This window comes from Mycobacterium sp. Dal123C01, assembly GCF_052566995.1.
In genome coordinates, this window is the sequence record NZ_CP199580.1 from 1655768 (window position 1) to 1769857 (window position 114090).

Consider the following 114090-nt stretch of genomic DNA (forward strand, 5'->3'; position numbering starts at 1 on the left):
TCATCGAGGCGGGTGTGTTCGTCGACATCGAGTAGATCCACCAACGACAACCGGCTGGTGGGGTCGGTGGTCGTGGCCACCAGCACTCGCTGCAATTGCCGGATGAGCGTGTGGATGCTCTCGGTGGTGAAGACGTCGGTGTCGTATTCGACGCGCAGGCCGAGTTCATCTCCGGGCATGGCTTGCAGGGTCAGGGGGTAGTGATTATGTTCCCGAGCGGTGTACTCGGTGACGGCCAAGCCGTCGAAGCCGAACAAGGCGGGATCAACGGGATAGTTCTCGTAGACGAACAAGGTGTCGAAGAGCTGGTCGTGGCCGGCGGCGCGGTGAATCTCGGGCAGTGCCAGGTGCTGGTGCTCGAGGGTGTGGTTGTTGGCCTGGTGCAGCTGGTGGAGTAAGTCGGCAGTGGTGGTGGCCGTGGTGATGGCGGCCCGCACCGGAACGGTGTTGATCAGCAGGCCGACCATCGAATCCGAGCCGGCCAGGTCCGCCGGGCGCCCCGAGACCGCGGTCCCGAAGGCGACATCATGCTGGCCGGTCAGCCACATCAACAGCTGCGCCCAGCTGGACTGCAACACCGTGTTGACGGTGGTGTGATGCACTCGGGCCAGCTCACTCACGGCCCGCGTCGTTTCGGCGGGTACCCGCGACGTGGCCACCTCTCGGGGTCCGAGCCCGACCCGGCCCGGCGGGCCCACCAGGGTGGGGACCTCAAAGCCGGCGAACGTTTCACGCCAGGCCGTCTCGGCGCTGTCGCGGTCTTGGCTGGTCAGCCAGGTCACGAAACGGCGGAAAGGCGGCGGTGCGGGGAGCCGCTGCCCGTAGTAGCTAGTGAAGATCTCTTGCAACAGGATTGGCAGTGACCAACCATCGAGCACGATGTGGTGGTTTGTCAGCACCAGCCGGTGGACGTCTTCGGCGATACGGGTCAACGCGACCCGGAACGGGGGCGGCTCGGTCAGGTCGGTGACCGAAGCGCGTTCGGCCGCGCATAGCCGCTGGATCTGCTCCTCAACATCGACGCCTTCGCCGAGTTCGCGGTATTGCCATGCCAATACGGGATCGGCAGGGATGACCTGGACCGGCTGGTCGAACTCTGGGCAGAATCGGGCCGCCAGGTTGGGATGACGGGTGAGCACTGTGTCGAGCGCTTCGCGCAGCCGATCGGGGTCCAGCGGGCCGGCGACGGTGATGTCCAGCTGCACCGCGTACAACTCGCCCAGGTCGCTCTCGCGGTGGGTGTTGGCGTGGAAAAGCAGCCCCTGCTGCAGCGGGGTCAACGGCAAGATATCGGCGATGCGGTCGTGCCGGCACAGCTCGTCGATCTGCTGTTGACTGAGCCGGGCAGGGGCGATATCCGACGGCGTCAGGCCGCCGCCGCCGTGCCGGACATGAGCGCAGATCCCGGTCAGGGCGCCGAACCACAATTGGCTGAGCCGCCCGACTTGCCCGTCATCGAGCGCCGAGGTCGCCCAAGTCCAGGTGGCGTGCAAATGCGGGCCAGCGTCGGTGTCGAGGGTGCCGGCGTTGAGTTCCACGGTGTGCCCCAACGGCATTGGGATCGCTGAGGCCACGGCGGCGACCGACACACCGTCCTCGCCGAGCCGCCACAAACCATCGGAGAGCTCGACGGCACCAGTGCCCGCACCCAGTCGCCCGAAGTAGTTGAACCCGATCGCCGGGTCAGCTGAGTCGAGATCCACCTCGGAGTTGAGGTAGCGCAGCAGCCCGTAGGTCAGGCCGTCGGGCAGGGCGCGCAGCTGCTCTTTGGCGTCCTTGATCACCGGTCCCAGCGCGGACTCACCGGCAACCACCTGCGCCCAGGACAATCCCCCAACCACCAGTGACACCGGGTATTTGGTGGTGAACCAGCCCACCGTGCGAGACAAGTCCACCTCGCCGATCAGGTCGTCGTGGCGGCCATGGCCTTCGACATCGATACCGATCGGTGCACCACCGGTACCCAAGAACTCGGCCCAGGCCAATCCGAACGCGATGAGCAGAATGTCTTGCACCCCAGCGTGAAACGCCGCGGGCACCACACCCACCAACGCCCGGGTCGTCTCGACGTCCAAGTCCACCGACAACCGCCCCGCACTGGCGTAGGTATCCACCTCGGGTTGCACCGCCGGCAACATGGCCGGGGTCGCCGCCACCTGCCGCCACGCCTCTGCCTGCGCCGCGACCTCGGGGGTGCGGGTGTAATCATCGAGCCGCGACGCCCAACGAGCAAAAGATGTCCCCGGCGCAGGCAACATCACCTCTTGCCCGCTGCGGTGCTGGCTCCAGGCAAGATTGATGTCTTCCAGCAGGACTCGCCACGACACCCCATCGACGGCCAGATGGTGAACGATCAACACCAGGTCGCGCAGCGGCGCCACCCACAATGCACTCAGCATCGTCCCGGTGGCCGGGTTCAACAGGGCCCGGGCTTCCACCAGCGCCTCGTCGGACAGCTCATCGACGGCGTGCAGGCAGCCGCGCGCGTCCACCGACCCGGGCGCGGGCGCCCATAATGACCAGCCTCCGGCGCCGTCGTTGTCGACGCGCAGGCGCAGCATCGCGTGTCGATCGAGCAACGCCTGCAGCACGACCACCACGTCGGCTTCGGTCACCGCGGCGGGCGCGTGCACGATCACCGTCTGGTTGAACTGCTCGATGCGGCCGGCTACGCCCTCCAGCCAGCGGATGATCGGGGTGGCCAGCACCTCGCCCACACCCTCATCGACGACGCCGGCCTCATCGGTTGCGACACTGGCAACTCGGGCGACCCGGGCCACGGTCTGCTCGACGAAAATGTCACGCGGACGGCACAACACACCTGCCGTGCGGGCCCGGGACACCACCTGCATCGACAAGATGCTGTCCCCACCTAGGTCGAAGAACGACTCATCGACCCCGACTTGCGGCAATCCCAAAACTTGGGCATAGATGCCGGCCAGGATCTCCTCGATGGCGTCGGTGGGGGCACGGTACTGATCGGCGTCGTGGTACTCGGGTGCGGGCAAGGCGGCGGTATCGAGTTTGCCGTTGACCGTCATCGGCAACGCCTCGATCGGCACCACCGCCGACGGCACCATGTACGGCGGGAGCCGCTCGGCCAGGGCGGCGCGTGCCTGGCTGGGGTCGGCGGTTCCGGTGATGTAGCCGACGAGGCGTTTGGCGCCGGGGCGGTCCTCGCGGGCGACGACGACGGCCTGCTCTACGCCAGCCAAACCGGCTAGGGCTGATCGGATTTCGCCGAGTTCGATGCGGTAGCCGCGGATCTTCACCTGCTCGTCCGCGCGGCCCAGGTAGTCGAGCTGTCCGTCGGGACGCCACCGCACCAGGTCCCCGGTGCGATACATTCTTTGTCCAGGGGAGCCGGCCCCCGCGAACGGGCAGGCCATGAATCGCGATGCGGTCAAGCCCGCCCGGTGTACGTACCCGGACCCCACCCCGCGGCCGGCCAGATACAGCTCGCCGACCACCCCGACGGGCACCGGGCGCAACCACTGATCGAGAACAAAGAACGCCGCCCCCGACACCGGCGAACCGATCGGCGGCACACCCGAACCCGGCGCGAGCGGCGCGCTCTTGGACGCCCACATCGTCGTCTCGGTCGGGCCGTAGACGTTGACCATCACCCGTCCGCGCGCCCAGCGATCCACCACCTCGGCGGGGCAGGGTTCAGCGCCGATCACCAGCGCCGTCGACTCCAACCCCTGCCGGGAAAGCATCCCGACCGCCGACGGCGTCTGGGTGAGAACGGTTACCTGTTCAGCGACTAGCAGGGCGTGGAAGTCTTCCGGTGAGCCGGCCACCGCCTCGTGCACCACCACCAACCGGCCGCCGTGTAGCAGCGCGCCCCAGATCTCCCACACCGAGAAGTCGAACGCGTACGAATGGCACTGCGTCCACACTTGTCCCGGTGACAGTTCCAGGCCAGCATCCAGCGAGTCGAACAGCTGAGTGACGTTGTGGTGAGTGACCGCAACACCTTTCGGGACGCCGGTCGTACCCGAGGTGTAGATGATGTGGGCGATGTCGTCGGGCGACGGCGCGGGCGGCGCGGTGGCAGGCTGGGTGTCTATGCGGGGGTCGTCGACATCGATGACCCACAGGTCGCAGTCCTGCAACCGCGACCGCAGCTCCGCGGAGGTGATCGCGGCGATCGGTGCGGCATCGGCCACCATGAACTCGATCCGGGCCGACGGATGGGCCGGGTCGATCGGCAGATACGCCGCACCGGTCTTGAGTACCGCCAAGATTGCGATGATCGCCTCGGCCGACCGCGAAAACAGCAGCGCCACGGACTCTCCGGGACCCGCACCTTCGGAAGCCAGCAGGTGCGCCAACCGGTTGGCGGCCGCGTCAACCTCGCCGTAGGTCATCGACCTGCCCTCGAAAGTCACCGCCACCGCCGCCGGGGCGCGAGCCACCTGCGCGGCCCACAGCGCCGGAACAGATGCCCGGGTCGCCGGCTGGGTCAGGACGGCGCGGTTGCCGATGTCGTCGAGGCGGTCGTGCTCGTCGGAATCCAGCAGCTGAATCGAGGAAAGCCGTTGTGCCGCATCGGTAGTCATGGCCACCAGCACTCGCTGCCACCGCCGGATCAACGCCTCAATAGTGGCCGCGTCGAACACATCGGTCCGGTATTCCACCGTCCCGGAGACCCCGCCGGGCTCACCAGCTGCGGTGAAGCATTCGGCCAAGGAAAACGCCAAATCCATTCGCGCGGTGCGGGTATCGATCGGCAGCGCGGTGGCCTGCATATCGCCCAAAGTCCATTCGGCGGGCTCGGCGTTCTGCCAGCCCAACATCACCTGTACCAGCGGGTGATGGGTCAGGCTTCGGGTGGGGTTGAGCCGTTCGACGAGCATTTCGAAGGGCACGTCTTGGTGTTCGTAGGCGGCCAGGCTGCTCGCCCGGACCTGAGCCAGCAACTCCGCGACAGTGGGATCCCCGGCCACATCCACGCGCAGCACCAGGGTGTTGACGAAAAAGCCCACCAGCTCCTCGAGTGCGGGGTCACGACGTCCCGCGATCGGAAAGCCCACGGCCACATCGGAACTCGAGCTAACGGCCGACAACAGCACCGCCAGGGCAGCCTGGACCACCATGAAGCTGGTCGCATTGTGTTCGCGCGCCACCTCGCGCACCCGCTGCTGCAACTCGGCCGGCCACTGGACGGCCACGCTGGCCCCACGCTGATCGGCCACCGGCGGGTAAGGCCGATCGGCGGGCAGCGGCAACACTTCGGGCATTCCGGTCAGCGCGTCTTCCCAGTAGGTCAATTGGGATGCGATGGGGCTGTCGGGATCGTCCAGATCACCGAACTGCGCGTGCTGCCACAGCGTGTAATCGACGTACTGCACTGGCAATTCGGCCCAACCCGGTGCCTCTCCCACACACCGGGAGGAATACGCCTCGTCCAGATCGCGCACCAGCGGGGCGATCGACCAGCCGTCAGCGGCGATGTGGTGCACGATGCCTACCAGCACATGCTCGTCATCGCCGACGTGGAAAAGGGTTGCCCACAAGGGAATCTCGGCGGTCAGATCGAAAGTGTGGCGCGCGGCTGCGTCGATAGCCTCGTTCAGCCGGGTTGCGGTCCATCCGTTGGAATCGATGACCTGCCAACCAAACTCGGCCTGATCGGCGGGCACCACTACTTGCCGCGGTGTGTCCTCGACGGCTGGGAATACCGTCCGCAGGCTCTCATGACGGGCGATCACGTCACCCAGTGCAGCAGCCAGTGCGTCGACATCCAGGTGGCCGGACAGCCGCAGCGCCACCGCAATGTTGTACACCGGGGACGGCCCCTGCAACTGGTCCAGGAACCACAACCGGGATTGGGCGAACGACAACGGGACCGCCGCCGGCCGCTCCCCGGCAGTCAACGGTTGCAGCCTGCCCCGGCCGGTTCCGATGTGGGGGGCCAGCTGGGTGATCGTTGGGGCCTCGAACAATGCCCGCACCGAAAGACCGGCATCCAGGCCGGTGTTGATCGCGGCGATCACCCGCATCGCCGACAGCGAATCCCCGCCCAAGTCGAAGAACGAGTCCTCGACCCCCACCCGCTCCACTCCCAGCACCTGGGCGTAGATCCCGGCCAGGATCTCCTCGACGGCGGTGGCCGGCGCGCGGTAGTGATCGACGTCGCGGTAGTCCGGTGCCGGCAGGGCGCGGGTGTCGAGTTTGCCGTTGACCGTCAACGGCAATGCGTCGATCACCAGTACCGCGGCCGGCACCAGGTAGGGCGGCAGCTGTTCGGCCAGCTGGGCGCGTACGAAGGCCGGGTCGGCGGTTCCGGTGATGTAGCCGACCAAACGTTTGGCGCCGGGGTGGTCCTCGCGGGCGATCACCGCCGCCTGCTCCACCCCTTCCAAACCGGTTAGGGCAGCACGGATTTCGCCGAGTTCGATGCGGTACCCGCGGATCTTGACCTGGTCATCGGCGCGCCCGGCATACTCCAGCTGCCCATCGGCACCCCAGCGCACCAGGTCCCCGGTGCGATACATCCGCGCCCCGGGCTCCCCGAAGGGGGAGGCCACAAACCGCGATGCCGTCAACGGGCCTCGACCGACATAGCCGTATCCCACGCCGGGACCGGCCACGTACAGCTCGCCGACCACCCCTGCGGGCGCCGGGCGCAGCCAGTCGTCGAGCACGAACAGCGCCGCGGTCGATACCGGCGCACCGATCGGCACCGCTGCCCCCGCTGTCAGGGGTGCGCTCATCGCCGCATAGATCGTGGTTTCGGTGGGGCCGTACGCGTTGATCATCACGCGTCCGGGAGCCCATCGATCGACCACCTCGGCGGGGCACGCCTCGCCGCCGACCAGCAACGACGCCGATCCCAAACCGTCCGGGGACAACGCCGCCACCGACGAGGGGGTCTGGGTGAGCACGGTGACGCCCTCGCTGACCAGCAGCGCGTGGAAGTCTTCCGGTGAGCTGGTCACCGACTCGGGCACCACTACCAGCCGCCCGCCGTGCAGCAGCGCACCCCAGATCTCCCACACCGAGAAGTCGAACGCATACGAGTGACACTGGGTCCATACCTGTCCCGGTGGTAGGCCGGCATCCAGTGAGTCGAGCAGTTGGGTGATGTTGTGGTGGGTGATGGCCACGCCCTTGGGCACGCCGGTGGTGCCCGAGGTGTAGATGATGTGGGCGATGTCCCCGCCCGCCGGTGCCGGCAACGCCGTGCTGGGCTGGGTGGGCAGGCGAGGGTCGTCGGTGTCGATGACCCGCAGGTTGTATCCGTCCAGCCGGTCGGATAGTCCGCTGGTGGTCAGCGCGGCGATCGGCGCGGCATCGGCGAGCATGAACTCAATCCGGGCCGCGGGTTGGGCCGGGTCGATCGGTAGGTAGGCCGCCCCGGTTTTCGATACCGCCAAAATCGCGATGACGGCCTCGGTCGAACGCGAAAACAGCAGCGCCACAGACTGTCCCGGGCCCGCCCCCTCGCCGGCGAGCAGGTGGGCTAAGCGGTTGGCGGCCTCGTCGAGTTCGCGGTAGGTCGTGGAGCGGCCTTCGAAGGTCACCGCCACCGCATCGCGGGTGCGCGCAACTTGCCCGGCGAACAAGGCGGGAACCGACACCGGCGTGGGTGTGGGCGCGGTGAGCACCGCCCGGTTACCGATCGCATCGAGGTGGGCCTGCTCGGCGGCGTCGAGTAGTAGCACCGACGACAATGACCGTGTCGGGTCGGTGGTCATCGCCACCAATATCTGCTGTAACCGCTCGGCCAAATCCGCGACGTCGAAACTCGAAAATGGTTGCCCCGCCCCGGCCGTAGTGAGGAATTGTTCCTCACCTGTCCCGACGAAGAACAATCCGAAGTGAGCGACCGGGCCGAAAGTCGTATAGGTGGCCGTGGCGAGAACATCCCCCAGGTTCAGGGTCATTCTGTTCGGGATGAAGTTAATGATGACCCGATTTGTCGCCTGCCTAGCGCCATCCAACGTGTGCACCGGAAACCGCTGGTGCCGCAGCGCTTCTCGGCACCGCGTATCCACATGCCGGCAAAAATCGGCGACCGTCGCTCCCGGCGGGGCTTGCAATACCAGCGGTACCACCCCGGCGACCATCCCGGGAAGCAACTTCGACCCCGGATCCACTCGCCTGCTGACCGGGAAATCGAACACCACCTCCGAACCCTCGGTGCATCCGCGCACCAACAGGGCGCACGCCGCCGTGAGGAGCGACGATCGGCGCACACCCAACGCTTTGGACAACGCCTTGATCGGGCCAACGACACCCCGATCCAGTTGAACCGGCGCGGTCGGCGCAGACGCATCCTGCCGGCCTGCGACCTGCGGCAATCGATAGTCCGGTCCGCCTTCCGACGGAAGGTTCTTGCTCCAGTAGGCCTGATCTTCCAGATAGTCGGTCGACGCCTCGTACTCCAACTCCCCGCCAACCAGATCCTGCAACGAGCCGAAGTAAGTAGCAGAGAGCGGCGTGCCAGAAGCCATTGCCGAATAGATCGCCGCAATCCGACGGCCGACCAGCGCAATGCCCAATCCGTCCAGGACAATGTGGTGACAGCACGTGAACCAGTAGTACTCAGCAGGCGCCGTGCGAAATAACGCAAATTTGAACAACCGGTCAGTAAGCGGCATCGGTGTGTGTTGGATCAATGAGGCCATCTCACGGGCTTCCCGCTCCGGATCCGGTGAGCCGCTCACGTCATGGAAAGCCAACTCGAAATCCGGGTAATCCAACACTCTTTGGAAAACCTGGCCATTCACCTCAAAGAAAACAGACCGACACGGCTCGGCCTCATACAATGCTTTGCTGATCGCCAGCTCAAGCAAATCAGGATCGAGCGCACCCTCGATCTTGGCGAAAAGACCAAGCTGCCACTCCACCCCCGAGTGACCTGTTTCCTGGGCGAGCCAAATATCTAATTGTCGGCGCGTCAGCGGAAGGGCGCGGGCGTCAAGTTCCATCCGGCCTCCCCTACTCAAAAGGCTTACGGAATAAAGGCCTTACCTGGCGCTGGATTCCACAGTTTCTATGACCGAATATCGGTGCAATATCTTGCGACGCAGCCCAAAATCGCCGCGCGGGTCGCGTCGTGGCGAACCACCCGCCCGCTCGCAATGAGTCGGCGGGGGCCCACCCCCGGGGGTACTGCTGGTCGTCGTTGACCCTGATGAAAAAGCTGTCGTTGTCGTCATCGACGGGTTGTTGCTCACTGGTTCTCTCCACACGTCTAATCGACATGAGTGGAACAAACCCTAGTGGACTCAAACAGGCTCCGACAGGGGTTTTGGCAAAGTCCATAATGTTAGCTAGGTATCAGCTATGATTTTTCGCGCAGCCAAGTCCGCACTGCGAAACTGCTTGAGCCACAACCAATCCGGTCTCCTGGCCATCCCGAGCCAAGCGCCCTGCAAAACACGCTACCGGCCGTAAGGCTGCGCCGCCACCCGAATCTCGTGGTAGCGCGCCTCAGTGGGGGAGCGGGCTCAGCGCGCCTGGCCCTGGGTTGCCAAGAAGCCCGCGACGCCGCGGACAAGTGCGTCGGCGTATTTCTGCCGGCCGTCGGCGGACTCCATCAGCGCCGAATCCACGGGATTCTTCATGTTCCCGCACTCGACCAGAATCGCGGGGTACTGCGCCAGGTTGAGACCGGTCAGGTCCGAACGCCCGTACAGCCCGTTTTGGCCGATGTAGGTGGCCGGCGGGATCCCGGAAGCCTGTAGCTGATCGCGCATGATCCGCGCGTACTGCACCGACGGTCCAGCCTGCACCTGGTTCAGTGGTGGGGCCGAATAGTTGACGTGGAATCCCCGGCCGGACGGTGGGCCGCCGTCGGCGTGGATGCTCAGGATCGCGTTGGGCCGCAACGAGTTGGCCACGTTGGCGCGCTCATCGATACACGGTCCCAGTCCGGAGTCGTTGCCCCGGGACAGGGCGGTCCTGACTCCCAATGCGTTCAGTGCAGCCCGAACCCGCAGCGCGGTGTCCCAGGTGAACGTGTGTTCCTGGTAACCGGAGTTGGTCGCGGTTCCGCTGGTCTGGCAGTCCTTGGTGCCGCCTCGGCCGGTGGTCACTTGCCGACCGATGGAAGCGTCATTGGAGCCGTTGTGGCCGGGGTCGATGAAAACGACCATGCCGGCGATATTGGAGGGGACCGCGTTCGCGCTCGGAGTGATCGCTGTCGACGCAGCAGCCAGCGCGCCGACCACCAATTTGATTCCGACACGCCTGCTCACTCGTAGATCCACGGCGCAAAGGTAACGCCGCGCGGTCTACGCTGGGTGTTTCGAATCGCCCGACACCCACAGGCGACACCAACTCGAGACCAAGATGCGAGGGGATTGTCATGCAACCCGGAGGCGATATGTCGGCGCTGCTCGCCCAGGCGCAGCAGATGCAGCAAAAGCTGATGGAAGCTCAGCATCAGCTCGCGAACGCCGAGGTGCGTGGTCAAGCCGGTGGAGGCCTGGTTGAGGTCGTCGTCAAAGGCAGCGGTGAGGTGGTCGCGGTGAAGATCGATCCCCAGGTCGTCGACCCCTCGGACATCGAGACCTTGCAGGACTTGATCGTCGGCGCCATGGTCGACGCCTCCAAGCAAGTCACCACGATGGCGCAGGAGCAGTTGGGGTCGCTGACCGCCGGCTTGGGCGGCCCACCCGCCCCACCGGCCCCACCAACTCAAATGCCAGGGCTCTGACTTACCTACCGACATGTTTGAGGGACCTGTCCAGGATCTGATCGACGAGCTCGGCAAGCTGCCGGGTATCGGGCCAAAGAGCGCGCAGCGTATTGCTTTTCACTTGTTGTCGGTCGAACCGCCGGACATCGACCGACTCACCGCGGTACTGGCGAAAGTGCGCGACGGCGTCCGCTTCTGCGCCGTGTGCGGCAACGTTTCCGACGACGAGCGATGCCGAATCTGCGGCGACCCGCGCCGGGACGGCACGCAGGTATGTGTCGTCGAGGAACCCAAAGACATCCAGGCCGTCGAGCGCACTCGCGAATTTCGCGGCCGCTACCACGTCCTGGGCGGCGCGCTTGATCCGCTATCCGGCGTGGGACCCGAGCAGCTGCGGATCCGCGAGTTGCTGAGCCGCATCGGCGAGCGGGTCGACGGGGTGGACATCAGCGAGGTGATCATCGCGACCGACCCGAACACCGAGGGCGAGGCGACGGCTACCTACCTGGTCCGAGTGCTCCGTGACATTCCCGGCCTGATCGTGACGCGGATCGCGTCCGGGCTGCCGATGGGCGGTGACTTGGAGTTCGCCGATGAGCTGACGCTGGGGCGCGCGCTCACCGGCCGCCGGGCCATGGTCTGACGCTCCTCAGGCTTTGCTCAATTGGAATGACCTGGTAAAGGTCTTGCCCGGCTCTCCGCCACACGCGTCCGACGTCGCCGTCGTCTGGCCTTGGCCGGCAAGCGACACGGCGTCGAAGCTGTAGTTGACGGTCACCGGGAACGAGGCGCCGTTCGGGCACGGCGCCTGGGCCATGCCGCTGTGAGTCCAGCGTCCATTGGCGAGGTCGAATTCCCAGCTGATGATGAACGTCCCGCCATCTTGCGAGGTCGCCAGGGTGCAGTCCGATCCGCACGGGGCGAACAGCCAGGCGGTCGACTTGTCGTTGTCCGGGTAGCGCACGTTGTACCGGCCCATTGGGACTTCCGGGGCGGCGTGCGCCGGCGTCGACGATGTGATCATTGCGGCCGCGCCGAGCAGTGCGCCGGCGGCCAGTCGCCCGCTGATCTTCGCCATCTCGGCCGGCACGGCTAGCGCGCCGCCAGTCGCTCGCGGCGCAGCAGGTCCACCTCGGGTAGCTCCAGCGGTGCCAGCTCGCCCACCACCTTGCTCAGCAGCAGGTCGGCCAGCTCCGGATTGCGGGCCAGACACGGTCCATGCAGGTAGGTCGCTACGACGCTGCCCTGAAGCACGCCGTCAAAGCCGTCACCGACCCGGTTGCCCGCGCCCTTGACGACGGCGCCCAACGGCGAGGCGGCGGGGCCCAGCACGGTGCCGCCGCGGTGGTTCTCAAAGCCGGTGAGCTGCTGGGTCAACCCGGCGAGCAGCGGCTTGCTCACCAGCTCGCCGATGGTGCGTCCGGTCTGCGGGGAGGTCGTCGCATCCAGCATGCCCACGCCGTCGACGCGTTCCCCCGACGACGTCTCGTACCAGTGCCCGAGCACCTGGACGGCCGCGCAGATCGCCAGCACGGGTGCGCCACGCTCCGCGGCGCGCTGCAGGCCCGGGTACCGCAGCAGATGCCGGGTGGCCAGCCGCTGCGCGTAATCCTCGGCGCCGCCCAGGGTGTACAAGTCCAAGGACTCCGGCACGGGATCGTCCAGCGTGATCTCCACGATCTCGGCGGCGACATCCCGCAGCCGTAGCCGTTGGCGCAGCACTACCGCGTTGCCGCCATCGCCGTAGGTGCCCATCACGTCGGGCAACACCAGCCCGATCCGCACCGTGGACAAAGACCCTGCGTCAGCCATGGCGGGCCAACGCTCGGTGCAGCTGCAGGAAGGCGGTGTAGTTGGCGACGACCTCGACTTGCCCCGGCGGGCAGGACGCGATCGCCGACAGGGTGTCGTGCACCAGGGTGTGCCCGACGCCCGCGTAGCCCAGGCGCACCGCCAGGTCGGTGCCGCGTTCGCCGGCCGCCACGACGGCGGTTTCCTCGAAGTGCTCGAAGCGCACGTCCCACAACCACGACAGGTCCTCGCCGTCGGGCACCTGCCCGTTGACCGAGATCACCACCCCGGCCGCGTGCTTGTCGACCATCGACAGCGCTTCCTGCCAGCCGGCCGGGTTCTTGGCCAGCAGAATCCGCGCGTCATGCTGGCCGATCCGCACGGTCCGGTAGCGTCCCGCGACCTCGTCCACCCCGGACACCGCCGCAACCGCTGCCGCGGGATCGGCGCCCAGCGCGACGGCAGCCGCGACGGCCTGGGCGGCATTGCCGCGGTTCACCGTGCCGGGCAGCGCCAGCCGCATCGGCAGGGCCAACCCGTCGGGCCCGTACAACGTGTCGTCGTCGAACCACCACTGCGGACTGGGCCGCTTGAAATCGGCACCGGTGCTGTACCAGTGGCCGTGGTCGCGGACGATCACCTCGCCGCTGCGTGGACAGCTGACCGAGTCGTTCGCCCATGCGCCGCCGGCGGCCACCCACACCACGTTCGAGCTGTCGTAGGCGGCCGAGGTCATCAGCACGTCGTCGCAGTTGGCGACCACCACCGCGTTCGGGTGCCGGGCCAGCCCGGCCCGCAGCGTGCGTTCGATCACGTTGATCTCGCCGACCCGGTCCAGCTGATCACGCGACAGGTTGAGCAGCACGATGACGCTGGGGTCGACGGCATCGGAAACGTGCGGCACGTGCATCTCGTCGACTTCCAGGGCGGCCAGCTCGGCGCTGCGGTCGGCGGCCAGGGCAGCCACCAGACCGGCGTCCATATTGGCGCCTTCGGCGTTGGTGGCTACGCGGCTTGTCGGGCCCTTCGGGCCGATGGTCGCCAGCGCGGCCGCGGCCATCCGGGTGGTCGTGGACTTGCCGTTGGTTCCGGTGACGACGACCGTGCGCCGTCCGGCGCCGAGCTGGCGCAGGATCGATCGATCCAGCGTCATCGCGACCAAGCCGCCGATCATCGCCCCGGCCCCCCGTCCGGTGACCCGCGACGCCCATCGCGCGCTCGCTCCTGCGGCGAGAGCCAGACGTGCGCGGGTGGTGATCACCCGTAAAGGTTAAGGGCGCTCGCAAGCGCGGCGCTTTGCGCCGGGTGCAGCGGGTCGCCCTCCCGACAAGACAAGGGCCGACACGAATGCGCAGCGACCGGGCGATGTCGGTCCGACGTGCCATTCTCAGTCCATGAGCCCCAAAATTCGGACGCACTGGGGCCGACCGGCGACCGATCCGGACGCAGGTCGGGCCGTCGTCGACGTCGAAACCTCAGGTTTCCGGCCCGGTCAGGCGCGGGTCATCAGTCTCGCGGCGCTCGGACTCGACGCCGACGGCCGCGTCGAGCAGTCCGTCGTCAGCCTGCTCAATCCCGGGGTGGATCCGGGACCCACCCACGTGCACGGGCTGACCGCCGCCATGCTCGAGGACCAGCCGCAATTCGGCGACATCATCGGCGACGTGGTCGAGGTGCTGCGCGGCCGCACGCTGGTGGCTCACAACGTCGCGTTCGACTACGCATTCCTGGCCGCGGAGGCCGAGCTCACCGGCACCGAACTTCCCATCGACACCGTGATGTGCACCGTCGAGCTGGCCCGGCGCCTCAATCTCGGCGTCGACAATCTGCGGTTGGAGACCCTCGCCGCGCACTGGGGCGTGACCCAGGAGCGGCCGCACGACGCCTTCGACGACGCACTGGTGTTGACCGGGGTTCTCGCGTCCGCGCTCGAGCGGGCACGCGAGCGAGACATCTGGCTGCCGGTGCGTCCGGTCACCCGGCGACGCTGGCCCAACGGCCGAGTGACCCACGACGAGCTGCGCCCGTTGAAGGCGCTGGCTTCCCGGATGCCCTGCCCCTATCTGAACCCGGGGCCGTATGTCCGCGGCAGGCCGCTGGTCCAGGGCATGCGGGTGGCGCTGGCCGCCGAGGTCAGGCGCACGCACGAGGAACTCGTCGAGCGGATCCTGCACGCCGGGCTGGCCTACACCGATGTCGTCGACCGAGAGACGTCCGTGGTGGTCTGCAACGACGATGCCCCCGAGCAGGGCAAGGGCTATCAGGCCCAGCAGCTGGGGGTGCCGTTGGTGTCCGATGCGCAGTTCATGGACGGCGTCGGCACCGTCGTCGGCGGCACCAGCATGGAAGAGTTCGTCGACGCCACGGCGGCCGACGAGCAGCTCGCGCTGTTCTGATCAGCCGCGGGCCGCGCGGTTGACCGCGGACACCACGGCCCGCAGTGACGCGGTGGTGATCGATGGGGCGGTGCCCACACCCCACACCGTGCGGCCGCCCACCGAAGCCTCCACATACGCCGCCGCTTGAGCGTCGTCACCGGCGCTCATCGCGTGCTCCGAGTAGTCCAGCACGGCAACGTCGAACCCGACACCGCCGAGCGCATCGACGAACGCGGCCAACGGGCCGTTTCCGACGCCGCTGATCTCGGTCTCGGTTCCGTTGATCTTCACGGTCGCGGTGATGCTGGTCGTGCCGGTGTCCTCCTCGGGAGCATCGACGCGCTGCTTCATGCGCTCCAGCGGCAGAATCGGCGCCAGGTACTCCTCGGAGAAGGCTTCCCACATCTCCTTGGGCGAGACCTCACCGCCCTCGCCGTCGGCCATCTTCTGGATTACTTGGGAGAACTCGATCTGCAGCCGCCGCGGCAGGGCCAGGCCATGGTCGGCCTTCATGATGTAGGCCACCCCGCCCTTGCCGGACTGCGAGTTGACCCGGATCACCGCCTCGTAGGTGCGCCCGACGTCCTTGGGGTCGATCGGCAGATACGGCACCTGCCAGAGCATGTCCTCGACGTCGGTGTCCGCGGCGTCGGCGTCGACCTTCATCTGGTCCAGGCCCTTGTTGATGGCGTCCTGGTGGCTGCCGGAGAACGCGGTGTAGACCAGATCGCCGCCGTAGGGGTGCCGTTCATGCACCGGCAGCTGATTGCAGTACTCCACCGTCCTGCGGATCTCGTCGATGTTGGAGAAGTCGATCTGCGGGTCCACGCCGCGGGAGAACAGGTTCAACCCCAGGGTCACCAGACACACGTTTCCGGTGCGCTCCCCGTTGCCGAACAGGCAGCCCTCGATCCGGTCCGCGCCCGCCTGATAGCCCAATTCGGCTGCGGCGACGGCGGTTCCGCGGTCGTTGTGTGGATGCAGGCTCAGGATCACCGACTCGCGGTTGGCCAGGTTGCGGCTCATCCACTCGATCGAGTCGGCGTAGACGTTGGGGGTGGCCATCTCCACCGTGGCGGGCAGATTGAAGATGATCGGGTTGTCCGGTGTCGGTGCAATGATGTCGCCGACGGCGTCGCACACCTGCTTGGCGTACTCGAGTTCCGTTCCCGTATAGGACTCCGGCGAATACTCGAATCGCCATTGGGTGCCCGGGTATTTGGCGGCCTCCTCGACGCACTTGCGCGCGCCCTCGGTCGCGATGGCCTGCACCGCGGCCCGGTCCGCGCGAAATACCACGCGGCGCTGCAGGATTGAGGTCGAGTTGTAGAAGTGCACGATCGCCCGCGACGCGCCCGCACACGCCTCGAAGGTGCGCTCGATCAGCTCCGGTCGGCATTGGGTCAGCACCTGGATGGTGACGTCCTCGGGTATGGCGCCGTCGGTGATGATCTCGCGAACGAAGTCGAAGTCGGTCTGACTGGCCGACGGGAATCCGACCTCAATCTCCTTGTAGCCCATGCCAACCAGCAGGTCGAACATGCGCCGCTTGCGGGCCGGGCTCATCGGGTCGATCAGTGCCTGGTTGCCGTCGCGCAGATCCACTGCGCACCACAAGGGGGCGCTGTCGATGACGCGGTCCGGCCAGATGCGGTCGGCCAGCTTGATCGGCTCGACTTCCTCGGCGAACGGCCGGTATCGGTTGACCGGCATCGACGAGCCGCGCTGCGGATTCCATGTGGGCTGGTCGGGATGGGGTGGGCCCGCGGGCTTGGTGACGGTGCGGGCCTTGAAAGACGACGAGGTGTATGCGTCGGGATGGGCAGACTCAGGAAAGTTGGTCACGATCATTGCTCCGGGGATGTCAGAAGGGACTTCAGACCGGCGCATCGCGAACCCCCGCGACGGGAGGCCAGTCTGGATCAGACCCCGTCGCGGCGTCCGAGGAGGAGCACCCGCTGCACGCTCTGAACTCTACCGCGATCAGCTTGATCACCAAAACCGCACCAAAGGGCCACCACCTGGCATCGAGCGTGCGGTGTCCTGGGCCACAGGCCAGCATCGCGACGTTAATTGAGATGCGCCGGCACCGTATCCTGTTGTGGACTTAAAGCACGTCTGTAGGTCCGGAAGGGCAGGCAAAGAAACAGTGGCGCTCGTCGTACAGAAGTACGGCGGATCCTCGGTGGCCGACGCCGATCGGATCCGTCGTGTCGCGGAACGCATCGTCGAGACCAAAAAGCAGGGCAACGACGTCGTTGTGGTGGTCTCGGCGATGGGCGACACCACCGATGACCTGCTGGATCTGGCTCAGCAGGTGTGCCCGGTGCCGCCGGCCCGCGAACTGGACATGCTGCTGACGGCCGGGGAGCGCATCTCCAATGCCCTGGTGGCCATGGCGGTCGAATCGCTCGGTGCCCGGGCCCGGTCGTTCACCGGCTCGCAAGCCGGTGTCATCACCACCGGCACCCATGGCAACGCGAAGATCATCGACGTCACGCCGACCCGGTTGCGATCCGCGCTCGACGAGGGCGACATCGTGTTGGTCGCCGGCTTCCAGGGCGTCAGCCAGGACAGCCGGGACGTCACCACGCTGGGCCGCGGCGGCTCGGACACCACGGCCGTCGCGCTGGCCGCCGCCCTGCACGCCGACGTCTGCGAGATCTACACCGACGTCGACGGCATCTTCAGCGCGGACCCGCGGATCGTGCCCAACGCCCGCAAGCTCGACACGGTCACCTTCGAGGAAATGCTCGAGCTGGCGGCGTGCGGCGCCAAGGTGCTGATGCTGCGCTGCGTGGAATACGCCCGCCGCTACGACTTGCCGGTGCACGTCCGGTCGTCGTACTCGGACAAACTAGGCACTGTCGTCGTCGGATCGATCAAGGACACACCCATGGAAAGCCCCCTTCTGACCGGAGTCGCGCACGATCGCAGCGAGGCCAAGGTGACCGTCGTCGGAATCCCGGACATCCCCGGGTATGCGGCCCGCGTCTTCCGGGCCATCGCCGAGGCCGACGTGAACATCGACATGGTGCTGCAGAACGTCTCCAAGATCGAGGACGGCAAGACCGACATCACCTTCACGTGTTCCCGCGACAGTGGGCCCACCGCGGTGGCCAAGCTGGACTCCCTCAAGGAGGAGATCGGCTTCACTCAGCTGCTCTACGACGACCACATCGGCAAGGTCTCGCTGATCGGGGCGGGCATGCGCAGCCATCCCGGGGTCACCGCGACGTTCTGTGAGGCGCTGGCTGAGGTGGGCGTCAACATCGAGCTGATCTCCACCTCCGAGATCCGCATCTCGGTGCTGTGCCGCGACACCGAACTAGATAAGGCCGTCGTGGCGTTGCACGAGGCGTTCGGCCTCGGCGGTGAGGAGGAGGCCACGGTGTATGCGGGGACGGGTCGATAGATATGGGCGCCAATAGGCTCGCGATAGGGGTAGTGGGCGCCACCGGCCAGGTGGGCCAGGTGATGCGCAAGCTGCTCGACGAGCGCGACTTCCCGGCGACGAGCGTGCGGTTCTTCGCGTCCGCCCGCTCGCAGGGGCGCAAGCTGGCGTTCCGCGGCCAGGAGATCGAGGTCGAAGACGCCGCGACGGCGGACCCGACCGGCCTGGACATCGCGCTGTTCTCCGCCGGCAAGACGATGTCGCTGGTGCAGGCTCCGCGGTTCGCGGCCGCCGGGGTGATCGTGATCGACAACTCCTCGGCCTGGCGCAAGGACCCGGACGTGCCGTTGGTGGTCTCGGAGGTCAACTTCGCCCGCGACGCCGCCAACCGGCCTAAGGGCATCATCGCCAACCCGAACTGCACCACGATGGCCGCCATGCCGGTGCTCGAGCCGCTGCACGAGGAAGCCCAACTGGTGCGGTTGGTGGTCTCGAGTTACCAAGCGGTGTCCGGCAGTGGCTTGGCCGGTGTCGAGGAATTGGCGACCCAGGCGCGCGCGGTCGTCGGCGAGGCTGAGCAGCTGGTGCATGACGGCAGTGCACTGGAGTTTCCGGCGCCTAAGACCTACGTCGCGCCCATCGCCTTCAACGTGGTGCCGCTGGCCGGATCGTTGGTGGACGACGGATCCGGGGAGACCGACGAGGACCAGAAGCTGCGCTCCGAGAGCCGCAAGATTCTTGGCATTCCCGATCTACTGGTGAGCGGGACCTGCGTGCGGGTTCCGGTGTTCACCGGGCACTCGCTGTCGATCAACGCCGAGTTCGCCCGGCCGATCTCCCCGGAACGGGCGCGGGAGTTGCTCGGCGCAGCGCCCGGCGTGAAGGTTGTCGACGTGCCGACCGCATTGGATGCGGCTGGAGTCGACGAGTCGCTGGTCGGCCGGATCCGGCAGGACGAAGGTGTGCCGAATGGGCGCGGCCTGGCACTGTTCGTCTCGGGGGACAACCTGCGAAAGGGTGCGGCGCTCAACACGATTCAGATCGCCGAGTTGCTCGCCGCCGAACTGTGATCCGAGGGTGAGGCCCGCCGACACTCGGCTCGGTACGCGGTATCTGGTCGCGTCGGCAGTGTGTTTGGTTGTCTCACAATCTGTCTGGGTTGCTCGCGCCGATCCGCCCGCGCCAGCCCCGCAGCCCATCGTGCAGCCGCTGGCACCGGGTCAGGTGTTGCGAATCGGTCCTACGGCCGGAACTGGCACTCCTACAGGGGATTACGGTATCGGCGCCACTGATCTCTGCGAATTCCTGGAGTTCCCCACCGAACTGTTACAGGTCTGCGGCGATAGCTTCGCCGGCCAGGGCGTCGGTTTCGGCGGCTGGTACTCGCCGGTCGCGTTGCACGTCGATACCGCGTCGGTCGATGATCCCGCCGGGGTGCGCTACACCGGCGTCACCGGGATCAGCAAACCGCTGCTGGCCGATCCCGCGCCCTCGGGAGACTCGCAACTGCCGGCCGGGGTGGTGCAGATCAACCGGCGCAACTACCTGATGGTGACGACGACGAAAGACCTGAAGCCGCAGAGCTCGCGGCTGGTGAGCGCCGAAGCGGCGCATGCGGGGTGGCAGACCGTTCCGGGGTCGAAGCGCGATGCCTCCTATCAGGGTGGCTCGCAGACGCAGATCAGCGGCTACTACGACCCGATCCCGACCGCCGATTCGCCGAGCGGTTGGGTGTACATCGTGGCCAACAGCTTCACTCGCAGTCAGCCGGTGGTGCTGTATCGGGTTGCGCCGCAGAACTTTACCGACCGGTCGCGGTGGCAGGGCTGGGCGGTCGGGCCCGGCGGCGGCTGGGGCAAACCACCAACGCCGTTGTGGCCCGATCAGGTGGGGGAGTTGGGTGTGCGGCAAATCGACGGCGAGGCGGTGCTGTCCTATTTCAACGCCAGCAACGGCAACATGGAGGTCCGGGTGGCCAGTGACCCAACGCTTTTGGGAGAGGCGCCAGTGACCACCGTGGTGCAGCACGACGAGTGGCCCGAGCCGGCGGAGAGCCTGCCGCCTCCGACCGACAACCGGCTCGCACAACCGTACGGCGGCTACATCTCACCCGGCTCTACGCTCGACGAGCTGCGGATTTTCGTCAGCCAGTGGGACACCCGCGCCCGGGTGTCCGCGCCCTATCGAGTGATTCAGTTCGCCGTCAACCCGTTCAAGCCCGACGCTTAAAGCCGGGCAACCGACCGCGGGCGCACGCCGTGCCGAAAGGCATTCTGGCGAACGTTTAGTTTGCTACAGTCAGCAAACATGGTGTGGCCCGCTGGCCCACCGTTGACCCAGAATCGGGGAGAGTCATGGATTTTGGGTTGTTGCCGCCTGAGGTCAACTCCGCACTGATGTATTCGGGCCCAGGATCGGGGCCGTTGCTGGCGGCCGCGGCGGGTTGGGACACGGTGGCTGCCGAGTTGGAGTTCGCGGCCAGTGGCTATTCGTCGGAGGTCTCGGGGCTCACGGCTCAGACATGGTGGGGTCCGTCGTCGACGAGGATGGCGGCCGCGGCTGCACCTTATGTGGCGTGGCTGCACGCCAGCGCTGCTGCGGCCGGGCAGACCGCTGCCCAGGCGTACGGCGCGGCCGTAGCGTATGAGGCCGCGTTTGCGATGACCGTGCCGCCGCCGATGATCGCGGCCAACCGGGCACTGTTGATGGCCCTGATATCGACCAACTTCTTCGGACAGAACACCGCCGCAATCGCGGCCACCGAAGCCCAATACATGCAGATGTGGGTGCAGGACTCCACCGCGATGTATGGCTACGCCGCGGACTCCCTGAGCGCGAGCACCCTGACGTCGTTCAGCGAACCGTCGCCGACCACCAACTCCGCAGGCGACGCCGATCAGGCCCGCGCGGTCGCCCAGGCCGCCGGCAACACCACCAGCGCTCGTACCCAATCGGTGATGCAGCTCGCGTCGGCCCACACCACGGCGCCTACTGCCAACACACCCATCGTCGAACCTGTCGCGCCCGGACAGACGGTCACCGCCCCGGCCGGCAGCACCGTCACACTGGGACCCAATTCCGCCCTCATCCTCAACGGCGGCTCCGTCACCATGGACGCTGGCGTCCGCGTCGGCAGCTCGGCGGGCTTCGTGACCCTCAGTCCCGGCAGCACCGTGTTCACCACGACTCAAACCTTCGAGGGCACCACCCTGATCCCGGCGCAAACTACGGTGACCGCCGGCGCAAGCCCCCTCATCCTGACCCCCGGTCCAGCCGGCAACATCACCGTCAACCTCATCAGCGGCCCGTCGACCATCGACGGCTTTTTCGCGGTGCTAAGCCAATCGGCAAACCCGGTCACCGCCCTCGTGGGCCCGGCGGGTGCGACGATCACCAACGTCAGCGGCACCGTCACCGTCACCATCACCCCGGTGACGCCCATCGTTCCCGGCACCTCTGGCGGTTTGGCGGCGGCAGCCGCCAGCAGTTCACCGGGCCTGGCGGGAACGGCGGGGATCCAGCCTCAGCTCGATGTGGACGGGCTGCTCGAGTGGGCTCGTACCGCATCCGGGGCTGGCGTCCCCGCCGACGTCGCGGCGGTGGCCGGGTGAGACTGCGCTAGATCGCCATCTGTCGCGACGGTTCACCAGGTGAGCAGGGGTTTTCGGCTCACAGCTGCTACATAAGTAGCGCATAGCCGTAACTATTGTTTACCCCCGCATCATGTGTCTCATGAGTGAAACATCTGAAACCCCCACTGTGCGGTCCTCGACCGCAACTGCGCCGGCGCCGGTAGCAACAGAACTGGCGTCATACCGGGCCCCCAAGGTCTTCCAATTGGCCGCTTGGGTCGCCATCTTCGCCGGGACCGTGTTCATCATCGCGGTCATCTTCTTCACCGGGTTCATGCTCGGCAAGTCCGGCGGCCACCACGGCCACCACGGCCACCACCACAAGCATCACGCGATGGTGCACCCGCACCGCTTCGGTGGTCCGGGTGGTCCCGGCGGTCAATGGGGCCCGCCGCCTGGCGCGACCCAGCCGGGTGCGTCCGTGGCTCCTGGCGCCCCGGGACCCAGCCAGATTCCGTCATCGGTCGCTCCGTCCCGCACGCCGTAGGCGCGAGGCGAGAGACCGCAACCATTCAGATGGTCACGGGGTAATAGGAGGACCCCGGGGGGCCACGTAAATCAACACGCAGTAGCCCGGCGCTCACCAGAGCGCCGGGCTACGAGTGGTTCAGCGATACCGGCGCTTAGATCGCATTTGGATGAATTCACAGCAACTTTGTTGATGGAATCTGTTGCAGCAGTTGCATTCAGGGGCAGTATTCAAGGCATGAGTGAAACACCTGAACCCGCAGTACAGCCGACGCACGTCGACACGGCTCCGCCGCCGCCGGCCCGGGTCAAGCCGCCCAAGCTCTATGCGGCCGCCGCGTGGGTGGTGATCGTTGCCGGGATCGTTTTCATCGTGTCGGTCGTCTTCTTCTCCGGCGCCATGATCTTCGGATATCACCACCACCATTGCCACCATCATCACGGCATGATGTACGGCCCCGGCGGCCCCGGCGGCCCCGGCCCCGGCCCCGGCGGTCCAGGAGGCCCAGGAGGCCCAGGACCGTGGCAGTACGGCGGACCGGGTGGCCCCGGTATGGCGCCTTCCTACCCCGGCGGTCCCTTCGGTCCCGGCCCGGGTCCGCGTCCCTAGCAGCTAAAGCACGCCGGCAAACGTGCCGCACGACCAACGGCCCGGCGCCCCTACGTGGGGTGCCGGGCCGTTTGGTGTGCGACTGAAAGTGCTTGACGCCGATTCGGCTTCGCATTGGGTGGGTACACGTCGCACTGCCCTCGGATCAATTCAGCCCAGTTAACGAGGAGATGGCAAGATGACGCAGCGCTTCACCACGACGGATGCCGGCATCGCCGCGCCCAGCGACGAACAGTCGCTGACGATCGGTCCCGACGGTCCGATCCTGCTCCAGGACCACTACCTGATCGAGCAGATGGCGCAGTTCAACCGGGAACGCATCCCGGAACGGCAACCGCATGCCAAGGGGGGTGGCGCCTTCGGCCATTTCGAAGTGACCCACGACGTCAGCAAGTACACCCGCGCTGCGGTCTTCCAGCCCGGGACCAAGACCGAGATGCTGGCCAGGTTTTCCACCGTGGCCGGTGAGCGCGGCAGCCCAGACACCTGGCGCGATCCGCGCGGCTTCGCGCTGAAGTTCTACACGACCGAGGGCAACTTCGACATGGTCGGCAACAACACGCCCGTCTTCTTCATGCGCGACCCGCTGAAGTTCCAGCACTTCATCCGGTCCCAAAAGCGCATGGCCGCAACGAATTTGCGTGACCACAATATGCAGTGGGACTTCTGGAGCCTGGTTCCCGGATCCGCGCATCAGGTGACTTGGCTGATGGGGGACCGTGGCATCCCCAAGAGTTGGCGGCAGATGAACGGCTATAGCAGCCACACCTACAGCTGGATCAACGCCGCCGACGAGATCTTCTGGGTGAAGTATCACTTCATCACCGATCAGGGCGTCGACTTCCTGACCCAGGAGGACGCCGACCGGTTGGCCGGCGAGGACGGCGATTACCACCAGCGCGACCTCTACGAGGCGGTTGAGGCCGGCGATCACCCGAGCTGGACGCTCAAGATGCAGATCATGCCGTTCGAGGAGGCCAAGACCTACCGGTTCAACCCATTCGATCTGACCAAAGTCTGGCCGCACAGCGACTATCCGTTGATCGACGTCGGCAAGATGACGTTGGACCGCAACGTCACCGATTACCACACCGAGATCGAACAAGCCGCCTTCGAGCCGAACAACACCGTGCCGGGCACCGGGCTGAGCCCGGACAAGATGCTGCTCGCGCGCGGCTTCTCCTATGCCGACGCGCACCGGGCGCGGCTGGGAACCAACTACCGGCAGATCCCCGTCAACACGCCGCAGGTGGAGGTGAACAGCTACTCCAAAGACGGGGCGATGCGGATGAAGAACGCGTCGGATCCGGTGTACGCGCCCAACTCCTACGGAGGTCCGCAGGCCGACCCGGCGCGCGCCGCCGAGGTGCACTGGCATGCCGACGGTCAGATGATCCGCGCGGCCTACACGCTGCACGCCGAGGACGACGACTGGGGCCAGGCGGGCACCATGGTCCGTGAGGTTCTCGACGACGCGGCCCGGGAACGCCTGGCCCACAACATCGTTGGACACGTCTCCCAGGGCGTCAAAGAGCCGGTGTTGTCACGGGTCTTCGAGTACTGGCGCAACGTCGACCCCGACCTCGGCAAGAACGTCGAGGAGGGTGTTCGCGCCAACCTGGGTCAGTAAAGCCGACTTGAGCCGGTAAGTTCGCGGTAGCCGGTCGCCCTGGCATGATCGAGATCCATGATGCGAATCTCCGCTGCGGCGGTAAGCGTCGGTCTGGGCCTGGGGGTGGTGTCAGGTGCACCCATCGCAGCCGCCCATCCCTCGGAACCCGGCGTGGTGTCCTACGCGGTCCTCGGCAAAGGATCGGTCGGCAATATCGTCGGCGGGCCCATGGGGTGGGAATCGGTGTTCACCGAACCGTTCCAGGGCTTCTTCGTCGACCTTCCCGACTGCAACAACTGGGCGGACATCGGGCTGCCCGAGGTGTACAACGATCCCGACCTGGCGTCCTTCAACGGGGCCACCGCGCAGACATCGGCCAACGACCAGACCCATCTCGTCAAGCAGGCGGTCGGCGTATTCGCCACCGGCGACGCCGCGGGCCGTGCTTTCCACCGAGTGGTGGATCGAACCGCGGGCTGCTCGGGTCAGACCACCGCGATGCACTTGGACAACGGGCAAACGCAGGTGTGGTCGTTTGCTGGCGCCCCGGCCACGGCGACCGACGCGAACTGGACCAAGCAAGAAGCGGGCACCGATCGCCGCTGCTTCAATCAAACCCGGTTGCGCGAAAACGTGTTGCTGCAGGCGAAGGTTTGTCAGTCTGGCAACGCGGGACCCGCGGTCAATGTGCTGGCCGGGGCGATGCAAAACGCGCTGGGACAGTAGCGGTGAAAACCTGCGGAAACGGGAATATGTCGGGGCGATCTGGAAGATGAAGGGACGGCGGCTATCGTTCGGATAGCTGCCCAATATGGCGCTCGGCGACGCGAGGTCGGGCCCGGAGGGATCGTGATATGACGCTCGCCGCCATCACCGCCGCGGCCTCGCAGCTAGACGCCGCGCGCCCGGCCGACTCCGAGGTGACCAGTACCGAGGAAGCCGCCCAGTACATCGCCGATGGCTGTTTGATCGATGGTCCGCTCGGGCGCGTCGGCCTGGAGATGGAGGCGCACTGCTTCGACCCGGTTGACCCGTATCGCCGGCCTAGCTGGGACGAAATCACCGAGGTCCTCGACCAGCTGCCCCCACTGCCCGGCGGCAGTGCGGTCACCGTGGAGCCCGGAGGCGCCGTTGAGCTCTCCGGCCCGCCCGAGGACGGCGCGGTTGCGGCCATCGGCGCGATGAACAACGACCAGGGCGTGCTGCGAAAGGCCTTCGCCAACGCCGGGCTGGGATTGGTCTTCCTCGGCGCCGACCCGCTGCGGGCACCCAAGCGTGTCAACCCGGGCGCGCGCTATTGCGCGATGGAAGAGTTCTTCGCCGCCAGCCACTGCGACGAGGCGGGTGCGGCGATGATGACGTCGACCGCCTCGATTCAGGTCAACGTGGATGCGGGGCCGCAGGCCGGATGGGCGGCCCGGGTCCGGCTGGCTCACGCGCTGGGGCCCACGATGATTGCGATCACGGCCAATTCCCCGATGCTGGGCGGCGAATTCTCCGGTTGGGTGTCCACCCGACAGTGGGTGTGGGGCCAGATGGACTCGGCGCGCTGCGGACCGATCCTGGGGGCCAGCGACGACGACCCCGGCATCGAGTGGGCGCGCTACGCGCTCAAGGCGCCGGTGATGATGGTGCACAACCCCGAGGCCGTCGCGCTCACCCATTACGTGTCCTTCGCCGATTGGGCCGACGGCTCGGCGCTGTTATGCGACCGCCGTCCCACCCTCGCCGATCTCGACTATCACCTGACCACGCTGTTCCCGCCGGTACGCCCCAGGCAATGGCTGGAAATCCGCTACCTCGACAGCGCACCGGATGAGTACTGGCCGGCTATCGCGTTCATGATGGTCGCCTTGCTCGACGACCCGGTCGCCGCCGACGCCGCCGCGGCGGCCGTCGAGCCGGTGGCCACCGCATGGGACAACGCCGCCCGGCTCGGTCTCAGTGACCGGCGCTTGCACGAGGCCGCGAAATCCTGCGTGGCGATTGCGGCCGAGAAGTCGCCGCCCGAACTCACCGACGCGATGGAGCGGCTGATCCGCAGTGTCGAACGGGGCCGATGTCCCGGCGACGACTTTTCCGATCAGGTAATCGACTACGGCATCGCGGCTACGGTGTCGGAGTTGGCGCAAGGGGGCCTGTGACTCCGCGGGAACGGATTGCCGGCGATCTGGAGCGGGCGCGCACGCGCACGCTGCGGCTGGTCGACTTCGATGACGCCGAACTCCGTCGTCAGTACGACCCGTTGATGAGTCCGCTGGTGTGGGACCTCGCGCACATTGGTCAGCAGGAAGAGCTGTGGCTGCTGCGCGGCGGTGACCCGAATCGCCCAGGAATGCTGGATCCGTCGATCGAAGGTCTTTACGACGCGTTCGAACACTCCCGGGCCAGCCGCGTCGATTTGCCGCTGCTGTCCCCCGAGCAGGCCCGAACATATTGCCGCACGGTACGTTCCGCTGCATTGGATGCGCTGGACGCATTGCCCGAAGATCCCACCGGAGACCGTGCCGCTTTCGTCTACGGGCTGGTGGTCAGCCACGAAAACCAGCACAACGAAACCATGCTGCAGGCCCTGAACCTGCGCACCGGCGCCGCGCTGCTGCGTGATCCCGGCAGCTTGCCCGCCGGCCGGCCGGGTCTGGCCGGAACCTCGGTGCTGGTGCCCGCCGGACCGTTCGTGCTGGGCGTGGACGCCACGAGCGAACCGTTCTCGTTGGACAACGAGCGCCCCGCCCACATCGTCGACTTGCCGGCGTTCCGGATCGGCCGGGTCCCGGTCACCAACGGCGAATGGCAACAGTTCATCGCCGACGGCGGCTACCACGAGCCGCGCTGGTGGTCCGCGCGCGGCTGGGAGCACCGCCAGAGTGCGGGCCTTGCGGCGCCGCAATTCTGGGGTCCCGACGGGCGCACGCGCACCCGCTTCGGCTACATCGAAGACATTCCGGCCGACGAGCCGGTGCAGCATGTCACCTACTTCGAGGCCGAGGCGTACGCCGCTTGGGCCGGCGCGCGGCTGCCCACCGAAATGGAATGGGAGAAGGCCTGCACCTGGGACCCGGGGACCAACACCCGGCGCCGCTACCCGTGGGGAGCGCAAGATCCCTCGAGCGACGTGGCGAACCTGGGCGGCGCGGCACTGCGTCCGGCACCCGTCGGCGCCTACCCGGCCGGCGCGTCGGCTTACGGCGTCGAGCAGCTGCTGGGCGACGTCTGGGAGTGGACCACCTCGCCGCTGCGGCCGTGGCCCGGTTTCGTGCCGATGATCTACGAGCGCTACTCGCAGCCATTTTTCGACGGCGACTACCGGGTACTGCGCGGCGGGTCCTGGGCGGTGGAATCGGCCATCCTGCGGCCGAGTTTCCGCAACTGGGACCACCCAATCCGTCGACAGATCTTCTGCGGTGTCCGCCTGGCCTGGGACGTCCCCGACGATGAGGACTCCGCCTGATGTGCCGTCACCTCGGCTGGCTTGGATCCGACGTCAGCGTCGCCTCGCTGATGCTGGATCCACCCTCCGGCCTTCGCGTGCAGTCATACGCTCCGCGCCGCCAGAAGCACGGCCTGATGAACGCCGACGGTTGGGGTGTCGGGTTTTTCGATAGCGACGTGCCGCGGCGCTGGCGCAGCGCGGCGCCGTTGTGGGGCGACACGTCGTTCGAATCGGTCGCGCCCGCGCTGCGCAGCCGCTGCGTGGTGGCCGCGGTGCGCTCGGCGACCGTCGGCATGCCGATCGAAATCAGCGCGACCGCGCCGTTCACCGACGGGCATTGGCTGCTGTCGCACAACGGCGTCGTCGATCGGACTGTGCTGCCATTGACGTCAACGGTTGAATCTGTCTGTGACAGTGCTATGTTGGCGGCCACCGTCTTCGCGCTCGGGCTTGATGTGCTCGGCGAGACTATCGCGCAGATCGGGTCGCTCGACCCAAGCGCGCGGCTTAACGTGTTGGCCGCCAATGGGTCTCGCATGCTGGCCACCGCGTGGGGCGACACCTTGTCCATCCTGCGCCGCGATGACGGTGTGGTGCTGGCCAGTGAGCCCTATGACGACGACTTCGCGTGGGAGGAAGTGCCCGACCGTCACCTTGTCGAAGTCACCGCGCAAGGCGTAACGATAACCCCGCTGGTCGAGCCGAAAGGATCTTGATGACACTGTCGCTGTCCAACCATCTCGCCGCCGACTCGGCGTACCACGCGTTGCGCCGTGATGTGTTCGACGGTTTGCAGAGGACACCGAAAACCCTGCCGCCCAAGTGGTTTTACGATTCCGTGGGCAGTGAACTCTTCGACCAGATCACCCGGTTGCCGGAGTACTACCCGACGCGGGCCGAGGCGGAGATCCTGCGCGCCCGGTCCGCCGAAATCGCCTCCGCCAGCCAGGCCGACACCCTGGTCGAACTGGGCAGCGGGACTTCGGAGAAGACCCGTCTGCTGCTGGACGCGCTGCATAGTCGCGGCTCGCTGGACCGGTTTGTCCCCTTCGACGTCGACGCCGGTATCCTGTCGACCGCGGCGGCCGCCATTGCGCAGGAGTACCCCGGTATCGAGATCAAGGCTGTCTGCGGCGATTTCGAGGAACACCTCGGCGAAATTCCCAGCGGCGGTCGGCGCCTGTTCGTGTTCCTCGGGTCGACGATCGGCAACCTCACACCCGGACCGCGTGCCGAGTTTCTCAAGGCCCTCGCCGACGTGATGCGGCCCGGTGACAGCCTGCTGCTGGGCACCGACTTGGTCAAGGACACCGGTCGGCTACTGCGCGCCTACGACGACGCCGCCGGCGTGACGGCCCGGTTCAATCTCAATGTTCTCGCCGTCGTCAACCGGGAACTCGACGCTGATTTCGACGTTGATTCCTACCAGCATGTGGCCCGCTGGAACGCCGACGAGGAACGTATCGAAATGTGGCTGCGGACCGACCGGCCTCAGCGGGTCCGGATCGGTGCCCTCGAGCTGACCGTCGAGTTCGCCGCCGGAGAGGAACTGCTGACCGAGGTGTCGAGCAAGTTCCACCCCGGCGGGGTGAGTGCCGAATTGGCCGGCGCGGGATTGCGTCGCACCCAGTGGTGGACTGACGCCGCAGGCGATTTCGGGTTGTCGTTAGCAGTCAAGTGAGCGATAGCGGGTCGCTGGCCGACCGTTGGCGGGAGGCCCGCCCGCCGGTGGCCGGTTTACACCTCGACAGTGCGGCCTGTTCGCGCCAGAGTTACGCGGCCATCGACGCCGCCGCGCAGCATGCCCGCCACGAGGCCGAGGTCGGTGGATATGTGGCAGCGCAGGCCGCGGTGCCCACGCTCGACGCCGGGCGTGCCGCATTCGCCGCGCTGACCGGAATGACCGACGCCGACGTGGTGTACACCACGGGTTCGCTGAACGCGCTGGATCTGCTGCTCGGCAGCTGGCCCTCCGAACGCCGGACACTGGCCTGTCTGCCGGGCGAATATGGCCCGAATCTTGCCGTGATGGCCGCTCACGGATTCGACCATCAGCTGCTGCCGACCCTCGAGGATGGCCGGCTGGCCCTCGATGACGCGGCATTTACCCTGCAGGCCGACCCGCCCGATTTCCTCCACTTGACCCCGGTGGCCAGCCATCGCGGTGTCGTGCAACCGATTTCGATGATCGCACAACTGTGCCGCGAATTGGGGTTGCCACTGGTCGTCGACGCCGCCCAGGCGCTGGGCCAGGTCGACTGCGCGGTCGGCGCCGATGTCACGTATTCGTCGTCGCGCAAGTGGATCGCCGGTCCGCGCGGCGTGGGCTTCCTTGCCGTTCGGACTGACCTGACCGAGCGGCTACATCCGCGGTTGGCGTCGCCGGAGTGGTCCGCGTCGTTCTCGGTGGCCCAACAGCTCGAATTCGGCGAAGCCAATATCGCGGCGCGAGTTGGTGTTTCGGTGGCGCTTGGTGAGTATCTGGCGTTCGGGCCCGAGACGGTGCGCGCACGTCTGGCGGAGCTCGGCAGCATCAGCCGCACGACGCTGGCCGATGTACCGGGGTGGGCGGTGGTCGAAGAGGCCGAAGAGCCCAGCGCGATCACCACTTTGGCGCCGCTCGACGGGGCCGACCCGCAAACGGTGCGGGAATGGCTGCTCGCCGAACGGCGGATCCTGACCACCTTCGCCGGGGCGCAGCGGGCGCCGCTGGAGATGGTCGCGCCGGTCCTGCGGATCTCGCCGCACGCCGACACCACCGCTGACGATCTGGAAGTCTTCGCCGAAGCGCTGATCGCCGCGACCGCGGCGACTGCGACGTAACCCCTACCGGCATGGCCGCCTTGACTTGGCTCGGCGTACCCGGCGACGAACACGCCTGGACAGCACTGGGATTCGCTGTCGAAGACCGCACTATCCGCATCGGGCGAGTTCGTTGCGCGCTGACCGACGACCGTGGCTGGGGATTCGACGACATCTACGTGCAGACCGATGTTCTCGGGGTACCGACGGTAGTCCACCCGCCGGTCACCGGAGCGGTGCACCCCTGTGGTGTCACCCATGTCGACCACGTGGTGTTCACGGTGGGCGAATTGGACGCTGCCATCGCCGCTCTCAGTGCGGTGCTGGGCGCCCCGCCGCGCCGACGCTTTCATCCGCGGGGTCCGGAAGGGCCCGAGATGGCGTTTTACCGCGCCGGGGAAGGCTTCATCGAGGTGGTCGCCACCGGTGCCGAGCCGGCGCTGATCGGGCTTGCGCTGTGGTCCCCTGACCTGGACGCCACCGTCGCGGCGATCCGTGCCGCTGGCGGTCCAATCGGCGATCCTCAACCCGCGGTGCAGGGCGGGCGCATCGCGAGTGTATGGCAGGGCCACCTGGACTGGGGCCTGGCCATTATGGGGCCGTGACCTAGCCTCCGGCCTTGTGCGCCGTCAGTAAGTAGGCGGGAAGCTTCATCCGGTCCTTGTCGTCGCGGTCGTTCGGCGACGATTCGAAGGGTGTCCCGGGGGCATGCGGGATGTTCGCGTGGATATAGGCGGGCCGAATCTCGTCGATCTCCCAGTACTTGCTCACCGCGGCGCGCAGCCCGTCCTCGTCGACCTCGTTGGGCTTCTGCTCCATCTCGGCCGGGAAGGCTCCCTTGGCGAACACCAGCACGAATAAACTGGCGCCGGGGGCCGCCGCCTGGTGCACCGAGCGCAGGTAGCCGTCGCGGCCTTCGACCGGAAGCGAATGAAACAGCGTGCTGTCCACCACGGTGGCGAACCGTCCGTCGTAGCCGGTGAACGAGGTGATGTCGGCCTGGACAAAGCTGGCGCTGCTCAAGCCGCGTTCTTTGGCCGCTTTGGTTGCCGCGGCGACAGCCGTGGGCGTGAGGTCGATGCCCACCACGGTGTAGTCCTGCGCGGCCAGCGCCAACGACAGTTCGGCAACTCCGCAACCGGCGTCCAACACCTCGCTGCGGAACTTTCCTGCCGCTACCAATGCGGCCAACTCGGGTTGCGGCTCACCGATATTCCACGGCGGCGGCCCCTCGAAGTGGGCCTGTTCCCGATACGCGCTGTCCCAGTCCATGACCTCGTTTGGCGGCATGGTTTCCAAGCTACCCGCGGCAGGGCCAGGTGTGCACCGGCTCGTTGGCCTGCATGTGGTCGCAATACCGGCGCAGCATTTCGGCGAGTGCCGCGGGTCGGGTCATGCCGTCGTCCTGCAGGGCGCGGACCGTCGCCACCTGCCAGCTCGCGCCGTTGCGGCCGGTCTTGGCGCGCCCCTCGATGACGCCGAGGAAACGATCGCGAACCTCGGCGTCGACACCCCATCGGCGCAGCCCTTCGTGGGCTATTGGCAGCAACGTGTCGAGCACCAACTCGGCCACCGTCACTTCGCCCAGATCGGGCCAGTGCAGCCGGGCGTCCATGCCGTGGCGTGCTGCTTCGAGGAAATTGTTATGTGCCGCAGCGAAACTCATCCTCGTCCATAGCGGCTGGGATTCCTCGGACAAGGTGCGCAGCGTGCCGTAGTAGAACGCCGAGTTGGCCAGCATGTCGATCACGGTGGGCCCGGCCGGCAGCACCCGATTTTCCAGTCGCAGGTGGGGGCGCCCGTCGACAACGTCGTACACCGGCCGGTTCCAGCGGTACACGGTGCCGTTGTGCAGGCGTAGTTCAGCAAGGTGCGGAATGCGTCCGGCGGCCAACTCGGCGACGGGATCCTCTTCGGACAACTCCGGCAGCAGGGACGGAAAGTAGCGGATGTTCTCTTGGAACAGATCGAGGATCGAGGTGATCCAGCGTTCGCCAAACCACACCCGAGGCCGCACACCTTGGGTCTTGAGCTCCTCGGGCCTGGTGTCGGTGGATTGCGTGAACACTTCGATACGGGTTTCCGACCACAGCTGATGGCCGAAGAAGTAGGGCGAGTTGGCTCCCAGCGCCAGCTGCGGGCCGGCCATCACCTGCGCGGCATTCCAGTTGGGAGCGAAGTCGTCCGGAGCTACTTGCAAGTGCAATTGTGTGCTGGTGCAAGCGGATTCGGGAGCGATGGACACCGCCTCCCAGCTCAGCGGCTCCGGGCCGGAGATATGGATCGGGATATCCTCGCCGCGCGCGTTGAAGATCGAGTCGTTGAGGGCCGCATATCGCGCGGACTCGCTCATCCAGCCTTCGCGCAGATGCTCGGGCATCAGCGTGGGCAGAATGCCGATCATCACGATGCGGGTTCCGTCCGAGCCGGCCTTGAGCTGCGCCTCGTTGAGGCTGCTCCGCACTTCTTGCTCCAGATCCAGCCCGGTATGTCCGGGGAGCGGACGGGGTGGCACGTTGAATTCGATGTTGTAGGCGCCTAATTCCTTCTGATACGCCGGATCTGCGATCGCATCCAGCACGTACCTGTTCGACATCGCGGGCTGATAGTCGGCGTCGACAAGGTTGCATTCGATCTCCATGCCGGTCAGCGGGCGGTCGGAGTCGAAGCGCGACTGGGCAAGCATCGTCTCGAAGACGTCAAGGCAAAGCTGCACCTTGCGCCGGTACTCCCGCCGATGTGCGCGGTCATACGCGGTGCGCTTGACCTCTTCGCCCACATCGCCGATGCAACAGGGTTGCCGGCGGTAACGCAAGAGCGCCGCGACTGATCGTGCCCCCGGTCCTAGCGGAATCGGGTCGGTTAGCTGCGGAGGTGGTGGGTCGGTACACCATCATGGACGATGGCATGACGTGTCACAGTTCACGACGAAGGAGCGCAGGTGGCCGAGTTCGTCGCAGCTATCGACCAGGGCACCACCAGCACCCGATGCATGATTTTCGATCACGACGGCGCCGAGGTGGCTCGTCATCAGCTCGAGCACGAGCAGATTCTGCCCCAGGCGGGCTGGGTGGAGCACAATCCGATCGAGATCTGGGAACGTACCTCATCGGTGTTGATGTCGGTGCTGAACACCGCGAAGTTTTCGACGAAAGATATTGCAGCGCTGGGAATTACGAATCAACGCGAGACCACACTGGTGTGGAATCGGCACACCGGACGACCCTATTACAACGCGATCGTCTGGCAGGACACCCGCACTGATCGGATCGCGTCCGCGCTGGACCGCGACGGACGCGGCGACGTGATCCGGCAGAAGGCGGGCCTGCCCCCAGCCACCTATTTTTCCGGCGGGAAGCTGCAATGGATCTTGGAGAACGTCGACGGCGTTCGCGCGGCCGCCGAAAGCGGTGACGCTCTGTTCGGAACCCCGGATACCTGGGTGCTGTGGAATCTGACCGGCGGTTCGCGGGGCGGGGTGCATGTCACCGATGTGACCAATGCCAGCCGGACCATGCTGATGGACCTGGAAACGCTGGACTGGGATGACGAGCTGTTGTCGTTCTTTTCCATTCCGCGCGCGATGCTGCCGGCGATCGCGCCGTCGTCGCCGAAGCAGCCCTACGGCGTCACCTTGAAAGACGGGCCCTTAGGCGCCGAGCTGCCGATCACCGGAGTTCTGGGCGACCAGCACGCCGCGATGGTCGGACAGGTGTGTCTGTCCGCGGGGGAGGCGAAAAACACCTACGGCACCGGCAATTTCCTGCTGCTCAATACCGGCGAGACCATCGTGCGGTCCAACAACGGCCTGCTGACCACCGTCTGTTACCAGTTCGGGGACGCCAAACCCGTCTACGCGCTGGAGGGCTCGATCGCGGTGACCGGCTCGGCGGTGCAGTGGCTGCGCGATCAGCTGGGCATCATCAGTGGTGCCGCGCAAAGCGAGTCGCTGGCCCGCGAGGTTCCCGACAACGGCGGGGTGTATTTCGTCCCCGCGTTTTCCGGGTTGTTCGCCCCGTACTGGCGATCGGATGCGCGTGGCGCGATCGTCGGGCTGTCGCGGTATAACACCAACGCACACCTGGCCCGCGCGACGCTGGAGGCGATCTGCTACCAGAGCCGCGATGTGGTGGACGCCATGGAAGCGGATTCCGGTGTGCGCCTTGAGGTGCTGAAAGTCGACGGCGGTATCACCCAGAACGAGCTGTGCATGCAGATTCAGGCCGACGTGCTGGGCGTGGAAGTGGTGCGGCCGGTGGTCGCCGAGACCACCGCGCTGGGCGTCGCCTACGCGGCCGGGTTGGCGGTCGGGTTCTGGGCCGATCCCTCCGATCTGCGGGCCAACTGGCAAGAAGACAAGCGGTGGACGCCGACGTGGGACGACGATCAGCGCGCGCAGGGATATGCGGGTTGGCGTAAGGCGGTGCAGCGCACGCTGGATTGGGTCGACGTGTCGTAGCGAAATGGCCGCCGGCGCATTGCCGGCGGGCATTTCTTAGCAGAACGGTCAGTCCTCGCCGAGGATGCCGTAGACCTCGCGCCGCGCATTGTTGAGGATCTCGATGATGCGCTGCTGCTGGTCGGCGGTGGCGGTGTGCGCAGATTGCGCGACCGCGCCGAACAGCTGGCCGATGGCCGACCGCAGGTTCATCTGACCGGGGTCGGCGCCTTCGGCGATCTCGTCCCACGGTGCGGTCTCGACTTTCTCGGCCGCGGCACGGCCTTCTGGGGTCAGCTCGAAAAGCTTCTTGCTGCCGTCGGATTCGCTTGCGACGATCAGACCCTCGTCGTCGAGCAGCTGCAGCGTTGGGTACACGGACCCGGGACTGGGTTTCCAGATTCCATTGCTGCGTTCGGCGATCTGCTGGATCATCTCGTAGCCGTGCATGGGCCGCTCGGCCAGCAGCGTCAGGATGGCTGCTCGCACGTCACCGCGGCGACCGCGGCCTCCTGCGCCGCGACGAAATCCGCCGCGTCGCCCACCGGGGCCGAAACCGAACCCGGGACCGAAGCCCGGCCCAAAGCCGGGGCCAAAGCCGGGACCGAAACCGGGCCCAAAGCCCTGTTCGCCGGCTTGGTCGCGGAGGTTGTCGAAGAATTCCCGTCGGGCCTGCCGCCTGGCGCCATGCAGGGCGCGTCGCTGCCCGGGCCCATGCCCGGGGCCGAAGCCGAATCCGAGGCCGGGGTGACCGGGGAACGGTCCATCGGGGGGAGTGAATGGGTTGCTCATTGTTGTAGTCCTCATGTTCTGGGGTAGCGGGCTGTCTGCACGCTTCGGAATATCACGATATATCGTAAACTAACGCGATGCAACGATCTATTCCAGCGCAAGACCGTCAACGCGGCTTCCCGCAGTCCTGACCTGGACTAACGGAGAACCGCGCGCTCCGGTCCGCGGCTCGTTTGTATCCGGCGGGCGACGGGTACGACCTCACTAATGGACGCAAAGAACCCCAACCTGACGTTCGACAGCCAGATCCACAGCGCCGAGGACCCTGCACAGCACCACAGCGGGGACCGCCACGTGCGGCCCTGGGTTAACTGGGGGTTGGCGCTGTCGACAGTGCCCGCCGCCGCGATCGTCATGCTCTTTGCGCTCGGCGCGGTGATGAGTACCGACGGATGCACCGACCGCAGTTGCCCGAACTTGGGCCACGGCGGGATTGATTTCGGTGTTGCGTTTTACGGCGCGCCGGTGGTGGCCTTCGTCGTCCTTCTGCTGTCTTTTTTCACGGCCAAGCGGCGCGGCGGGGTCGCGGTGCCGCTATGCGGGTGGGCGCTGTTGGTAGTCGATGTCGCGCTGATGGCAGCCAGCGTCGCGAGCTAGCCCGATAACGACTTAGTGCGGCGGCGAGAAGCCGCCCGTTTGCTGTCCCTGCTGGGGCATGGGCGCTGGCGGCGCGGGGTGCCAGCCGGGCGGTCCGGTTAACTGGGGCCCGGCCGCCCAGGGGCCCGCCGGTGGTCCCATCGGGCCAGGTGGCATTGCGGGGCGGAGTCGCGCCAGCTCGCGGCGGTGTCGTTCGGCCAGGACGGCGGCCAGCACCAGCTCGGGCGGGGCGCCGGGCGGGGGCGGCGGCGCGATCCGCGACACCACATCACCGGCAATTCGGTATGCCATTTGCAGCCGCAGCTGGCGATCGAGTTGCGGTGCCCGGGAAAGGAATTGGCGTGCGACTTCAGCCTGGCCGGCGTTGAGGTTCGACAGCTGCAGCGACGACGCCCACCACGCCAACGACGGTGGCATCATCGGTGGTGGTCCCAATCGGGGTCCACGCTCACTGACGACGACTGTGCCGGCGAAGATGTCGCCGACGCGTTTGGCCTTCGGCGACAGAATGCTGCAGATGACGGCGGGACTGCCGGCGAGCATCCAGATCTCCACCACCGATGCCAGCGCGCGAAAAAGGGCCTGCCGGAAGCGTTCTGGGCCGCCGTCGTCGGACACCACTCGCAGGCCCATGACGATCTTGCCCACCGACCGTCCCCTGGTGGCTGTTTCGAATGTCATCGGATACCCGACCATCACGAGCACGGTGAAGATGATCAGGACGGCCCCGCTCAGCGCGTCGTCGAATTGCGTCAGCGTGGTCGCCCACAACATCAGCCCGATCACGTACAACAGGAAAATCACCGTGATATCGATCAGCGCGCTCAGGGCCCGCACCGGCAACTGGGCGATCTGCACGTCCAGCACCACTGCGTCCCCGGTCACCACCTCCGACATAACACCGAACGGTACAGGCTGGATGGGCGTGACCGGTTGCTGTCGGCGGCCCCGAAATTGCGATTAGGCTGCTCAGGGTGGACGTCGACGCATTCGTGCTGACCCATCGCGGTACCTGGGACCGGCTTGATCAGTTGATCAAGAAGCGCAGGTCGCTGACGGGCGCGGAAGTCGACGAACTCGTCGAGCTGTACCAGCGAGTGTCCACCCATCTGTCCATGCTGCGGTCGGCGTCGTCGGATTCGCTGATGATCGGCCGGCTGTCGAGCCTGATCGCGCGCGCCCGCTCCGCGGTGACCGGTGCTCATGCGCCACTGAGCAGGACCTTCACCCGGTTCTGGACGGTGTCGTTTCCGGTGGTCGCCTACCGCACGTGGCGGTGGTGGTTGGGCACCGCGGTGGCATTCTTCGCCGTCGTGGTGGTCATCGCATTCTGGGTGGCCACCAATCCCGAAGTGCAGTCCGCGGTCGGAACACCAAGCGACATCGACCAATTGATCAATCACGATGTCGCGTCCTATTACAGCGAACACCCCGCCGCGGCGTTCGGGCTGCAAGTCTGGGTGAACAATTCCTGGGTTTCCGCGCAGTGCATCGCGTTCTCGGTGCTGCTGGGACTGCCGATTCCGTTCGTGTTGTTTCAAAACGCCGCCAACACGGGGCTGATCGCGGGCCTGATGTTTCAGGCCGGCAAGGGCGACATCCTGCTGGGCCTGCTGGCTCCGCACGGGCTGCTGGAACTGACGGCGGTATTCCTCTCCGGGGCAGCGGGGATGCGGCTGGGGTGGTCGGTGATATCGCCGGGAGACCGGCCCCGCGGACAGGTGCTCGCCGAACAGGGCCGGGCCGTCGTTTCGGTCGCGGTGGGACTCGTCGGTGTGCTGCTGGTCTCCGGGTTGATCGAAGCCTTGGTGACGCCGTCACCCTTGCCGACATTTATTCGCGTCGGTATCGGGATCATCGCCGAGGTGGCGTTCTTGTCGTATGTGGTCTACTTCGGGCGTCGAGCGGCGAGAGCCGGGGAGACCGGCGATATCGACGACGCGCCCGACGTGGTCCCGACCGGCTGAGCCGGCGGAACGTCAAAGCCGCCCAGTCGCTTTCATAGCGAGATAGTGGTCAGCAAGGGCGGGCGCGAGCTCGGTGGGCGGCGCGTCGACGACGTCGACGCCGCCCTGACGCAGCCGTGTGGCGATCGCGCGGCGGTCATTGCGCGATCGTTCGGCGGCCGCGGCGTCGTAGACCGCTGCCGCATCCGAACGCCCGGTGGCCATTTGGTCCACCCGCGGGTCGGAGACCGCGGCGACCATCAGATGGTGTTTGGACGATAACCGCGGCAACACCGGCAGCAGGCCCTCGTCGAGGGCGGTGGCGTTGAGGTCGGTCAGCAGCACCACCAATGATCGCCGCCGGGTGCGCCGCGCGATGGCGGCAACCATTGCGCGCCAATCGGACTCGACAAGCGTTGGCTGCAGCGGGGCCATCGCGTCCACCAGCTGGGCGAGCAGCTCGGTGCGCGAGGCGCCGAACACGCCGGCCCGGCTGACCCGGTCATGGGCGAGGAAATCGACATGATCGCCGGCCCGCGACGCCAGCGCGGCCAGCAGCAGTGCGGCGTCCATCGACCAGTCCAGACGAGGCCATCCCGCGGGGTCGGCTCCCGGACCAGAAGAAGTCGGATCCACACCCACGCGGCCCGCCGCCATGCGTCCGGTGTCGAGCACAATCACCACCCGCCGGTCGCGTTCGGGCCGCCAGGTACGGACCATGACATCGGCGCGACGCGCGGTGGCACGCCAGTCGATCGAGCGCACATCGTCGCCAACGACATACTCGCGCAGCGAGTCGAATTCGGTTCCCTGTCCGCGTATCAGTGTCGGCAGCAGCCCGTCGATCTCGCGAAGTCTGGCGAGCCGCGACGGCAGGTGCTTGCGCGACAGGAAGGGGGGCAGTACCCGGACTTGACCGGGCACCGGCTGCGAGCCCTGCCGCCCGGCCAACCCCAGCGGCCCGATGGATCGGGCGGTGACTACCGCCGCACGCTGGTCGCCGCGGCGGACCGGTCGCAGGTGGGTCTGGACACGCTGGAGTTGCCCGGCGGGGATCTTGAGCGCGTGGATGCGTGGTTCGGCGCGCGCGCTGGGTGGCCAGGCGTCGCGGATTTGGCCGCGGAAGCGGCGGGGGCCGTCGTTGTGGATCTCCACATTCACATCCACCGGTTGGCCCAGCCGGGCCGAGCTGTCCGGTGAACGGATATAACGCAGTCTGCGGGTGCTGCCCGCCAGTGCGATATCGACAGCCACCGCTGTCGCCAGCGCTGCCAGCAGCACCTCGAAAACCTTTTCCGGCCAAGGGGAAAGTGCGATCGGCAGGATGCCGATCAGCGCCACCAGGCCAGTGCGTCCGGTCAGGATCACTAGCGGGGCACCGGAACCGATGCCAAGATGCCGTCAAGCACTCCGTCGGGCGTCGCACCCTCGAGCTCGGCTTCGGGACGAAGCATCACCCGGTGCCGCAGCGTCGGGCGGGCCATCGCCTTCACGTCGTCGGGAGTGACGTAATTGCGGCCGGATAGCCACGCCCATGAGCGGGCGGTGGCCAGCAGGGCTGTCGCGCCACGCGGTGAGACACCCAGCTGTAATGCGGGGGAGGAGCGGGTTGCTCCGACGATGTCGACGATGTAGCCCAATACCTCATCGGCGACCAGTACTTGCTGCACCGCTTGGCGACCGGCCGCCAGCTCGGCGGGTCCGGCCACCGGTTTGATCGCCGACAGGTCGCGAGGATCGAAGCCGTGTGCGTGCCGGCTGAGGATGGCGATCTCGGAATCACGCGGCGGCAGTGTCACATTCAGCTTGAGCAAGAAGCGGTCGAGCTGGGCTTCGGGCAACTGGTAGGTGCCCTCGTATTCGATGGGGTTCTGGGTGGCCGCGACGATGAATGGGTCTGGTAGCGGCCGGGATTCGCCATCCACGCTGACCTGACGCTCCTCCATGGCTTCGAGCAGCGCGGCCTGCGTCTTGGGCGGGGTGCGGTTGATCTCGTCTGCCAGCAGCAGATTGGTGAATACCGGGCCCTGCCGGAATACGAACGCGGCGGTGCGCGCGTCGTACACCAGCGAACCGGTGATATCGCCGGGCATCAGATCCGGCGTGAACTGCACGCGCTTGAAGTCCAATTGCAATGCCGCGGACAGCGCTCGGACGAGCAGCGTCTTCGCCACTCCGGGAACACCTTCCAACAGCACATGCCCGCGGCACAGCAGCGCGATCACCAGGCCACTGACCACCCCTTCCTGTCCGACGACGGCCTTGGCGAGCTCGCCGCGCAATGCCAGCAGTGCATCTCGCGCCGAGTCGGCGTGCGGAGATTCTGCGGTAGCGGCTTGCGGTGTGGAAGGGGACTGTGTCACGAGTTGGTGACCTGCCTTTCGATTTCGTCGAGTGCATGGGCAAGTTGGAGCAAGTCATTGTCGGTATTCGGCGGTGGGCCGAACAGGTGGTGGGAAACGAATCCCGCGTCGATCCCGGTGCGCTGGGAAACCGTCATGACCACCGCCTGCGCTTGCGCGCCGGGGCCCAAGCCGAGCCGGGGCAGCAGCCGCTGCAGTGTCGCGGTGCGCAGTGCCGCGGCGGCGCGATCGCGTGCCCGGCGGGATCGGTACAGCCGGCCGCGGCCCTCCACGGTCTCCGACGCGCGTACCACGACGGGTAGGTCCTCGGCCACCAGCGGACCGGGACGGCGACCCTTCCACAGTGCAACCAGCAGCACGACCACCCACAGCTGCCAGACGATCCAGGTCACGTTGTCCGGAATGAGGTCGAAAATTGAAGTTGGGGAGGATGTTTCACCCTCGGCGTGATGTGGCGCGTACCAGATGAGGCGGGGCCGGTCGCCCGCAAGGTTCATCGCGAGGGCGGCATTGCCCGCCTGCAACAGGCCCCCGTTGGTCATGAAGTCGCTACTCCCGACCGCGGTGGTGGTTCGCCCGTTGTCCCGGAACCGAATCAGCACCCCGTCGTAACAGCTGGTGATTGGCCGGCCATCTTTGACGTCGAAAGTGTCGCTTGGCCCGAAGCGAACCGACCCGGCCCGGGTGGCTTCTCGCAGAGTGCAATTCGGGTCGCTGTCGAAGGTGCTGGCGCCCGAGATGCGCACCCCGGGCAACAGCGCCTCGCGGGTTCGCGCGGTCGGTTCGACCAGCAGCAGGTCGCCGGGCGCACCGGCCAGCCGCTCCAATTGCGAGTCGTCGGTCAGGTACTGGCTCTGCGCTACCAGGATCAGCGTGTCGGGACGTGCTGCATGTTCGACGTCGGAGATGCTGCCTGCGACGATAACGTCGACGCCGCCGTCGCGTAATAGCGTCACCAGCGCGTGGGCACCGTCGGGTTCGGTGGATGCCGGATCCATTCGAGCACCCGGCCGGGGCGCGGTCAGGTATGCGCCGATCCAGGCGACGACCGCGAGCACGACCAGCGTCAGCGCGACCCCGCGCCACGACCGCCACCGTCGGGTTGACGGAACCGACGCGATGGTCGCCATCACCGCACCTGCGCCCATGATTCGGCCGGAGCGTGATGTTCGGTGCCGGATGCGGCGGCCGGCGCTCGCGTCCGCAAGTGGTCGTCGAGATCGACGATCATCTGGTAGGCGGCCTGGGTGCCGGGCACCTCGCCGTAGGTGACATCGTTGAATGCCGTTGCCGCCTGGGATAATTCGTCAGTCAGATGTGGCAACGCCTCGGCGGCGTCTCGCGCGAGCTCGTTGGCGGTGCGCCCAGGCGCCGGGTTCAGGACGCCGGTCTCCTCGAGTTGACGGGCGATGGCACGCAACCGGTGACGGATGGCTACGGTCCAATTTCCCTCCGCTGCATAGCGTTCCGCAGTTTCGCGATGTTGGGCCGCGGTGAGCTGGGTGGCTTCGAACAATTGGTAGTCGCCGCGGCGCCTGGTGCGCATGGTGCGCCGAGCGATGTGGATGGCGACCACGATCGCGACGGCCAGCAAGGTCAGCAGCACCGCGGTGGTCAACCATCCACCGGGTATCGAGGCGCTCTTCTGCAACAGCCGATACAGCAGTTCGTTCATCCAATCGAGGAACTGCTGTGTCGCGGACGCCTTGGTGTAGATCGGTTGGTTGAGCTCTGACTCGGCGGCCTGATGTGCGGCATCGCGGTCGATGTCGATAGAAGGCACTGTCAGCTGTTTCTCACGCTGGCCTGGTCAGCCAGAGGTTGTCGGTCGACGCGGCCGCGTAGGGTCCGCTCGCAGCGCCGGACTGCAGCACCAGATCGAAAGCCTCGGCACGGATTCGGCGGTCGGTGTAGAGCAGTACGATCACGCCGGCGTTGAACGGTGCCGTGATGATCTGGCCGATCGCCGATCCGATCGACGTGATTACGGTGCCGAGCAACAGGATTCCGGTGGACGGCATTCCGGCCAGCATCACCTGGCCGACGATGCTGAACGGTGCACTGATCGCGCCGGAGACCACACTCGCCACGATGAACGTCAAAACCCGGATGCCCAGTACCCGCCAGAAGCCGTTGCGAAGCAGCGCAAAGGATCTGGTGATCGCTTCGATGACCGGCAGCCGCTCCAGCACGATCAGCACGGGTGCGAACAACACGACCATGTACAAATACACCATCAACGCGATCATGGCGAAGAAAAGCGGGACACCCAGCAGCACCGCCGCGGCCCCGCTGCCGATCGCCGCAAGCACGGCGACGATCACCGCCGCCAGCCCGAAGAGAATTCCCACGACGGCAGCTTCCAGCAGCGCCAAGCCGAGCAGGGGCAGCAGCCGCCCACGGATCTTGGCCCATGTTTCGCCGATGGTGATCGGCGATCCGAACACCGCGCGCCCGACGATAACGGTGAGCATTCCGGACAGCAGCATGCTGCCCAGCCAGGTGACCAGCACGCCGGCGCCCATCGACCCCAGCCAGGCGCCCACGACTCCCCAGCTCATTTCGGCTGATCGATCGGTGCTGAACCTGCCATAGGCGGCGATCGGCCCAACAGTGGCGATCAGCGAAATGATCTGCATGACCACAACGACGATCGCGGTCAATCCCAGGGTGGCCTTCGGGTTGGCGCGAATGTAGCCGACCGCGCCGTTGAAGATGTCGCTCAGGCTCAACGGACGCAGCGGGATGATCCCGGGTTTGATCGCTCCCGGGGTCAACTGGGGTGAGCCGTAGCCAGGCGGCGGCCCGTAGCCGGGCGGCTGGCCGTAGCCGGGTGGGGGACCGTAGCCGGGCGGCTGGCCGTAGCCGGGTGGGGGACCGTAGCCGGGCGGGGGGCCATAGCCAGGTGGGGGGCCGTAGCCGGGCGGCGGCCCGTATGCGGGTGGGGGGCCGTAGCCGAGCGGCGCACCGTATGCAGGTGGCGGCCCGTATGCAGGTGGCGGACCGTACGCGGGCGTGCCATACCCCGGGGGCGGATAGCCGGCCGGTGTCGGCCCTCCCGGCTGGGGACCAACCGGATAGCCAGGCGGCGGGGCGCTCACCGTGTCGAACAGCCGTTGTCGTTCGTCATGGGCTCCATCCTGTCGGCGGTCGGGCCTTTTCTCAATCTTCCCGGGTTTCGGGTCCCGGCCCCGCTGGCCTGCGCAGTCTGCACGCTGTCCCGGCGCGTAGCGTTTCCGGCATGGCGGAACTCAAAGCCCGGCTCCGGGCGGACCTGACTGGGGCGATGAAGTCCCAGGATAAGTTGCGGACCGCAACCCTGCGCATGTTGCTGGCCGCGATCCAGACCGAGGAAGTCTCCGGCAAGCAGGCCAGGGAGCTTTCCGATGACGAAATCCTCAAGGTGTTCGCCCGGGAATCCCGCAAACGCGGCGAGGCCGCCGAGATCTACACCCAGAACGGCCGCGGCGAGCTCGCCGCCACCGAGCACGCCGAGGCGCGGATCATCGACGACTATCTGCCCACGCCACTCACCGAGGCCGAGGTGGCCGATGTGGCCGACACCGCCATCGCGCAGGTTGCCGAGGCGATCGGCGAGCGCCCCGGCATGAAGCAGATGGGACAGGTCATGAAGGCGGCGACCACGATCGCGGCCGGAAAGGCAGACGGCGCCCGGCTGTCTGCAGCGGTCAAAGAGCGGCTCTAGGCGCGTCGCACTCGCGGTTTGCGTCCACGCGCCCGGGGTATCCGGTGTGCTATGACCAAGTTCGGCTATACGTTGATGACCGAGCAGAGTGGACCCAAAGACCTTGTGAGCTATGCGGTTTCAGCCGAGGAACGCGGATTCGACTTCGAGGTCTGCAGCGACCACTTCTCCCCGTGGCTGACTTCGCAGGGGCATGCGCCAAACGCCTGGGCGGTGCTGGGCGCGGTGGCCCACGCTACGCAACAGGTGGATCTCTACAGCTATGTCACGTGCCCGACGATGCGCTACCACCCCGCGATCGTCGCCCAGCAGGCCGCCACCGTGCAGATACTTGCCGACGGACGGTTCACGCTCGGGTTGGGCAGCGGTGAAAACCTCAACGAACACGTCGTCGGCAAGGACTGGCCCACCGTCGAACGGCGCCATGACATGCTGCGCGAAGCCATCAAGATCATTCGTGAACTGTTCGGCGGCCGGCTGGTGAACTGGCGTGGCGACTACTTCCAGGTGGACTCCGCGCGACTGTGGGACGTGCCCGATGTTCCGGTCGGCCTGGGCGTGGCGATAAGCGGGCCGAAGAGTGTCGAGAAATTCGCCAAACTCGCCGACCATCTGGTGGCCGTGCAGCCCGACAAAGACCTGGTGGACTCCTGGCATGTTGCCCGGCAGGCCGCCAACGGGACCGAAGGCGGGCGAGTCGTCGGGCAGATTCCGGTGTGCTGGGATCCTGACCGTGACGCCGCGATCGAACGCGCGCACGATCAGTTCCGGTGGTTCGGCGGCGGGTGGGCGGTCAACGCCGACGTGCCCACGCCGGCCGGTTTCGCCGGGGCCACTCAGTTCGTGCGCCCCGAAGATGTCGCCGAGAGCATTCCCTGCGGGCCCGACCTCGACGCGATCGTGGACGCGGTCCGGCCCTACTGGGAAGCCGGCTTCACCGACGTTGCGCTGGTTCAGATCGGCGGGCAGACCCAAGATCTGTTTCTCAAAGAAGTAGCAGAGCCCTTGCTGGCAGCGCTGCGGGCGGCAGCACCCTAACCGCGCTCGCAGACCCAACCGTGAAGGAGAACGAGGTGTCAAACGAATTGCAAGGCAAGAGAATCGCCATTCTGGCCACCGACGGCGTGGAAAAGGTCGAACTCGAGCAGCCTCGCGCGGCCCTGCAACAGGCGGGCGCTCAGACCGAAGTCCTCTCGTTGAAACCCGGCGAAATTCAAGCACGCGAGCATGATCTCGAACCCGCGGGAACTTTCGCGGTCGACCGTGTGGTGTCGGACGCGTCGGTAGCTGAGTTCGACGGCTTAGTGCTCCCGGGCGGCACGGTGAACCCCGACAAGCTGCGGATGGACGCGACGGCAGTCTCGTTCGTCCGTGACTTCGTCGGATCCGGAAAGCCGGTCGCGGCCATCTGTCATGGCCCGCTGACACTGGTGGAAGCCGGTGTGGCGGCGGGGCGAACACTTACCTCCTATCCGAGCATTCGCACCGATCTGCGCAACGCGGGCGCGCGGGTCGTCGACGAGGAAGTCGTCGTGGACGGCAACGTGATCACCAGTCGCTCTCCGGCGGACCTGCCCGCATTTTGCTCGACACTCATCGAGCAATTCGCGCACGCTCCAACGGGTTAAACCATCGCCGGGCGGGGGCGGCGTTTCAACGCATTGTTTGTGGGCATTTAACACAACATGCCGTGATCACCACGGCGATCACCCGAAAGGCGCACCGTTGATCAGCACGTACCCTGCTCCTGTCGACGTCTTGGCTGCGCCCACGGTGTATCAGCCACAAGAAGACTCCCGATTGCTCGTTCGGGCAATGCAACACAGCGGAGTCGTCTCCGGTCGTCGAGTCCTGGATCTGTGTACCGGTAGCGGGTTCGTCGCGCTTGCGGCTGCCGACATGGGTTGTGCCAGCGTTACCGCGTTCGATATTTGTCCGCACGCGGTGCATTCCACCCTGGGCAACGCGGCCGTGGCGGGGGTCGACATCGACGTCCGGGAAGGCTCGTGGATTGCCGCCCTGAGGTGCGCGCCATTCGACGTGGTGGTGTCCAACCCGCCCTACGTGCCGACCCCGCCGGAGGCCGACATTGAGGCCGTCTCGCGGGGTCTGGGCCCGTCCTGGGCGTGGAATGCCGGTCCCGATGGGCGCCTGGTGCTGGATCCGCTCTGCGCATCGGCATCAAAACTGCTGTGCGACAGCGGATCCCTGCTGCTCGTACACTCGGCCCTGGCTGGTGTGCAACAGTCTCTGGACTGCCTGCGGTCGACCGGATTGGACGCTGAAGTCGTTGCTTCCGAATGGATTCCATTCGGGCCGGTGCTCTCGGAGCGGGCGGACTGGCTGGAGGAAATCGGCCTGCTGCGGCACGGCTGCCGGGAAGAGGAGTTGGTTGTGATCCGGGCGGATAAGCCATGAGCGGAACACGGGTACGCGTGGTACCCAAAGGCCCCATTCTGGTATCGGGCCCGGTGCGAATCGAAATGGACGGCGGGGGCGTCGTCGAATCCGACCGGTTCATGGTCGCCATCTGCACCTGTGGCCGAAGCAAGGAATATCCGTTATGCGACACCAGCCACCGGCGCTGTCGGCACGTCGAAGGTGTTGGCCCAGAGCCTAACTGAGGCTAGTCGAGAGGTCGCCGCAACGACGTTAGGTCCTGCGTCCAGGACGCCATGATGGTATCGGCGAGTCGATCTTCGACCACAGTGAATGCGCGCATTCCGAAAACGACGTCGCGGTCCAACTGCGGTTCGCGGGCCACGAGATCGCCGACCACGTCAAGGCGTACCACCTGTTCGTGCACCGCGTCGGCCTCCACGTGTTCGCGGTAGAAGGCGACGCAGGCCGGCGGTGCGGCCATCCTCTCCAGGGCCTCAACCATCCGGCGGGATCCGGGCGACGAGGTGATCTCCGTCGCGGCGAAGTGCCCGATTGCCGCGCCACGCAGCCAGCGGTGCAAGCCGAACAGCGACATCAGGTTGACCACGGCTAGCGCGTCGGCGGGGACGGCATCGAGGTAGCCCAGATATGTCGGGTCCAGATCGGCTGCCGTCAACAGATCCGCATAGAGCTGCTGGTGCAGTCGGGCAGCCTGTCCGGCGCCATACTCGTCGAATTCGATTGCCACGAACGCCGCCTTGGCACCGCCCGTCAGCCGGGGAATCGCCCAGGCGTGTGGATCGCCCTCCTTGAGGTGATACAGCGATCTTTGCGCCAGGTATTCGCGCATCTGCTGCCACGTCCCGGTGTCGCGCAAATAGTAGGACGGGCCGGTGCCCTCGACCGGTTCGACGGAAATCGCTTCCATTTCCAGTGCCGCGGTGTGGTCGGGGTCGATCGGCTCGACGTCGCGGCGCACGCCTGCCAGAAAGGCACGCTCGAGTTCGGCGCGCAGACCCAACAGGTCGGGATTCCATTCCCAGGTGGGATCGACGCCCGCAAAGCCCCGGTAGTGCAGCTCGTAGCACATGCACAAGGCCAGCTGCAGGTCGAGGCCGTAGGGATCCGAATCACGGACGGATGCGCCGGTCCGGGCGAGATGGTCTCCGGACGGAGGTCCGGTCAACGCGCGATGCACCGCCGTCGACAACGGTCCGTGTGCTGCCGGTAGGGCAGGTTCAAGCATGATCGACGCGCGGGTCACGTCGTTGGACATACCACGATCGGGGTCGCCGCAAACGGTGTCAGCGCCGTCAGCTCGGCGCTTGCTAGCGGCCACCGGACCAGTCTTCGACCCCGGCCGGCGCCGTCGGCAGTCGAAAGGTGATGTCGACCGTGGTTCCGGTTGGGCTGTTGTCGATCTCCATCGAGTCACTGATGGCCCTCATCAGGATCAGGCCCCGTCCGCTGTTACCCGGGTTGATCGCCGGCAGCTTCCAGGATCCCTGATCGGTGACGCGCGCCCGGATTTCACCGTCAACGGTTTCGACTTCAAGCTGCGTCGTCCCGGCCCCGTGCCCGCGGTAGGCGTGCTCGACGCAGTTGGTGCATGCTTCGTTGACGACCAGCACGATGTCGTCGATCAATTCGCGCGGGACTTCGGCGGCTCTGAGCCAATCGGCCAGCCGATGCCGGGTGCTGGACAATTCATCTGCAATAGCATGGGTTTCGATGTGAAGCGGCGCCTGCTGATGCCGGTATATCACCATCGCCACGTCGTCGTCGTATCCCGCTGCCGGAGACAGCTCGCGCAGCACCGCATCCGCGACGGCGTCCAGCGGTAAGGTCATCGTCTCCACCAAAACGTCGGCGGCGCGGATGATTCCGTCGTCAATCGAGACGTGTTTGCGTTCGACCAATCCGTCGGTGAACACCATCAGCGTCGAGCCGGACGGCAGTCGCCGGGACAGTTGCGGGCGAGGCTCGTCGCGACGCACCGCGAGCGGCACTGAGCGGGCATCGTTCAATATCGTGGTGCCGGAGTTGGGCCCGGCGAGCACCGCGGGCATGTGTCCCGCGTTGCTGTACTCCAAGACGCCGGATTCGGTATCTAGGATTGCCAGAAAAACGGTGGTGCAGTAAGCATTTGGAATGAGCCTGGCGGCCAGGTCGAGTTGCTCGAGCACTAGCGCGGGTTGGGCGCCGTTGATCAACAGGGCGCGCGCCGAGCTGCGTAGCTGGCCCATGATCGCCGCGGCCGGCAGACCCCGGCCCACGCAGTCGCCGACGACCATGCCGATGCGGTGATCGCCGATCGGCAGCACGTCGTACCAGTCGCCCCCGATCTCCAACGGCGGAACAGCGGGTTCGTAGCGCATGGCAAATCCCGGTGGCGGCTCCATCGGTGGCAGCAGCGCGCGCTGCAGTGTCAGCGATGTCTCACGAGCGCTCTCGAATTGGCGCACATGCTGCATGGCCAAACTCAGGTGACCGATCAGCACCGTGACCAGGAGCCGATCCTCCGCGCTGACCCAGCGCGATGCACCGAGTTCCAACCACAACGCGAGGTCTCCGGTGCCAGAGAGCACCGCGACCAATCCCTGCGCTTTGCCGGGCTTGTCTGGCTGTTCGACGATTTTGGCCGTCAGCGGCAGCTGGTGGCGTGCGTCCTGAAAGGTGTTGCGCAACCAGTCATCTAGTCCGCGCCACGTCGTTTCGGCGGGCTCGCCCGCCACCTGAACAGTGGGCTCCCCGTCGCCGGCCGGCCAGGTCACTGCGATCACGCGCTGGACGCCGATCGCCGTCCGGCACTCGTCGAGGGTGATCGCCAATACCTCGGCGACGCTTTTGGCGACCGCCACGGCGGTGGCCAGGCGCAGCACCGCGCTCTCCCGGGCGGCAAAGGCCCGCTCCGCGGTGACGTCGCGAATCGTCCCGACGTAGACATCTCGGTCCGACCCGGCCTCCCGGACCGCGTTGATGCTCACCATCACCCAGGCGAGATGTCCGTCGCGATGGCGAATCGGAGTCTCGTACTGGGCGGCGCCGTCGCTGCGGACCTTCGATTGTTCTTCTCGCGCAGTCTTCTTGTCGACCAGCCACGGGTGCGGCCACCGGTAGGGCAACCCCTCGGGGGGATAGCCGAGGATATCGATGAAGGCGTTGTTCATTTCGAAGATCGAGCCTTCATGATCGGCGACGAAGAAGCCCTCCTGTAGCGAATTCACCAGAGCTGTACGGAATTTGTCGCGGTCGGCGAGACCGTCGGCGCGGGCGCGCTGTTCGGCGTAGCGCCTGGTGCCATCGAGAAACCCCCGAGTCGCGACGTCAAGCGGGGCCAGCGTCTGCAACAGAAATTCCAGTGCGACTGGTGCGTCGATCTGAATGTTCTTGGACATTTCGAGGACCAGCCGGACGTGGTGCTCGATGATGTCGAGCATGCTGACGCGTTCTTGCAATGCCCGGCGCCCGAGCTCGTGGCCGACCGCAAGGCTGTCCTCGTCACGCGCGCCCAAATACGTCCGCAGTGCGGCGATGTATTGAGCGTGAAACTCGTCTGCATCGGTCATATCGAGACTCCCCGGTGACGCGCGGCGAGCACCATCGCGTCGTCGGTTTCCTTGGCATGTTTGGCCAGAATCTGTTCGGCTATCACCGTGGCCGAAGCGGCAAAGTCGATATGGTCCAGGTGATCCTCGGTGATGCCGTCGCTGGCGATGACGATCAAGTCACCGCCGCGAAGCGGAACCACCTGCGCCGGCCTGATTTCCGGGATGCGATAGCCGACGATGCCGGCGGCAAGCCGCGCACTGGATCGGATGTGGACACCGGTCGCGTCCTTGGAGACGAGGTTGGCGCTGACATTTCCGACCCCGGTCCAGGTGAGCGTTCTGGCCGCGAAATCCACCCGAGCCAAGCTCATCGCGACTCCTCTGGTTCCACCCAACACACGGTGACAGAGTTGGACCAAGACTTCGAGCCGCTCGCCGCCGGCCCGCTGCAGCGCATCCACGGCGCGCGTTGCGGCGCTCGCGGCGTCAGGACCGTGACCGAGGCCGTCGATCACCCCGAACAGAGCGGCACCATCATCGATGGGGATCGCGATCTTTTGATCACCGCTGGTGGCCTCGCCCGGTAGTGGGCGCCCCGCGTTCGCCCACTCGATCGGCCCTAGTCGACCATTGTCATGCACGGTCATGCACGGGCCGGTACCCATTTCCACATTTCGACAACCGTGCCCCGGCCGTGTTCGGACTCCACCACCAACCGGTCCATCAAACGGCGGGCACCGGGCAAGCCCATACCTAACCCGCGACCGGTCGAATATCCGTCCTCCATTGCCCGTTCGATGTCGGCGATACCCGGACCGTCATCCTCGGCGCGAACGACTAAAGCCTTGCGGCCGTCCCGTTCGGCCACCATGACCTGAACTGCGCCGCGACCCGCGTAGCTGGTGATGTTTCGGGCGATTTCGGAGATCGCCGTGGCGATCATGGTGACGTCGGTCAGCGAGAATCCGAGGTCGAGTGCTAGCTGATGTCCAGCCTTGCGGGCTGCGACGATGTCGTCGGAATTATTGATGTTGACGACAATGTCACACGCCACCGTCGCGCCCGATCGTCGGTTTCCCTGCTCCCTGTTGGCGATTCAGCAGTGCGAGGCCCTCTTCGAGATCCAACGCGGTGTTCATGTCGTCGAACGCGAGACCCAGCTGGACCATCGCGAAGGCCACCTCTGGCTGCAAACCCACGATCACGGTATCCGCGCCGCGCAGCCGGGTCATGTGCGCAATCGTGCGCAGCGAGCGGGCCGCGAAAGAATCCATCACGTCGATAGCGGTGACGTCGACGATGATGCCCTGCGCGCGGAATTGGCTGACCCGCTCCATCAGGTCGTACCGAAGTCGTTCGGCGTCGGAGTCAGACAGGGCGGCCTGCACCGAGGCGATAAGGATCGAGCCCTGTTTCAGGATGGGTACTGGCATACGGCGCCCGTGTTGGTGGTGCTCACCCGGTCAGCTCGCCGGTGCGCGTGACTTCGTAGCCCAGCAGGCGCTCGGCTTCTTCGATACCGCCCTGTAGGTCACCAACGGCGTTCATCTTCGACAGGTCCAGCCCGATCGTCACCAACGTCAGGGCGATTTCCGAGGACAGGCCGGTGATGATCACGCTCGCGCCCATCAACCCGGAGGCATCGACCGTTTGCACCAGGTGGTTCGCCACGGTGGAGTCGATGGTGGGCACACCGGTGATATCGATGACCACCACTTTGGCGCGGTTAGCGCGGATGGCTCTCAACAGTTGCTCGGTGACCTGCCGGGCCCGCTGACTGTCCAGCACGCCAATGATCGGCAGAATCAGCAGCTGCTCGCGCACCTGCAACACCGGGGTGGACAGCTCGCGGATCGCCTCCTGCTGCTGGCGGATGATGCGCTCACGTTCCTGCACGAAGCTGACGCCCACGGTGTTGGCGATGCGGTTGGCCGCCGGCTCGTAGGCGTCCAGAACACGGTTGAGCATTTCGAACTCGGTCTGGTACTTCTCGAACAGCGAGCGCGCGAGCACGTCGCGCAGCAGCAGCACGATGCCGAGCACCTCGTCGGTTTCCACGCCTCGCGGGATGATGCGTTCCGACAGGTCGCGCGCGTAGGCCTGCAGCGCCTCGACGCTACCGGTTTCGAGGACCTCAACGTAGTTGTCGTAGACGGCTGTCGCTTCGGAGAAGAGCTCCTCCGGGGTCATCGCCGTGAGCAATTCGGCCTCGGTGATCCGGCGGGCCCACTCCTCGCGCAGAACCGTGCGATTCTGTCGCAGATGCTGCACTAGCTGCGGAAGAAGACCTTCACTGGAGATACTGGCCGTTTGCGAGGTGGTGCCGGTGCTGCTGGAATCTGACATCTGGCCTCCCGGGTGCCGCGTCGCGCTCCGCAGTGCGCAGGTTGTATGGGGAGACTAGCGTGAATGGACGCGCGGCAGGCGTTGAGGTCTTCTTCTTCTCGCAGTTCGCACGGCAGGCTAGGCTTGCACCACATTGAAGCCCGGGACAAAGGATCACCATTGTCAGCACCTGATTCGATTACCACGTTGGTCGCGGACCACGATGGGGTGTCCGTGGTCAGTGTCAGCGGCGAAATCGATCTAGTCACCGCACCGGCTTTGGAACAAGCCATCGGTGCGGTCGTTGCGGAAGCGCCGACGGCGCTGGTCATCGACCTTTCCGCGGTGGAGTTTCTCGGCTCGGTCGGGCTGAAGATCCTGGCGGCGACCTTCGAGAAACTCGGCAAGGCGGCGGAGTTCGGGGTGGTCGCGCGGGGTCCGGCGACCAGACGCCCGATTCACCTGACCGGTCTGGACAAGACGTTCCCGTTGTATCCGACGTTGGACGACGCCTTGACCGCCGTGCGGGAGGGCAAGCTCAACCGCTGACGTCACCCACGTCATGGCCTCTGTCCCTCGAAGTCGAGCGGGCCGGTGGGTGCGATGATCACCGACATGGATGTCGACCACCCGGAAGACGACCAGCGATGGGATCGCGATAAGCGCGGCGAGACCGAAACTGAGCGACTCGACCGCAACTGGACCAGCCTGTTGCAGGAACTCCGTGTGGTGCAGACCGGCGTGCAGCTGCTCACCGGGTTCCTCCTGACGCTCCCGTTCCAGCAGCGGTTCGACGTTCTCGATCAAGAGATGCGGACGGCGTATCTGGCGACGGTGGCATGTTCGGTAGGCGCAACGGTTCTGCTCATCGCCCCGGTCGGCATTCATCGGCTGCTGTTCCGCCGGCATCGCCTGCAGGTGCTGGTGTCGGCCGCGCACCGGTGCGCCTACGCCGGGCTGGCGCTGCTCGGGTTGGCGCTGACCGGGGTGACGGCCATCATCTTCGTCGCGGTGGCCGGGACCACCGCGGGGTTGATAGCTGGAGCGTGTGCGCTGGCGATGTTTACGGTTTTTTGGTGGCTGCTGCCGCTGTCGCTGCGCACCCACGGCAAGTAATCAGCGGTCGCGCACCAGCGCCGCGATGCGGGTGGATTCCAAATGATCGAGAAGGTCCTGCGGGTCGGCGAAGATCGGTGACGCGCCGGCCGCCTGCAATTCGGTGTCGGCGGTGCCGCCGCTGCGCACTCCGATGCACGGCACCCCGGCGGCCTTGGCAGCGTGTGCATCCCAGACGGCGTCGCCGACGAACACGGCCCGGTCAGGACTCACACCGACCCGGTCCATCGCGACTTGCACGATGCCCGGCTCGGGCTTGGCGGTGTCGACGTCGCGGGACGACGTCGTTGCTGCGATCACGTCGTCGCAGCGGAGCACCTTGCGCAGCATGTCGAGTTCGTCGTCGGGGGCCGAGCTGGCGAGTACCACCTGCAGACCCAGTTCGGCGACGCGGCGCAGCAACTCCCGGGCGCCCGGCAATGGTGCCAGCAGTGGCGAGATCTCCCGGTAGTACCGGCTGTGCGCATCGCTGAGCCGGTCTTGTACATCCGCCGGGGCGTCGTCGGAAAGGGCGCGCACCAACTTCGAGCCGTCCATGCCGATGCCGCGATGGATGCGCCAGGCCGCGACCGATATGCCTTCGGCATCAAACGCGCGTTGCCACGCGTAGACGTGCAGGTAGTTGGAATCGACCAGGGTTCCGTCCACGTCGAACAGGACAGCGGGAGCACTCATCGCTGCGGCATACCCGCCTTGGGGCCCGCTGACACGAGGTCTCCTGGCATACAACATGTTTCGCCCACCGCCGTGCCCGTGGGGCCGACCTGCGGTTTGAGGCCACCGGGGTTGCCTCGTGCCCCAAATTGTCGGGCGCGCAATTTCTTCGGCTGGACCAGTGTGGGGGGCATCAGAACGGGGTACCGCCTTTGCCCAAGGGGGAGTACACGGACGTGCGTCATCCCGCCACCCAGCCAGGAAGGAACAGCCATGAAGACCGCAAGCGATTACGACGCGCGTCGCGTGAGCGACATCGAGACCCAAGAGCCTTCCGAACTCCGCCAGCTGGATCCCAAATTGGCGGGGCCGGCCACCGCAGTTGTCGATGACGATCCCAACGATGTGCATTTCTTCGAGCTGCCGGGCGCGGACCTCTCCGGTGAAGAACTGGCCGTGACGGTGATTCCGCAGCGGTCCGACGAGTTCACCTGCTCGAGCTGCTTCCTGGTTCAGCACCGCAACCGGATGCGCCTGTCCAGTGCCGGGCTTCCCGTTTGCGCCGATTGTTCGTAGCCCGTTGGGAACTACAATCGACGGTATGCACGGCGTTTTAGTTTTCGACGGTCGGTGCGGGGTGTGCACCCGGGCGGTCAACCTGTTGGCTGGGTGGGATCGAACCGGCATGCTGCGCATCGAACCGATGCAATCGCCGGGGATGGCCGACCGGCTCGGGGTTACCGACGACCGAATGCTGGAATCGGCGTGGTGGCTGGACTCGTCCGGCGCGGTCTTCGCCGGCGCACACGCCATGAATGTCGCCCTGGCCACGGCACTGGGCACGCGGTTGCCGTTGTGGATCTACCGGATTCCCGGCGTTGGCGCGGCGCAGAACGTCATCTACCGCTGGGTGGCGACACATCGATATCGCTTCCGCGGTGTGACGCCGCTGTGCGAAGCCGAGCCTGAGCGATGCGCGTAGTCGCCGCCCTCTGATTGGCATCGGCGCGTGGCAGCCCCCGCCATTCGTGGCGAGAACTCGCCGAATGGCATGAGTCGTCCACCCGGTTTGCCCGCGCCGCGGGTGTTTCGTCCGGCCTTTGCCGGCGCGTACGCGCTGGCGTATCTGGTGGGCGGCGAGCGTCGGATGCTGCGATTGATCCGCCGGTACGGACCGATAATGACGATGCCCATCCTCAGTTTGGGCAATGTCGCGATCGTGTCGGACCCGGAGTTGGTCAAGCAGGTCTTCACCGCCGCGCCCGACGTCCTGCTCGGCGGCGAAGGGGTGGGACCCGCGGCGGCGATCTACGGCTCGGGATCGATGTTCGTGCAAGAGGAGCCCGAACATCTGCGGCGGCGCAAGCTTCTGACGCCTCCACTGCACGGCGCGGCGCTGAGCAGTTACGTGCCGATCATGGAGAACTCAGCACGCGCGGCGATGCGCAGTTGGCCCGTCGATCGACCGTTCGAGATGCTGAAGGCGGCGCGGTCGCTGATGCTGGACGTGATCGTCAAGGTCATCTTCGGCGTGGACGATCCTGACGAGGTGCGGCGATTGGGCCGCCCATTCGAACGATTGCTGAATCTCGGTGTCTCCGAGCAGTTGACGGTCCGCTACGCACTGCGGCGGCTGGGCGTCTTGCGCGTGTGGCCGGCGCGGGCGCAGGCCAACCGGGAGATCGATGCGGTCGTCATGCCGCTGATCGCCGCGCGACGATCCGATCCCCGTCGCAGCGAGAAGCTCGACATTCTGACATTGCTCATGTCCGCCCGCGGCGACGACGGAGAACAATTGTCGGACAACGAGATCCGCGATGATCTGATCACCTTGATGCTGGCCGGTCACGAAACGACAGCAACCACGCTGGCATGGGTCTTCGACCTTCTGCTGCACCATCCTGATGCGCTACAACGTGTGCAGGCTGAGGCCATCAATGGCGGGGAAGACTTCACCACCGCGGTGATCAACGAGACATTGCGGATACGTCCCCCCGCGCCGTTCACGGCACGCGTTGCCGCGCAACCGTTTCCTATCGGCGGCTACTGTATCGAAGCCGGAACGCGAATCGTCGTGCATATCGTCGCCATCAACCGCAACCCGCAGACCTACGCGCATCCCAACGAGTTCCGACCCGAACGATTCCTCGGTAGCCGACCGCAAACGTACGCATGGGTCCCATTCGGTGGGGGTATCAAACGCTGTCTGGGGGCGAGCTTTTCGATGCGAGAGCTGATCACTGTGCTGCACGCCCTGTTGCGCGAAGGCGAGTTCAGCGCCGTCGACGAAAAGGCGGAGAGGATAGTGCGGCGCTCGATAATGCTTGCGCCCCAGCATGGAACCCGAGTGCGGTTCCGCCCTCGCACACCACGCTAGTTTTGTGACCACTCCCGCGCGCAGATGCGGCAACGCCGGGTAACTGTCGCCGGTTCGCCCTCGGCGGGCTGACGGACCAAATGGGTGGAGAGATCGCCGCAGCCGGGGCACGTGCAGGTCGCGAGGTACGGCTCGACGGGTTGCCCGTTCATGAGGTGCAGGTTTTCCGCCCCGGAAAAGGGCACGATTGCCAACCGCTCAGGGCGGGGACCGCCGCTGGGAGTGTCGAACCACAGCAAGCCGCAGACCACCATCGCCACTGCGCCAAAAATGGCCACAATGACCAACGGGATGTTCCATGGCCAGTTCGGTGGAATGGGGGTCAGCGCGAGAAACAGCATCACGGCGGAGATCAGGAAACTGATAATGGTGCCGGGTTTAGCGAATCGGTAGCCGCCGACTTGCAGCGCATCCCATACGTCGATCTCCTGCTGCCGTTGAGCGATCTCCAAAAGCGTTGGATGGTAAGGAAAGTCGGCGGACGTCGCAGAATCGAGGAGGCTGGCGACGGTTTGGCGCGATCCGCGACTCGTTCGCCGCTCGGAGATCGGCCTGACCAACGCCATGTCGGCCAAGTCTAATGCGGAATGCCCGCCGCGGCGAGGCGCCGATTGTTGTGGCTAGCCGCCGACAATGTTTCGTGCGGATTTGCGCAGCGGGCGGATCGGCCTTTCGGACGAACCCGGCGCGGAATTACGAGCCAATTTTCGTGGGGATCGCTGCGAGGCGAGGAAGGCTTAGGCCGAGAACAGAGTCTGTTGCTGGCCGAATTCCGATGATTTCTCAGCGCTGACTCAGCGACGAACTTGTACGGTCGGGCGCTGTGGGCAACACGGGGTTCCGCGGTCGTTGACCGATCACGGTGTGGTTGGAATTATGCTGGATTTTGCGGCGTTACCGCCGGAAGTCAACTCGGTCAGAATGTATTCCGGTCCGGGGCCTGGGCCGTTGTTAGCTGCTGGGGTTGCTTGGAATGCGTTGGCTGCTGAGATGCGTTCGGCGGCAACTGCTTACGATTCGGTGCTTAGGGAGCTGCTCAGCGCAGGCTGGTTCGGCCCATCATCGACGTCGATGTTGGCCGCTGCCGAGCCCTATCTGATGTGGCTGAACACCACTGCCGCTGCGGCTGAGCAGACCGGTGTGCAGGCGCATGCGGCCGCGACGGCTTTTGAGGCCGCGTTTGCGATGACGGTGCCTCCGCCGGTGGTGGCGGCCAACCGCACCCTGCTGGCGAACCTGGTGGCCTCCAACATCTTCGGGCAGAACACGCCGGCGATCGCGGCCACTGAAGCCGAATACGCCGAAATGTGGGCCCAGGATGCCGGAGCGATGAGCGGTTACGCCACCGCTTCGAACTCCGCGGCACAAATCACGCCGTTCACCTCGCCGCGAACGAACACCACCCCCGACGCGGCGGCCGGACAAAACGAGGCGGTCAGCCAAGCAGCCAACTCGGCGGCCGGGAATACGCAGTCGCTGTTGTCGGCCAACACCTTCTCGGCAAATGAGCTCGCCGCTGACCCTCTTGCTGCTGCCGCATCCCAAGGATCGCTGACTGACTACCTGACGGGCCTGTTGGACGGGTCGAACAACACGGCGTTGGGCAGCTTCTTGGGAAGCAACTTCTTCAGCAACTCGGTCATTACCGGGTCGATAGGTGGCGGCCCGTTCAACCCGCAAACGATCCTGGCATCGGCAGTGGGTGCCATGGGCGCGAGCGCCACGGTCATGCAGGGTCTAGAGGACTTCGGTTTCGGCGCGGAAGGCGCCGGGACTGCCGCCCTGGCATCTGACACTGTTCCGTCAGCGGGGCCTGGGCGGTGCAAGTGCTGCGGCGGGCAACGCGCATCTGGTGGGGTCGATGTCGGTGCCCCAGAGTTGGGCGTCGGCGGCCAATATCGCCGCCGGTCAAACGGCGGCGCCGGTGAGTGGTCTCAGTGATATTGGGACATCGGGGGCGCCGGCGGCGGGGGGGCCGGGAGGTGTGGCGGGTCCGCTGGGCGGTAACGGGCGCAGGCTGCGCCGCGCGATTCCACGGTATGGGTTTCGCCCTGTGGTCATGCCGCGTCCCCCGGCTGCCGGATAAGAGAATTCAGGAGAAGATGTGATGCTGAATTTTGGGGCGTTACCGCCGGAAGTCAACTCGGCCAAGATGTATGCCGGTGCTGGGTCGGGACCACTGTTGGCTGCGGCGGCTGCATGGAACGCGATGGCTGCTGAGATGCGGTCGGCGGCAATCAATTATGAATCGGTGATCAGGTCGCTGGTCAGTGAGGGCTGGCTGGGTCCGTCGTCGGCGAAGATGGCGGCGGCGGTCGCACCCTATCTCGGGTGGCTCAGCACTACCGCCGTCCAAGCCGAGCAGGCCGGCGCGCAAGCCAGCACGGCCGCGGCGGCGTATCAGGCCGCGTTTGCCGCGACGGTGCCTCCGCCGGTTGTCGCGGCTAACCGCACTTTGGCGGCGAATCTGGTGGCCAGCAACATCTTTGGCCAGAACACCGGGGCGATCGCGGCCACCGATGTCCAATACGGCGAGATGTGGGCCCAAGACGCCTCCGCGATGACCGGCTACAGCACCGCCTCGCGCGCCGCCAGCGAGATGACGGCATTCAGCGAACCGCAGTCCGACACCACCACAGACGCAACGACCCTGCAGGCCGACGCCCTGGCCGCCCCTCAGGCGACCAGTATCTGGGATTTCCTTGGCCTGTCGCCCAATTCGAATACCTCCACCACCGGACTTGCCGGCGTGATGAACTTTTTCAGCAATTCCAACCCGAATCTGATCGGGGCCTTCCTCAACAACGCGTCCGTCTCCGGTATCTCTAACGGGTTCACCACCAACGGGATGCTGAACCCGACGACGTTCGTCGATTCGATGGTGACGGTCAACTCCCTGGGTGCGGTAGGTGCAAGCACGGACGGGCTGGAGGATCTGGCCGCCGGTCTGGGGAGTGGCGCGTCGTTCGCGTCTGCGACCACGGCCCTGCCCGGTGCGGCGGCGACGGCGGCAGTGGGGCAGGCGAGCCTGGTGGGGGCCTTATCGGTCCCGCCGGCCTGGGCCGGCAGCGGGGCAACGGTCAGCACGGTTGCGGCCACGACTCAGGTCGGGGCCGGGGCGTATCACAGCTTTGGCGCCGCCACCCCGATGGTGATGGAAGAGGCCGGAGGAGTGGGCATGCCGGGGGTGCCGCTGGCGGGTATGCCCGGGGCGCACGAGGATGAGTTCGCCGAACCGATCTACGGATTCCGGCCCCGCGTCATCGGACGCCCACCCGCCGCGGGATAACCACAGATGAAAGCCCTACCGCTGCTGGCCAGCGTCGTCGACCGACTCCGACTCCGTGTCCATCGCCTCGGCATTGTGCTCCGCACCGGGATGGCGGCCTGGGCGCTGCGGCAGGACGATGAGCAGGACGACGATGATGGCGGCGATCACCGCAGAAGCCAGCGGGCGGCTTAGGTTCAAGCCGCCGTGGTCGACCGGCTTGTCGAGGAAATCGCCGACGGTCGCGCCGAGGGGCCGGGTCAGGATGAAAGCGACCCAAAACAGGGCGACGCGCGAGATGCTCGTCCAGTAGTACAGGGCTGCGACGACGAGCAGCCCGACGCCGAATACCAGCGCACCACCTTCGTAACCGAGCCCGCCGTCGTCGGCGAGCCAATCGCCGAGGGCGGTGCCCAGAGTCTGCGAAAAGGTGATCGTGGCCCAATAGAACGCTTCGACTTTCGGCGTCGAGACGGTATTCACCGACACCGAGCCCTGCGTCCAATGCCAGAGCCCAAGGGTGGCCAACAGGCAGAACAGCAGCAGCAGCGATCCGCCCGTGTATCCGATCCCCAGCGAGCGGTCGGCGAAGTCGGCCAACACGGTGCCGAATGTCGTCGAGGCGACGATCGTGAGCCAGTAAAGAACCGCGTGGAAGCGCTTGGCGAAAATCTGTGCGGCGACAAGTGCGATCAGGGCGCCGCCGAATAGTGCCACCCCGGCCAGGTATCCCCAATCCAGCGTCATCGTGACGGTATCGCCGCCCGTCTCGCCGAGCGTCGTTGCCAAAACTTTGATGACCCAAAACCCAAGGGTGACCGCCGGCACCTTGGTCAGTGCTTGTTTCGTCATCTCGCTCATGAATGCTCACCTGTCGATGTGCGGAACGCTGGGTTTGAGGCGTCTATCACCACGCGTCGGTGCGCGGCAGTGCGCGGTCTTCATCCTTGCTGAGCCGAGTTGAGAGGACACTGAGAACCGGGATTCCGCCGGCCTCAGCGTTTTCTCAGCGTTCCCGTGCCACCGTGGTCAGATGGGGCGGCGGGGCATCCCGAGGCGATGACGTGACGATGACGGATGGGTCAAGCGGGTGAAGGTGCTGGTCGTCGAGGACGAGCCGCGGCTGGCGGCGACGCTGACGATGGGGTTGCGCGCCGAGGGATGTGTGGTGACGACTGCCGACAACGGTTCGGATGGATTGTGGGAGGCCACTGAGAACCGTTTCGACGCAATCATTTTGGACATCATGCTGCCGGGGTTGAGTGGCTACGAGGTGCTGCGCCGCATGCGCGCAGCAGAGGTTTGGACACCGGTGTTGATGCTTTCTGCCAAGGACGGCGACTACGAGCAGGCGGACGCGTTCGACTTGGGCGCCGATGACTACCTGACCAAGCCGTTCTCATTCATCGTGCTGATCGCGCGGCTGCGGGCGTTGGTTCGCCGCGGCGCCCCCCAGCGGCCGGTCGTGTTGACCGCGGGCACCTTGTCGTTAGATCCGGCGCGGCGGATCGTGCGGCGCAACGCCGACACGATCACCTTGACACCGCGCGAATACGGGCTGCTGCACTATCTGATGCGCAACAAGGGTGTGGTGATGAGTAAGACCGATATCTTGCATAACGTGTGGGATCCGCACTTTTCCGGGGACGACAACCTCGTCGAGGTCTATGTCTTTTATGTGCGGCGCAAGATCGATTTCCCATTCGGCACCAACACAATTGAGACAGTTCGCGGGGTCGGCTATCGGCTGGACGCCGAGGACGACGCCGGCGTCGGCGCGACCAGCGGGAGCTGAACGACCACCGCGGTGCCGCCGCCGGGACGGTCGTCGATGCGCACGCTGCCGCCGTGCGCGGCAACGATTTCGAACACGATAGCCAGTCCCAGCCCGGTGCCGCCGCCGCTGCGGGAGCGGTTGGTGTCCAGTCGCACGAACCGCTCGAGCACTCTTAACCGATCGGCCGGCGCGATCCCGGGACCGTCGTCGGCCACGGTCAGGCACGCTTGACCGTGGCCGGATCGCACCGCCACCTCCACCCGCGACGTTGCGTGTCGAGCCGCGTTGTCAAGAAGGTTGCGCAGCACGCGCGACAGCGCGCTCGAGTCGCCTATTAGCCGCGTCGGAGCAAGTTCGGCGTGCACATCCAGCGCCGTCACGCGCCGCAGCCGGGTGACCTCGGTGAGGGCCAGGTCGTCGAGGTCGGCGTCAGCGCGGCGCAGCGCCAATCCTCGTTCGTCGGCCCGGGCCAACAGCAACAGGTCCTCCACCAGCGATTGCATCCGACGCGCTTCGGGCAACAGTGTGTCGGCAGCGAGTCGATCGTCGAGCAGGTCGGGGTGGGCGACGCCGACTTCGAGGGCCGAGATCACCGTGGACAGCGGGCTGCGCAGTTCATGGGATGCATCGGCGACAAACCGACGTTGGGCCGCTTGGCCGGATTCGAGGCGGGAAAGCATCTCGTTCATCGTGGTCGCCAGCGTGAAGATCTCGTCGCGGTGCGGTGGCACGGGTACGCGTTCTGTCAGATCGGAGGCGCTTATATCGGCCACCCGGGAGCGAATCGCCTCCATGGAACGTAGCGACCGTCGCACCAGGACGTACGTGGCCAGGGCCGCGGCCGCGATCACCAATGGCGCGGCGATGGCCAGGCCGATCGCCGCTGCGAACACGGTGGTCTCCACATTCTCGGTGCCGGTGCCGACAAGTACGGCGTAACGCCCCGTTGGCGTGTCGAGCACCTGTCCGGATACCCGCACGTCACGCAGCCGGACTGCGCCCGCTATCCCGATTCGCGGGCTGCTTTCGAGCTTGTTGAGCTCGATCAACGGGGGCTCGGGTGCGGGGGTTGACTGCGCCACCGGATGCCCGGCACCGTCGAAAATTTGAACGGCGACGACGCGCTGGTCGGTGGCCAGCAGGGGCGGATCGAGATCGGGGGTGTCTGCCTGGAGCGTCTTGGTGATGTCGCGGAGGCGGGTTGCCGCCGCGTCGTCGACCGATGAAAGCAACGAGAAGTACAACACCGCCAGCAGGATCGCGCCGGCCAGTGTGAGTGCCACCAGAATGACGGTGGCCGACACCACTGCCGAGCGGGCCGAGATGCTCCAAACTCGCGGGCGCAACACCGTCAGTTTCCGGCCTGAATCTGCCATCAGCACTGACCAACCCGCATGCGCCGATGTGACATCGTTCCTCCGTACCGCTCGAGACTACGGAGTCGCCGTCCCGCGCGGTGCCCGACGGTACAGATTCGTCGCTGAGTCAACGCTGAGGAGGCATCGGAGACGCATGCGGCGGACGGTCGCGTCGAGGTAGGCCCGGTATCACTTCATCCTGTCGGCCCAAATATGCTGCGCGAGAAACGTTCATCCGGATAACCTTCGGCAGGCGGGTAGGGGGAGCGTTGAGTGGAGTGAGCTTGCAGCCTCAGATGTCGCGCGGGCATGTGCTCGCTCGATTCGCCGTTCTGGGTGTTGCGTTGGCTGTGTCCGCGTGCGGCTCCCCGGGGACACCGGCGGGGTCATCTACGTCTCGGCCCGGCGTGGTCACGACGCTTGCGGGTGGTGAGACATGTAAGGGACGCGCGTCTCAGAACGTCGAGTCGCCGGAGTTTTATCAGCAGCACTACGCGAATGATCTGGCAAGTCCCCTCACAGTGAGACTGAAAACCTACGATTCAGCGGTCGTATCCGTTGATACCCAGCGCATTGGCGAAGCGGCAGGTGTTCTAGGCACCGAAATACGTGCGGACGCAAAGCTGGTCGACAGTCCGCGGGTTTATGGCTGTTATGACCAGCAAGTCTTAACCCACTTACAGAACGAAGCAGTGTCATTCGCGGACACGCTCGATGCCATGTCTTGCGCCAGCGCCGACATGTGCGGCAGGAAGCAGACTGAGGTTCCCGGCATCGTGGCGCAAGCGGCGCCACAAGAACGGGCCGCCGTCGACGCGTTTAATGCCTACGCCGCTCAGTTCGGCGGGGAAAAACTCCCTTCGCCGCAGGCCGCCGCTGGTCAGCGGGGCTGGCGGCTTTAGCCGGAGTGGGAAATGGACTGTCGCTGAGCAGTTTTCAGCTGGGAAACGTGCCCAGTACGCTAGGCCAGATTGCCCAGCGCCGTCTAAAACCGGCTTTGTCAGCCAGTTGATAGTCGGGGTGGCGGGATTCGAACCCACGACCTCTTCGTCCCGAACGAAGCGCGCTACCAAGCTGCGCCACACCCCGCGTGAAGCCACGACAGCCTATCGCACCCGCCCATCGACTCGCCAAACCGCTGGCTGACGGCTAGATCCAGCCGCTGTTGCTCTCGAATTCGACCAGCGTCCGGGCCGGATCGGTGAGATCGAGCCCCTGAGCCCCGACCCACTCGTCGCTGAAATAAGTGTCGGCGTAGCGGTCGCCGCTGTCGGCGATCAGCGTGACCACCGAACCGCTGCGGCCCGCGGCGACCATCTCGGCGAGCAGGCCGAACGCGCCCCACAGGTTGGTTCCCGTCGACGGTCCCACGCGTCGTCCCAGTACGGCGCTGACATGGCGGGAAGCGGCGATCGACGCCGCGTCGGGCACCGCGACCATGCGGTCGACCACGTCGGGCAGGAACGACGGTTCGACCCGCGGCCGGCCGATCCCCTCGATACGAGACGACGCGGGTATCACCAGGTCGTATTGCTTTTGGGCGTAGGCGGGAAAGAACGCGGAGTTCTCCGGGTCGACCACGCAGAGCCGGGTGGCGTACCGCTGGTAGCGGAGGTAGCGGCCTATCGTCGCGCTGGTTCCGCCGGTGCCCGCGCCGACCACGATCCATTCCGGGATGGGGTACTTCTCGTCGCGCATCTGCTCGAAGATCGACTCGGCGATGTTGTTGTTGCCGCGCCAGTCGGTGGCGCGCTCGGCGTTGGTGAACTGATCCATATAGTGGCCGCCGGTCTGTTGGGCGACACGCTGCGCCTCGGCGTACACCTCGCTCGACTTCTCCACGAAATGGCAACGGCCGCCTTGTGATTCGATCAGTGCGACCTTGGAGGCACTGGTGCTCGACGGGACCACGGCGACGAACGGCAGACCCAGCAGGGACGCGAAGTATGCCTCGGATATCGCGGTCGAACCCGACGACGCCTCGACGACCGTGGTGCCCTCGCCGATCCACCCGTTACACAGCGCATACAGGAACAGCGAGCGCGCCAGCCGGTGCTTGAGGCTGCCGGTGATATGCGTCGACTCGTCTTTGAGGTACAGCGCGATGTCGACGTCGGTGCACCAGGCCGACGGCAGCGGGTAGCGCAACAGATGGGTGTCGGCGCTGCGACGGGCATCGGCCTCGATCAGGCGAATCGCGTTGTCGGTCCAGCTGCGCGGCAGACTGCGGTCCGCGATCTGGGGCCGATCGTTCAACGCAACGAGGCCGCGGGATGTGAGCTACCCAGGTTGCTCCTGGAATCCCGCCCACCCATCGGAGCGGCGACCAACGTCAGCAGGGTTGCTTCGGGACGGCAACAGAACCGCACCGGCGCAAACGGGGAGGTGCCCAGCCCGGCGGAGACATGCAACTGCGTATTGGCGCCCCACCGTGACGGCCCCTTCGCCCGGGACCGGTCCAGGCCGCAGTTGGTTACCAGCGCGCCATAGAACGGCAAACACAGCTGGCCGCCGTGGGTGTGTCCGGCCATCACCAGCTGGTAGCCGTCGGCAGCGAAGCGGTCCAGCACCCGTGGCTCCGGTGAGTGAACCAGTCCCAGCCGCAGATTCGCCGCCGGGCTGGCCGGACCCGCGATCGTCTCGTAGCGGTCGCGGTCGATGTGCGGGTCGTCCACGCCCGAAGCGGCGACGTGCAGGCCGGCCACCTCGAACTCGCGGCGGGTGTGGGTGAGGTCGAGCCAGCCGCGCTCGGTGAACGCCGCCCGCAGATCCTGCCACGGCAACGGTTCACCCTTTACCCGGTGCGACGGGTTCGTCAGGTAGTTCAACGGGTTCTTCAGGCGCGGCCCGAAGTAGTCATTGCTGCCGAAGACGAACACGCCCGGACGCGACAGCAGATCGCCCAGAGCCTGGACGACCGCGGGGACCGCTTTGGGGTGCGCCAGGTTATCGCCGGTGTTGACGACCAGGTCGGGTTCCCAGCCGACCAGTTCACGCACCCACGCCTGCTTGCGGCGCTGGTTGGGCAGCATGTGCAGATCGCTGATATGCAGCACCCGCAGCGGTGTGGACCCCGGCGACAAGACGGGGATGGTTATCTCGCGCAGCACGAACGCATTGCGCTCGACGACCGCGGCGTAACCGATGCCGGCGACGGTCGAGCCCAGCGCGACGGCGCCGGCGCGTATCAGGGTGGGCAAAACATCGGCCATGCGCGCAGTTTACTGCCGGCCGCGAACTCACAGCGCATCTTGGGTGCGAGCGAGCCTAGGGAGGCGGCTGTCCCGGCGGTGGTGGCGGTGCCAGCAGCGGAATGGTGATCGGCGGCAGTCCGGGGATTTCGATGACCTGCGAACCGATGGGCAGCGGCACACCGTCGGGAGGCGGAGGCGGAGGCGGCGGGATGCCGTTACTGACCTGGATTGTGATGACCGATCCCGGAATCGTCTGGCCGGTGGGCATCGTTCCGACCACCTCGCCCAACTTCGCGGTGCTGTTGACCGAATTGGTTTGCTCGGCGACCTGGAAGCCCGCGTCCTTGAGGCGCGAGCGCGCCGCGTCCACGTCCATGCCGGCGACGCTCGGCACTCGTGAGCCGGGTGCGCCTTCGACGTAGCGGGGGTCCGTCGGCGGCAGTTTGACATCGCCGAAGCTCAGCGCGATCGGCTTCATTGCGGTGAACCAGGTACGCGCCGGCTCGTTACCGCCGTACAAGTCACCCTCGCCGCAATGGCGCAACGGGGACGAGCACAAATCCGTCGGCGTGGTGGAGTCGTCATAGATGTAGTTCGCCGCCGCGTAGCGACTGGTGAAGCCGACAAACCCGGAGGAGCGGTGGGCCTCGGTGGTGCCGGTCTTGCCGGACACCGGAAGATCCCATCCCGCGGCACCGGCCGAACCTGCTGCCGTGCCGCCGCCGGTCGCGTCCTTGCTCATCGCGTTGGCCAGTGTGTTGGCCAGGCCTTCGGGCACGACCTGATCGCAGGTCTCGGTGGTCACGGCGACTTGATTGCCGTTGCGGTCGATCAGCTTGTCGATCGGGTTCGGTGGGCACCACACGCCGCCGGACGCCAACGTGGCCGCGACATTGGACAGCTCTAGCGCATTCACCTCGATCGGGCCGAGCGTGAACGACCCGATGTTCTGCCGTTTGACGAAGTCGGCCAGGCTCTCGTTGCTGTCGGGGTTGTAGTCACGGGCGGTGCCGGGGTCGGCGTAGGAGCGCAGCCCGAGCTTGATCGCCATGTCCACCGTGCGCGTCACTCCGACCTGCGAGATCAGCTTGGCGAACGCGGTGTTGGGCGAGGTGGCCAACGCGTCGGTCACATTCATCGAGCCGCGGTAGTTACCGGCGTTGATCACGCACCAGGTGTCCTTGGGGCAGCCCTTGGCCCCGCCGCTGCCCAGACCCTTGGACTGGAACCGCGGCGGCACCTCGAGGGTGGCGTTGATACCCATACCCATGTCCAGTGCGGCGGCCGTGGTGAAGATCTTGAACACCGACCCCGCGCCGTCGCCGACGAGCGAGAACGGCTGCGGTCGCATGGTTTGACCGGCGTCGCTGTCGAGCCCGTAGGTGCGGTTGCTGGCCATGGCCATCACCTTGTGCGAATCCTTGCCCGGCCTGATCACGCTCATCACGCTCGAAATGCCCGGCAGGTTCGGGCTGGCGAACTTGTCGATGGCGGTCTTGACCGGTATTTGTACGTCTGGGTCGAGCGTGGTGCGGATCAGGTAGCCACCCCGGGCCACCTGTTCCTTACTGATCCCGGCGCGGGAGAGGTACTCCTGGACGTAATCACAGAAGAAGGCGCGGTCGCCGGCCGCGATGCAGCCGCGAGGCAGTTCGTTGGGCTGCGGCAATATCCCCAGCGGCGTGGCCTTGGCGGCACGCAACGCGTCGGTCTCCTGCGGCAGATTGTCGATCATCGTGTCCAGGACCAGGTTCCGCCGGGCCAGCGCACCATCGGGGTTGGTGTACGGGTTGAGCGTGCTGGTCGACTGCACCATGCCCGCCAGCAGCGCCGCCTGCTGCCAGTTCAGATCCGCGGCGTTGACGCCGAAATAGGTCTGTGCGGCGTCCTGCACACCGAACGAGCCGTTGCCGAAGGAGACAAGGTTGAGGTAGCGGGTCAGGATCTCCGGCTTGGTGAACGTCTTGTCGAGCGTGAGCGCCATCCGGATCTCGCGCAGCTTGCGCGCCGGGGTCGTTTCGACGGCTGCGCGCTTCTCGGCATCGGTCTTGGCGGTTACCAGCAGTTGGTAGTTCTTTACATATTGCTGCTCGATCGTCGAGCCGCCTCGGGTGCCGACGTCACCGGACGCGTAGCCGGCCAGCCCGGTCAGCGTGCCCTTCCAGTCGACACCGTTGTGTTCGGCGAATCGTTTGTCCTCGATCGAGACGATCGCCAGCTTCATCGTGTTGGCGATCTTGTCGGTGGGTACCTCGAACCGTCGCTGCTCGTAGAGCCACGCGATGGTGTTGCCCTTCGCGTCGACCATCGTCGAGACGGCGGGAACCTGTCCTTCGAGAAGTTGGGCCGAGCCGTTGGCGACCACTTCGGAGGCCCGGTTGGACATCAGTCCCAGCCCGCCTGCTAGGGGGAACATCAGTGCCGTGGTGACCACACTGGCCAGCAGACAGCATCCGGCAAGCTTAAGAATCGTGAGAGCTGCCGGGGGGCGGTCTGACATGCGTACTACATTAACCGCCCCCTGATGCCCTCCGTGCCGTCGATCCGCAGAGCGGACCAAGATGTCGTGACCAGCGGCTTTGCTGAGCATTGGGGCCGGGAATTTTCAAGCGCGTTACATATCAGCTACCCAAAACGGGTACTCAGTCCCATGACTCCGCTTACGCTCAATCACAAGACGGCACGCCCGTCCCAAAAAAAGCGTTATCAGACTGTTGCGCAATTGGCTCCTGACCACCTAACTTATACAGACGGTGAGATTCAGCTAACACCGATCGGCACAGTGTGGCGTAGATCGCAGCGATGGTCTGCCACCCGAGGAGGGCGGTCGTAAATAGCGACCGGGAGGAAGGGAACAGCTCGTGTCAGGAACACGACCGGCAGCACGCCGAACAAACATTGCGGCAGCACAGGGGGTGCTTCACAGTGTTGAAGTTGAAGAACGAATTGCCTGGGTGTCCCAGGCGCTGTGTCGGACCACTGACCCCGACGAACTCTTCGTTCGGGGCGCCGCCCAACGCAAGGCCGCGGTGATCTGCCGTCATTGCCCGGTAATGCAGGAATGCGGAGCAGACGCGCTGGACAACAAGGTTGAGTTCGGTGTTTGGGGCGGCATGACCGAGCGGCAGCGCAGGGCCCTGCTCAAGCAGCACCCCGAGGTGGTGTCCTGGTCGGATTTCTTCGACAAGCGCAGGAACCGCGGCATCAGCTGACGATTCGACTGTCGGTGGGCCGGCTCTTCGAGACGCACTGATAGGCCGAGCCTCACTATTACATTTCTGTTACAGCGCTGGCTTCGTTGAGCGCATGTCCAATATTAATTCTAACGCGAACTAGCTTGTGCGCGATGACAATTCGCAACGGTAGCTGGGCTTGGTGCCCAGTTGGCCGCGCTACAGCGGGCTGCGCAGCCCGCATCTGACGCCCACCGGTCCAATATTTGGCGACCGCTCAGCGCTCCGCAGAGCGGGCCGAATCGTCGCCGACCGCGGTGATCTGGTCGGCGAGCGCACGCAAGGCTTCCAGGTCCGATACGTCGAAGGGCAGCGACGGAACGCCCACAATCGGCACGCTCGGGTTGGCCCCGGTGAACCGGGACAACAGCCGAATCTCCCGCTTGGCGGTCTGGCCCCGATCGGCGTGAATCTTGAGTACGGCCGTGGCCAACGATGTGGCGTCGGAGTCTGCGTCAGACTTCAACGACTCGATGCCGTCGATTGCCCGCTCCACCGGCAGTGCGCACAACAGCGGATGAGTGCGGTTCAAGATGAGTCCGGCCAGCGGCATGCTCTCCTGCGACAGCCGGTCGACGAAGAACGACGCCTCGCGCAGCGCGTCGGGTTCGGCCGCCGATACCACAACGAACTGGGTACCCCGTCTTTTCAGCAGCGCGTACGTGCGGTCCGCCTTTTCGCGGAAACCGCCGAACGTGGCATCTAGCGATTGTACGAAAGATGCTATGTCACTGAGCAATTGCGAACCCATTATGGTAGACAACGCCTTCATCGCCAAACCCATTGCACCGGTGACCAACCGCCCGATGCCCCGGCCAGGCCCGAGCAGCAGCCGCCACAGTCGGCTATCCATGAAGCTGCCCAACCGTTTTGGTGCGTCCAGGAAGTCCAGCGCATTGCGTGACGGAGGAGTATCCACCACCACCAGGTCCCAGCGGTCCTGCGCCAGCAATTGGCCGAGTTTCTCCATTGCCATGTACTCTTGCGTGCCGGCGAGCGAGGTCGCCACGGTCTGGTAGAACTGGTTGTTCAGAAGCGCCTGTGCCCGCTCTGGGCCGGAGTATTGGATCACCATTTCGTCGAATGTGCGGCGCATGTCGAGCATCATCGCGTGCAGCTCGCCGGAGACCTCGGGCGCCAGCGGGACCCGCTGCGGGGTGTTGCCGAGGTCGTTGACTCCCAGCGCTTGAGCCAGCCGTTTGGCCGGGTCGATCGTCAAAACGCAGACAGTGCGGCCATATTCGGCTGCGCGTAATGCCATTGCCGCCGCGGTGGTCGTCTTGCCCACGCCGCCGGCGCCGCAGCACACCACGACTCGATTGGCTCGGTCGGCCAGGATTGCGGCCAGGTCCAAAGCTTTTGGTGTAGTGCTCACCGAACTCCTTGCTGCGCAAGCGATTCCGAAAGTTCATATAGGCTGCCGAGATCGACGCCGTCGGAGATAGCCGGCAGCTCCAGCCGCGGCACTTTGAGCGCGTCGAGCTGTTGGGCGGTCTCGGTGCGCGCGCTGATCCGGGTGGCATGCTGGATCGTTTCGGTCAGCAAGCCGGCGAAGTCGGCGGCGTCGAGCTCGATTCCCGCGGCTTTCAACCCGGCCCGCACCGAGTCCGCATCGATATCGCCCTCGGCGGCCTTTGCCAGGTCGGCGGGTTCCAGGTAGAGCGGGATATTGCGATTCACAATCACACTGCCGATCGGCAGCTCCAGCTCGGAAAGTTCCTCAATGGCTTCCAGTGTCTCTTGCACCGGCAGTGCTTCCAGCAGCGTCACCAGATGAATGGCGGTCTGGTCGGAGTGCAACAACTTGACCACGCCGTCGGCCTGCGAGTGCACCGGCCCGCCCTTGGCCAAGTCCGACACCGCCTTCGTGGTGTCCAGGAAGCGTGCGATCCGGCCCGTTGGCGGGGCATCGACGACAATCGCGTCGTAAACCGGAAGTTTGTTCTTGTCGAGGCGCACCACCGCCTCCTTGATCTTGCCGGTCAGCAGCACGTCGCGTAGCCCGGGCGCGATCGTCGTTGCGAACTCGACCGCGCCGATGCGGCGCATCGCCCGTCCGGCAATGCCGAGGTTGTAGAACATGTCGAGGTATTCCAGAAAGGCGGCCTCGATGTCGATCGCCAGCGCGTTGACCTGACCGCCGCGCTCGGCAGTGGCGATCTTGAGTTCCTGGTGAGGCAGTGGGGGAACGTCGAAGAGTTGCGCAATCCCCTGGCGACCTTCGACTTCGACGAGCAGGACTTTGCGGCCCCCCGCTGCCAGGGTCAGTGCCAGTGCGGCCGCGATCGTCGATTTGCCCGTACCGCCTTTGCCGGTAACGAAATGCAGGCGGGCCTTCGTCAGGCGGGCCGGCCAGGCGGCGGCAGCGTTGCCGCTAGGAATGGTTGCCACCATCGCATGCTAGCCCGAGCCCTTCGCACCCCCCGCAAATCGGGTACCTACATCTCTTGCCGGGCTACCGGGCTGGCCAGTGTGGTTCAAGTGCGACCGATAAGCTCGCGTCATGAGCCAACCGACCCCGTGGGAATACGCCACGGTCCCGCTGCTGACGCACGCCACCAAACAAATCCTCGACCAGTGGGGCGCCGACGGCTGGGAGCTGGTGGCCGTGCTGCCCGGCCCCACCGGCGAGCAACACGTCGCCTACCTGAAGCGCCCCAAGTAGGAGGACTCGGGCTCATGAACGCTTCGGCCCGGCTTGGGCAGCTCGGCATCGCGCTTCCGGATTTGGTTGCGCCGCTGGCCTCGTACGTTCCCGCGGTGCGGACCGGCAATCTGGTCTACACCTCTGGCCAGCTGCCGATCACGGATGGAAAGTTGGCGGGAAGCGGCAAGGTTGGCGCCGAGGTGAGCCCCGAAGACGCCAAGGCCATGGCGCGGATCTGCGCGCTCAACGCGCTGGCCGCGGTGAATTCGCTGGTGGGCATCGATGCGGTGACCCGGGTGGTCAAGGTCGTCGGATTCGTCGCCTCGGCTTCCGGCTTCAACGGCCAGCCCGGCGTCGTCAACGGTGCCTCCGACCTGTTCGCCGAGGTGTTCGGTGAGCAAGGCGCGCACGCGCGTTCGGCCGTCGGGGTATCCGAGCTACCGCTGGATGCGCCCGTGGAAGTCGAGTTGATCGTGGAGGTCGGCTAACGTCCGTGACCGAGACCGCTGAGCCGCTGACTCATCCCGCATACGGCAGGTTGCGGGCGGTCACCGACACTGCCTCGGTGCTGCTGGCCGATAACCCCGGCTTGCTCACTCTGGATGGCACCAACACCTGGGTATTGCGCGGTCCGCGCAGCGACGAGCTGGTCATCGTGGATCCGGGACCCGACGACGACGAACACATCGCCCGGATCGCGTCGCTGGGCCGCATCGCATTGGTCCTGATCAGTCACCGGCACGGCGACCACACCGACGGCATCGACAAGTTGGTCGAGCTCACCGGCGCGACCGTGCGGTCGGCGGGCAGCGGCTTCCTGCGCGGCCTCGGCGGTGAGCTGATCGACGGCGAGGTGATCGATGCCGCCGGCCTGAAGATCAAGGTGATGTCGACCCCGGGCCACACCGCCGACTCGCTGTCGTTCTTGCTCGAAGACGCGGTATTGACCGCGGACAGCGTGCTCGGCCGCGGCACCACCGTGATCGACAACGAAGACGGCAGCCTGGCCGATTACCTGGAGTCGCTGCGGCGGCTACGCGGCCTGGGCCGGCGCACGGTGTTGCCCGGGCACGGCCCCGACTTGGCCGACCTGGAAGCTGTCGCCACGGGTTACCTGACGCACCGCCATGAGCGCCTGGAGCAGGTGCGCTCCGCGTTGTGGGACCTCGGCGGCGACGCCACCGCCCGTCAGATCGTCGAATACGTCTATGTCGACGTCGACGAGAAGCTCTGGGATGCGGCGGAGTGGTCCGTGCAGGCGCAATTGGACTATCTGCGTCGCGACTGAGCCGTCGCCGAGGAGCTTTACCGCGCTCGGGGTCGGATGCTCGCTCGGTTGCGCCCGGGCTACGCCCGCGCTTACCTCGCTCGGCGGGCCAGTCTCTCGGAGTCCGAGATCAGCACGCTCTTGCCCTCCAGCCGGATCCACCCGCGGTGGGCGAAATCGGCGAGCGCCTTGTTGACGGTTTCTCGCGAAGCACCGACCAGCTGGGCGATCTCCTCTTGCGTCAGGTCGTGGGTGACCCGCATCGCGCCACCTTCCTGGGTGCCGAAACGCTGGGCCAGCTGCAGCAGCTGCTTGGCCACCCGGCCCGGCACGTCGGTGAAGATGAGGTCGGCCAGGTTGTTGTTGGTGCGGCGCAGCCGTCGGGCGAGGACTCGCAGCAATTGTTCGGCGATTTCGGGACGATCGGCGATCCAGGCCCGTAGCGCGTCGCGGTCCATCGACACCGCGCGCACCTCGGTGATCGTGGTGGCGCTGGAAGTCCGTGGTCCCGGGTCGAAGATCGACAATTCGCCGAACATGTCCGACGGACCCATGATCGTCAGCAGATTCTCTCTACCGTCCGGAGATCGACGACCGATCTTGACCTTCCCCGAGACGATGATGTAAAGCCGGTCGCCCGGCTCGCCTTCGGCGAAAACGGTGTGTCCACGGGGGAAGTCGACGGGTTGTAATTGCTTGGTTAGTGCGTCAACTGCGCCGGGTTCAACCCCCTGGAAGATTCCTGCCCTTGCCAGGATCTCGTCCACGTTGCCTCTTCAGCTTTCCACGAAGTGATATGGGTGTGTCGACCTTGCCCGTGTGACGAGTCTAGAGGTAGGCCAACGTGCCAACGCTACACACGATTGACGTGTCTAGTCGCCCCTAATTGCGGATTTGCGCCTGAATGCGCGTGTATTCGCATCGGTGATCGGGCCGTGCCGGGCCCGTTGACGTGGCTTGCTAACACCGGCTCGGCCCGATGCCGGCCCGTGGGCGCGCTGGGCGGCGGCGACAGAGCGAGTTGCTGGGCCTGGCGTCGATGCAGGTATTCCAGCGCCTCGGGCATCCCTTCCCGAGCCAGCGTGTGCATATCCATTGGCTGCGCCTGTTCGAGAAATTCGTCCACGTCGGTCGCCGTAATCGACTCTCGGGCGAGCTCCTTTTCGAGCCGGCCCAGGCCGAGCGCAGCGAGCATCAGCAGCCCCGGTACGCAGGCCACCAGCAACCATGACACAAGGAGAGTAAACATGCCCAAGGTCTCAGCGAGATCACGAAATCAGTACTCTGTCGTAGGTGACAGTGGCAAGGCCGTCTGGGCGCTCGAAATCAAAGGCCCCCACGCCTGATTCGGGACTCGCCCGCCGCTGGTCTTCCGAAACCCGCGTCGGTTTGGTGCGTCGGGCGCGCCGAATGAATCGCACACTGGCACAAGCATTCCCGGACGCACATTGCGAACTGGATTTCTCCTCGCCGCTGGAACTGGCGGTGGCCACCATTCTTTCGGCCCAGAGCACCGACAAACGGGTGAACCTGACGACACCGGCATTATTCGCGCGATACTCCTCGGCGCTGGACTATGCCCAGGCCGATCGGGACGAGCTGGAAGGCCTTATCCGGCCCACTGGCTTCTTCCGCAATAAGGCGAGCTCGCTCATCGGTCTCGGGCAAGCCCTGGTCGAACGGTTCGACGGCCAGGTGCCGTCGACCATGGACGAGCTGGTGACCCTGCCCGGAGTCGGGCGCAAAACCGCCAACGTCGTCCTGGGTAACGCCTTCGATGTCCCCGGGATCACCGTCGACACCCATTTCCAACGGCTGGTGGCCAGATGGCGCTGGACCGCTGAAAAGGACCCGGTCAAGATCGAGCACGCCGTCGGCGAACTGATCGAACGCAGGGAATGGACCTTGCTGAGCCATCGAGTGATCTTCCATGGCCGCCGGGTGTGCCACGCCCGCAAACCGGCATGCGGTGTCTGCGTGCTCGCCAAAGACTGCCCGTCGTTCGGCCTCGGCCCCACTGAACCGGAGCTGGCAGCGCCCCTCGTGCAGGGTCCCGAGGCCGAGCACCTCCTCTCCCTCGTCGGGCTGTAACCCAGCCTGGACCGCGCACGTCCTCCGCCGCGCATGAAGACATTGACTCCGAGAACCCGCTGGACCATCGCGATCTTGGCGGTGGTGGTGGCGCTTACGGCAGCGCTGGTCGCTCAATTGCGCGACGATCCCCCGACAACCGCCACGACCCGCCCGTCACCCGATCGCGAACACCGCGACGCCGATACGCCGGCGGCGTTGGCCGGGCCCCGGGCGCGGGCGAACCTCCCGCCATGCCCCGCACCGGGCAACGGGCCCGGCCCCACGGCATTGCACGGTGTGGTGGTCGAATGCGCTGCCGACGGATCCACTGTCGACGTCGCTCGCGCACTGGCCGGACGGCGGGTAGTCATCAACCTGTGGGCGTATTGGTGCGCGCCCTGCGCGGCCGAACTGCCCGCGATGGCCGAATATCAGCGACGAGTCGGGTCCGACGTCACGGTGATAACCGTGCATCAAGACGAGAACGAGATGGCCGCCTTACTGCGGTTGGCGGAGCTGGGTGTTCAGCTCCCCACCTTGCAGGACGGGCGGCGGCTGATCCCGGCAGCGCTACGGGTCGCAAATGTGGTGCCCGCGACGATAGTGCTACGACCGGACGGTAGCGTTGCGCAGACGCTGCTGCGCGATTTCGCCAGTGCCGACGAGATCGCGGCCGCGGTCGGAAACGACGCGTGAACGAGCTCGGCGGTCCGAAACAGGCCGGGCAGGTGGACCCGACAAGGAGGCGCCGGTGAGTGCTGGCGGTGCCGCCCGCGCACAGGGGACGGTTCCCCTCACGCCCGGCGCCTGCCCGTCCTGGCTGCGCCCGTTAATGGACAACGTGGGTGAGATCCCCGACGCCTATCGGCGCCGGCTGCCGGCCGACGTGCTGGCGATGGTGACCGCGGCCAGGGCGGCCGCCCACGGCGATGACCGCGAGGCCGCTGTGCTGGTTCTGTTTTCGGGTCCCGAGTCCGGGCCTGCCGACGGCGGCGTGCCCGACGAGGCCGACCTGTTGCTCACCGTGCGGGCGTCGTCACTGCGCCACCATGCGGGGCAGGCGGCGTTTCCCGGTGGCGCATCCGACCCCACCGATAGCGGCCCGGTTGCGACCGCGCTGCGGGAAGCACACGAAGAGACCGGGATCGACATCACCCGGCTGCACCCTCTGGTCACGATGGAACGGACATTCATCGCGCCGTCGCAGTTCCACGTCATCCCGGTGCTGGCCTACTCGCCGGATCCCGGACCTGTGGCCGTGGTCAACGAGGCCGAAACGGCGATCGTGTCGCGGGTTCCGGTGCGCGCGTTCATCAATCCGGACAATCGGCTGATGGTCTACCGCGGCGACCTCGGCAACCGTTGGGCCGGTCCGGCGTTTCTGTTGAACCAGATGCTGGTTTGGGGATTCACTGGCCAGGTGATTTCTGCGGTGCTCGATGTCGCCGGCTGGGCAAAGCCCTGGGACGCCAACGACGTACGTGAACTCGACGACGCGATGGTGCTGGTCGGCCAGGGCGGTGCGCGATGAACTCGATGACTCCGTCCCAGTGGCTGGATGTCGCTGTTCTTGCCGTCGCCTTCATCGCGGCCATCTCGGGTTGGCGTTCGGGCGCAGTGGGTTCGCTGTTCTCGTTCGTCGGCGTGCTGCTGGGCGCCATCGCCGGCGTGCTGCTCGCGCCGCACATCGTCAGCCACATCGCCGCGCCGCGAGCCAAGCTGTTCGCCGCGCTGTTCCTGATTCTCGCGCTGGTCGTCGTCGGTGAGGTCGCCGGTGTGGTGCTGGGACGGGCCGTCCGCGGCGCAATCCACAGCCGCGCAATCCGAACCGCCGACTCGGTCATCGGGGTGGGCGTGCAGCTTGTCGTGGTGCTCACCGCGGCGTGGCTGCTGGCGACTCCGCTCACCCAGTCCAAAGACCAACCCGAGCTGGCGGCCGCGGTGCGGGGTTCGCGGGTGCTCGCTGAGGTCAACGACGTCGCACCCTCCTGGTTGAAGACGGTTCCCAAACGCCTTTCGGCGCTGCTGAATACCTCCGGGCTGCCCGCGGTTCTGGAACCGTTCAGCCGCACCCCGGTCATTCCCGTCGAGTCACCGGATCCCGCCCTGGCCAGCAATCCAATCGTGCAGGCCACCGCGCCCAGCGTCGTCAAGGTGCGCAGCCTGGCTCCCAGCTGCCAGAAAGTGTTGGAGGGCAGTGGATTTGTCATCGCGCCGGATCGGGTGATGACCAACGCGCACGTGGTGGCCGGGTCCAGCAGTGTCCAGGTGTACGCCAGCGGCAATCCATTGGACGCCACCGTGGTGTCCTATGACCCGTCGGTCGACATCGCCATTCTCGCCATCCCGAACTTGCCGCCGCCGCCACTGGCCTTCAGTGATACCGAGGCGAAAACCGGTACCAATGTTGTCGTGCTCGGTTATCCCGGCGGCGGCAACTTCACCGCGACCCCGGCCAGGATTCGTGAGGCCATCAAACTCAGCGGTCCCGACATCTACCGGGACCCGGCACCGGTTACCCGCGACGTCTACACCATCAGAGCCAATGTGGAGCAAGGCAATTCGGGCGGACCGTTGATCGACTTGAGCGGTCACGTGCTTGGTGTGGTGTTCGGCGCGGCCGTCGATGATCCCGACACCGGGTTCGTGTTGACGGCCGGCGAGGTATCCAGTCAGCTATCCAGGATCGGTGACACCCAACAGGTGGCCACCGGGAACTGCGTCAGCTGATCCGGGGTCCGTGCACCTGCTCGAAGAACCTCATCAGGTGTCTGTTGATTTCCTCGGGTTTTTCTTCGTGGCTGTAATGCCCTGCGCCGGTGATGGATACGTAGCGTCCCTGCGTCGCATAGCGCTGACTGTGGTCGACCGGGTCGGCCAGCACGTAGGGATCGGCGTCGCCGCGCAGGTGTAGCAGCGGCACCCCCAGCTGTCGCGACATCGATTTCAGGAATCGCCGCCCTTCGCCACGCAGTTGGCTGCGCACCGCCCAGCGTTGGTATTCCAGTGCGCAGTGCGCCGCGCCGGGAATCTGGATTGCCGTCCGCAGATAACCTATTGTCTGCGAGAAGTCTTCGGAAGCAACCCATTTGGCGGAGCTACGGGTGCTGACGAGACGCTCCATCTCGGCTCCGTTGTCGCGGGTCAGCAGGCGCTCGGGCCACAGCGGCAGCTGATAGCGCAGCAAGGCCGGCAGCAGCGCGGAACTCTGGTCGCGGCGTGTCAACGCCGATCGCCGCAATGCGGCCGGGTGTGGCGAGCTGATCAGCGCGATGGCGCGCACCAGCCGCGAATGCAGCAGCGCGGTGGTCCAGCAGGCCAGTCCACCGTCGGCATGGCCGACCAGCGTGGCCGACGAATGCCCAAGCGCGCGAATGAGTCCGGCCGTATCGCCGGCCAGCGTCCAACCGTCGTAGCCGCGGGGCGGCTTGTCACTGCCGCCATAGCCACGTAGGTCGACCGCGACCACCCGAGCATCGGTCAGTCCACGCAGCTGATGACGCCAGGACCACCAGAACGAACCGAATCCGTGCAGCAGCATCACCAGCGGTCGTGCGGCCGCCGCACCGGGTGCGCCCGGGTCGGCCGGCAGCGCCTCGACGACATGGAATCGAATGCCGTTGGCGTGCACGTCGAAATGGCGCCACGGCCCGTCGATGCGGACCACAGATGGATCTGGTGCTGCCATCTACCAACCTGAGGGGTCGGTGGGGTTGCCGTCGTCGGGCTTGGCGTGTTTACCGGGCGCTTCAGCAAGCTCCAAGCTCGCGGCGGCTGCCTTGTCATGGCCTGGTGTGAGCGCGGTGCGCGTCTCCTTGACCGATTCGATGGTCTGGCGCGGTCCCCGGATCCGGCGCACCTTCAAATACCCCAGCAGTGCCAGCACGGCCCCGACCACGACCATGATCGCGAACACGATCAGGAAAGCCACCCAGCGCCACAGCCAGTTGTCGAGCAACTCGGCGAGGAAGAAAAAGAAAAAGAAGGTGGAGTAGAACAGCACCACCAGCGCGGCGATGAAGAAGACGCTGCCGGTGAGGCCCTTCTTGACGTCGCGGACGATCTCGGCCCGGGCCAGCTCGACCTCGGCGCGCACCAGGGTGGACGCCTGAGCCGTCGCGTCTTTGATCAGCTCACCGATCGACGGGTCGCCGTGGCCGGCGTGCGGGTCGGCCAACGGAATCGAGGTCAGCGTGCTCGGCACACCGCTTTTTCGATCGACTTTGCTCACAGGCGGTCCTCTCGGTCGCTGTCGTCGCGGTTTATGTTGCCATGCGCGGCGATGCCAGACGAGGCCAGTCGACCACGGCGGGAACCGACAACCAACGGTTCCGCCCTATCGCCCGGCCACAGCGATTCGCACAGCAAGAGCGGTACTCAGGTTTTCATTTAGACTGGCGCAGCTGTTCTCCGACATCCGGCCAGCTGATGGGAGCTACGCATTTGCACACGGCACATCGGTGCTTGGTAGCGGTGCTGGTGACTGTGCTCTTGGTCCAGCCGGGTTTGCCTGCAAACGTCGCGGCCGCCGACGACAGGGTCCCGATGGGAGGCGGTGCGGGCATCGTCATCAACGGAGACACCATGTGCACCCTGACGACGATCGGCGGCGATGCCTCGGGTGAGCTCATCGGTTTCACCTCCGCGCACTGCGGTGCCCCGGGCGCGCAGGTCGCCGCCGAGGCCGCCGAAGGCAGAGGTGTGCTGGGAACGATGGTTGCGGGCAACGACGCCCTCGACTACGCGGTGATCAAATTCGATCCGGCCAAGGTGGTGCCGGTGGCCAACTACAACGGCTTCGTGATCAACGGCATCGGCCCGGAACCGGTGTTCGGCCAGATCGCCTGCAAGCAGGGCCGTACGACCGGCAATTCGTGCGGCGTCACCTGGGGACCCGGCCAGGATCCGGGCACCATCGTCATGCAGGTCTGTGGCCGGCCCGGTGACTCCGGGGGACCGGTGACCGTCGACAACCTGTTGGTCGGGATGATCCACGGCGCCTTCAGCGACAACCTGCCGACCTGCGTCATCAAATACATCCCGCTGCACACCCCGGCGGTGGTGGTGTCGTTCAACGCGGTCCTGGCCGACGTCAACGCCAAACACCGGCCCGGTGCCGGGTTCGTTCCGATACCCGCCTGAGCCTTTTCGCGCCGGCCTTACTTGGCTTCCCTGATTGCGTCGAACACGCCCGGATCGAGCAATGTCGACGTATCACCGAGTTCGCGGTTTTCGGCGACGTCACGCAGCAGCCTGCGCATGATCTTGCCGCTGCGGGTCTTGGGCAGCTCGGGCACCACATGGATCTCACGCGGCCGGGCAATGGGCGAGATCTCCTTGGCCACCTGGCTACGCAGTTCGTCGATGGTCCCGTCGTGGGCCTCGTAGTTAGCGCATAGCGTGACGAACGCGCAAATGGCTTGACCGGTGGTGTCGTCGGTGACCCCGACTACCGCCGCCTCGGCGACACCGGAGTGACCGACGAGCGCCGACTCCACCTCGGCAGTGGAAATCCGGTGTCCGGACACGTTCATCACGTCGTCGATGCGGCCCAGCACCCAGATTGCGCCGTCGGGATCGAAACGGGCGCCGTCCCCGGCGAAGTAGTAGCCCTTGTCGGCGAATTTGGACCAGTAGGTGTCCCGGTAGCGCTCGGGGTCACCCCAAATGCCCCGCAGCATCGACGGCCACGGCTGGTCCAGGACGAGGTACCCGGTGACGTTCTTGGCGTTGTCGGCGTCGGGCTGCAGTGGATCGCCATGGTCGTCGACGATCTTGGCCGAGATCCCCGGCAGCGGTGTCATCGCCGAACCTGGTTTGGCCGCAGCGATTCCCGGCAGCGGCGAGATCATCGCCGAACCGGTCTCGGTCTGCCACCAGGTGTCCACCACCGGGAGGCTGTCCGCGCCGAAGACCTCGCGGTACCAGCGCCAGGCCTCGGGGTTGATCGGTTCGCCGACCGATCCGAGCAGCCGCAGGCTGGACAGGTTGTGGGCGTCGGGGATTTCACGGCCCCACTTCATGAACGTCCGAATCAGGGTGGGGGCGGTGTAATAGATTGTGACGCCGTACTTTTCGATGATCTGGAAATGCCGGCTGCGGTCGGGGCTATCGGGTGTGCCCTCGTAGAGAACCTCGGTGATGCCATTGGACAGCGGACCGTAGACACCGTAGGTGTGTCCGGTGACCCAGCCGATGTCGGCGGTGCACCAGAACACATCGCTTTCCGGCTTGACGTCGAAAATGGTGTGGACCGTGTAGCAACACTGGGTCAGGTAGCCGCCGCTGGTGTGCACGATGCCCTTGGGCTTGCCGGTGGTACCCGAGGTGTACAGCAGGAACAACGGATGCTCGGCGTCGAAGGGCTGCGGGGTGTGTTCGGGCGACGCGGAATCCACGACGTCGTGCCACCACACGTCACGGTCGTCGTTCCAGGACACGTCAATTCCGGTGCGCCGCACCACCAGAACGCGCTCGACGGGGCTGTCGGGATCTCCGACGGCTTCGTCGGCCGCATCCTTCAGCGGCGCGGGCTTGCCGCGCCGGAACTGCCCGTCGGCGGTGATCACCACCTTGGCTTGAGCGTCGGCGATGCGGGCTCGCAATGCCTTCGAGGTGAAACCGGCGAACACCACGCTGTGCATGACGCCGAGTCGGGCGCACGCCAGCATCGCGATCACGGCTTCCGGGATCAGCGGCATGTAGATGGCGACTCGGTCACCGGCGACCAGACCGAGCTCGGTCAGCGCGTTCGCCGCTTTGCACACCTCGGCCTGCAGATCGGAGTAGGTCAGGCTGCGGCTGTCGTCGACCGGCTCGCCCTCCCAGTGAATCGCCACCCGGTCGCCGAGCCCGGCCTCGACGTGACGGTCCACGCAGTTGTAGGCGACGTTGAGCTTGCCGTCGGCAAACCACTTGGCGAAAGGCGGCTCCGACCAGTCCAGTACCTCGGTGAACGGAGTTGCCCACGACAACTGGTTGGCCTGCTTGGCCCAGAACCCCAGCCGGTCCTGCTCGGCTTCGCGGTAGAGGTCCTCACGGGCATTGGCCTGCTCGGCGAACCGCGCCGACGGCGGGTACGAGGCCGGATGGGAGGAGGGGCCTTCGGTATGTGTGGCGGTCACTGGCTTCTCTCCTGTTTCGAGGGCCGGGGTTCGAGCGTCAACCGTCAGTGAGCCTAGCCCGGCCAGTTGAACGTGTGCGCTGCAATCCGGGGGTAAACCGGGTTGTCATACCGCATAATCAGCGTTGTGCCGGAACCACGTGGGCCGCGCGCCCGCCGTCCACTCTTCAGCTTTGCCGCAGCCGCAACGAGTTACGCGGTCGCCGGCGTGCTGGGGCCGCAGGCATGGGCGGTGCCGGTGGAGAGCGGCGACGAGGCGACACCGTGTTGGGCGGAGCAGGTCGCCGTCACTGCGTCCCCGGCGCAGGGTGCCGTCGGCCACCGGGCCTTGACCCTGACGTTCAGCCTTGCCGGTGGCGCGGACCCGTGCACGCTCACCGGCTATCCGTCGGTCGAGGCGGGGGCCGGCGGGCCGGACATTCGTGCCAAGCCCACGTTGCGCGGTTACATGGGCGGTTTGCCGAGCGACGTCAATGTGCCGCCCAATGTCATCCTTTCTATTTCGACGCAGGGGCAGGCCATCGTGGAGGGCATGGCCATCGACGGCCAGGGCGACCCGTGCCCCAACTACACCGAGCTGCGCGTCAATCCGCCCAACACCACCATGGTGTTCACCGTGCCGGCGACCATCGATGCCTGCGAATTGCAGGTGCATCCGATCACCGTCGTTCAGAGCGGCTAGGGCCCCGCCGCCACCACGCAGTAAACGCGTGGGGGAACGGGATAGCTGACTCCGTTCGCGTCGGCGGGGCATTGCGTCTTGTCGGCGCTGTCGTCGATGCGCTGGACGACTCTGATTTGCGAAAATCGACGGTCGTCACAATCGACCGGCGTCAGCTTCTTTGACTTGCCGTCATCCATCTTCATGTAGCACTGCCCCTGTTTCAGGTTGGCGGCAAAGCAGAGTGTGGAGGACGCGTTGGTGAATACCTCGTAGACCGAGCTTTCCCGCTGACCGTCGGGGCATGCCGCTGTTGGTCCACCCTGGGCGACGAGTTGGTACGTCGCCTTGGGGTCAGCGCAGTCGGTGGGCGATCGGTTGTGAAACTCCACTCGCAGATCGAATTCGGTGAAGCATTGGCCCATTTGCGGTTCCGCGCGGGTGCCGGGTTTGTCGCCCAGGCCCGATACACCGGCAACGAGGGCCGCGAACATTCCGAACACCAGCACGACCGCGCCGATTGTGATCAGCGCGGTGGACGACCCGCTCGCGGGCGGCGGCGGCGCGACGGGTGGCGGATAACCGGGATAGGGCGGCCCCGGATACCTACTCGGATATCCCATCGGCGGCGGATATCCAGGCGCGTACGGGTGGCCGGGACGCGGTTGCTGACGACTGCGTCTGCGCTCCCGAAGGCCGAGCAGCAGACAGACCAATCCGATCAGGGGAATGCTCAGCGCGAAGGTCACTTCACCCGCCACATAGGCGGCGCCGCCCGACGCGAGAACTGTGACCCCCATGACGAAATCCTAGGTTGTCGACTTCGGATGCCGCACTTCGCCGACGGTGCGCGGCCAGTCCTTCCTCGGTCGATGCGCTCGCAGGCCCTAGGGTCGCTGTCATGCGTTGGATGCGGGGCAGGCCGGTCTGGCCGGCGTTCGCTGCCGCCGTCATGCTGACGGTCGCGTCGTTGGCCGGCTGTGGTGGCGGCGTGCTCAGCCCCGATCTGGTGGTGGTAAACGGCGGGGAACCGCCCAACCCGCTCATTCCCACCGGCACCAACGACAGCCTTGGTGGACGGATCCTGGATCGGCTGTTCGCCGGCTTGGTGTCCTACGACGCCGACGGCAAACCGTCGCCGGAGGTGGCACAGTCGATCGAAACCACCGACAACATCAACTACCGGATCCGTCTCAAACCTGGCTGGAAATTCACCGACGGGTCTCCGGTGACGGCGCATTCGTTCGTCGACGCATGGAATTACGGTGCGCTGAGCACCAATGCCCAACTGCAGCAGGACTTTTTCCGTCCAATCGATGGATTTGACGACGTCGCCGGGGCGCCGGGTGACGGAAAACCGACCACCATGTCCGGGTTGGAGGTGCTCAACGATTTGGAATTCACCGTGCGGTTGAAGGCGCCGACCGTCGACTTCACCTTGCGGCTGGGACATGGCGCGTTCTATCCGTTGCCGGACAGGGCATTTCGGGACATGGCAGCGTTCGGGCGCAACCCGATCGGCGACGGTCCGTACCAGCTGGCCGACGGTCCCGACGGGCCGGCCTGGGAGCACAACGTCAAGATCGACTTGAAACCGAACCCCGACTACCACGGCAACCGCAAACCCCACAACAAGGGCCTGAGGTTCGAGTTCTATGGCAACCTGGACACCGCCTATGCCGACCTGCTTTCCGGCAATCTCGATGTCCTGGACACGATTCCGTCCAGCGCGTTGACGATCTATCAACGCGACCTGGGCGGCAACGCCGCCAGCGGGCCCGTCGCGGTCAGCCAATCGCTCGACACGCCGTTGCGGCTACCGCATTTCGGGGGTGAGGAAGGCAGGCTGCGCCGCCTGGCACTGTCGGCGGCGATCAACCGACCGCAGATCTGTCAGCAGATCTTCAACGGCACCCGCAGCCCGGCCCGCGATTTCACCGCCCGATCCCTGCCGGGGTTCGACCCGAACATCCCGGGCAACGACGCATTGGACTTCAACCCAGAACGGGCGCGACAACTCTGGGCGAAGGCCAATACGATCTCACCCTGGAGCGGGCGCTATGCCATCGCCTACAACGCCGACAGCGGGCATCAGGAGTGGGTGGACGCGGTGGCCAACAGCATCAAGAACGTGCTGGGCATCGATGCCATCGGCGCGCCGCAGCCCACCTTCGCGGGGTTCCGCACCCAGATCAGCGACCGCACCATCGACACGGCGTTCCGTGCCGGCTGGATCGGCGACTATCCCTCGATGATCGAGTTCCTCGCACCGCTGTACGCCACCGGTGCGGGATCCAACGACGTCGGATACTCCAGCGGGGAGTTCGATGCCGCGCTGGCGGCCGCCGAGGCCGCGCCCAGCCTGCCCCAGGCAGACGTACTCGTCAACATCGCCCAACGAATCCTGTTGCGCGACATGCCCGCTGTGCCGCTGTGGTACTACATCGCCGTGGTGGGGTGGTCGTCGGAGGTCCACAACGTCACGGTCACCTGGAACGGGATGCCCGACTACGAGAACATCGTGAAGGGCTGAGATGGGTTGGTACATCGCTCGAAGGATCGCCGTCATGGTGCCGGTTTTCCTCGGCGCCACCCTGTTGATCTACGCCATGGTTTTCCTGCTCCCCGGTGACCCGCTGTCCGCGATCGCCGGAGACCGGCCGCTGACTCCGGCCGTGGCTGCGCAGCTGCGGGCGCGGTACCATCTCGACGATCCCTTCATCTTGCAGTACCTGCGCTACCTGGGTGGCGTTGCGCACGGCGACTTGGGCCGCGCCTATTCCGGGTTGCCGGTCAGTGCCGTTCTGGCACATGCGTTTCCGGTCACGATTCGGCTGGCACTGATAGCGCTGGTCGTGGAGGCGGGCCTGGGGATCGGATTCGGCGTGATATCCGGCCTGCGCCAGGGTGGACTGTTCGACTCCACGGTGCTGATCACCGGACTGATCATCATCGCGATCCCGATCTTCGTGCTGGGGTTCCTGGCCCAATTCCTGTTCGGGGTCCGGCTGGGCATCGCGCCGGTTACGGTCGGGGAAAGGGCGACGTTCGCGCGCCTGCTGCTACCCGGAATCGTGCTGGGCTCAGTGTCGTTCGCGTATGTGGTGCGGTTGACCCGATCGGCGGTGGCCACCAATGCGCACGCCGACTATGTCCGCACCGCCACCGCCAAAGGGTTGTCGCGGCCGCGGGTCGTCACCGTGCACATTCTGCGGAACTCGCTGATCCCGGTGGTGACCTTCCTGGGTGCCGATCTGGGTGCGCTGATGGGCGGAGCCATTGTGACCGAAGGCATCTTCAACATTCACGGTGTCGGCGGCGTGCTCTATCAGGCGGTCACCCGGCAGGAGGCACCGACCGTGGTGTCGATAGTGACGGTGCTGGTGCTGATCTATCTGATCACCAACCTGTTGGTGGACCTGCTCTACGCGGCCCTGGACCCGAGGATCCGCTATGGCTGAGCACGACCGCAGCGGATTCTGGCGCGACACCTGGCGCAGGTTGCACCGGCGCCCGAAGTTCGTCGTCGCTGCCCTACTGATCCTGCTTATCGTTCTCGTCGCGCTGTTTCCGGCGGTGTTCGCCCATGCCGACCCCAGCTACGCCGACCCCAGCCAAAGCCTGCTCGGTCCCTCGGCGGCGCATTGGTTCGGTACCGACCTGCAGGGTCATGATATCTACGCGCGCACCGTCTATGGGGCGCGGGCCTCCGTGACGGTCGGGTTGGGCGCCACGCTGCTGGTGTTCGTCGTCGGCGGTGCGGTCGGGGCGCTGGCCGGCTTCTACGGGGGCTGGGCCGACGCGGTGGTCTCGCGCATCACCGACGTGTTTTTCGGGCTGCCGTTGCTGTTGGCCGCGATCGTGCTGATGCAGGTCCTGCACCATCGCACGGTATGGACGGTGATCGCCATCCTGGCATTGTTCGGCTGGCCGCAGGTGGCCAGGATCGCTCGTGGTGCGGTGCTGGAGGTGCGGGCAAGCGACTACGTGCTGGCGGCTAAGGCATTGGGGTTGAGCAGGTTTCAGACCTTGCTGCGGCACGCGCTGCCCAACGCCGTGGGACCGGTGATCGCGATGTCCACCATTGCGCTGGGGGCCTTCATCGTCACCGAGGCCACGCTGTCCTACCTCGGAGTCGGGTTGCCGACCTCGGTGGTGTCGTGGGGCGGCGACATCAACCTTGCGCAGACGCGGCTGCGTGCCGGTTCGCCGATATTGTTCTATCCCGCCGGGGCGCTGGCGATTACGGTGCTGGCATTCATGATGATGGGTGACGCCTTGCGCGACGCCCTGGATCCGGCCTCGCGAGCGTGGCGGGCATGAGCACCCCGGAATCGCCGCTGTTGTCGGTCGAGGGCCTGGAAGTCAGGTTCGGCGACCATACCCCCGCGGTGAGTGGAGTGGATCTGAGCGTCATGCGCGGGCAGACCGTCGCGGTGGTGGGCGAATCGGGGTCGGGGAAATCAACTACGGCCGCCGCGATCCTTGGGCTGCTGCCACCCGGCGGGCGAATCACGGCCGGCCGCATTACTTTTGACGGGATCGCCATCGCTTCGGCCGATCGTAAGGCCGACCGTCGGCTGCTCCGGTCGATCAGAGGTCGTCGCATCGGATACGTGCCCCAAGACCCGATGACGAACCTCAACCCCGTCTGGAAGGTTGGCTTTCAGATCCGGGAAGCGTTGCGGGCCAACACCGATGGCCGACAGGCGCGCCGACGGGCGGTGGAGCTGCTCGCCCAGGCCGGCATGCCGGATCCGGCGAAACAGGCCGACAAGTACCCGCACCAGCTATCCGGCGGCATGTGCCAACGTGCGCTGATCGCCATCGGGCTGGCGGGTCACCCGCAGCTGCTGATCGCCGACGAGCCGACGTCCGCACTCGACGTCACGGTGCAGCGGCAGGTGCTCGATCATTTGCAGCGCCTCACCGACGAACTGGGTACCGCGCTGTTGCTGATCACTCACGATCTGGCACTGGCCGCCGAACGGGCAGAGCGAGTGGTCGTCGTCCACCGCGGGATAGTGGTGGAATCCGGTGCCGCGCAGTCGATCCTGCGGGACCCGCAACACGAGTACACCCGTCGGTTGGTGGCCGCGGCGCCGTCGCTGACGGTCAGGAGTTCGGCACCGGCACGGCCGCCCGCGGCCACCCGGGCCGACGACATCCTCGTTGCCTCGGAGCTGACCAAGGTCTATCGGGAATCGCACGGCGCACCGTGGCGGCGTACTCAGTTCTGCGCCGTCGACGCCGTGTCATTCCGGCTGCGGCGGGCCAGCACTCTGGCCATCGTCGGGGAATCGGGTTCGGGAAAATCCACGGTAGCCCGGATGGCGCTCGGTCTGCTCCAACCTACCTCGGGCACAGTCGTTTTCGACGGCGGCCAGATCTCCGATTCGCTGGACCGGGACACGATGATGGCGTTTCGCCGGCGCGTGCAGCCGGTTTTCCAGAATCCCTACAGCAGCCTGGATCCCATGTACTCGGTGTTTCGCGCCGTCGAGGAACCGTTGCGGATCCACCGAGTCGGTGACCGCAGGCAGCGCGAGCACGCGGTGCGCGAACTCGTCGACCAGGTGGCCTTGCCGTCGTCGGTGCTCAGTAGGTTGCCGCGTGAGCTGTCGGGCGGCCAACGGCAACGGGTCGCGATCGCCCGGGCGTTGGCGCTGCGGCCCGAGGTGCTGGTCTGCGATGAGGCGGTCTCGGCGCTGGACGTCCTGGTGCAGGCGCAGATATTGGACCTGCTGGCCACATTGCAGGCAGAACTGGGCCTTGCCTACTTGTTCATCAGCCACGACCTGGCCGTGATCCGGCAGATCGCTGACGACGTCCTGGTGATGCGCGCCGGTCGGATTGTGGAGCAGGCGGCCACCGAGGAGCTGTTCACCCGGCCCGGCCACGAGTACACCCGGCAATTGCTGGAGGCCATTCCCGGTGCGCCCATACCTCCCCGATAGGTTGGCAACCTGTGACGGCAGACCCGCTAGCCCCGCTGATGGAGCTCCCCGGCGTCGCCGAGGCCAGTGACCGGGCCCGCGACGCGTTGGGTCGCGCCCATCGGCATCGGGCCAATCTGCGGGGCTGGCCGGTAACCGCCGCCGAAGCCGCGTTGCGGGCGGCGCGCGCCTCATCGGTGCTCGATGGCGGCCCCGTGCGGTTCGAGGACCTAGCAGACAACACAGCCGTCAGCGATCTGGTGTTCGGCGGAGCGCTGCGGGTGGCCCAGGCCCTGGAGGGCGGCGGGGGAGCATTAGTCGGCATTTGGCGGAGGGCTCCGTTACAGGCGCTGGCCCGGCTGCACATGCTGGCGGCGGCTGAACAGGTCGATGACGACCAGTTGGGCCGACCCCGGGCCGATCGCGAGGTTGGGCCGCGTCTTGAGCTCCTTGCCGAGTTGGTGACCGGTCGCACGCAGGTGCCGGCACCGGTGGTCGCCGCAATTGCGCACGGAGAACTGTTGACGCTCAAGCCGTTTGGCAGCGCGGATGGCGTGGTGGCACGCGCGGTATCTCGGTTGGTGACCATCTCGAGCGGTCTGGATCCACACGGTCTTGGTGTGCCCGAGGTGGGCTGGATGCGCAAACCCGGGGAATACCGGGCGGCGGCAAGCGGATTCGCCGACGGCACGCCGGGAGGCGTCGGGGCCTGGTTGGTGTTGTGTTGCCGGGCGATGCAGGCCGGCGCGCAGGAGGCGTTGTCGATCGCCGAGTCGTTGCCGGGCAAGAGTTGAGCGGCACCTTTGGAAACGGGTCCAGACATGTAAAGCGGGCGGCGTTCCGAATTATTCGGTCCGCCGCCCGCTAGCACGGAACGCGGTTACCAAGCGTGCATCTCTGGGGTTGCGTGGGTGGCCTCGGCGATCTTGCGACGCTTCAAGTTGCAACCCCACCCAAGAGGATGCTCAATACTTTCTGCTTTTCGCAATTACGCAGGCCCACAACACTTCTGCCATTATCGCGGCTATGACTCCGCGTGGGTGCCGAGTTCCGTGCTGGGCGCCCGGCTTGGGAGAAACGAACCTTCTCTTCCGGATCGATCTTGGCCTTACCGAGCTTCCGTGTCTCCTTTGTACTACTAGACCCTTAGCACAGCAAGGCCCAATTCTGCGAATGTTGCAAAGCCGGCAGGGATCGAGCGTGTGACAAGTTTGCTAGGGCCGTCCCGCTCGGCGCTAGAACGCGAAGCGGCGCAACAGCGAGTAGGTGACCGCACCGGCGGCCAGCGCGGTGATACTCACGGCGGCCGTGGTGGCGATCGCGGCTCCTGACGGCGCCGGAATCCGGTCTCGCAGCGACACCGGTCGGGAGAAACTCACCACGGGCCAACCGCGTTCGGTCGCTTCTTTGCGCAAACCGCGGTCGGGGTTGACCACACTCGGATGCCCGACCGCCTCGAGCATCGGCAGGTCGGTGATCGAGTCCGAGTAGGCGTAGCAGTGTTCGAGCGGATAGCCCTCGCGGGCGGCCAGCTCGCGGATCGCTTGCACCTTGCCCTCGCCGTAGCAGTAGAAGGCGACTTCGCCGGTGTACTTGCCGTCCTCGACGACCATCCGGGTCGCCATCGCATGGGTCGCCCCGAGCGCGCGGGCGATCGGCGCCACGATCTCCTCACCGGAGGCGGAGACCACCACGACATCGCGGCCGCACAATTTGTGCGCGGCGATCAGGTCCGCGGCTTCAGCGAACACCAGCGGAGTCACGATGTCGTGCAGCGTTTCGTTGACGATCGACTTGACCTGCTCCACGTCCCAACCGGTGCACATGTTGGCCAAGTGGGTGCGCATTCGGTCCATCTGGTCATGATCAGCGCCGGACAGCAAAAAGATGAATTGGGCGTAGCTGGACTTCAGCACGGCACGGCGGTTGAGCAGTCCCTGGTCGAAGAACGGTTTGCTGAACGCCAGGGTGCTCGACTTGGCGATGATCGTCTTATCCAGGTCGAAGAAGGCCGCGGTGCGGGCGTGCGGAGTGCCGGTTGCGGATGTCTGCGCCGAGGTTTGCTGATGCGCGTCCGGGTCGGAGACGGTCACCGACACAGCATAGGGTGGTCGGGCCACGACGCCGCGGGTTTGCCCGCAAAACGCGCTGAGCAGCGGGTAACAGACGAGGCCAACGGTGTTTTTGCGGCTCAAAGTGTTGTTCTGACAAAAACATCTACTTGCGACACTCCCCACTGTCGTGTGTATAGTAAGCATTACTCGGCCTGAGCCGAGGGTGTATCAGCCCGACCCCCCGGGGCTGATGCACGACGACCTCCGCCTCCTCCCCCCCTGGCGGGGGTCGTCCCTTTTCTGGGGTAATTTTCCCGACAATCCCACCTTCTCGCGCAACCTCCGGCGCGTTGCGGGCACGGTGTTATTCATCGGGCAAGCCAGCACTGACCCGAAGTCTTTGTGCACACTCGCGTCTCTCTCCACAAATCCGCCTTTGGGACTGGTGTCCCATCCTGAGCTGCCCGCACGGTGGTCGGGTGACTATCACCACCGGCACCGGCGCGAGGGGTTCCGCGGGCATTTTGGCGATGCTGACCGACGCGAACTTGCGCGACGAGCTGGACCGGGTGGCCGCGGCGGTCGGTGTTCGAGTCGTCCACGCCGGCGGTTCGGCGGTCGGCCGGAAAACCTGGACGGCCGCCGCGGCAGTGGTGCTCGATGAGGCGGCCGCGGACCGTTGCGGGCGCGCTCGTCTGCCGCGCCGCGATCACGTCAGCGTGTTGACCGCCGCCGACCCCGCGACGGCTACCTGGGCGGCCGCCATTGCGGCCGGCGCCCAACACGTGCTGAGCCTGCCCGCGCAGGAACATGAATTGATCCGCGAAATTGCCGAAGCCGCCGAATCTATTCGCGACGACGGGTTACGGGGCGAGGTCGTCGCGGTGATGGGCGGTTGCGGCGGCGCCGGTGCGTCGCTGTTCGCTGCCGCTCTGACGCGGGCGGCGACCGACGCGCTGCTGGTGGATCTCGATCCCTGGGGAGGCGGCGTCGATTTGTTGCTCGGCGGTGAGACCACACCGGGTTTGCGCTGGCCGGACTTGGCATTACGGGGCGGGCGCCTCAACTGGTCGGCGGTGCACGACGCCCTGCCGAGACTCCACGGCGTCAGCGTGCTGTCCGGCACGCGCCGCAGCTACGAGCTGGATGCCGGGCCGGTCGACGCCGTCATCGATGCGGGCCGCCGCGGGGGAGTCACCGTCGTGTGCGATCTGCCCCGCCGTCTGACCGACGCCACCCAAGCCGCGCTGGATGCCGCCGACCTTGTCGTCGTCATCAGCCCGTGCGATGTCCGGGCGTGCGCGGCGACCGCTGCGATGACCCCGGTGCTGGCCACGATCAATCCCAACCTCGGGTTGGTCGTTCGGGGCCCGTCGCCGGGCGGATTGCGCGCAGCTGAAGTCGCGGACATCACCGGCCTGCCGCTGCTGGCGTCGATGAAAGCTCAGCCGCAACTGGCCGAGCAGCTGGAACATGGCGGCCTGCGCCTGGGACCACGATCCGCGCTGACAGGGGCGGCCCGCCAGGTGCTTGCGGTGCTGCCACGCGCGAGACCCGGACCGAAAGCGAGGGCGGCATGAGCGGCTCCCTGATTGAACGCGTGCGTGAGCGGCTGGCTTCCGAGTCCGCCCCGCTGGGTTCTTCTTTAAGGCCCAACGTGGTGGCCGCCGCGATTCGGGCCGAATCCGGCGGGATGCTCGGAGACACCGAGGTCCTCACCAATCTTCGGGTGCTACAGACCGAGCTGACCGGCGCCGGCATCCTCCAGCCGCTGCTGTGCGCGGACGGCACGACCGACGTCCTGGTCACCGCGCCAGACGCCGTGTGGGTCGACGACGGAAACGGGTTGCGACGCAGCAACATCCGGTTTGCCGACGAGACGGCGGTGCGAAGGTTGGCACAACGGCTCGCGTTGGCCGCCGGTCGGCGTCTCGACGACGCGCAGCCCTGGGTCGACGGCCAGCTGACGGGCATCGGCGCCGGCGGGTTCGCGGTCCGTTTACACGCGGTGTTGCCGCCCGTGGCGGCCGCGGGCACCTCTTTGTCACTGCGGGTCTTGCGGCCGGCCACGCAGGATCTGGCGGCCCTGACCGCCGCAGGCGCGATCGAGCCCGGGGCCGCGGGACTGGTGGCCGACATCATCGCGGCCCGGTTAGCCTTCCTGGTGTGCGGTGGCACCGGCGCCGGCAAGACGACATTGCTGGCGGCGATGCTGGGCGCCGTATCGCCGACCGAGCGGATCGTGTGCGTCGAGGATGCCGCCGAATTGGCGCCCCAGCATCCGCATCTGGTCAAGCTGGTCGCCAGGTGCGCCAATGTCGAAGGCGTGGGCGAGGTTCCGGTGCGCCAGCTCGTCCGGCAGGCCCTGCGAATGCGTCCCGACCGCATCGTGGTCGGCGAGGTCAGGGGTGCCGAAGTGGTCGACCTGCTGGCGGCGCTGAACACCGGCCATGACGGCGGGGCGGGTACCGTGCATGCCAACAATCCGGGCGAGGTCCCCGCTCGGTTGGAAGCGTTGGGCGCACTGGGCGGTCTGGATCGGGCCGCGTTGCACAGCCAGCTCGCCGCGGCGGTGCAGGTGCTGCTGCACGTCGCTCGCGACCGGACAGGTCGGCGACGGCTCGCCGAGATCGCGGTGCTGCGCCACGTCGACGGCCGAGTGCGGGCGGTTACGGTATGGCACGCGGAGCGGGGCATCACCGACGACGCGGACGAGCTGTATCGCTTACTGCGAAGCCGGCTGCCGGGATGAACGGCATCGCGACCGCTGGCTTGCTGATGGCGTTGGCACTCTTGGTGTTTCCGTCGTCACCGCGGCGGAGACTGGCCGCGGCGACACCATCATGGGGACGGGTCACGGTTGGCACGCGCGGGGCCGGCTGCCTGACCGCCTGCGCCGCTGTTGCGGCCGCGACATTGCTGCCGCTGACGACGGTCGCCGCCGCCGCGGTGGTGGCGGTCACGGCGAGCCTGCGCTACCGCCGGGGTCGTCGTATCCGGCGCGCCACCGAGGAGGGCCGGACGTTGGAAGCCGCGCTCGATGTGTTGGTCGGCGAACTGCGCGTGGGTTCGCATCCGGTGCATGCGTTCGGTGTGGCAGCCGACGAAACTGTTGGCGCGGTTGCCATGTCGCTGCGCGCGGTCGCGGCCCGAGCCCGATTGGGTGCCGATGTCGCGGCCGGGCTGCGCGCCGCGGCACGATCGTCGGCCCAACCCACGCATTGGCATCGCCTGGCCGTGTGCTGGCAGCTGGCCAGTGACCACGGCCTCGCAATCGCGGGCCTGATGCGTACCGCACAACGCGATATCGTTGAACATCAACGGTTCTCGGCGCGAGTTACCTCGGGGATGGCAGGCGCGCGTGCCACCGCGGCGATACTGGCGGGCCTGCCGGTACTGGGCGTCCTGCTGGGCCAGCTGATCGGGGCTCGCCCGCTGAGCTTCTTGCTCAGCGGGCACACGGGCGGGTGGCTGCTGGTTGTCGGATCGATGCTGGCGTGCGGCGGGCTGCTGTGGTCGGACCGGATCATCGAGCGAGCGGGAGTCGAGTCGTGAGCGCCGCGGCGGGTTTGCTGGCCGTGGCGTTACTGATCGGGCCCGGCCCCTCGGTGGTACGGGCGCGCGCCGGGACAACGCGTCGTACCCAACGGCTTCGGGCCGGGCCGCCAGACGTATCCGCCGATGGACCGGACCCGCTGGCCGTCGCATCGAGCTTGGGCGTGCTCGCCGTGTGCCTGGAGGCCGGAATGGCCGTATCGACCGCGGCGGCCGCGACCGCCGTGTCCGCGCCGCCGAAGCTGGCCCGGCTGTTGCGGCGGGCGGCCGATCTGCTAGCGCTGGGCGCCGATCCCACTGTCGCATGGTCGATCTCGCCGGACACTGGGACGTCGACGGTGGACGTGCAGACGGATGCGCTCCTGCGACTGGCGCGGCGTTCAGCGTCGTCGGGTGCGGCATTGGCCGACGGCGTTGCCGGACTGGCCGACCAATCTCGTCACGACGCCGCGCACACCGCCGCGGCGGCCGCCGAGCGGGCGGGTGTGCTGATCGCCGGACCACTCGGACTGTGCTTCCTGCCGGCGTTTGTCTGTCTGGGCATTGTCCCGGTGGTGGCGGGACTGGCCGGAGACGTCCTGCAGTCGGGTTTGCTGTGAAGGTCGGGCGAAGACGACAACAGAGAGGATGCATTGGTGATCAACAGGTTTCGGGTATTCCTGGCTCGGATGACTGTCTTGGCTGCCGACGAGTCGGGGATGTCCACCGTCGAATAGCCGGTCGTTGCGCTTTACACCCAGGGCGATGCGTCAGTTCTGAAGCCTATCGCACAAACTGCCGAAGATTTCGACGACACGCCGAGTGAACTGCGGTTTTATGCCCTATCGAGGTGAATCTGATCGAAGACGTTGTGGGTCGTGATCTTGTCAGCCCCTAGGTGTAGTGTCAGGAGCTGACCAAAAGACGAAACCCCCAACCTGAGGGTTGAGTCCTCGGGCTAAGGGTTTCGTGTGAATGCATTGTGGAAGATGCCAGGATCACGTTACACGGAAGCAGCGTTGGCATGGCAACTTGACCGATTCCGGGGACTCGCGTCGTACTTCTGGCACCCGAAAAGAAAGTTACGACCGTGAACTACAACTACTACGACCTGGGCAATCTGTCCGGCGGCGCTACCGTCCGCGTCGACATCGAAGGTGATGCGCCCAATGTGCGTCTGATGGACAGCTCGAACTACCGCTCGTTCCAGCGCGGCGAGCAGTACCGCGTCTACGGCGGGCAGCCTCGGACCTCTCCGGTGCTGCTCCACGTTCCGCACAGCGGGCATTGGTTTGTGGTGCTCGACTACGGCGGTCACCAGGGCCGTGGGCGTGCGTCCGTGCAGGTGCTCTCCAACGCCTAAGCGTTGCTTGACAGTTGGGCCGGGGTCTTCGGATCCCGGTCCTCTGTCATTTGGGGGCGGACTAATGCCGTTTGGTCAGCGTGAGAGTAAGCCCGACTGCGAGAAGAATGCACCCCACCACGCACAGCGCAATCGTGACCATCATCTGGGTTGTCGAGTGGGTCCCGCTGTCGAAGGCAAGCCTGTAGGTACCGGCGATCCCAGCACCGACAACTAACCCCCCGACTGTGTTGCATGCGCTCGCCACGCCGCTTGGCCCCGTCGCAGGTCCGAGGCGATCGGCTGCCTTCTCGACGTGAACGCGGTCGACAGTAGTTAGACGATCTTTACGAGTTAAGCGAACCGCCTCGACGCCCAGGTCGCCGAGAAAGCTGGCGTGGGCGTCGACAAGTGCAACTCCCGCCTCATCACTGAATCGCATCTTTGTGCGGTGCAATTCGCGATCAATGCGTAGGCCTGCATCAGCGAGCTGCTGAGAGAGTTGTTGGGTCGCAATGTCGTCAGCAGTCATGGCCTGGCCCTGACTTCAGCGCTGATACTTGCAGAGGTCAATGCAACCTGTTTAGTCAACCTGACACGGCCCAGTTCGGTTTCTACTATCAAACGGCGGACAACTGGATCAGTGATCTCACATGGGTCTTCTGTTGCGCGAACTACGGATTCGCGCCACTTGCGGGAGCGCTTACGAACTTCCACGTATCCACCCGTGAGGATTATTGCAACGACCGCTCCTGCCGCCACAGCCCATGCAATAGGTCCTGCTGTCGTCCACCATGCGATCGAGCCCTTCGCAGCGAAAGCGAACGAAATGAAGCCAGAAAACAACGCCAAGACGATTCCGAAGACACTGGCCGAGGTCGATACGCGGAGGCCAGGGACACGTTCCATCACAGTGAGTGCCGGTGTACCGATTGATAACGTTACGACGGCAGGTGACGGCGTGATCACTATGTCCGAAGGATCCTTCTTCGGGTCATCCGGTCCGTCATCGTCTGCAGTCGCCATGGAGAGAGTTTATTTGATGTTGCCCGTTTGACAAGGACTCAAGTACCCGCTCTGAACAGCGAAGACGCGTTCGGGATACCTTACCGTTGATACACTGACGTGTCTCCGCGGAACGCAAGCCGCGGAGATTTTTTGTGCCTTCGTCCGCACCGTCTCCTGAGTAATTACTAAGAGTGCGGTCAAGTGGCGCCTAACTTGAGGACGGACATGGCCATCCAATCCGCGTAGTTGCCAGAGTATTTCGCGTTCCACCACGTCAAATGCGTTGTTAACAACGGGAGTTCGCTTCCGATACGATTTGGAAGATGAAGCGGAAGACCAAATAAAGGGAGTTAGACATGTCACCGCCCAAGAAAGGTGAGCCAGGATACGCAGAATTTCGCGGGGCGTACAACGCTCGACGGCGCAGACGACGCGCAGACCCGGAGTACCGCGCCCGCGACTACGAACGTCAGAAAGCCCAAAAGGCTCGACGCAAGATATTGGAGAATCGACATGGCAAGGAGGGCTGAACCTCGCGAAATCGACTTCACTTGGGTCCGCACGCCCGACGAAGAGGCCGCAGATGAGCGCGAGTACCAGGACGTTCTGACAGCCATTCGCGGCGGTCATCGCGAAGTCGTGAAACGTCCGCTCGCTGACCTAGCGACGATCAATCACGCCGTCCTGGAACATATTCGCGCCATTGCCCAGAGAGTCCGAGGTCAGGACGGCTACAAGTCGCAGTTCGTCGCACTCACCAAGCCTTGGCACGTGCAACTGGGTAACGATGTCGATGGCGTGCTGGATCGAGTGTGGCGTGAGAAACAGCCTAAGGCGGTGATCACAGTGACTCGCCCAAAAGAACGACCCGTGGGCGACGCAGACGTAGACAGCAGTCGACCGCGGGTGTGGAAGGCAACAGACCTCGAATCGTCCAAACCGAAAGTCTGGCTTGCCAAGCAGCGCATTCCGCGAAGCGGTGTCACGGTCCTCGTAGGCGACGAAGGTATTGGCAAGTCGTTGCTCTGGGTGTGGATCGTCGGCGCAGTAACCACAGGGAAGCCGTTGCCTGAGTTCGGCATTCCGACGCGTGATCCGCAGCATGTGCGATTGGTCCTTACCGAGGATGATTGGTCGACAGAGGTTCGTCCTCGCCTGGAGTTAGCGGGCGCGGACCTGAACTACGTCACCGTGATTGCTGCGGCGAAGGATGGGTCGGGCACGCCGGTGTTTCCGTCCGAGGACATGGACCTGCTTTATGAAGACCCAGTCCCGGCGCTAGTGATCGTTGACGCCTGGCTGGACACAGTTCCTGGGTCGCTCAACGTGCAGACGCCTCAAGATGCGCGACTCGCACTGCATCCGTGGAAAGACGTAGCTGTCCACACCGGTGCAGCTGTCGTGCTGATGACGCACACGAATCGGGCGAAGGGCACGGCGCGTGAGAAGTACGGCATCACAGGTGAATTGCGCAAGAAGGCGCGTATGGCGCTGTTCGCTCAACGCGACGACCAAGGACGGCTGTCAGTGGGTCCTGAGAAGGCGAACGGCACGGCCATCGTGTTTCCGTCGTTGTTCACCATTGAGGTCGTTCAGGTACGCCCACCTACTGACGATGACGATGGCACCGTGGCACGCGTCAAGTACTTAAGCGAAGCCAAGCAGACAGCGGGAGAACTGGCCGACTCGAACGCGGACAGCCCCGAAAAGATCTGGCTGCAGGAATATCTGGCGGACGGCCAGACACACAAGAATGTCGTGCAGGCGGGATTCGAGGAGGGTTTCAAGCGCTACAAGATCAGACAAGCGGCCAAGGAGCTCGGCGTCATCATCACTCGGGTTGGCTTCCCGGCCGTGTCTGAATGGTCGTTGCCATCGTGATCGCATCGTTTCATCGCACGACTGTGACGACTGGCCCTGACGTGCGAAAAGGGCATTCCACCACTGGTGCACGACCGGTGAACCACTGTTGCACGAGTGACGGCCAGTGGTTCAACAGTCATCCGCCAGTGGTTCAACAGTCGTTCAATGCATTCTCGCACGTCAACACAGTTGTTCTAGTCGTTCAAAAAATGTGTTCACGTCACGCGCGTACGTGCCATGGCCAGTTCAGAAAGGTAGACAGATGATCTGCGAACAGCACAAGATCGAGCACACCCAGAAATTCCCGTGCGAGCAGTATGAGCGGTACCGTCAGCTTTCAGAGCAAGCGAACAGCATTACCGTTTGGGAAACCCGACCCATCGAGCACCCTGAGCGCGAGGGGCTGCTTGGCATGGAACGTGTGGACGTCGGCACATTCGAGTCGGGGTTCACCGGTACGCCGCGCGACAACAACAAAGCACAGGACTCCTAGAAGGCTCTCAGTGCGTCCGTGCGCCACTTCTGATCGCACGACGTGACATTTGTTGCAGGGCAATAGATCAGGCCCTCAGCGGCGCGTACAGATCGACTGTTGAGTCTTAAATATTCTGTGGTGTAACGTGTTTGGCACGCCAACGTCAGCGGCAATGACGGGGTCCCACACCAGGACGGTAAAGCGGTGGTTATGCCGACGGGCTTACGGAATCCACTTAGACATTCCCATGGGCGGTGTCCGTCTGGTGTGGACAGTTCGCCTATGCATCCATGAAAGGCAAGCCACTCCAATGGCAAAAGTATTAACTCCAACTAGCCCAGAAGCCTTTGCGCTTGACGTGCTGGGCGTAGCACCCGAGCAGACGATTCCGCAGTCCATCCTGATTCTGGCGACAACCAAGGCCGGCGAGGTCGAAGGTGACGACGTGTTCGTACGTGTGCCTGCAATCAACCTGGACGCCGATACGGGATTCGTGCCTGAGGGCAACGACATTCCCGAGTCAGACCCCGACTTGTCGGAACTGGTCCTGGCTACTGGGAAAATCGCTGTCCTGGTGCGGATCTCACGCGAGCAGTTGGCGCAGCCTGCGGTGCAGGATGTCGTTACGGCTGAGATCAAGCGGTCGGTGCTCAAGAAGGTTGACTGGGCGTTGCTTCAGCAAGCAGCACCAATGGCTCCGGCGAACTTCCCGCCCGCGGGATTGATCGCGAAGGCAAGTGACGGTGGCACGGTCGAGGACAACCTCGATGCGGTGATCGATGTCGTGGCTTCGATTGAGGCGCTGGGCGGCTCATGCACCAACATCATTGCGGCACCGGATGCGTGGGCATCGTTGGCGAAGCTCAAGGACGAGGACACCTCGAACCGTTCGCTGATTGGCGCAGGCACGGAATCGGCACAACGGACGCTGTTGTCCATCCCCGTGAACGTCACCAGCGCGATGCCCAGCGGGAAGATCCTCGCCGTGGACAAGACCAAGACGCTTTCTGCCTATGGTCAAATCCAGGTCTCGCGAAGTGAACACGTCTACTTCTCGTCCGACTCGCTTGCGTTGCGTGCGACGCTGCGATTCGGGGCCGGGTTCATTGAACCTGGTGCTGGTGTCCTGCTTGACGTTGCGTGACGACTGAGGAGGGGGCGTGACCTTCGGGTTGCGTCCCTTCTTCATACCCACACAACACCTGACATGTGTCCCTTGATCTTGTCGCGCCCGCTTGTTGCGCGCCGCATCAATCCATCTGTGGGTCAACATCTTTCGTGTGTAAACCTTTGACCGCACTGCCCGAAGTCTCTTATGATTAGTGTAACTAATTAAATGATCGAAGGACACACCGATGACCGCCATGACCACCACCGACCTTGTGACCCGCGTCAATGACGCACTGACCTTCGACATGTCACGCGCCGACGATGACGACTTGTACCTTGCGCTCGTGCTCGATCAACTCGAATGCCTCTTTGACGAACTCGACACGATGCTTGCCGACAACGACGATCCGACATTGTGCCTCGCGCAACGTGCTGTGTCGCTTGCCTTCACGTTCATAGAAACGACCGGATCGCTGCCCGCGAACGTCGAATCCGAATAACCCGCTGCACTACACGCGCGTACGCCTACCGTCTGCCCGATGTGTGGGCATTGCGCATGGGACGAGGCGATCACCGCACGTCAACACCCTGGGGGCCACCCCCCATCGGGTCGGTCGCGGCCGCGGTGAGGCTTTGACGCTCACGCTGTTGCCAAGTTTCCCAAGTTTGACGCAGAAGGCTTTTCGAAGGGGGTAAACCGCCTCTGATCTGGGGGTTTCTGCATCGCCGCAGGTCAGTCGATGCTTGAACAAGGCGCTGATCCTCGTGTGCCCGCTTTCGTGGTGTACTTACGCGCATGGACGACGCGCCGTCGGAAAATGTCGAATCCGCTTCTGCGCGACATGCAATCGATGGCACGTTGACGGAGAATTCAATACTCGAAACCCCTGACCTCTACCATTACACCTCGATAGATGGCCTCTTTGGCATTCTCGAGAAAAAGCAGCTTTGGGCAACTCACGCAAGCTATCTGAATGACACGGGCGAATTCACATACGGACTCGGCATCGTCTTGCAGGAGTTGGAGTCATACCGTAAAGAACTTAATGAAGCTCAGGCCGCCCGCGACGAACCGCTGTTGGACTGGCGAGCCGGCTTTATAGATAACCTGCTCTTTGCCTTCGACCCAAGTCACGAAACCACATTTTGGACGCCGGGAACGTCCGCCGCTGAGAAAGAGGCGATAGTCACTCGCAATCTTGACCTCACTACTCCATTTGTTTCGTGCTTATCCACAGAACGCGACCAACTTAGCCAATGGCGAGGTTATGCGCGCGGCGGATATTCCATTAGGTTTGATTCACAAGCACTTCAGTCCTCGGTGGAGCAGGTCGACCCCAACGGCAAGGCTGTGAAATCGGTTTCCGGCCCATACTTGAGCGAGGTCTTATATGACGCTGACGAGTCCCGTAAGGAAATCCGCCGTCTTGCCAGAGCGGCGGTTGATGCACAATATACCAAGTCATTGACGACTAATATGGCGCTGCCCGACCTAGTTCTCGAACCGACGATAGCTATATTAACTTTGGGAAGTCGCGTAAAGAATCACAAGTTCCACGAGGAATCTGAATATCGAATCATCATCGTTCCGTGTATCGAAACATTTCGACAGCCTTCGGTGCTGGGAATAACCCCTCGCACAGCGCTATCCTTTGATACTTCAGCTATCAAAGAGATCATGGTGGGACCAAGCGCGTTCGGAGCGGCCCGCCGAGCGTCGATCCGCCGCTATCTGACCCTGAACAGTGACGCGTACCCGAATGTTGAAGTATCGCCGTCGGAAATTACGTACCGCGAACTGTAAGCCAAGCGTCCGCGGTGGCCAGCGGTTGTGCGCATGTCTCGTAGTGTCGGTGAACGGGCAGGTCGCACATCCGTGTTTCACTCGACGCATGGCAGACGGCAAGCACAATCGGTTTGCCCGGTTTTTGCAACGACTCTGGCTCCCCATAGTAGTCTTCGTCACTACGTGTGTCGCTTCGTTTTTCCTTGCGTTTGGGTTGGCCACGCGTTGGGGCGCGCAGCAATGGGGCAGTTACGGTCAATGCTTGGCAGCCGGACTAACCCTCGCAGCCGTGGTGGCTGCATTGCGTGAGTCATTTCGCGGCCAACGCGCCAGAGCTGTCGATCATGAGGTTGCGCGAAGACGGGAGTGCCTGAGTGCGGTAGGCGACGTGTGGACTGGACTTGCTCAGATGTCACTATATTTCACGTTTTTCACCGACTACCTGCAGAACCTTCCGCATCAGTTTAATCCCAACATGCCGCGCCAAGACAACGTACCGCCAGACCGACCTGGTGACGCGCTTGCGTACGAAATAGGCGTGCGCATCCAGGATTTTGCGAACAAGTGGACCGAACTCGTTGAGCCACCTATCTTCGTCGCGCTGGCTCTCCTGAAAGACACCCCCTTTGACGAAGCGATGAAGGACATCAATACAAGAATCCGAGACCTATTGGAGAAGGAGTTAGCAAAGGTTTTAAACGTTGGAATCATGGGGCGAGGACCCGACGTGACGACGTTAAACGGGAAGTGGTCAGACATCACGGGCAAACGCGAGGAGCACCTCAACCTGACTCGCAAGCACTTCAGTCTCGACCTAGATGTTGTTGAAGCAGAGCTTCGCGGGGTCGTCGTTCATCCACCCGTCAGCCCCACACCCAACAGGGCGTAGGGCTGACGGGTCGGGGGTGTGTGGACGTTATGGCGCCTTGGCTTCGTCGTCCTTTGAGGCCTTCGCGGCGGCACGGTCGGCAACCCATGCAGCGTATGCCTTCTTGATCCTCGCCACGTCGGCCTTGCTGAAGACGTATGCCTTGCCGTCGCGCTCGAACAGGCCCGCACCTCTCGGAGAGCGCAGGAACACGCGCAGCGTCTTGGGTTCGATGCCTAGGGCTTCGGCAACGTCCTTGGTGTTAAGGGTGGTCGGTGTGGTCATCATGTGCTCCTTCGTTGTGTTGGGACCTACGTGTCCAACGTAAGAGGAACGTTGCTTGAATCTAACCCCTACTGGCGGTTAGACTTTCGCGGCTCATCATCATCAGGCGGTAGTGCCTCGTAAGTTGCAATGTTGGTGGGGTCGGAAAGCGCGCCCACGATGTCCGCCATGGGCCCGAAGAGCCAGTCAGCGTCGAGGTCCATGGTCAGGTCCCCTTCGAGGCGGTACTCATCTACCACGGTGCGACTGCCCCTAGCACTCGATTTCCACACGACGCGAAAGTCCATTTGCCGCAGCCAGATGTTCCTGGCCTCGGTGTCTTGAGATTCCCACCACTCTGAGAACAGTTCGCCCGTGGGCTCGTACCGCCACCCGGCGGGTTCGCTTGGTGTGCTTGATAGTTCGGCTTGCCGTGCACTCAGCGCCGCGATCCGCTGATCGAGCCTTGCACGTTGCGGCGTTCCACGCTTGAATGTGCCCATGCCGAGCTGGTCGGCGAGGTCCGCGAGGAGTTCGTTCACTTCGGTCAGCTCGTCGGTGTAGTCATTGCCCGAGAACCACACACGTTGCCGGCGCTCCATAGACCCCAGGTTCTGCAGGATCCGTCGTTCCAATTCCTCCTCGGCCCACTCCAGCGAGATCGACCGATTCGAGCACGGGTCCGCATATTGCGCCGATGCACAACGATAGCGAGGCTTTCGCCCGGCGCTGCCCTTGACGCGATACGCGGGGCGACCACACACCCCACAGTAGATAATGCGCAACAACAGGCCGCTGCTTCGTTTGGTCGGTTCCTTGCGATTCTCGCGACCCGATAGCTCCACACCGAGTCGGTCGAACACGTCACGCGACAGGATGGGTTCAGCCCTGACTACGGGCGATCCATCGTCACCAACGATGACGGTCTCGGGGCCAAAGACCTTCTTGCCCTTCGCGTCACGCTGAGGTCGTCCCTGGGCGTCTAACAATGCCTCGCGTGTGACAACGCGCCCCAGCAGCGTTAGAGACGTCAGGGCGCGTTTGAGGGGCCCAGAATGCCAGGCGTAGTTTGCAACGTCGCGACCGCGCACTTGCGCGAAGCGATCCCGTGGAGTCAAAACTCCACGTCCGGTCAAGTCATGCGCGATCGCTCGTAGTGGTTCACCCTTCAGCACACGCTCGGCGACTTCATGGATCACGTTGACTTGCAACGGGTCCTGCACGAGCCTCCACTCACCGTCTTCGTTCTGCTCGGGCACGTATCCCCACGGCGGGATGCCCCCGCGGTACTTGCCGCGTGAGAAGTTGTGGCGAAACGCCGACGCGTTGCGCTCGGAGATTGCTTCAAGCTCCATCTCCGCGACCTTCGCGACTAACAACGCGATGATGTCTCCAAAGTCGGTAGATAGGTCGAAATGGGACTCCGTCGCCGACACCAACGTGACCGCGTGCTGGCGTGACCATCGGATCAGGTCCGCGAGATCGAACAGACGACGCACGATGCGATCCACACGAAAGAAAACGATTACGTCGTAGTTAGATGGCTCAGCCAGCCACCGTCCCAACTGCGGGCGATTGAACGGTGTTGTCTTGCCAGCAGACACGTCCAAATCCTCTGCTACACCGATGATCTCGTATCCGCGCTGCCGACACAGCTCCTCGCACGCCGCGATCTGACGCTCGGGGCTAGTGGTCGCATCGGTCACGCGCGATAGGCGCACGACGATCAGTGCTCTCATGTACACATGTTAATCGACAGGGAAGTAAAGCCAAACAATTGAATACGCCATCGGCACAATAGCTGCGGCCGCCTTCGGGGCGATCCTCTACACCGTGGTCACCGGCGACTCGATCGTGTCGGCGTTGACCAACATCATCGGTCGCGCACTCAACACCAAGGTCTAGTCGGCTGTGCCGGAGCGAGCACCGTGGAAGCGGCATTGGCGATCGCCGCGCTGGTCGTGGTGCTGGTGCTGTGCCTGGCCGGTATCACGGCGGTGTCAATGCAGGTGCGCTGTGTCGATGCCGCGCGCGAGGCCGCCCGACTTGCCGCGCGCGGTGACGAACGCTCGGCGGTCGACGCGGCGCGCCGCATCGCGCCGGGCGGAGCGCGGATCCAGGTGCACCGCGACGGAGACTTCCTTGTCGCGACGGTTGTCGCTCACTCAAACATACTGCCCACGTTGGATATTCGAGCCAGGGCGGTCTCAGCGGCGGAGCCGTCGGGATGACCGCGGTTCGGCGACTGTGCTCGCGGCGGCGATGCTTGCGGTGCTGCTGTGCGTTACCTGCGCCTGCGCATACGTCGGCGCAGTGATGGTGGCACGCCATCGCGCGCAGGCGGCTGCCGATCTGGCCGCGTTGGCCGCCGCGGCGCGGCTGCCCTCCGGGGCCGAGGCGGCCTGCGCCCAGGCGGACACGGTGGCCCGCGCGATGCGGGTCGACGACGTCGGATGCCGGGTGGACGATCTCGACGTCGTCGTCACCGTCCACGTGGCCGTGGTGTTTGCCGGTGTAGCTCAAGCCGCCGCGCGGGCAGGGCCGGCCGACGCGTAATCAGCCGGTGTCGCCAGGGGCTTCTGGCAGCCCGGCGGCGGCGCGCTCGTCGCCGCTGGGCAATCGCAGCGAGACCAGCCCGACGAAGGTATCGGGTTCGAGCTCCACTTGGTTGGCCGTCACGTGCACCGGCACCCAATCGCCGTCGAAGCCGCGCATCCGGAGGACACGGCTGGTTGTCCCCTTACCGAATTCCTTGGTCATGGCCGACATCTGGGACACGTCGTCGGGATGGACCTTCGGCCTGTCCTTATCTGCGCCCCGCCAGTCGTAGAAGGTGCAGGGCTCGTCGAGCCATTTCAACAGCGTCCAGTTCTTGAGGTCGACGAGTGCGCGGTGGACTCCTGCCTCCCGCAGCCCGTTGAGGATTCGCAGGGCCAGATCGTCGGTGGACACCACCGGGCCCTTGAGCTCGGCACGCCAGTTCATCGCCCGGGCAACCAGGTGGTCCCGACCGTCTGGTCCGGGCTCGATCGCGGTGCGCCCTACGAAACCTATCCGGAGCGGCGTGCCCTGCCAGTCGGTGAGATCCCAGGTGCTGCACAGCGTCTCGCCCGGCTCGGCCTTGACTGCCATGGCGAGCACCTTGGCTTCGTTCTGATTGAGGTCGCGCGAAGGAAGATCTTCGGCAAACGCGCGGCCAAAGGTGACTTCGACTTCGGGATTCTTACCGCTGATGGCCAGCGACTCACGGGTGTCGGTGGCCACCCCAAGGGTCAGATCCCACTTCAGCGGGCCCGCGATGGGCTGCTCGGGCGGTTCCATGTCGGCAGGGCCGGTCCACACATGCACACCGTGGATACAGCCGTCGGACATCACCACCGGCTCGGTGCGGATCACGCGGTCGCGCTTCGGGGTGATGCTGGTCAGGCCCTGGCCGGTGCGCATCGACTCAGCGATCGCAGTCCGGACCGCGGCGAGATGGGGACTGCGGCGGAGGAAGGTTGTGATGGGGACCAGGTTCTTGACTTGCCGCCCCTGCGCTACCACGGCGGGTTCGTCCCCCAGTGTCTCCACGAGCAACCAGTCGTGGGCCATGCGGTCAATTTTAGTGCGCCGAGCGGGCGCTAGGGTTCCCCGGGCATGCGGTCACCGCTGCAGCAAACAACGTGGCAACACCAGTTCGGGATCCCGCGAATCCGCCCTCGCCGCCCATAAGTTACTGATAAGTTTGCAAACGCCATCACAGCCTTGATAGTTTTCTGCTCCGGCCGTTGGTCGCGCTTTGAGACAGCACGCTGGCGTTTCTTCAGTCAAAAGGAAACGCACTCGGCGGTTGTTATGTGCAGATCCGTGGAGGTCGACCGTCGAGGGGTCGGTCGCCGTCCGCTACGTTGCTCAGCGCGATCTTTACGGCAACTCCGCAAGCACTAGTCGCAGCACCAGCACAGCTCCCGCCTTGTCCAACGGGTCGTTACCGTTGCCGCACTTGGGGGACTGCACGCACGACGGACAACCCATCGGGCATTCACACGCTTCGATGGCTGCTGCGGTTGCGCTCAACCAGGTGCGTGCCTGCCGGAAGCCGCGTTCAGCGAATCCCGCCCCACCCGGATACCCGTCGTAGACGAAAACACTGGGCTCACCCAGCGGACCGAGCGCGGTGGACATCCCGCCGATGTCGCCGCGGTCGCAGCTGGCCACCAACGGCAGCAGGCCAATGGCAGCATGTTCGGCGGCATGCAACGAGCCGGGAATCCGCGCCGCGTCAATCCCGTTGCGCTCCAATGTCTCCGGAGTGATGGTGTACATGACCGCGGTGGTGTCGAGAACATGTTCCGGCATGTCCAGCTCGATGAAATCGATGACCTCCCCGGAAAGGCGCCGGCGCAGGTAGCCCACCACCTGGTGGGTGACCCTGACCGGCACCACACCCAGGGTTACCGGACCGAAAGTCAATCGCTCGCCGCTGCCGGTGACGTTGATGTCGGTGATTTCGCGCGCGAACGTTGCATAGCCGGGATCCTCGGCGTGCACGAAGGCGATTCCGTCCTCGAAATCCAGCGAATCAACGACGTAAGTGTCGCCCTGGTGCAGGTACACTGCCCCCGGATGGACGGAGGCGGGGGCCTGACCGGCCCCGGTACTGCCCAGCAGTCGCCCGGTGTCGGCCTCCACGATGACGATCTGGCCGCCGGCCGAGCCCCGGATGTCCACCGCGCCATGTGGTTCTAGGCCGGGCGCGGGAAAGTACTTGCCACTGCGCCGACGCAGCAGGCCGTCGTCAACCAGCCCCTCGGCCACTTGCGCGGCGCCGAAGTCTCGTACCTCCGCCTCCTCGAGCGGCAATTCTGTTGCGGCGCAAAGTAGTTGTGGTCCGAGAATGTACGGGTTGGCGGGGTCGATGACCACGCGCTCGACCGGTTTGTCCAGCAGCGCCGCGGGATTGTGGACCAGATACGTGTCCAGTGGATCGTCCCGGGCGATCAGCACCACCAGCGCACCCTGGCCGCGCCGGCCCGAGCGGCCGGCCTGCTGCCAGAAGGACGCAACCGTCCCGGGAAATCCGGCGAGCACCACCGCGTCCAGCCCGGCAATGTCGACACCCAACTCCAGCGCGTTGGTGGTGGCCAAGCCGCGCAGCCTGCCCTCTGCCAGGGCACGCTCCAGCGAATTGCGGTCCTCGGCGAGATAACCGGCCCGGTAGGACGCCACGGTGTGCGACAGCTCCGGAGCAACGTCGTCCAGCCGCGCTTGGGCGCCCAAAGCGGTCAATTCGGCAGCGCGCCGGGAACGCACGAAGGTCAGGGTCTGCGCTCCCTCGGCGATCAGGTCGGCCATCACCCGCGCCGCCTCAGCGCCGGCGGAACGGCGCACCGGGGCACCGTGCTCGCCGGTGACGTCGGTGCGCAGCGCGGGCTCCCACAACGCCACGGTGCGGGCCCCTTGCGGTGAGCCGTCTTCGGTGACCTCTTCGACGGGCAGGCCGATGAGCTCGGAGGCCGTCGTGCCCGGTGAATCCGTCGTCGCGCTGGCGAAAATCACTGTCGGCGCTGATGAATAACGCGCGCACAGCCGCAACAGCCGGCGCAGCACCATCGCCACGTTCGAACCGAAAACGCCGCGGTAGTAATGGCATTCGTCGACGATCACGAAGCGCAGGCCGCGCAGCAAAACGGCCCAACGCGGATGATTTCGCAAAATCGACAAATGGATCATGTCGGGGTTGGAGAACAGCCATCGGGAACGCTCCCGCGCAAAGCGGCGAACTTCGGCGGGGCTGTCGCCGTCGTAGGCGGTGGGCGCGACCGCGAAACTGGGATGGCCCAGCTGCGGGACAGCGGAAGTCAGGGCGTGTGCGGCGCGCAACTGGTCGTGACCAAGGGCTTTCGTCGGCGACAGGTATAGCACCCGGGCCAACGGATCGGTCGCCAGCGCATTGAGAACGGGCAGTTGATAAGCCAGCGACTTGCCCGACGCGGTGCCGGTGCTGACCACGACATGACGGCCGGCGTGGGCGAATTCGGCGGCCTGCGCCTGGTGCGACCATGGCGCGCTGATGCCACGGCCGGTAAAGGCCGCAACGACGTCGGTTTCGGCCCACTCCGGCCAACTATGGGACCGGCCGCTGCGGGCCGGTAGCTCCGCCACATGGCGCAGCGGATGCTCGCCCGGCGCGGTACCGGCGAGCGCGACGGCGAGCAGGTCGGCGCCGAAACTCGCCACCTCATACCCTCCAAGAATCCGTCACCGATACAAGTCTGTCGCCGAGGCGATGAACATGGTTGACTGTTTGCGGTCGTAGCTTCTGTGTTCGTGTCAAACTTTCGCAGGATCGACGTTGCGACCCGCGGTTCCTGCGAGGTTAACGGTCGGGTGCAGTTCCGACGACTCCGTGAGGTATGGCGGTGACAACGGGCCCGGTGCGCCGAAACGCGGTGCACCGCACCTTGAAGAAAAGGAAAGATCGAGAAATGCCACAGGGAACTGTGAAGTGGTTCAACGCGGAGAAGGGGTTCGGCTTCATCGCCCCCGAAGATGGTTCCGCAGATGTTTTTGTCCACTACACGGAGATCCAGGGTTCGGGCTTCCGCACCCTCGAAGAAAACCAGAAGGTCGAGTTCGATATCGGCCAGAGCCCTAAGGGCCCCCAGGCCACCGGAGTCCGCTCCGTCTAAATCGAGCAGATTCTGACGAAAACCCCCCGTACAACCCGCTCAGCGGGTTCCACCGGGGGGTTTTCACTATCTCTTCACGGCCGTGCAACCTGCGGGCCAAGCGGCTGACCCGCAAGGTCGGTCGCCGCGCCGAATGCCTCGAAGCGAGGATGGGCGACCTGGCTTACTGTCGGTGTGGTGAGCCAGCTTTCCTTCTTCACAGCGGAGGCGGTGCCCCCTGCGGTCGCCGATCTGTGTGGGGTGCTGGCGGCCTCTGGCCAGATCGTGACGGTTGGAGCGGCCGACACCCGGGGTGCCCGGCTCTCGGTGGTCGTGGATCAGCTGTGGCGCGCCTCGGCCCTGGCCGAGATGATCGACAAGGCCGGGTTGGTAGCTGAGATCGGCCGTACCGACGAAGACACACCTCTGGTGCGGACGGCGATCGACCCGTTATTGGCCGCTATCGCCGCCGAATGGACCCGTGGCGCGGTTAAGACGGTGCCACCGCGCTGGCTGCCCGGCCCGCGCGAGTTGCGGGCGTGGACTATCGCGGCGGGCACTCCCGAGGGCGACCACTATCAACTGGGTTTGGATCCGCACGCCCCCGACACCCATTCGCCGTTGGCGTCGGCCCTGATGCGGGTCGGGATCGCGCCCACCCTGATCGGCACCCGTGGCGGGCGCCCGGCACTTCGCATCAGCGGCCGTCGCAGGCTATCGCGGCTGGTAGAGAACGTGGGGGAACACCCTGACGGCGCCGAGGCGTTGGCGCTGTGGCCCCGGGTTTAGCCGCCCGAGCCGCCGTACGCGAGCGGTCCGGGGCGAGGATCGGCCGGCGCTCAGGGCAGCACTCGCCACCCGGGTCAAGCCATTGCTAGAACCTGCGTTTACGGGGAGTCGGTTTGCGTCGGCCCGCCTTCGGGTGCGAAATTGTCAGGTGCCCGATGGGAAGGAACGCTGGCGTATCTGAATTTCAGCGGAATTTCAGACGTCAGCCTGTCATTCTTCCTCAGGGCGGTCTCGAACGGGACCGGGAGAAGATATGGAGCGTAAGCGCAGGTGGCTGACCCGAAATCAGGCCGCGACAGTAGCGGCAATGGCAGCCTGAGGCGACTTGTGATCGTCGAGTCGCCGACGAAAGCGCGCAAACTCGCGGGTTATCTGGGCTCGGCGTACATCGTCGAATCGTCGCGAGGTCACATCCGCGACCTGCCCCGGGCCGCCGCCGACGTGCCCGCCAAGTTCAAGTCGGAGCCCTGGGCCCGGCTCGGAGTCAACGTCGACGCCGACTTCGAACCGCTCTACATCATCAGCCCGGAGAAGAAGAGCACGGTCACCGAACTCAAGGGCCTGCTCAAAGACGTCGACGAGCTCTATCTGGCCACTGATGGTGACCGCGAGGGCGAGGCCATCGCCTGGCATCTGCTGGAAACCCTCAAGCCCCGCATCCCGGTCAAGCGGATGGTGTTCCACGAGATCACCGAGCCTGCCATCTTGGAAGCCGCGGCAAATCCCCGCGACCTCGACATCGACCTGGTCGACGCGCAGGAAACCCGGCGCATCCTGGACCGGCTGTATGGCTACGAGGTCAGTCCGGTGCTGTGGAAGAAGGTCGCGCCCAGGCTGTCGGCGGGCCGGGTGCAGTCCGTGGCCACCCGCATCATCGTGCAGCGCGAACGCGACCGCATGGCGTTCCGCAGCGCTTCGTACTGGGACATCGTTGCCCAGCTGGACGCCAGCGTGTCTGACCCGAACGCGCAGCCACCCACCTTTACCGCGCGGCTGACCTCCGTCGACGGACTGCGGGTCGCCGCCGGCCGTGATTTCGACTCGCTGGGCACGCTGCGCAAGGCCGACGAAGTCGTGGTGCTCGACGAAGCCCGGGCCACCGCGCTGGCCACCGGATTGCGCGGCGCACAGCTGTCCGTGGCCTCGGTCGAGGAGAAGCCCTACACCCGCCGCCCCTACGCGCCGTTCATGACGTCGACGCTGCAACAGGAGGCCGGCCGCAAGCTGCGCTTCTCCTCCGAGCGGACGATGAGCATCGCCCAGCGGCTCTACGAAAACGGCTACATCACCTATATGCGTACCGACTCGACGACGCTGTCCCAGTCGGCGATCGGCGCGGCGCGCAGTCAGGCCGCGCAGCTCTACGGTGACGAGTACGTGTCCCCGTCGCCGCGTCAGTACACCCGCAAGGTCAAGAACGCCCAGGAGGCCCACGAGGCGATCCGGCCGGCGGGTGAGACGTTCGCCACTCCGGATGCGGTACGCCGCGAACTCGACGGCGACGAATTCCGGCTTTACGAGCTGATCTGGCAGCGCACGGTGGCCTCGCAGATGGCCGACGCACGCGGTACGACCCTGAGTTTGCGGATCGCCGGTGCTGCGGCCGGCTCGGAGGGCGACCAGCAGGTGGTGTTCTCCGCGTCCGGCCGCACCATCACCTTCGCCGGCTTCCTCAAGGCCTACGTGGAAACCGTGGACGACCAGGTCGGCGGCGAGGCCGACGACGCCGAGCGCCGGCTGCCTCAGCTGACCGAGGGCCAGCGGCTGGACGCCCTGGAGCTCACTCCCGACGGCCATGCCACCAACCCGCCGGCCCGCTACACCGAAGCCTCACTCATCAAGTCGCTCGAGGAGCTGGGTATCGGCCGCCCGTCGACGTACTCGTCGATCATCAAGACCATCCAGGACCGCGGCTACGTGCACAAAAAGGGCAGCGCGCTGGTGCCGTCGTGGGTCGCGTTCGCCGTCACCGGTCTGCTGGAACAGCATTTCGGTCGGCTCGTCGACTACGACTTCACCGCGGCGATGGAAGATGAGCTCGACGCGATCGCGTCGGGCAACGAGCAACGCACCAACTGGCTCAACAACTTTTACTTCGGCGGCGACCACGGCGTGGCCGACTCGGTGGCCCGCTCCGGTGGGCTCAAGAAGCTCGTCGGCGTCAACCTCGAAGGTATTGATGCCCGAGAAGTTAACTCCATCAAGCTTTTTGACGATGAACAGGGTCGCGCCGTCTACGTCCGGGTCGGCAAGAACGGACCTTACCTGGAGCGCACGATCGCGGGCGACGATGGTGAGCCAAAGCCGCAGCGGGCCAACCTCAATGACTCGCTGACTCCTGACGAGCTGACGCTCGAGGTGGCCGAGGAGCTTTTCGCCACGCCGCAAGAGGGGCGCTCGCTGGGCGTGGATCCCGAAAGCGGCCACGAAATCGTCGCCAAGGACGGCCGTTACGGCCCGTATGTGACCGAGGTGCTGCCCGAGCCGCCCGCGGAGGACGAGGGTACCGCCCCGGCGAAGAAGGGTAAGAAGCCCACCGGGCCCAAGCCCCGCACCGGCTCGCTGCTGCGCACCATGGATCTGCAGAGCGTCACGCTCGAGGACGCGTTGAAACTGCTGTCACTGCCCCGGGTGGTCGGTGCGGATCCGCAATCCGGCGAGGAGATCACCGCGCAGAATGGGCGCTACGGCCCATACCTGAAGCGCGGCACCGATTCTCGTTCGCTGGCGACCGAGGATCAGATGTTCACGATCACGCTGGACGAGGCGCTGAAGATCTACGC

109 protein-coding genes, 1 tRNA gene and 2 pseudogenes (2 of these 112 only partly in view) are annotated in these 114090 nt (G+C 65.5%); 68 read left to right on the plus strand and 44 right to left on the minus strand.

The genetic code is table 11. The annotated features are described in order from the left end of the window. Window positions 1–8942, minus strand: partial view of a non-ribosomal peptide synthase/polyketide synthase gene (locus ACTXG5_RS07820; RefSeq protein ID WP_445163134.1) — the 5' end (the start) only. 22264 nt of this gene lie to the left of the window's left edge; the window shows 8942 of its 31206 coding nt (coding positions 1–8942); its start codon is at window positions 8940–8942; the stop codon falls past the left edge of the window. A 522-nt stretch (window positions 8943–9464) separates the two neighbouring features. Further along, entirely contained in the window at window positions 9465–10226 is a 762-nt protein-coding gene (locus ACTXG5_RS07825) for an Rv3717 family N-acetylmuramoyl-L-alanine amidase (protein ID WP_445163135.1), read from the minus strand. Window positions 10227–10324: 98 nt separating this feature from the next. On the opposite strand from ACTXG5_RS07825, the gene ACTXG5_RS07830 reads away from it, so the two are divergent. Continuing rightward, a complete protein-coding gene (locus tag ACTXG5_RS07830; RefSeq protein WP_445163136.1) occupies window positions 10325–10675 on the plus strand; it encodes a YbaB/EbfC family nucleoid-associated protein in 351 nt (116 codons plus the stop codon). Between the two features lie 13 nt (window positions 10676–10688). Further along, window positions 10689–11300, plus strand: a complete 612-nt coding sequence (recR, locus tag ACTXG5_RS07835) for a recombination mediator RecR (RefSeq protein ID WP_445163137.1) — start codon at window positions 10689–10691, stop codon at window positions 11298–11300. A gap of 6 nt (window positions 11301–11306) precedes the next feature. On the opposite strand, the gene ACTXG5_RS07840 is transcribed toward recR, so the two are convergent. Genes ACTXG5_RS07840 through ACTXG5_RS07850 form a run of 3 tightly spaced genes read right to left on the minus strand, consistent with a single transcriptional unit; the run spans window position 11307 to window position 13709 of the window. Continuing rightward, entirely contained in the window at window positions 11307–11747 is a 441-nt protein-coding gene (locus ACTXG5_RS07840) for a hypothetical protein (RefSeq protein WP_445163138.1), read from the minus strand. Between the two features lie 2 nt (window positions 11748–11749). Then, on the minus strand, window positions 11750–12469 hold the full coding sequence (locus ACTXG5_RS07845; RefSeq protein WP_445163139.1) for a type 1 glutamine amidotransferase: 720 nt from the start codon (window positions 12467–12469) through the stop codon (window positions 11750–11752). Beyond that, window positions 12462–13709, minus strand: a complete 1248-nt coding sequence (locus tag ACTXG5_RS07850; RefSeq protein WP_445163140.1) for a MurT ligase domain-containing protein — start codon at window positions 13707–13709, stop codon at window positions 12462–12464. The genes ACTXG5_RS07845 and ACTXG5_RS07850 overlap by 8 nt, the downstream gene beginning before the upstream one ends. 133 nt (window positions 13710–13842) lie before the next feature. Here ACTXG5_RS07850 and ACTXG5_RS07855 point away from each other — a divergent pair, with 133 nt between their 5' ends. After that, window positions 13843–14844: a DEDDh family exonuclease gene (locus tag ACTXG5_RS07855; protein ID WP_445163141.1), complete on the plus strand. Its 1002-nt coding sequence runs from the start codon at window positions 13843–13845 to the stop codon at window positions 14842–14844. On the opposite strand, the gene leuA is transcribed toward ACTXG5_RS07855, so the two are convergent. Beyond that, window positions 14845–16677: a 2-isopropylmalate synthase gene (gene leuA, locus ACTXG5_RS07860; protein WP_445163142.1), complete on the minus strand. Its 1833-nt coding sequence runs from the start codon at window positions 16675–16677 to the stop codon at window positions 14845–14847. Window positions 16678–16975: 298 nt separating this feature from the next. On the opposite strand from leuA, the gene ACTXG5_RS07865 reads away from it, so the two are divergent. The 14 genes from ACTXG5_RS07865 (at window position 16976) to ACTXG5_RS07930 (ending at window position 31382) form a co-directional block, all read left to right on the plus strand. Beyond that, the gene (locus ACTXG5_RS07865) at window positions 16976–18241 is read left to right on the plus strand and encodes an aspartate kinase (RefSeq protein WP_445163143.1); all 1266 of its coding nucleotides are present in this window, start codon (window positions 16976–16978) and stop codon (window positions 18239–18241) included. Between the two features lie 2 nt (window positions 18242–18243). Next, a complete protein-coding gene (locus ACTXG5_RS07870; protein ID WP_445163144.1) occupies window positions 18244–19290 on the plus strand; it encodes an aspartate-semialdehyde dehydrogenase in 1047 nt (348 codons plus the stop codon). Window positions 19291–19297: 7 nt separating this feature from the next. After that, a complete protein-coding gene (locus ACTXG5_RS07875) occupies window positions 19298–20449 on the plus strand; it encodes a DUF4185 domain-containing protein (RefSeq protein ID WP_445163145.1) in 1152 nt (383 codons plus the stop codon). Window positions 20450–20574: 125 nt separating this feature from the next. After that, a complete protein-coding gene (locus tag ACTXG5_RS07880; protein ID WP_445163146.1) occupies window positions 20575–21831 on the plus strand; it encodes a PPE family protein in 1257 nt (418 codons plus the stop codon). Between the two features lie 121 nt (window positions 21832–21952). Continuing rightward, complete coding sequence (locus tag ACTXG5_RS07885; RefSeq protein ID WP_445163147.1) at window positions 21953–22339, plus strand: hypothetical protein; 387 nt, start codon at window positions 21953–21955, stop codon at window positions 22337–22339. 219 nt (window positions 22340–22558) lie between these two features. Continuing rightward, window positions 22559–22930 carry a hypothetical protein gene (locus ACTXG5_RS07890; protein WP_445163148.1) on the plus strand — a complete coding sequence of 124 codons (372 nt, stop codon included), beginning with the start codon at window positions 22559–22561 and terminating at the stop codon, window positions 22928–22930. A 178-nt stretch (window positions 22931–23108) separates the two neighbouring features. Beyond that, window positions 23109–24560 carry a catalase gene (locus tag ACTXG5_RS07895; protein ID WP_445163149.1) on the plus strand — a complete coding sequence of 484 codons (1452 nt, stop codon included), beginning with the start codon at window positions 23109–23111 and terminating at the stop codon, window positions 24558–24560. A 60-nt stretch (window positions 24561–24620) separates the two neighbouring features. Beyond that, a complete protein-coding gene (locus ACTXG5_RS07900; protein WP_445164308.1) occupies window positions 24621–25268 on the plus strand; it encodes a sensor domain-containing protein in 648 nt (215 codons plus the stop codon). A gap of 128 nt (window positions 25269–25396) precedes the next feature. Then, entirely contained in the window at window positions 25397–26686 is a 1290-nt protein-coding gene (gene egtA, locus ACTXG5_RS07905; protein WP_445163150.1) for an ergothioneine biosynthesis glutamate--cysteine ligase EgtA, read from the plus strand. Then, window positions 26683–27993 (plus strand): ergothioneine biosynthesis protein EgtB, encoded by a 1311-nt coding sequence (gene egtB, locus ACTXG5_RS07910; protein WP_445163151.1) that lies wholly within the window; start codon window positions 26683–26685, stop codon window positions 27991–27993. Before egtA ends, egtB begins: the two co-directional genes overlap by 4 nt. Then, window positions 27993–28691, plus strand: a complete 699-nt coding sequence (gene egtC, locus ACTXG5_RS07915) for an ergothioneine biosynthesis protein EgtC (RefSeq protein ID WP_445163152.1) — start codon at window positions 27993–27995, stop codon at window positions 28689–28691. Before egtB ends, egtC begins: the two co-directional genes overlap by 1 nt. After that, window positions 28691–29656, plus strand: coding sequence for an L-histidine N(alpha)-methyltransferase (gene egtD / locus ACTXG5_RS07920; protein ID WP_445163153.1), 966 nt, complete (start codon window positions 28691–28693; stop codon window positions 29654–29656). Before egtC ends, egtD begins: the two co-directional genes overlap by 1 nt. Continuing rightward, the gene (gene egtE, locus ACTXG5_RS07925) at window positions 29653–30798 is read left to right on the plus strand and encodes an ergothioneine biosynthesis PLP-dependent enzyme EgtE (protein WP_445163154.1); all 1146 of its coding nucleotides are present in this window, start codon (window positions 29653–29655) and stop codon (window positions 30796–30798) included. Before egtD ends, egtE begins: the two co-directional genes overlap by 4 nt. Window positions 30799–30809: 11 nt before the next feature. Further along, window positions 30810–31382, plus strand: a complete 573-nt coding sequence (locus ACTXG5_RS07930) for a VOC family protein (RefSeq protein ID WP_445163155.1) — start codon at window positions 30810–30812, stop codon at window positions 31380–31382. Window position 31383: 1 nt separating this feature from the next. Here ACTXG5_RS07930 and ACTXG5_RS07935 read toward each other — a convergent pair whose 3' ends face one another. Beyond that, on the minus strand, window positions 31384–32067 hold the full coding sequence (locus ACTXG5_RS07935; RefSeq protein ID WP_445163156.1) for a class I SAM-dependent methyltransferase: 684 nt from the start codon (window positions 32065–32067) through the stop codon (window positions 31384–31386). Window positions 32068–32077: 10 nt separating this feature from the next. Continuing rightward, the gene (locus tag ACTXG5_RS07940) at window positions 32078–33556 is read right to left on the minus strand and encodes a glutamate--cysteine ligase (protein ID WP_445163157.1); all 1479 of its coding nucleotides are present in this window, start codon (window positions 33554–33556) and stop codon (window positions 32078–32080) included. A 162-nt stretch (window positions 33557–33718) separates the two neighbouring features. On the opposite strand from ACTXG5_RS07940, the gene glpK reads away from it, so the two are divergent. After that, on the plus strand, window positions 33719–35236 hold the full coding sequence (gene glpK / locus ACTXG5_RS07945) for a glycerol kinase GlpK (RefSeq protein WP_445163158.1): 1518 nt from the start codon (window positions 33719–33721) through the stop codon (window positions 35234–35236). Between the two features lie 48 nt (window positions 35237–35284). Here glpK and ACTXG5_RS07950 read toward each other — a convergent pair whose 3' ends face one another. Then, the gene (locus tag ACTXG5_RS07950; RefSeq protein ID WP_445163159.1) at window positions 35285–36007 is read right to left on the minus strand and encodes a PadR family transcriptional regulator; all 723 of its coding nucleotides are present in this window, start codon (window positions 36005–36007) and stop codon (window positions 35285–35287) included. 207 nt (window positions 36008–36214) lie between these two features. Here ACTXG5_RS07950 and ACTXG5_RS07955 point away from each other — a divergent pair, with 207 nt between their 5' ends. Continuing rightward, the gene (locus ACTXG5_RS07955) at window positions 36215–36604 is read left to right on the plus strand and encodes a hypothetical protein (protein WP_445163160.1); all 390 of its coding nucleotides are present in this window, start codon (window positions 36215–36217) and stop codon (window positions 36602–36604) included. A 12-nt stretch (window positions 36605–36616) separates the two neighbouring features. Here the strand turns inward: ACTXG5_RS07955 and ACTXG5_RS07960 are convergent, their stop codons facing one another. Further along, window positions 36617–37501 carry an RDD family protein gene (locus tag ACTXG5_RS07960; RefSeq protein ID WP_445163161.1) on the minus strand — a complete coding sequence of 295 codons (885 nt, stop codon included), beginning with the start codon at window positions 37499–37501 and terminating at the stop codon, window positions 36617–36619. Between the two features lie 77 nt (window positions 37502–37578). Between ACTXG5_RS07960 and ACTXG5_RS07965 the strand changes: the two genes are divergently transcribed. Beyond that, complete coding sequence (locus ACTXG5_RS07965; protein ID WP_445163162.1) at window positions 37579–38571, plus strand: stage II sporulation protein M; 993 nt, start codon at window positions 37579–37581, stop codon at window positions 38569–38571. Window positions 38572–38583: 12 nt separating this feature from the next. On the opposite strand, the gene ACTXG5_RS07970 is transcribed toward ACTXG5_RS07965, so the two are convergent. Genes ACTXG5_RS07970 through ACTXG5_RS07990 form a run of 5 tightly spaced genes read right to left on the minus strand, consistent with a single transcriptional unit; the run spans window position 38584 to window position 44080 of the window. After that, window positions 38584–39918 (minus strand): DUF58 domain-containing protein, encoded by a 1335-nt coding sequence (locus ACTXG5_RS07970; protein WP_445163163.1) that lies wholly within the window; start codon window positions 39916–39918, stop codon window positions 38584–38586. Continuing rightward, window positions 39918–40913, minus strand: coding sequence for an AAA family ATPase (locus ACTXG5_RS07975; RefSeq protein WP_445163164.1), 996 nt, complete (start codon window positions 40911–40913; stop codon window positions 39918–39920). The genes ACTXG5_RS07970 and ACTXG5_RS07975 overlap by 1 nt, the downstream gene beginning before the upstream one ends. After that, window positions 40910–42061, minus strand: coding sequence for a DUF4350 domain-containing protein (locus ACTXG5_RS07980; RefSeq protein ID WP_445163165.1), 1152 nt, complete (start codon window positions 42059–42061; stop codon window positions 40910–40912). The genes ACTXG5_RS07975 and ACTXG5_RS07980 overlap by 4 nt, the downstream gene beginning before the upstream one ends. Then, complete coding sequence (locus ACTXG5_RS07985) at window positions 42043–42696, minus strand: DUF4129 domain-containing protein (RefSeq protein WP_445163166.1); 654 nt, start codon at window positions 42694–42696, stop codon at window positions 42043–42045. The genes ACTXG5_RS07980 and ACTXG5_RS07985 overlap by 19 nt, the downstream gene beginning before the upstream one ends. A 13-nt stretch (window positions 42697–42709) precedes the next feature. Continuing rightward, window positions 42710–44080 carry a DUF7847 domain-containing protein gene (locus ACTXG5_RS07990; protein WP_445164309.1) on the minus strand — a complete coding sequence of 457 codons (1371 nt, stop codon included), beginning with the start codon at window positions 44078–44080 and terminating at the stop codon, window positions 42710–42712. Between the two features lie 74 nt (window positions 44081–44154). On the opposite strand from ACTXG5_RS07990, the gene ACTXG5_RS07995 reads away from it, so the two are divergent. The 5 genes from ACTXG5_RS07995 to ACTXG5_RS08015 all read left to right on the plus strand — a co-directional run bounded on the left by ACTXG5_RS07995 (window position 44155) and on the right by ACTXG5_RS08015 (window position 47243). Next, on the plus strand, window positions 44155–44619 hold the full coding sequence (locus tag ACTXG5_RS07995; protein WP_445163167.1) for a GatB/YqeY domain-containing protein: 465 nt from the start codon (window positions 44155–44157) through the stop codon (window positions 44617–44619). Window positions 44620–44670: 51 nt separating this feature from the next. Continuing rightward, window positions 44671–45657 (plus strand): LLM class F420-dependent oxidoreductase, encoded by a 987-nt coding sequence (locus ACTXG5_RS08000; RefSeq protein ID WP_445163168.1) that lies wholly within the window; start codon window positions 44671–44673, stop codon window positions 45655–45657. 35 nt (window positions 45658–45692) lie between these two features. Further along, window positions 45693–46247, plus strand: coding sequence for a type 1 glutamine amidotransferase domain-containing protein (locus ACTXG5_RS08005; protein ID WP_445163169.1), 555 nt, complete (start codon window positions 45693–45695; stop codon window positions 46245–46247). Between the two features lie 97 nt (window positions 46248–46344). Then, a complete protein-coding gene (locus ACTXG5_RS08010; RefSeq protein WP_445163170.1) occupies window positions 46345–47037 on the plus strand; it encodes a HemK2/MTQ2 family protein methyltransferase in 693 nt (230 codons plus the stop codon). Continuing rightward, complete coding sequence (locus ACTXG5_RS08015) at window positions 47034–47243, plus strand: CDGSH iron-sulfur domain-containing protein (protein WP_445163171.1); 210 nt, start codon at window positions 47034–47036, stop codon at window positions 47241–47243. The genes ACTXG5_RS08010 and ACTXG5_RS08015 overlap by 4 nt, the downstream gene beginning before the upstream one ends. 2 nt (window positions 47244–47245) lie before the next feature. Here ACTXG5_RS08015 and ACTXG5_RS08020 read toward each other — a convergent pair whose 3' ends face one another. From ACTXG5_RS08020 to ACTXG5_RS08045, 6 genes are all read right to left on the minus strand, one after another. Further along, window positions 47246–48247, minus strand: coding sequence for an iron-containing redox enzyme family protein (locus ACTXG5_RS08020; RefSeq protein ID WP_445164310.1), 1002 nt, complete (start codon window positions 48245–48247; stop codon window positions 47246–47248). 82 nt (window positions 48248–48329) lie between these two features. Then, window positions 48330–50570 carry a SpoIIE family protein phosphatase gene (locus ACTXG5_RS08025; RefSeq protein WP_445163172.1) on the minus strand — a complete coding sequence of 747 codons (2241 nt, stop codon included), beginning with the start codon at window positions 50568–50570 and terminating at the stop codon, window positions 48330–48332. Beyond that, window positions 50567–51193: a SpoIIE family protein phosphatase gene (locus tag ACTXG5_RS08030; RefSeq protein WP_445164311.1), complete on the minus strand. Its 627-nt coding sequence runs from the start codon at window positions 51191–51193 to the stop codon at window positions 50567–50569. The genes ACTXG5_RS08025 and ACTXG5_RS08030 overlap by 4 nt, the downstream gene beginning before the upstream one ends. Before the next feature lie 2 nt (window positions 51194–51195). Then, window positions 51196–51606 carry an anti-sigma regulatory factor gene (locus ACTXG5_RS08035; RefSeq protein ID WP_313862137.1) on the minus strand — a complete coding sequence of 137 codons (411 nt, stop codon included), beginning with the start codon at window positions 51604–51606 and terminating at the stop codon, window positions 51196–51198. Next, complete coding sequence (locus ACTXG5_RS08040) at window positions 51596–51985, minus strand: STAS domain-containing protein (RefSeq protein ID WP_313862136.1); 390 nt, start codon at window positions 51983–51985, stop codon at window positions 51596–51598. Before ACTXG5_RS08040 ends, ACTXG5_RS08035 begins: the two co-directional genes overlap by 11 nt. Before the next feature lie 22 nt (window positions 51986–52007). Then, the gene (locus tag ACTXG5_RS08045) at window positions 52008–52898 is read right to left on the minus strand and encodes an STAS domain-containing protein (RefSeq protein WP_445163173.1); all 891 of its coding nucleotides are present in this window, start codon (window positions 52896–52898) and stop codon (window positions 52008–52010) included. 159 nt (window positions 52899–53057) lie between these two features. Here ACTXG5_RS08045 and ACTXG5_RS08050 point away from each other — a divergent pair, with 159 nt between their 5' ends. After that, window positions 53058–53426: an STAS domain-containing protein gene (locus tag ACTXG5_RS08050; RefSeq protein ID WP_445163174.1), complete on the plus strand. Its 369-nt coding sequence runs from the start codon at window positions 53058–53060 to the stop codon at window positions 53424–53426. 66 nt (window positions 53427–53492) lie between these two features. After that, complete coding sequence (locus ACTXG5_RS08055) at window positions 53493–53993, plus strand: DUF6328 family protein (protein WP_445164312.1); 501 nt, start codon at window positions 53493–53495, stop codon at window positions 53991–53993. On the opposite strand, the gene ACTXG5_RS08060 is transcribed toward ACTXG5_RS08055, so the two are convergent. Beyond that, entirely contained in the window at window positions 53994–54668 is a 675-nt protein-coding gene (locus ACTXG5_RS08060; protein ID WP_445163175.1) for an HAD family hydrolase, read from the minus strand. A 252-nt stretch (window positions 54669–54920) separates the two neighbouring features. On the opposite strand from ACTXG5_RS08060, the gene ACTXG5_RS08065 reads away from it, so the two are divergent. From ACTXG5_RS08065 to ACTXG5_RS08075, 3 genes are all read left to right on the plus strand, one after another. Continuing rightward, complete coding sequence (locus tag ACTXG5_RS08065) at window positions 54921–55223, plus strand: DUF4193 domain-containing protein (protein ID WP_445163176.1); 303 nt, start codon at window positions 54921–54923, stop codon at window positions 55221–55223. 25 nt (window positions 55224–55248) lie between these two features. Beyond that, window positions 55249–55629, plus strand: a complete 381-nt coding sequence (locus ACTXG5_RS08070) for a thiol-disulfide oxidoreductase DCC family protein (RefSeq protein WP_445163177.1) — start codon at window positions 55249–55251, stop codon at window positions 55627–55629. A gap of 69 nt (window positions 55630–55698) precedes the next feature. Then, window positions 55699–57024 (plus strand): cytochrome P450, encoded by a 1326-nt coding sequence (locus ACTXG5_RS08075; protein ID WP_445164313.1) that lies wholly within the window; start codon window positions 55699–55701, stop codon window positions 57022–57024. On the opposite strand, the gene ACTXG5_RS08080 is transcribed toward ACTXG5_RS08075, so the two are convergent. Further along, on the minus strand, window positions 57021–57599 hold the full coding sequence (locus ACTXG5_RS08080; RefSeq protein WP_445163178.1) for a hypothetical protein: 579 nt from the start codon (window positions 57597–57599) through the stop codon (window positions 57021–57023). The genes ACTXG5_RS08075 and ACTXG5_RS08080 overlap by 4 nt on opposite strands. 301 nt (window positions 57600–57900) lie before the next feature. Here ACTXG5_RS08080 and ACTXG5_RS08085 point away from each other — a divergent pair, with 301 nt between their 5' ends. The 3 genes from ACTXG5_RS08085 to ACTXG5_RS08095 are packed head-to-tail and all read left to right on the plus strand — an operon-like array spanning window position 57901 to window position 60313. Continuing rightward, window positions 57901–58965, plus strand: coding sequence for a PPE family protein (locus tag ACTXG5_RS08085; protein ID WP_445163179.1), 1065 nt, complete (start codon window positions 57901–57903; stop codon window positions 58963–58965). Continuing rightward, a complete protein-coding gene (locus ACTXG5_RS08090; protein WP_445163180.1) occupies window positions 58886–59110 on the plus strand; it encodes a PPE family protein, SVP subgroup in 225 nt (74 codons plus the stop codon). Before ACTXG5_RS08085 ends, ACTXG5_RS08090 begins: the two co-directional genes overlap by 80 nt. A 21-nt stretch (window positions 59111–59131) precedes the next feature. Further along, entirely contained in the window at window positions 59132–60313 is a 1182-nt protein-coding gene (locus ACTXG5_RS08095) for a PPE family protein (RefSeq protein WP_445164314.1), read from the plus strand. A gap of 15 nt (window positions 60314–60328) precedes the next feature. Here ACTXG5_RS08095 and ACTXG5_RS08100 read toward each other — a convergent pair whose 3' ends face one another. Beyond that, on the minus strand, window positions 60329–61144 hold the full coding sequence (locus ACTXG5_RS08100; RefSeq protein WP_445164315.1) for a COG4705 family protein: 816 nt from the start codon (window positions 61142–61144) through the stop codon (window positions 60329–60331). Window positions 61145–61382: 238 nt separating this feature from the next. Here ACTXG5_RS08100 and ACTXG5_RS08105 point away from each other — a divergent pair, with 238 nt between their 5' ends. After that, window positions 61383–62087 carry a response regulator transcription factor gene (locus ACTXG5_RS08105; RefSeq protein WP_445163181.1) on the plus strand — a complete coding sequence of 235 codons (705 nt, stop codon included), beginning with the start codon at window positions 61383–61385 and terminating at the stop codon, window positions 62085–62087. Here the strand turns inward: ACTXG5_RS08105 and ACTXG5_RS08110 are convergent. After that, window positions 62033–63445 carry a HAMP domain-containing sensor histidine kinase gene (locus ACTXG5_RS08110; RefSeq protein WP_445163182.1) on the minus strand — a complete coding sequence of 471 codons (1413 nt, stop codon included), beginning with the start codon at window positions 63443–63445 and terminating at the stop codon, window positions 62033–62035. The genes ACTXG5_RS08105 and ACTXG5_RS08110 overlap by 55 nt on opposite strands. Window positions 63446–63834: 389 nt before the next feature. On the opposite strand from ACTXG5_RS08110, the gene ACTXG5_RS08115 reads away from it, so the two are divergent. Continuing rightward, entirely contained in the window at window positions 63835–64329 is a 495-nt protein-coding gene (locus tag ACTXG5_RS08115) for a hypothetical protein (RefSeq protein ID WP_445163183.1), read from the plus strand. A gap of 113 nt (window positions 64330–64442) precedes the next feature. Here the strand turns inward: ACTXG5_RS08115 and ACTXG5_RS08120 are convergent. The 4 genes from ACTXG5_RS08120 to ponA2 form a co-directional block, all read right to left on the minus strand. Then, window positions 64443–64516, minus strand: a tRNA-Pro gene (locus tag ACTXG5_RS08120). A gap of 60 nt (window positions 64517–64576) precedes the next feature. Beyond that, window positions 64577–65683, minus strand: a complete 1107-nt coding sequence (locus ACTXG5_RS08125; protein WP_445163184.1) for a PLP-dependent cysteine synthase family protein — start codon at window positions 65681–65683, stop codon at window positions 64577–64579. After that, complete coding sequence (locus tag ACTXG5_RS08130) at window positions 65680–66639, minus strand: metallophosphoesterase (protein ID WP_445163185.1); 960 nt, start codon at window positions 66637–66639, stop codon at window positions 65680–65682. Before ACTXG5_RS08130 ends, ACTXG5_RS08125 begins: the two co-directional genes overlap by 4 nt. Before the next feature lie 55 nt (window positions 66640–66694). After that, entirely contained in the window at window positions 66695–69121 is a 2427-nt protein-coding gene (gene ponA2, locus ACTXG5_RS08135; RefSeq protein WP_445163186.1) for a transglycosylase/D,D-transpeptidase PonA2, read from the minus strand. 361 nt (window positions 69122–69482) lie between these two features. Here ponA2 and ACTXG5_RS08140 point away from each other — a divergent pair, with 361 nt between their 5' ends. After that, window positions 69483–69833: a WhiB family transcriptional regulator gene (locus ACTXG5_RS08140; protein WP_445163187.1), complete on the plus strand. Its 351-nt coding sequence runs from the start codon at window positions 69483–69485 to the stop codon at window positions 69831–69833. A 238-nt stretch (window positions 69834–70071) separates the two neighbouring features. Here ACTXG5_RS08140 and ACTXG5_RS08145 read toward each other — a convergent pair whose 3' ends face one another. After that, window positions 70072–71229, minus strand: coding sequence for an ArsA family ATPase (locus ACTXG5_RS08145; protein ID WP_445163188.1), 1158 nt, complete (start codon window positions 71227–71229; stop codon window positions 70072–70074). Next, window positions 71226–72248: an ArsA family ATPase gene (locus tag ACTXG5_RS08150; RefSeq protein ID WP_445163189.1), complete on the minus strand. Its 1023-nt coding sequence runs from the start codon at window positions 72246–72248 to the stop codon at window positions 71226–71228. The genes ACTXG5_RS08145 and ACTXG5_RS08150 overlap by 4 nt, the downstream gene beginning before the upstream one ends. A gap of 109 nt (window positions 72249–72357) precedes the next feature. Here ACTXG5_RS08150 and ACTXG5_RS08155 point away from each other — a divergent pair, with 109 nt between their 5' ends. The 3 genes from ACTXG5_RS08155 to ACTXG5_RS08165 are packed head-to-tail and all read left to right on the plus strand — an operon-like array spanning window position 72358 to window position 73789. Then, complete coding sequence (locus tag ACTXG5_RS08155) at window positions 72358–72519, plus strand: DUF4177 domain-containing protein (protein ID WP_090607515.1); 162 nt, start codon at window positions 72358–72360, stop codon at window positions 72517–72519. A gap of 14 nt (window positions 72520–72533) precedes the next feature. After that, the gene (locus ACTXG5_RS08160; RefSeq protein WP_445163190.1) at window positions 72534–72989 is read left to right on the plus strand and encodes a RidA family protein; all 456 of its coding nucleotides are present in this window, start codon (window positions 72534–72536) and stop codon (window positions 72987–72989) included. A 5-nt stretch (window positions 72990–72994) separates the two neighbouring features. Next, entirely contained in the window at window positions 72995–73789 is a 795-nt protein-coding gene (locus ACTXG5_RS08165) for an MBL fold metallo-hydrolase (protein ID WP_445163191.1), read from the plus strand. A gap of 71 nt (window positions 73790–73860) precedes the next feature. Here ACTXG5_RS08165 and crp read toward each other — a convergent pair whose 3' ends face one another. Both crp and ACTXG5_RS08175 read right to left on the minus strand, forming a co-directional pair. Continuing rightward, window positions 73861–74535: a cAMP-activated global transcriptional regulator CRP gene (gene crp / locus ACTXG5_RS08170; RefSeq protein ID WP_445163192.1), complete on the minus strand. Its 675-nt coding sequence runs from the start codon at window positions 74533–74535 to the stop codon at window positions 73861–73863. Between the two features lie 86 nt (window positions 74536–74621). Beyond that, window positions 74622–75017 carry a hypothetical protein gene (locus tag ACTXG5_RS08175; RefSeq protein WP_445163193.1) on the minus strand — a complete coding sequence of 132 codons (396 nt, stop codon included), beginning with the start codon at window positions 75015–75017 and terminating at the stop codon, window positions 74622–74624. Between the two features lie 161 nt (window positions 75018–75178). Here ACTXG5_RS08175 and nth point away from each other — a divergent pair, with 161 nt between their 5' ends. The 4 genes from nth (at window position 75179) to marP (ending at window position 78571) form a co-directional block, all read left to right on the plus strand. Beyond that, window positions 75179–75859 carry an endonuclease III gene (gene nth / locus ACTXG5_RS08180; RefSeq protein ID WP_445163194.1) on the plus strand — a complete coding sequence of 227 codons (681 nt, stop codon included), beginning with the start codon at window positions 75179–75181 and terminating at the stop codon, window positions 75857–75859. 33 nt (window positions 75860–75892) lie between these two features. After that, window positions 75893–76537, plus strand: coding sequence for a TlpA family protein disulfide reductase (locus ACTXG5_RS08185; protein ID WP_445163195.1), 645 nt, complete (start codon window positions 75893–75895; stop codon window positions 76535–76537). Between the two features lie 136 nt (window positions 76538–76673). Continuing rightward, on the plus strand, window positions 76674–77372 hold the full coding sequence (locus ACTXG5_RS08190) for an NUDIX hydrolase (RefSeq protein WP_445164316.1): 699 nt from the start codon (window positions 76674–76676) through the stop codon (window positions 77370–77372). A gap of 5 nt (window positions 77373–77377) precedes the next feature. Further along, window positions 77378–78571 (plus strand): acid resistance serine protease MarP, encoded by a 1194-nt coding sequence (gene marP / locus ACTXG5_RS08195; protein ID WP_445163196.1) that lies wholly within the window; start codon window positions 77378–77380, stop codon window positions 78569–78571. On the opposite strand, the gene ACTXG5_RS08200 is transcribed toward marP, so the two are convergent. After that, a complete protein-coding gene (locus ACTXG5_RS08200; protein ID WP_445163197.1) occupies window positions 78564–79529 on the minus strand; it encodes an alpha/beta fold hydrolase in 966 nt (321 codons plus the stop codon). The genes marP and ACTXG5_RS08200 overlap by 8 nt on opposite strands. Further along, entirely contained in the window at window positions 79530–80072 is a 543-nt protein-coding gene (locus tag ACTXG5_RS08205; protein WP_445163198.1) for a phage holin family protein, read from the minus strand. It lies immediately after the preceding gene. A gap of 212 nt (window positions 80073–80284) precedes the next feature. Between ACTXG5_RS08205 and ACTXG5_RS08210 the strand changes: the two genes are divergently transcribed. After that, window positions 80285–80983: a S1 family peptidase gene (locus tag ACTXG5_RS08210; RefSeq protein WP_445164317.1), complete on the plus strand. Its 699-nt coding sequence runs from the start codon at window positions 80285–80287 to the stop codon at window positions 80981–80983. A gap of 17 nt (window positions 80984–81000) precedes the next feature. Here ACTXG5_RS08210 and acs read toward each other — a convergent pair whose 3' ends face one another. Beyond that, complete coding sequence (acs, locus tag ACTXG5_RS08215; protein WP_445163199.1) at window positions 81001–82965, minus strand: acetate--CoA ligase; 1965 nt, start codon at window positions 82963–82965, stop codon at window positions 81001–81003. A gap of 207 nt (window positions 82966–83172) precedes the next feature. Here acs and ACTXG5_RS08220 point away from each other — a divergent pair, with 207 nt between their 5' ends. Next, complete coding sequence (locus tag ACTXG5_RS08220) at window positions 83173–83646, plus strand: DUF4232 domain-containing protein (RefSeq protein WP_445164318.1); 474 nt, start codon at window positions 83173–83175, stop codon at window positions 83644–83646. Here the strand turns inward: ACTXG5_RS08220 and ACTXG5_RS08225 are convergent. Next, window positions 83643–84425, minus strand: a complete 783-nt coding sequence (locus tag ACTXG5_RS08225; RefSeq protein ID WP_445163200.1) for an LppU/SCO3897 family protein — start codon at window positions 84423–84425, stop codon at window positions 83643–83645. The genes ACTXG5_RS08220 and ACTXG5_RS08225 overlap by 4 nt on opposite strands. A gap of 110 nt (window positions 84426–84535) precedes the next feature. On the opposite strand from ACTXG5_RS08225, the gene ACTXG5_RS08230 reads away from it, so the two are divergent. From ACTXG5_RS08230 to ACTXG5_RS08250, 5 genes are read left to right on the plus strand one after another with little or no spacing between them, the layout of a single operon-like run. Continuing rightward, window positions 84536–86158, plus strand: a complete 1623-nt coding sequence (locus ACTXG5_RS08230) for a peptide ABC transporter substrate-binding protein (RefSeq protein WP_445164319.1) — start codon at window positions 84536–84538, stop codon at window positions 86156–86158. Between the two features lies 1 nt (window position 86159). Then, window positions 86160–87086, plus strand: a complete 927-nt coding sequence (locus ACTXG5_RS08235; protein ID WP_445163201.1) for an ABC transporter permease — start codon at window positions 86160–86162, stop codon at window positions 87084–87086. Beyond that, window positions 87079–87948, plus strand: coding sequence for an ABC transporter permease (locus ACTXG5_RS08240; protein ID WP_445163202.1), 870 nt, complete (start codon window positions 87079–87081; stop codon window positions 87946–87948). Before ACTXG5_RS08235 ends, ACTXG5_RS08240 begins: the two co-directional genes overlap by 8 nt. Then, complete coding sequence (locus ACTXG5_RS08245; RefSeq protein WP_445163203.1) at window positions 87945–89582, plus strand: dipeptide ABC transporter ATP-binding protein; 1638 nt, start codon at window positions 87945–87947, stop codon at window positions 89580–89582. The genes ACTXG5_RS08240 and ACTXG5_RS08245 overlap by 4 nt, the downstream gene beginning before the upstream one ends. Window positions 89583–89593: 11 nt before the next feature. Further along, the gene (locus tag ACTXG5_RS08250; protein ID WP_445163204.1) at window positions 89594–90355 is read left to right on the plus strand and encodes an oxidoreductase; all 762 of its coding nucleotides are present in this window, start codon (window positions 89594–89596) and stop codon (window positions 90353–90355) included. Between the two features lie 441 nt (window positions 90356–90796). Here ACTXG5_RS08250 and ACTXG5_RS08255 read toward each other — a convergent pair whose 3' ends face one another. Beyond that, on the minus strand, window positions 90797–91654 hold the full coding sequence (locus ACTXG5_RS08255; protein WP_445163205.1) for an HAD-IB family hydrolase: 858 nt from the start codon (window positions 91652–91654) through the stop codon (window positions 90797–90799). A 491-nt stretch (window positions 91655–92145) separates the two neighbouring features. Between ACTXG5_RS08255 and ssd the strand changes: the two genes are divergently transcribed. From ssd to ACTXG5_RS08285, 6 genes and pseudogenes are all read left to right on the plus strand, one after another. Then, complete coding sequence (ssd, locus tag ACTXG5_RS08260) at window positions 92146–93195, plus strand: septum site-determining protein Ssd (protein WP_445164320.1); 1050 nt, start codon at window positions 92146–92148, stop codon at window positions 93193–93195. Then, window positions 93192–94367, plus strand: a complete 1176-nt coding sequence (locus ACTXG5_RS08265) for a TadA family conjugal transfer-associated ATPase (RefSeq protein ID WP_445163206.1) — start codon at window positions 93192–93194, stop codon at window positions 94365–94367. Before ssd ends, ACTXG5_RS08265 begins: the two co-directional genes overlap by 4 nt. Continuing rightward, entirely contained in the window at window positions 94364–95170 is an 807-nt protein-coding gene (locus ACTXG5_RS08270; RefSeq protein WP_445163207.1) for a type II secretion system F family protein, read from the plus strand. The genes ACTXG5_RS08265 and ACTXG5_RS08270 overlap by 4 nt, the downstream gene beginning before the upstream one ends. Continuing rightward, on the plus strand, window positions 95167–95769 hold the full coding sequence (locus tag ACTXG5_RS08275) for a type II secretion system F family protein (protein ID WP_445163208.1): 603 nt from the start codon (window positions 95167–95169) through the stop codon (window positions 95767–95769). Before ACTXG5_RS08270 ends, ACTXG5_RS08275 begins: the two co-directional genes overlap by 4 nt. Before the next feature lie 33 nt (window positions 95770–95802). Next, window positions 95803–95883, plus strand: a pseudogene (locus tag ACTXG5_RS08280) (DUF4244 domain-containing protein); the annotation flags it as partial. A gap of 356 nt (window positions 95884–96239) precedes the next feature. Beyond that, the gene (locus tag ACTXG5_RS08285; RefSeq protein ID WP_445163209.1) at window positions 96240–96512 is read left to right on the plus strand and encodes a DUF1883 domain-containing protein; all 273 of its coding nucleotides are present in this window, start codon (window positions 96240–96242) and stop codon (window positions 96510–96512) included. A gap of 61 nt (window positions 96513–96573) precedes the next feature. Here ACTXG5_RS08285 and ACTXG5_RS08290 read toward each other — a convergent pair whose 3' ends face one another. Beyond that, window positions 96574–97023 carry a hypothetical protein gene (locus ACTXG5_RS08290; RefSeq protein ID WP_445163210.1) on the minus strand — a complete coding sequence of 150 codons (450 nt, stop codon included), beginning with the start codon at window positions 97021–97023 and terminating at the stop codon, window positions 96574–96576. Then, the gene (locus tag ACTXG5_RS08295; RefSeq protein WP_445163211.1) at window positions 97020–97517 is read right to left on the minus strand and encodes a hypothetical protein; all 498 of its coding nucleotides are present in this window, start codon (window positions 97515–97517) and stop codon (window positions 97020–97022) included. Before ACTXG5_RS08295 ends, ACTXG5_RS08290 begins: the two co-directional genes overlap by 4 nt. 495 nt (window positions 97518–98012) lie before the next feature. On the opposite strand from ACTXG5_RS08295, the gene ACTXG5_RS08300 reads away from it, so the two are divergent. From ACTXG5_RS08300 to ACTXG5_RS08325, 6 genes are all read left to right on the plus strand, one after another. Then, the gene (locus ACTXG5_RS08300; protein ID WP_445163212.1) at window positions 98013–99380 is read left to right on the plus strand and encodes an AAA family ATPase; all 1368 of its coding nucleotides are present in this window, start codon (window positions 98013–98015) and stop codon (window positions 99378–99380) included. Window positions 99381–99624: 244 nt separating this feature from the next. Then, window positions 99625–99855 (plus strand): hypothetical protein, encoded by a 231-nt coding sequence (locus ACTXG5_RS08305; RefSeq protein WP_445163213.1) that lies wholly within the window; start codon window positions 99625–99627, stop codon window positions 99853–99855. A 292-nt stretch (window positions 99856–100147) separates the two neighbouring features. Then, window positions 100148–100981: a phage major capsid protein gene (locus tag ACTXG5_RS08310; RefSeq protein WP_445163214.1), complete on the plus strand. Its 834-nt coding sequence runs from the start codon at window positions 100148–100150 to the stop codon at window positions 100979–100981. A 211-nt stretch (window positions 100982–101192) separates the two neighbouring features. After that, window positions 101193–101447 (plus strand): hypothetical protein, encoded by a 255-nt coding sequence (locus ACTXG5_RS08315; protein ID WP_445163215.1) that lies wholly within the window; start codon window positions 101193–101195, stop codon window positions 101445–101447. A gap of 296 nt (window positions 101448–101743) precedes the next feature. Further along, window positions 101744–102751: a DUF2971 domain-containing protein gene (locus ACTXG5_RS08320; protein WP_445163216.1), complete on the plus strand. Its 1008-nt coding sequence runs from the start codon at window positions 101744–101746 to the stop codon at window positions 102749–102751. 88 nt (window positions 102752–102839) lie between these two features. Then, window positions 102840–103622 carry a hypothetical protein gene (locus ACTXG5_RS08325; RefSeq protein ID WP_445163217.1) on the plus strand — a complete coding sequence of 261 codons (783 nt, stop codon included), beginning with the start codon at window positions 102840–102842 and terminating at the stop codon, window positions 103620–103622. A 27-nt stretch (window positions 103623–103649) separates the two neighbouring features. Here ACTXG5_RS08325 and ACTXG5_RS08330 read toward each other — a convergent pair whose 3' ends face one another. Continuing rightward, window positions 103650–103886: a hypothetical protein gene (locus tag ACTXG5_RS08330; RefSeq protein WP_445163218.1), complete on the minus strand. Its 237-nt coding sequence runs from the start codon at window positions 103884–103886 to the stop codon at window positions 103650–103652. Between the two features lie 68 nt (window positions 103887–103954). Next, entirely contained in the window at window positions 103955–105604 is a 1650-nt protein-coding gene (locus ACTXG5_RS08335) for a recombinase family protein (RefSeq protein ID WP_445163219.1), read from the minus strand. A gap of 34 nt (window positions 105605–105638) precedes the next feature. Between ACTXG5_RS08335 and ACTXG5_RS08340 the strand changes: the two are divergent. The 3 genes and pseudogenes from ACTXG5_RS08340 to ACTXG5_RS08350 form a co-directional block, all read left to right on the plus strand. Beyond that, window positions 105639–105770, plus strand: a pseudogene (locus ACTXG5_RS08340) (DUF4244 domain-containing protein); the annotation flags it as partial. 23 nt (window positions 105771–105793) lie between these two features. Then, the gene (locus ACTXG5_RS08345; RefSeq protein WP_445163220.1) at window positions 105794–106096 is read left to right on the plus strand and encodes a TadE family type IV pilus minor pilin; all 303 of its coding nucleotides are present in this window, start codon (window positions 105794–105796) and stop codon (window positions 106094–106096) included. Window positions 106097–106127: 31 nt separating this feature from the next. Next, the gene (locus ACTXG5_RS08350; RefSeq protein WP_445163221.1) at window positions 106128–106421 is read left to right on the plus strand and encodes an Rv3654c family TadE-like protein; all 294 of its coding nucleotides are present in this window, start codon (window positions 106128–106130) and stop codon (window positions 106419–106421) included. Here the strand turns inward: ACTXG5_RS08350 and ACTXG5_RS08355 are convergent, their stop codons facing one another. Further along, the gene (locus ACTXG5_RS08355) at window positions 106422–107459 is read right to left on the minus strand and encodes a PAS domain-containing protein (RefSeq protein ID WP_445163222.1); all 1038 of its coding nucleotides are present in this window, start codon (window positions 107457–107459) and stop codon (window positions 106422–106424) included. 312 nt (window positions 107460–107771) lie between these two features. Continuing rightward, a complete protein-coding gene (locus ACTXG5_RS08360) occupies window positions 107772–110087 on the minus strand; it encodes a DEAD/DEAH box helicase (protein WP_445163223.1) in 2316 nt (771 codons plus the stop codon). A 248-nt stretch (window positions 110088–110335) separates the two neighbouring features. On the opposite strand from ACTXG5_RS08360, the gene cspA reads away from it, so the two are divergent. The 3 genes from cspA to topA all read left to right on the plus strand — a co-directional run. After that, a complete protein-coding gene (gene cspA, locus ACTXG5_RS08365) occupies window positions 110336–110539 on the plus strand; it encodes a cold shock protein CspA (protein WP_313865688.1) in 204 nt (67 codons plus the stop codon). Window positions 110540–110716: 177 nt separating this feature from the next. Continuing rightward, window positions 110717–111307 carry a hypothetical protein gene (locus tag ACTXG5_RS08370; RefSeq protein WP_445163224.1) on the plus strand — a complete coding sequence of 197 codons (591 nt, stop codon included), beginning with the start codon at window positions 110717–110719 and terminating at the stop codon, window positions 111305–111307. Window positions 111308–111577: 270 nt separating this feature from the next. Further along, window positions 111578–114090, plus strand: the 5' portion of a protein-coding gene (gene topA / locus ACTXG5_RS08375; protein ID WP_445163225.1) for a type I DNA topoisomerase. The gene runs 289 nt beyond the window's last position; only the first 2513 of its 2802 coding nucleotides appear in the window; it begins with the start codon at window positions 111578–111580; the stop codon falls past the right edge of the window.

Excerpts from the sequence above, each read along its gene's own strand:
- ACTXG5_RS08000 (WP_445163168.1), top strand. The coding sequence starts at position 44,671 with ATGACCAAGTTCGGCTATACGTTGATGACCGAGCAGAGTGGACCCAAA.
- ACTXG5_RS08085 (WP_445163179.1), top strand. The coding sequence starts at position 57,901 with ATGCTGGATTTTGCGGCGTTACCGCCGGAAGTCAACTCGGTCAGAATG.
- ACTXG5_RS07900 (WP_445164308.1), top strand. The coding sequence starts at position 24,621 with ATGCGAATCTCCGCTGCGGCGGTAAGCGTCGGTCTGGGCCTGGGGGTG.
- ACTXG5_RS08100 (WP_445164315.1), bottom strand. The coding sequence starts at position 61,144 with ATGACGAAACAAGCACTGACCAAGGTGCCGGCGGTCACCCTTGGGTTT.
- nth (WP_445163194.1), top strand. The coding sequence starts at position 75,179 with ATGAATCGCACACTGGCACAAGCATTCCCGGACGCACATTGCGAACTG.
- ACTXG5_RS08090 (WP_445163180.1), top strand. The coding sequence starts at position 58,886 with ATGTCGGTGCCCCAGAGTTGGGCGTCGGCGGCCAATATCGCCGCCGGT.
- ACTXG5_RS08245 (WP_445163203.1), top strand. The coding sequence starts at position 87,945 with ATGAGCACCCCGGAATCGCCGCTGTTGTCGGTCGAGGGCCTGGAAGTC.
- ACTXG5_RS07960 (WP_445163161.1), bottom strand. The coding sequence starts at position 37,501 with ATGTCGGAGGTGGTGACCGGGGACGCAGTGGTGCTGGACGTGCAGATC.
- ssd (WP_445164320.1), top strand. The coding sequence starts at position 92,146 with ATGCTGACCGACGCGAACTTGCGCGACGAGCTGGACCGGGTGGCCGCG.
- ACTXG5_RS08155 (WP_090607515.1), top strand. The coding sequence starts at position 72,358 with ATGAGCCAACCGACCCCGTGGGAATACGCCACGGTCCCGCTGCTGACG.
- ACTXG5_RS08315 (WP_445163215.1), top strand. The coding sequence starts at position 101,193 with ATGACCGCCATGACCACCACCGACCTTGTGACCCGCGTCAATGACGCA.
- ACTXG5_RS08290 (WP_445163210.1), bottom strand. The coding sequence starts at position 97,023 with ATGACTGCTGACGACATTGCGACCCAACAACTCTCTCAGCAGCTCGCT.
- ACTXG5_RS08045 (WP_445163173.1), bottom strand. The coding sequence starts at position 52,898 with ATGTCAGATTCCAGCAGCACCGGCACCACCTCGCAAACGGCCAGTATC.
- ACTXG5_RS08325 (WP_445163217.1), top strand. The coding sequence starts at position 102,840 with ATGGCAGACGGCAAGCACAATCGGTTTGCCCGGTTTTTGCAACGACTC.
- ACTXG5_RS08235 (WP_445163201.1), top strand. The coding sequence starts at position 86,160 with ATGGGTTGGTACATCGCTCGAAGGATCGCCGTCATGGTGCCGGTTTTC.
- ACTXG5_RS08320 (WP_445163216.1), top strand. The coding sequence starts at position 101,744 with ATGGACGACGCGCCGTCGGAAAATGTCGAATCCGCTTCTGCGCGACAT.
- ACTXG5_RS07930 (WP_445163155.1), top strand. The coding sequence starts at position 30,810 with ATGGCCGCCTTGACTTGGCTCGGCGTACCCGGCGACGAACACGCCTGG.
- ACTXG5_RS08225 (WP_445163200.1), bottom strand. The coding sequence starts at position 84,425 with ATGGGGGTCACAGTTCTCGCGTCGGGCGGCGCCGCCTATGTGGCGGGT.
- ACTXG5_RS08310 (WP_445163214.1), top strand. The coding sequence starts at position 100,148 with ATGGCAAAAGTATTAACTCCAACTAGCCCAGAAGCCTTTGCGCTTGAC.
- ACTXG5_RS08175 (WP_445163193.1), bottom strand. The coding sequence starts at position 75,017 with ATGTTTACTCTCCTTGTGTCATGGTTGCTGGTGGCCTGCGTACCGGGG.
- ponA2 (WP_445163186.1), bottom strand. The coding sequence starts at position 69,121 with ATGTCAGACCGCCCCCCGGCAGCTCTCACGATTCTTAAGCTTGCCGGA.
- ACTXG5_RS08300 (WP_445163212.1), top strand. The coding sequence starts at position 98,013 with ATGGCAAGGAGGGCTGAACCTCGCGAAATCGACTTCACTTGGGTCCGC.
- ACTXG5_RS07935 (WP_445163156.1), bottom strand. The coding sequence starts at position 32,067 with ATGCCGCCAAACGAGGTCATGGACTGGGACAGCGCGTATCGGGAACAG.
- ACTXG5_RS07870 (WP_445163144.1), top strand. The coding sequence starts at position 18,244 with ATGGGCGCCAATAGGCTCGCGATAGGGGTAGTGGGCGCCACCGGCCAG.
- ACTXG5_RS07895 (WP_445163149.1), top strand. The coding sequence starts at position 23,109 with ATGACGCAGCGCTTCACCACGACGGATGCCGGCATCGCCGCGCCCAGC.
- ACTXG5_RS08130 (WP_445163185.1), bottom strand. The coding sequence starts at position 66,639 with ATGGCCGATGTTTTGCCCACCCTGATACGCGCCGGCGCCGTCGCGCTG.
- ACTXG5_RS07845 (WP_445163139.1), bottom strand. The coding sequence starts at position 12,469 with ATGGCTGACGCAGGGTCTTTGTCCACGGTGCGGATCGGGCTGGTGTTG.
- ACTXG5_RS08110 (WP_445163182.1), bottom strand. The coding sequence starts at position 63,445 with ATGGCAGATTCAGGCCGGAAACTGACGGTGTTGCGCCCGCGAGTTTGG.
- ACTXG5_RS08015 (WP_445163171.1), top strand. The coding sequence starts at position 47,034 with ATGAGCGGAACACGGGTACGCGTGGTACCCAAAGGCCCCATTCTGGTA.
- ACTXG5_RS08160 (WP_445163190.1), top strand. The coding sequence starts at position 72,534 with ATGAACGCTTCGGCCCGGCTTGGGCAGCTCGGCATCGCGCTTCCGGAT.
- ACTXG5_RS08265 (WP_445163206.1), top strand. The coding sequence starts at position 93,192 with ATGAGCGGCTCCCTGATTGAACGCGTGCGTGAGCGGCTGGCTTCCGAG.
- cspA (WP_313865688.1), top strand. The coding sequence starts at position 110,336 with ATGCCACAGGGAACTGTGAAGTGGTTCAACGCGGAGAAGGGGTTCGGC.
- marP (WP_445163196.1), top strand. The coding sequence starts at position 77,378 with ATGACTCCGTCCCAGTGGCTGGATGTCGCTGTTCTTGCCGTCGCCTTC.
- ACTXG5_RS08020 (WP_445164310.1), bottom strand. The coding sequence starts at position 48,247 with ATGCTTGAACCTGCCCTACCGGCAGCACACGGACCGTTGTCGACGGCG.
- ACTXG5_RS07855 (WP_445163141.1), top strand. The coding sequence starts at position 13,843 with ATGAGCCCCAAAATTCGGACGCACTGGGGCCGACCGGCGACCGATCCG.
- egtA (WP_445163150.1), top strand. The coding sequence starts at position 25,397 with ATGACGCTCGCCGCCATCACCGCCGCGGCCTCGCAGCTAGACGCCGCG.
- egtC (WP_445163152.1), top strand. The coding sequence starts at position 27,993 with ATGTGCCGTCACCTCGGCTGGCTTGGATCCGACGTCAGCGTCGCCTCG.
- ACTXG5_RS07950 (WP_445163159.1), bottom strand. The coding sequence starts at position 36,007 with ATGAGCAACCCATTCACTCCCCCCGATGGACCGTTCCCCGGTCACCCC.
- ACTXG5_RS08095 (WP_445164314.1), top strand. The coding sequence starts at position 59,132 with ATGCTGAATTTTGGGGCGTTACCGCCGGAAGTCAACTCGGCCAAGATG.
- ACTXG5_RS07880 (WP_445163146.1), top strand. The coding sequence starts at position 20,575 with ATGGATTTTGGGTTGTTGCCGCCTGAGGTCAACTCCGCACTGATGTAT.
- ACTXG5_RS08065 (WP_445163176.1), top strand. The coding sequence starts at position 54,921 with ATGAAGACCGCAAGCGATTACGACGCGCGTCGCGTGAGCGACATCGAG.
- ACTXG5_RS08295 (WP_445163211.1), bottom strand. The coding sequence starts at position 97,517 with ATGGCGACTGCAGACGATGACGGACCGGATGACCCGAAGAAGGATCCT.
- leuA (WP_445163142.1), bottom strand. The coding sequence starts at position 16,677 with ATGATCGTGACCAACTTTCCTGAGTCTGCCCATCCCGACGCATACACC.
- ACTXG5_RS08075 (WP_445164313.1), top strand. The coding sequence starts at position 55,699 with ATGAGTCGTCCACCCGGTTTGCCCGCGCCGCGGGTGTTTCGTCCGGCC.
- ACTXG5_RS08355 (WP_445163222.1), bottom strand. The coding sequence starts at position 107,459 with ATGGCCCACGACTGGTTGCTCGTGGAGACACTGGGGGACGAACCCGCC.
- ACTXG5_RS08200 (WP_445163197.1), bottom strand. The coding sequence starts at position 79,529 with ATGGCAGCACCAGATCCATCTGTGGTCCGCATCGACGGGCCGTGGCGC.
- ACTXG5_RS08330 (WP_445163218.1), bottom strand. The coding sequence starts at position 103,886 with ATGACCACACCGACCACCCTTAACACCAAGGACGTTGCCGAAGCCCTA.
- ACTXG5_RS08240 (WP_445163202.1), top strand. The coding sequence starts at position 87,079 with ATGGCTGAGCACGACCGCAGCGGATTCTGGCGCGACACCTGGCGCAGG.
- ACTXG5_RS07955 (WP_445163160.1), top strand. The coding sequence starts at position 36,215 with ATGGACGCAAAGAACCCCAACCTGACGTTCGACAGCCAGATCCACAGC.
- ACTXG5_RS08185 (WP_445163195.1), top strand. The coding sequence starts at position 75,893 with ATGAAGACATTGACTCCGAGAACCCGCTGGACCATCGCGATCTTGGCG.
- ACTXG5_RS07995 (WP_445163167.1), top strand. The coding sequence starts at position 44,155 with ATGGCGGAACTCAAAGCCCGGCTCCGGGCGGACCTGACTGGGGCGATG.
- ACTXG5_RS08335 (WP_445163219.1), bottom strand. The coding sequence starts at position 105,604 with ATGAGAGCACTGATCGTCGTGCGCCTATCGCGCGTGACCGATGCGACC.
- ACTXG5_RS07980 (WP_445163165.1), bottom strand. The coding sequence starts at position 42,061 with ATGGGCGCAGGTGCGGTGATGGCGACCATCGCGTCGGTTCCGTCAACC.
- ACTXG5_RS07830 (WP_445163136.1), top strand. The coding sequence starts at position 10,325 with ATGCAACCCGGAGGCGATATGTCGGCGCTGCTCGCCCAGGCGCAGCAG.
- recR (WP_445163137.1), top strand. The coding sequence starts at position 10,689 with ATGTTTGAGGGACCTGTCCAGGATCTGATCGACGAGCTCGGCAAGCTG.
- ACTXG5_RS08055 (WP_445164312.1), top strand. The coding sequence starts at position 53,493 with ATGGATGTCGACCACCCGGAAGACGACCAGCGATGGGATCGCGATAAG.
- ACTXG5_RS08350 (WP_445163221.1), top strand. The coding sequence starts at position 106,128 with ATGCTTGCGGTGCTGCTGTGCGTTACCTGCGCCTGCGCATACGTCGGC.
- ACTXG5_RS07885 (WP_445163147.1), top strand. The coding sequence starts at position 21,953 with ATGAGTGAAACATCTGAAACCCCCACTGTGCGGTCCTCGACCGCAACT.
- ACTXG5_RS08270 (WP_445163207.1), top strand. The coding sequence starts at position 94,364 with ATGAACGGCATCGCGACCGCTGGCTTGCTGATGGCGTTGGCACTCTTG.
- ACTXG5_RS07890 (WP_445163148.1), top strand. The coding sequence starts at position 22,559 with ATGAGTGAAACACCTGAACCCGCAGTACAGCCGACGCACGTCGACACG.
- ACTXG5_RS08150 (WP_445163189.1), bottom strand. The coding sequence starts at position 72,248 with ATGGTGGCAACCATTCCTAGCGGCAACGCTGCCGCCGCCTGGCCGGCC.
- ACTXG5_RS08070 (WP_445163177.1), top strand. The coding sequence starts at position 55,249 with ATGCACGGCGTTTTAGTTTTCGACGGTCGGTGCGGGGTGTGCACCCGG.
- ACTXG5_RS08305 (WP_445163213.1), top strand. The coding sequence starts at position 99,625 with ATGATCTGCGAACAGCACAAGATCGAGCACACCCAGAAATTCCCGTGC.
- egtD (WP_445163153.1), top strand. The coding sequence starts at position 28,691 with ATGACACTGTCGCTGTCCAACCATCTCGCCGCCGACTCGGCGTACCAC.
- ACTXG5_RS08190 (WP_445164316.1), top strand. The coding sequence starts at position 76,674 with ATGGACAACGTGGGTGAGATCCCCGACGCCTATCGGCGCCGGCTGCCG.
- ACTXG5_RS08060 (WP_445163175.1), bottom strand. The coding sequence starts at position 54,668 with ATGAGTGCTCCCGCTGTCCTGTTCGACGTGGACGGAACCCTGGTCGAT.
- ACTXG5_RS08040 (WP_313862136.1), bottom strand. The coding sequence starts at position 51,985 with ATGCCAGTACCCATCCTGAAACAGGGCTCGATCCTTATCGCCTCGGTG.
- ACTXG5_RS08230 (WP_445164319.1), top strand. The coding sequence starts at position 84,536 with ATGCGGGGCAGGCCGGTCTGGCCGGCGTTCGCTGCCGCCGTCATGCTG.
- ACTXG5_RS08025 (WP_445163172.1), bottom strand. The coding sequence starts at position 50,570 with ATGACCGATGCAGACGAGTTTCACGCTCAATACATCGCCGCACTGCGG.